The 114,091-nt window shown below is 68.9% G+C and carries 109 protein-coding genes, 1 pseudogene and 1 riboswitch (2 of these 111 only partly in view); of the genes and pseudogenes, 56 read left to right on the top strand and 54 right to left on the bottom strand.

Features of this window, described 5'->3' with window-relative positions:
• Positions 1-276, top strand: partial view of a GntR family transcriptional regulator gene (locus QJS31_RS24610; RefSeq protein WP_282782180.1) — the final stretch only. 510 nt of this gene lie to the left of the window's left edge; the window shows 276 of its 786 coding nt (coding positions 511-786); its start codon lies beyond the left edge, outside the window; it ends in the stop codon at positions 274-276.
• A 73-nt stretch (positions 277-349) separates the two neighbouring features.
• Here the strand turns inward: QJS31_RS24610 and QJS31_RS24605 are convergent, their stop codons facing one another.
• The 3 genes from QJS31_RS24605 to QJS31_RS24595 all read right to left on the bottom strand — a co-directional run bounded on the left by QJS31_RS24605 (position 350) and on the right by QJS31_RS24595 (position 1,961).
• On the bottom strand, positions 350-643 hold the full coding sequence (locus QJS31_RS24605) for a hypothetical protein (protein ID WP_282782181.1): 294 nt from the start codon (positions 641-643) through the stop codon (positions 350-352).
• Positions 644-741: 98 nt separating this feature from the next.
• On the bottom strand, positions 742-954 hold the full coding sequence (locus tag QJS31_RS24600) for a hypothetical protein (RefSeq protein ID WP_282782182.1): 213 nt from the start codon (positions 952-954) through the stop codon (positions 742-744).
• A gap of 185 nt (positions 955-1,139) precedes the next feature.
• Positions 1,140-1,961, bottom strand: coding sequence for an SAM-dependent methyltransferase (locus QJS31_RS24595; protein ID WP_282782184.1), 822 nt, complete (start codon positions 1,959-1,961; stop codon positions 1,140-1,142).
• Between the two features lie 315 nt (positions 1,962-2,276).
• On the opposite strand from QJS31_RS24595, the gene QJS31_RS24590 reads away from it, so the two are divergent.
• The gene (locus QJS31_RS24590; protein ID WP_029932310.1) at positions 2,277-2,507 is read left to right on the top strand and encodes a DUF397 domain-containing protein; all 231 of its coding nucleotides are present in this window, start codon (positions 2,277-2,279) and stop codon (positions 2,505-2,507) included.
• A gap of 87 nt (positions 2,508-2,594) precedes the next feature.
• Positions 2,595-3,479: a helix-turn-helix transcriptional regulator gene (locus QJS31_RS24585; protein ID WP_029932311.1), complete on the top strand. Its 885-nt coding sequence runs from the start codon at positions 2,595-2,597 to the stop codon at positions 3,477-3,479.
• Positions 3,480-3,746: 267 nt separating this feature from the next.
• On the opposite strand, the gene QJS31_RS24580 is transcribed toward QJS31_RS24585, so the two are convergent.
• The 7 genes and pseudogenes from QJS31_RS24580 to QJS31_RS24545 all read right to left on the bottom strand — a co-directional run bounded on the left by QJS31_RS24580 (position 3,747) and on the right by QJS31_RS24545 (position 8,978).
• Positions 3,747-4,052 (bottom strand): hypothetical protein, encoded by a 306-nt coding sequence (locus QJS31_RS24580; protein ID WP_085996423.1) that lies wholly within the window; start codon positions 4,050-4,052, stop codon positions 3,747-3,749.
• Between the two features lie 154 nt (positions 4,053-4,206).
• Positions 4,207-4,527: a hypothetical protein gene (locus QJS31_RS24575; RefSeq protein ID WP_306357807.1), complete on the bottom strand. Its 321-nt coding sequence runs from the start codon at positions 4,525-4,527 to the stop codon at positions 4,207-4,209.
• A 35-nt stretch (positions 4,528-4,562) separates the two neighbouring features.
• Positions 4,563-4,964 carry a hypothetical protein gene (locus QJS31_RS24570; RefSeq protein ID WP_306357806.1) on the bottom strand — a complete coding sequence of 134 codons (402 nt, stop codon included), beginning with the start codon at positions 4,962-4,964 and terminating at the stop codon, positions 4,563-4,565.
• A gap of 78 nt (positions 4,965-5,042) precedes the next feature.
• The gene (locus QJS31_RS24565) at positions 5,043-5,408 is read right to left on the bottom strand and encodes a hypothetical protein (protein WP_306357805.1); all 366 of its coding nucleotides are present in this window, start codon (positions 5,406-5,408) and stop codon (positions 5,043-5,045) included.
• 83 nt (positions 5,409-5,491) lie between these two features.
• Positions 5,492-6,418, bottom strand: a complete 927-nt coding sequence (locus tag QJS31_RS24560; protein WP_306357804.1) for a glycosyltransferase — start codon at positions 6,416-6,418, stop codon at positions 5,492-5,494.
• Positions 6,419-6,460: 42 nt separating this feature from the next.
• Positions 6,461-7,180 (bottom strand): annotated as a pseudogene (locus tag QJS31_RS37425) (metallophosphoesterase).
• 286 nt (positions 7,181-7,466) lie between these two features.
• Positions 7,467-8,978 (bottom strand): FAD-dependent oxidoreductase, encoded by a 1,512-nt coding sequence (locus tag QJS31_RS24545; RefSeq protein WP_306357801.1) that lies wholly within the window; start codon positions 8,976-8,978, stop codon positions 7,467-7,469.
• Between the two features lie 100 nt (positions 8,979-9,078).
• Between QJS31_RS24545 and QJS31_RS24540 the strand changes: the two genes are divergently transcribed.
• From QJS31_RS24540 to QJS31_RS24510, 7 genes are all read left to right on the top strand, one after another.
• Positions 9,079-9,534 carry a ChaB family protein gene (locus tag QJS31_RS24540; protein ID WP_306357831.1) on the top strand — a complete coding sequence of 152 codons (456 nt, stop codon included), beginning with the start codon at positions 9,079-9,081 and terminating at the stop codon, positions 9,532-9,534.
• An 11-nt stretch (positions 9,535-9,545) separates the two neighbouring features.
• On the top strand, positions 9,546-10,049 hold the full coding sequence (locus tag QJS31_RS24535) for a DUF6328 family protein (protein ID WP_282785354.1): 504 nt from the start codon (positions 9,546-9,548) through the stop codon (positions 10,047-10,049).
• A gap of 87 nt (positions 10,050-10,136) precedes the next feature.
• A complete protein-coding gene (locus tag QJS31_RS24530) occupies positions 10,137-10,394 on the top strand; it encodes a CsbD family protein (RefSeq protein WP_282785353.1) in 258 nt (85 codons plus the stop codon).
• 548 nt (positions 10,395-10,942) lie between these two features.
• A complete protein-coding gene (locus QJS31_RS24525; protein ID WP_306357800.1) occupies positions 10,943-11,356 on the top strand; it encodes an STAS domain-containing protein in 414 nt (137 codons plus the stop codon).
• Between the two features lie 87 nt (positions 11,357-11,443).
• On the top strand, positions 11,444-12,124 hold the full coding sequence (locus tag QJS31_RS24520; RefSeq protein ID WP_306357799.1) for a PAS and ANTAR domain-containing protein: 681 nt from the start codon (positions 11,444-11,446) through the stop codon (positions 12,122-12,124).
• A 262-nt stretch (positions 12,125-12,386) separates the two neighbouring features.
• The gene (locus QJS31_RS24515; RefSeq protein ID WP_306357798.1) at positions 12,387-12,818 is read left to right on the top strand and encodes an anti-sigma factor; all 432 of its coding nucleotides are present in this window, start codon (positions 12,387-12,389) and stop codon (positions 12,816-12,818) included.
• On the top strand, positions 12,808-13,620 hold the full coding sequence (locus QJS31_RS24510; RefSeq protein WP_306357797.1) for an RNA polymerase sigma factor SigF: 813 nt from the start codon (positions 12,808-12,810) through the stop codon (positions 13,618-13,620). Before QJS31_RS24515 ends, QJS31_RS24510 begins: the two co-directional genes overlap by 11 nt.
• A 119-nt stretch (positions 13,621-13,739) precedes the next feature.
• Here the strand turns inward: QJS31_RS24510 and QJS31_RS24505 are convergent, their stop codons facing one another.
• From QJS31_RS24505 to QJS31_RS24495, 3 genes are read right to left on the bottom strand one after another with little or no spacing between them, the layout of a single operon-like run.
• Positions 13,740-14,069 (bottom strand): hypothetical protein, encoded by a 330-nt coding sequence (locus tag QJS31_RS24505; protein ID WP_282785349.1) that lies wholly within the window; start codon positions 14,067-14,069, stop codon positions 13,740-13,742.
• Positions 14,066-14,257 (bottom strand): hypothetical protein, encoded by a 192-nt coding sequence (locus QJS31_RS24500; RefSeq protein ID WP_029932329.1) that lies wholly within the window; start codon positions 14,255-14,257, stop codon positions 14,066-14,068. Before QJS31_RS24500 ends, QJS31_RS24505 begins: the two co-directional genes overlap by 4 nt.
• Positions 14,258-14,286: 29 nt before the next feature.
• Positions 14,287-15,411 (bottom strand): hypothetical protein, encoded by a 1,125-nt coding sequence (locus QJS31_RS24495; protein ID WP_306357796.1) that lies wholly within the window; start codon positions 15,409-15,411, stop codon positions 14,287-14,289.
• 220 nt (positions 15,412-15,631) lie between these two features.
• Here QJS31_RS24495 and QJS31_RS24490 point away from each other — a divergent pair, with 220 nt between their 5' ends.
• Entirely contained in the window at positions 15,632-17,032 is a 1,401-nt protein-coding gene (locus QJS31_RS24490; protein WP_306357795.1) for a lipase family protein, read from the top strand.
• Positions 17,033-17,099: 67 nt separating this feature from the next.
• On the opposite strand, the gene QJS31_RS24485 is transcribed toward QJS31_RS24490, so the two are convergent.
• Positions 17,100-18,650: an acyl-CoA carboxylase subunit beta gene (locus QJS31_RS24485; protein ID WP_306357794.1), complete on the bottom strand. Its 1,551-nt coding sequence runs from the start codon at positions 18,648-18,650 to the stop codon at positions 17,100-17,102.
• A 239-nt stretch (positions 18,651-18,889) separates the two neighbouring features.
• Between QJS31_RS24485 and QJS31_RS24480 the strand changes: the two genes are divergently transcribed.
• A complete protein-coding gene (locus tag QJS31_RS24480) occupies positions 18,890-20,290 on the top strand; it encodes an AarF/ABC1/UbiB kinase family protein (RefSeq protein ID WP_306357793.1) in 1,401 nt (466 codons plus the stop codon).
• A 136-nt stretch (positions 20,291-20,426) separates the two neighbouring features.
• On the top strand, positions 20,427-21,647 hold the full coding sequence (locus tag QJS31_RS24475; protein ID WP_372341630.1) for a nitric oxide synthase oxygenase: 1,221 nt from the start codon (positions 20,427-20,429) through the stop codon (positions 21,645-21,647).
• Between the two features lie 331 nt (positions 21,648-21,978).
• Here QJS31_RS24475 and QJS31_RS24470 read toward each other — a convergent pair whose 3' ends face one another.
• Both QJS31_RS24470 and QJS31_RS24465 read right to left on the bottom strand, forming a co-directional pair.
• Positions 21,979-24,372, bottom strand: coding sequence for an MFS transporter (locus QJS31_RS24470; RefSeq protein ID WP_306357792.1), 2,394 nt, complete (start codon positions 24,370-24,372; stop codon positions 21,979-21,981).
• Positions 24,373-24,576: 204 nt separating this feature from the next.
• Complete coding sequence (locus tag QJS31_RS24465) at positions 24,577-25,173, bottom strand: TetR family transcriptional regulator (protein ID WP_029932336.1); 597 nt, start codon at positions 25,171-25,173, stop codon at positions 24,577-24,579.
• 106 nt (positions 25,174-25,279) lie between these two features.
• On the opposite strand from QJS31_RS24465, the gene QJS31_RS24460 reads away from it, so the two are divergent.
• Genes QJS31_RS24460 through QJS31_RS24445 form a run of 4 tightly spaced genes read left to right on the top strand, consistent with a single transcriptional unit; the run spans position 25,280 to position 28,038 of the window.
• A complete protein-coding gene (locus QJS31_RS24460) occupies positions 25,280-26,500 on the top strand; it encodes an alkane 1-monooxygenase (RefSeq protein WP_306357791.1) in 1,221 nt (406 codons plus the stop codon).
• Positions 26,500-26,688, top strand: coding sequence for a rubredoxin (locus tag QJS31_RS24455; protein ID WP_282779076.1), 189 nt, complete (start codon positions 26,500-26,502; stop codon positions 26,686-26,688). Before QJS31_RS24460 ends, QJS31_RS24455 begins: the two co-directional genes overlap by 1 nt.
• Positions 26,681-26,866 (top strand): rubredoxin, encoded by a 186-nt coding sequence (locus QJS31_RS24450; protein WP_029932338.1) that lies wholly within the window; start codon positions 26,681-26,683, stop codon positions 26,864-26,866. The genes QJS31_RS24455 and QJS31_RS24450 overlap by 8 nt, the downstream gene beginning before the upstream one ends.
• Positions 26,863-28,038, top strand: a complete 1,176-nt coding sequence (locus tag QJS31_RS24445; protein WP_306357790.1) for an NAD(P)/FAD-dependent oxidoreductase — start codon at positions 26,863-26,865, stop codon at positions 28,036-28,038. Before QJS31_RS24450 ends, QJS31_RS24445 begins: the two co-directional genes overlap by 4 nt.
• A 191-nt stretch (positions 28,039-28,229) precedes the next feature.
• Here QJS31_RS24445 and QJS31_RS24440 read toward each other — a convergent pair whose 3' ends face one another.
• Entirely contained in the window at positions 28,230-29,162 is a 933-nt protein-coding gene (locus QJS31_RS24440) for an alpha/beta hydrolase fold domain-containing protein (protein WP_282779073.1), read from the bottom strand.
• Positions 29,163-29,369: 207 nt separating this feature from the next.
• On the opposite strand from QJS31_RS24440, the gene QJS31_RS24435 reads away from it, so the two are divergent.
• Genes QJS31_RS24435 through QJS31_RS24385 form a run of 11 tightly spaced genes read left to right on the top strand, consistent with a single transcriptional unit; the run spans position 29,370 to position 39,134 of the window.
• A complete protein-coding gene (locus QJS31_RS24435) occupies positions 29,370-30,200 on the top strand; it encodes an ABC transporter permease (protein ID WP_029932341.1) in 831 nt (276 codons plus the stop codon).
• A 1-nt stretch (position 30,201) separates the two neighbouring features.
• Positions 30,202-31,071, top strand: coding sequence for an ABC transporter permease (locus tag QJS31_RS24430; protein ID WP_282779072.1), 870 nt, complete (start codon positions 30,202-30,204; stop codon positions 31,069-31,071).
• 2 nt (positions 31,072-31,073) lie between these two features.
• Positions 31,074-32,102: an MlaD family protein gene (locus QJS31_RS24425; RefSeq protein ID WP_306357789.1), complete on the top strand. Its 1,029-nt coding sequence runs from the start codon at positions 31,074-31,076 to the stop codon at positions 32,100-32,102.
• On the top strand, positions 32,099-33,106 hold the full coding sequence (locus QJS31_RS24420; RefSeq protein WP_282779067.1) for an MCE family protein: 1,008 nt from the start codon (positions 32,099-32,101) through the stop codon (positions 33,104-33,106). Before QJS31_RS24425 ends, QJS31_RS24420 begins: the two co-directional genes overlap by 4 nt.
• The gene (locus QJS31_RS24415) at positions 33,103-34,116 is read left to right on the top strand and encodes an MlaD family protein (RefSeq protein ID WP_306357788.1); all 1,014 of its coding nucleotides are present in this window, start codon (positions 33,103-33,105) and stop codon (positions 34,114-34,116) included. Before QJS31_RS24420 ends, QJS31_RS24415 begins: the two co-directional genes overlap by 4 nt.
• Positions 34,117-35,037 carry an MCE family protein gene (locus QJS31_RS24410; protein WP_282779064.1) on the top strand — a complete coding sequence of 307 codons (921 nt, stop codon included), beginning with the start codon at positions 34,117-34,119 and terminating at the stop codon, positions 35,035-35,037.
• Positions 35,034-36,050 (top strand): MlaD family protein, encoded by a 1,017-nt coding sequence (locus QJS31_RS24405; protein ID WP_282779063.1) that lies wholly within the window; start codon positions 35,034-35,036, stop codon positions 36,048-36,050. The genes QJS31_RS24410 and QJS31_RS24405 overlap by 4 nt, the downstream gene beginning before the upstream one ends.
• The gene (locus QJS31_RS24400) at positions 36,047-36,994 is read left to right on the top strand and encodes an MlaD family protein (RefSeq protein ID WP_282779062.1); all 948 of its coding nucleotides are present in this window, start codon (positions 36,047-36,049) and stop codon (positions 36,992-36,994) included. The genes QJS31_RS24405 and QJS31_RS24400 overlap by 4 nt, the downstream gene beginning before the upstream one ends.
• A gap of 30 nt (positions 36,995-37,024) precedes the next feature.
• Positions 37,025-37,660, top strand: a complete 636-nt coding sequence (locus QJS31_RS24395; RefSeq protein WP_282779060.1) for a hypothetical protein — start codon at positions 37,025-37,027, stop codon at positions 37,658-37,660.
• A complete protein-coding gene (locus tag QJS31_RS24390; RefSeq protein WP_306357829.1) occupies positions 37,600-38,301 on the top strand; it encodes a TetR/AcrR family transcriptional regulator in 702 nt (233 codons plus the stop codon). Before QJS31_RS24395 ends, QJS31_RS24390 begins: the two co-directional genes overlap by 61 nt.
• Positions 38,298-39,134: a TetR/AcrR family transcriptional regulator gene (locus QJS31_RS24385; protein WP_306357787.1), complete on the top strand. Its 837-nt coding sequence runs from the start codon at positions 38,298-38,300 to the stop codon at positions 39,132-39,134. The genes QJS31_RS24390 and QJS31_RS24385 overlap by 4 nt, the downstream gene beginning before the upstream one ends.
• A 24-nt stretch (positions 39,135-39,158) precedes the next feature.
• Here QJS31_RS24385 and QJS31_RS24380 read toward each other — a convergent pair whose 3' ends face one another.
• Positions 39,159-40,151 carry a TIGR03557 family F420-dependent LLM class oxidoreductase gene (locus tag QJS31_RS24380; RefSeq protein ID WP_306357786.1) on the bottom strand — a complete coding sequence of 331 codons (993 nt, stop codon included), beginning with the start codon at positions 40,149-40,151 and terminating at the stop codon, positions 39,159-39,161.
• A gap of 214 nt (positions 40,152-40,365) precedes the next feature.
• Here QJS31_RS24380 and QJS31_RS24375 point away from each other — a divergent pair, with 214 nt between their 5' ends.
• From QJS31_RS24375 to QJS31_RS24365, 3 genes are all read left to right on the top strand, one after another.
• Complete coding sequence (locus QJS31_RS24375; protein WP_306357828.1) at positions 40,366-41,364, top strand: zinc-binding alcohol dehydrogenase family protein; 999 nt, start codon at positions 40,366-40,368, stop codon at positions 41,362-41,364.
• A 157-nt stretch (positions 41,365-41,521) separates the two neighbouring features.
• Positions 41,522-42,481: an expansin EXLX1 family cellulose-binding protein gene (locus QJS31_RS24370; protein ID WP_306357785.1), complete on the top strand. Its 960-nt coding sequence runs from the start codon at positions 41,522-41,524 to the stop codon at positions 42,479-42,481.
• Positions 42,482-42,513: 32 nt separating this feature from the next.
• A complete protein-coding gene (locus QJS31_RS24365; protein ID WP_282785455.1) occupies positions 42,514-43,452 on the top strand; it encodes an alpha/beta fold hydrolase in 939 nt (312 codons plus the stop codon).
• 13 nt (positions 43,453-43,465) lie between these two features.
• Here the strand turns inward: QJS31_RS24365 and QJS31_RS24360 are convergent, their stop codons facing one another.
• Positions 43,466-44,869 carry a wax ester/triacylglycerol synthase family O-acyltransferase gene (locus QJS31_RS24360; protein ID WP_282785454.1) on the bottom strand — a complete coding sequence of 468 codons (1,404 nt, stop codon included), beginning with the start codon at positions 44,867-44,869 and terminating at the stop codon, positions 43,466-43,468.
• A 269-nt stretch (positions 44,870-45,138) separates the two neighbouring features.
• On the opposite strand from QJS31_RS24360, the gene QJS31_RS24355 reads away from it, so the two are divergent.
• A complete protein-coding gene (locus tag QJS31_RS24355) occupies positions 45,139-45,792 on the top strand; it encodes a cutinase family protein (protein ID WP_306357784.1) in 654 nt (217 codons plus the stop codon).
• 103 nt (positions 45,793-45,895) lie between these two features.
• Here the strand turns inward: QJS31_RS24355 and QJS31_RS24350 are convergent, their stop codons facing one another.
• Entirely contained in the window at positions 45,896-47,908 is a 2,013-nt protein-coding gene (locus QJS31_RS24350; protein ID WP_306357783.1) for an SDR family oxidoreductase, read from the bottom strand.
• A gap of 371 nt (positions 47,909-48,279) precedes the next feature.
• On the opposite strand from QJS31_RS24350, the gene QJS31_RS24345 reads away from it, so the two are divergent.
• Positions 48,280-48,840, top strand: a complete 561-nt coding sequence (locus QJS31_RS24345) for a Uma2 family endonuclease (RefSeq protein WP_282778809.1) — start codon at positions 48,280-48,282, stop codon at positions 48,838-48,840.
• Here the strand turns inward: QJS31_RS24345 and QJS31_RS24340 are convergent.
• The 13 genes from QJS31_RS24340 to QJS31_RS24280 form a co-directional block, all read right to left on the bottom strand.
• The gene (locus tag QJS31_RS24340) at positions 48,825-49,688 is read right to left on the bottom strand and encodes an amidohydrolase (RefSeq protein WP_306357782.1); all 864 of its coding nucleotides are present in this window, start codon (positions 49,686-49,688) and stop codon (positions 48,825-48,827) included. The two genes, QJS31_RS24345 and QJS31_RS24340, sit on opposite strands and share 16 nt — an antisense overlap.
• A gap of 14 nt (positions 49,689-49,702) precedes the next feature.
• The gene (locus QJS31_RS24335) at positions 49,703-50,443 is read right to left on the bottom strand and encodes an SDR family NAD(P)-dependent oxidoreductase (RefSeq protein WP_306357781.1); all 741 of its coding nucleotides are present in this window, start codon (positions 50,441-50,443) and stop codon (positions 49,703-49,705) included.
• A gap of 367 nt (positions 50,444-50,810) precedes the next feature.
• Positions 50,811-52,427, bottom strand: coding sequence for an HNH endonuclease signature motif containing protein (locus QJS31_RS24330; protein WP_306357780.1), 1,617 nt, complete (start codon positions 52,425-52,427; stop codon positions 50,811-50,813).
• 46 nt (positions 52,428-52,473) lie between these two features.
• Complete coding sequence (locus QJS31_RS24325) at positions 52,474-53,619, bottom strand: glycosyltransferase (RefSeq protein WP_306357779.1); 1,146 nt, start codon at positions 53,617-53,619, stop codon at positions 52,474-52,476.
• Positions 53,616-54,947 carry a glutamate-1-semialdehyde 2,1-aminomutase gene (locus QJS31_RS24320; RefSeq protein ID WP_306357827.1) on the bottom strand — a complete coding sequence of 444 codons (1,332 nt, stop codon included), beginning with the start codon at positions 54,945-54,947 and terminating at the stop codon, positions 53,616-53,618. The genes QJS31_RS24325 and QJS31_RS24320 overlap by 4 nt, the downstream gene beginning before the upstream one ends.
• Positions 54,947-56,275, bottom strand: a complete 1,329-nt coding sequence (locus QJS31_RS24315; protein ID WP_306357778.1) for a GNAT family N-acetyltransferase — start codon at positions 56,273-56,275, stop codon at positions 54,947-54,949. The genes QJS31_RS24320 and QJS31_RS24315 overlap by 1 nt, the downstream gene beginning before the upstream one ends.
• Positions 56,272-57,630, bottom strand: a complete 1,359-nt coding sequence (locus QJS31_RS24310; protein WP_282778801.1) for a glycosyl hydrolase family 28-related protein — start codon at positions 57,628-57,630, stop codon at positions 56,272-56,274. The genes QJS31_RS24315 and QJS31_RS24310 overlap by 4 nt, the downstream gene beginning before the upstream one ends.
• A complete protein-coding gene (locus QJS31_RS24305) occupies positions 57,627-58,937 on the bottom strand; it encodes a Wzz/FepE/Etk N-terminal domain-containing protein (RefSeq protein WP_306357777.1) in 1,311 nt (436 codons plus the stop codon). Before QJS31_RS24305 ends, QJS31_RS24310 begins: the two co-directional genes overlap by 4 nt.
• Positions 58,928-60,307 carry a hypothetical protein gene (locus tag QJS31_RS24300; protein ID WP_282778798.1) on the bottom strand — a complete coding sequence of 460 codons (1,380 nt, stop codon included), beginning with the start codon at positions 60,305-60,307 and terminating at the stop codon, positions 58,928-58,930. The genes QJS31_RS24305 and QJS31_RS24300 overlap by 10 nt, the downstream gene beginning before the upstream one ends.
• 81 nt (positions 60,308-60,388) lie before the next feature.
• Positions 60,389-61,396 carry a glycosyltransferase gene (locus QJS31_RS24295; protein ID WP_306357776.1) on the bottom strand — a complete coding sequence of 336 codons (1,008 nt, stop codon included), beginning with the start codon at positions 61,394-61,396 and terminating at the stop codon, positions 60,389-60,391.
• The gene (locus QJS31_RS24290; protein WP_306357826.1) at positions 61,393-62,667 is read right to left on the bottom strand and encodes a lipopolysaccharide biosynthesis protein; all 1,275 of its coding nucleotides are present in this window, start codon (positions 62,665-62,667) and stop codon (positions 61,393-61,395) included. Before QJS31_RS24290 ends, QJS31_RS24295 begins: the two co-directional genes overlap by 4 nt.
• Positions 62,668-63,307: 640 nt before the next feature.
• Positions 63,308-64,465, bottom strand: coding sequence for a glycosyltransferase family 4 protein (locus QJS31_RS24285; RefSeq protein ID WP_282778795.1), 1,158 nt, complete (start codon positions 64,463-64,465; stop codon positions 63,308-63,310).
• A complete protein-coding gene (locus QJS31_RS24280) occupies positions 64,462-65,520 on the bottom strand; it encodes a glycosyltransferase family 4 protein (protein WP_306357825.1) in 1,059 nt (352 codons plus the stop codon). Before QJS31_RS24280 ends, QJS31_RS24285 begins: the two co-directional genes overlap by 4 nt.
• A 332-nt stretch (positions 65,521-65,852) precedes the next feature.
• Here QJS31_RS24280 and QJS31_RS24275 point away from each other — a divergent pair, with 332 nt between their 5' ends.
• The 5 genes from QJS31_RS24275 to QJS31_RS24255 all read left to right on the top strand — a co-directional run bounded on the left by QJS31_RS24275 (position 65,853) and on the right by QJS31_RS24255 (position 71,946).
• Positions 65,853-66,647 (top strand): SGNH/GDSL hydrolase family protein, encoded by a 795-nt coding sequence (locus tag QJS31_RS24275; RefSeq protein WP_282778794.1) that lies wholly within the window; start codon positions 65,853-65,855, stop codon positions 66,645-66,647.
• 155 nt (positions 66,648-66,802) lie between these two features.
• Positions 66,803-68,293 (top strand): serine/threonine-protein kinase, encoded by a 1,491-nt coding sequence (locus QJS31_RS24270; protein WP_306357775.1) that lies wholly within the window; start codon positions 66,803-66,805, stop codon positions 68,291-68,293.
• Between the two features lie 84 nt (positions 68,294-68,377).
• Positions 68,378-69,511 carry a serine hydrolase gene (locus QJS31_RS24265; RefSeq protein WP_306357774.1) on the top strand — a complete coding sequence of 378 codons (1,134 nt, stop codon included), beginning with the start codon at positions 68,378-68,380 and terminating at the stop codon, positions 69,509-69,511.
• 211 nt (positions 69,512-69,722) lie between these two features.
• Positions 69,723-71,054 carry a polysaccharide pyruvyl transferase family protein gene (locus tag QJS31_RS24260; protein ID WP_306357773.1) on the top strand — a complete coding sequence of 444 codons (1,332 nt, stop codon included), beginning with the start codon at positions 69,723-69,725 and terminating at the stop codon, positions 71,052-71,054.
• A gap of 52 nt (positions 71,055-71,106) precedes the next feature.
• Positions 71,107-71,946, top strand: coding sequence for a glycosyltransferase family 2 protein (locus tag QJS31_RS24255; RefSeq protein WP_306357772.1), 840 nt, complete (start codon positions 71,107-71,109; stop codon positions 71,944-71,946).
• 96 nt (positions 71,947-72,042) lie between these two features.
• On the opposite strand, the gene QJS31_RS24250 is transcribed toward QJS31_RS24255, so the two are convergent.
• Together QJS31_RS24250 and QJS31_RS24245 are read right to left on the bottom strand one after the other, a co-directional pair.
• Complete coding sequence (locus tag QJS31_RS24250; RefSeq protein WP_282786614.1) at positions 72,043-72,666, bottom strand: MspA family porin; 624 nt, start codon at positions 72,664-72,666, stop codon at positions 72,043-72,045.
• Positions 72,667-72,744: 78 nt separating this feature from the next.
• A complete protein-coding gene (locus tag QJS31_RS24245; RefSeq protein WP_372341628.1) occupies positions 72,745-73,764 on the bottom strand; it encodes a methyltransferase domain-containing protein in 1,020 nt (339 codons plus the stop codon).
• A gap of 89 nt (positions 73,765-73,853) precedes the next feature.
• Here QJS31_RS24245 and QJS31_RS24240 point away from each other — a divergent pair, with 89 nt between their 5' ends.
• Entirely contained in the window at positions 73,854-74,417 is a 564-nt protein-coding gene (locus QJS31_RS24240; RefSeq protein WP_306357770.1) for a dTDP-4-dehydrorhamnose 3,5-epimerase family protein, read from the top strand.
• On the opposite strand, the gene QJS31_RS24235 is transcribed toward QJS31_RS24240, so the two are convergent.
• The 4 genes from QJS31_RS24235 to QJS31_RS24220 are packed head-to-tail and all read right to left on the bottom strand — an operon-like array spanning position 74,392 to position 78,102.
• Positions 74,392-75,429 (bottom strand): NAD(P)-dependent oxidoreductase, encoded by a 1,038-nt coding sequence (locus QJS31_RS24235; protein ID WP_306357769.1) that lies wholly within the window; start codon positions 75,427-75,429, stop codon positions 74,392-74,394. The two genes, QJS31_RS24240 and QJS31_RS24235, sit on opposite strands and share 26 nt — an antisense overlap.
• Positions 75,429-76,073 carry a PIG-L deacetylase family protein gene (locus QJS31_RS24230; protein ID WP_282782434.1) on the bottom strand — a complete coding sequence of 215 codons (645 nt, stop codon included), beginning with the start codon at positions 76,071-76,073 and terminating at the stop codon, positions 75,429-75,431. Before QJS31_RS24230 ends, QJS31_RS24235 begins: the two co-directional genes overlap by 1 nt.
• Positions 76,070-76,852, bottom strand: coding sequence for a sugar phosphate nucleotidyltransferase (locus QJS31_RS24225; RefSeq protein ID WP_306357768.1), 783 nt, complete (start codon positions 76,850-76,852; stop codon positions 76,070-76,072). The genes QJS31_RS24230 and QJS31_RS24225 overlap by 4 nt, the downstream gene beginning before the upstream one ends.
• Positions 76,853-76,857: 5 nt before the next feature.
• A complete protein-coding gene (locus tag QJS31_RS24220) occupies positions 76,858-78,102 on the bottom strand; it encodes a class I SAM-dependent methyltransferase (protein WP_282782421.1) in 1,245 nt (414 codons plus the stop codon).
• Positions 78,103-78,626: 524 nt separating this feature from the next.
• Here QJS31_RS24220 and QJS31_RS24215 point away from each other — a divergent pair.
• The 3 genes from QJS31_RS24215 (at position 78,627) to QJS31_RS24205 (ending at position 82,226) form a co-directional block, all read left to right on the top strand.
• Positions 78,627-80,135: a sugar transferase gene (locus QJS31_RS24215; protein ID WP_306357767.1), complete on the top strand. Its 1,509-nt coding sequence runs from the start codon at positions 78,627-78,629 to the stop codon at positions 80,133-80,135.
• A gap of 89 nt (positions 80,136-80,224) precedes the next feature.
• Complete coding sequence (locus QJS31_RS24210) at positions 80,225-81,451, top strand: cytochrome P450 (protein WP_306357766.1); 1,227 nt, start codon at positions 80,225-80,227, stop codon at positions 81,449-81,451.
• Positions 81,452-81,497: 46 nt separating this feature from the next.
• The gene (locus tag QJS31_RS24205) at positions 81,498-82,226 is read left to right on the top strand and encodes a TetR/AcrR family transcriptional regulator (RefSeq protein ID WP_282782427.1); all 729 of its coding nucleotides are present in this window, start codon (positions 81,498-81,500) and stop codon (positions 82,224-82,226) included.
• Between the two features lie 51 nt (positions 82,227-82,277).
• Here the strand turns inward: QJS31_RS24205 and QJS31_RS24200 are convergent, their stop codons facing one another.
• Positions 82,278-82,484, bottom strand: a complete 207-nt coding sequence (locus tag QJS31_RS24200) for a DUF397 domain-containing protein (protein WP_143980700.1) — start codon at positions 82,482-82,484, stop codon at positions 82,278-82,280.
• On the bottom strand, positions 82,474-83,361 hold the full coding sequence (locus tag QJS31_RS24195) for a helix-turn-helix transcriptional regulator (protein WP_029930647.1): 888 nt from the start codon (positions 83,359-83,361) through the stop codon (positions 82,474-82,476). The genes QJS31_RS24200 and QJS31_RS24195 overlap by 11 nt, the downstream gene beginning before the upstream one ends.
• Before the next feature lie 180 nt (positions 83,362-83,541).
• On the opposite strand from QJS31_RS24195, the gene QJS31_RS24190 reads away from it, so the two are divergent.
• The gene (locus tag QJS31_RS24190; RefSeq protein WP_282782430.1) at positions 83,542-83,727 is read left to right on the top strand and encodes a hypothetical protein; all 186 of its coding nucleotides are present in this window, start codon (positions 83,542-83,544) and stop codon (positions 83,725-83,727) included.
• A gap of 118 nt (positions 83,728-83,845) precedes the next feature.
• Here QJS31_RS24190 and QJS31_RS24185 read toward each other — a convergent pair whose 3' ends face one another.
• The gene (locus QJS31_RS24185; protein WP_282782432.1) at positions 83,846-85,312 is read right to left on the bottom strand and encodes a threonine/serine exporter ThrE family protein; all 1,467 of its coding nucleotides are present in this window, start codon (positions 85,310-85,312) and stop codon (positions 83,846-83,848) included.
• A 68-nt stretch (positions 85,313-85,380) separates the two neighbouring features.
• Between QJS31_RS24185 and QJS31_RS24180 the strand changes: the two genes are divergently transcribed.
• Complete coding sequence (locus QJS31_RS24180) at positions 85,381-87,309, top strand: acyl-CoA dehydrogenase (RefSeq protein WP_306357765.1); 1,929 nt, start codon at positions 85,381-85,383, stop codon at positions 87,307-87,309.
• Between the two features lie 534 nt (positions 87,310-87,843).
• Entirely contained in the window at positions 87,844-88,557 is a 714-nt protein-coding gene (locus QJS31_RS24175; RefSeq protein WP_306357764.1) for a phosphatase PAP2 family protein, read from the top strand.
• Here QJS31_RS24175 and QJS31_RS24170 read toward each other — a convergent pair.
• The 3 genes from QJS31_RS24170 to QJS31_RS24160 all read right to left on the bottom strand — a co-directional run bounded on the left by QJS31_RS24170 (position 88,548) and on the right by QJS31_RS24160 (position 92,833).
• A complete protein-coding gene (locus tag QJS31_RS24170; RefSeq protein WP_282782405.1) occupies positions 88,548-89,435 on the bottom strand; it encodes an NERD domain-containing protein in 888 nt (295 codons plus the stop codon). The genes QJS31_RS24175 and QJS31_RS24170 overlap by 10 nt on opposite strands.
• A 135-nt stretch (positions 89,436-89,570) precedes the next feature.
• A complete protein-coding gene (locus QJS31_RS24165; protein WP_282782412.1) occupies positions 89,571-90,944 on the bottom strand; it encodes a DUF2252 domain-containing protein in 1,374 nt (457 codons plus the stop codon).
• Positions 90,945-91,138: 194 nt separating this feature from the next.
• Positions 91,139-92,833: a GMC oxidoreductase gene (locus QJS31_RS24160; RefSeq protein ID WP_282782410.1), complete on the bottom strand. Its 1,695-nt coding sequence runs from the start codon at positions 92,831-92,833 to the stop codon at positions 91,139-91,141.
• Positions 92,834-92,989: 156 nt separating this feature from the next.
• Here QJS31_RS24160 and QJS31_RS24155 point away from each other — a divergent pair, with 156 nt between their 5' ends.
• The 7 genes from QJS31_RS24155 to gcvP all read left to right on the top strand — a co-directional run bounded on the left by QJS31_RS24155 (position 92,990) and on the right by gcvP (position 100,231).
• Positions 92,990-93,601 (top strand): CDP-alcohol phosphatidyltransferase family protein, encoded by a 612-nt coding sequence (locus QJS31_RS24155; protein WP_282782403.1) that lies wholly within the window; start codon positions 92,990-92,992, stop codon positions 93,599-93,601.
• Positions 93,602-93,660: 59 nt separating this feature from the next.
• On the top strand, positions 93,661-94,059 hold the full coding sequence (gene gcvH, locus QJS31_RS24150) for a glycine cleavage system protein GcvH (protein WP_143980704.1): 399 nt from the start codon (positions 93,661-93,663) through the stop codon (positions 94,057-94,059).
• Positions 94,060-94,250: 191 nt separating this feature from the next.
• On the top strand, positions 94,251-94,715 hold the full coding sequence (locus QJS31_RS24145) for an FHA domain-containing protein (RefSeq protein WP_306357763.1): 465 nt from the start codon (positions 94,251-94,253) through the stop codon (positions 94,713-94,715).
• Between the two features lie 44 nt (positions 94,716-94,759).
• Positions 94,760-95,521 (top strand): MerR family transcriptional regulator, encoded by a 762-nt coding sequence (locus QJS31_RS24140; protein ID WP_282782400.1) that lies wholly within the window; start codon positions 94,760-94,762, stop codon positions 95,519-95,521.
• Positions 95,522-95,826: 305 nt separating this feature from the next.
• The gene (locus tag QJS31_RS24135) at positions 95,827-96,300 is read left to right on the top strand and encodes a bifunctional nuclease family protein (RefSeq protein ID WP_029930635.1); all 474 of its coding nucleotides are present in this window, start codon (positions 95,827-95,829) and stop codon (positions 96,298-96,300) included.
• A 183-nt stretch (positions 96,301-96,483) separates the two neighbouring features.
• Positions 96,484-97,047: a MerR family transcriptional regulator gene (locus QJS31_RS24130; protein ID WP_282782396.1), complete on the top strand. Its 564-nt coding sequence runs from the start codon at positions 96,484-96,486 to the stop codon at positions 97,045-97,047.
• A gap of 98 nt (positions 97,048-97,145) precedes the next feature.
• Positions 97,146-97,238: riboswitch (glycine riboswitch) on the top strand.
• Between the two features lie 155 nt (positions 97,239-97,393).
• The gene (gene gcvP / locus QJS31_RS24125; protein ID WP_306357762.1) at positions 97,394-100,231 is read left to right on the top strand and encodes an aminomethyl-transferring glycine dehydrogenase; all 2,838 of its coding nucleotides are present in this window, start codon (positions 97,394-97,396) and stop codon (positions 100,229-100,231) included.
• A gap of 78 nt (positions 100,232-100,309) precedes the next feature.
• On the opposite strand, the gene QJS31_RS24120 is transcribed toward gcvP, so the two are convergent.
• The 6 genes from QJS31_RS24120 to QJS31_RS24095 all read right to left on the bottom strand — a co-directional run bounded on the left by QJS31_RS24120 (position 100,310) and on the right by QJS31_RS24095 (position 106,075).
• A complete protein-coding gene (locus QJS31_RS24120; RefSeq protein WP_306357761.1) occupies positions 100,310-102,544 on the bottom strand; it encodes a WD40 repeat domain-containing serine/threonine protein kinase in 2,235 nt (744 codons plus the stop codon).
• A 151-nt stretch (positions 102,545-102,695) separates the two neighbouring features.
• Positions 102,696-103,109, bottom strand: a complete 414-nt coding sequence (locus QJS31_RS24115) for a hypothetical protein (RefSeq protein WP_029930632.1) — start codon at positions 103,107-103,109, stop codon at positions 102,696-102,698.
• A 57-nt stretch (positions 103,110-103,166) separates the two neighbouring features.
• Positions 103,167-104,843: a substrate-binding domain-containing protein gene (locus QJS31_RS24110; RefSeq protein WP_306357760.1), complete on the bottom strand. Its 1,677-nt coding sequence runs from the start codon at positions 104,841-104,843 to the stop codon at positions 103,167-103,169.
• 182 nt (positions 104,844-105,025) lie between these two features.
• Complete coding sequence (locus QJS31_RS24105) at positions 105,026-105,292, bottom strand: WhiB family transcriptional regulator (RefSeq protein WP_039813340.1); 267 nt, start codon at positions 105,290-105,292, stop codon at positions 105,026-105,028.
• A gap of 34 nt (positions 105,293-105,326) precedes the next feature.
• Positions 105,327-105,872 carry an HNH endonuclease gene (locus QJS31_RS24100; RefSeq protein ID WP_280356609.1) on the bottom strand — a complete coding sequence of 182 codons (546 nt, stop codon included), beginning with the start codon at positions 105,870-105,872 and terminating at the stop codon, positions 105,327-105,329.
• Positions 105,873-105,925: 53 nt separating this feature from the next.
• Complete coding sequence (locus QJS31_RS24095; RefSeq protein WP_282781221.1) at positions 105,926-106,075, bottom strand: hypothetical protein; 150 nt, start codon at positions 106,073-106,075, stop codon at positions 105,926-105,928.
• A gap of 271 nt (positions 106,076-106,346) precedes the next feature.
• Here QJS31_RS24095 and QJS31_RS24090 point away from each other — a divergent pair, with 271 nt between their 5' ends.
• Entirely contained in the window at positions 106,347-107,357 is a 1,011-nt protein-coding gene (locus QJS31_RS24090; RefSeq protein ID WP_282781223.1) for a fused (3R)-hydroxyacyl-ACP dehydratase subunits HadA/HadB, read from the top strand.
• Positions 107,358-107,566: 209 nt separating this feature from the next.
• Here the strand turns inward: QJS31_RS24090 and QJS31_RS24085 are convergent, their stop codons facing one another.
• From QJS31_RS24085 to QJS31_RS24075, 3 genes are all read right to left on the bottom strand, one after another.
• Positions 107,567-108,286 (bottom strand): anti-sigma factor, encoded by a 720-nt coding sequence (locus tag QJS31_RS24085; protein ID WP_306357759.1) that lies wholly within the window; start codon positions 108,284-108,286, stop codon positions 107,567-107,569.
• Complete coding sequence (gene sigK / locus QJS31_RS24080; RefSeq protein WP_282781227.1) at positions 108,279-108,935, bottom strand: ECF RNA polymerase sigma factor SigK; 657 nt, start codon at positions 108,933-108,935, stop codon at positions 108,279-108,281. The genes QJS31_RS24085 and sigK overlap by 8 nt, the downstream gene beginning before the upstream one ends.
• A gap of 386 nt (positions 108,936-109,321) precedes the next feature.
• Positions 109,322-111,511 carry a malate synthase G gene (locus QJS31_RS24075; RefSeq protein ID WP_282781229.1) on the bottom strand — a complete coding sequence of 730 codons (2,190 nt, stop codon included), beginning with the start codon at positions 111,509-111,511 and terminating at the stop codon, positions 109,322-109,324.
• Positions 111,512-111,693: 182 nt separating this feature from the next.
• Between QJS31_RS24075 and QJS31_RS24070 the strand changes: the two genes are divergently transcribed.
• The 3 genes in view from QJS31_RS24070 to QJS31_RS24060 are tightly spaced (at most 10 nt apart) and all read left to right on the top strand, a layout consistent with a single transcriptional unit that may run on beyond the window.
• Complete coding sequence (locus QJS31_RS24070; RefSeq protein ID WP_306357758.1) at positions 111,694-112,440, top strand: SDR family NAD(P)-dependent oxidoreductase; 747 nt, start codon at positions 111,694-111,696, stop codon at positions 112,438-112,440.
• Entirely contained in the window at positions 112,437-113,069 is a 633-nt protein-coding gene (locus QJS31_RS24065) for a TetR/AcrR family transcriptional regulator (RefSeq protein ID WP_306357757.1), read from the top strand. The genes QJS31_RS24070 and QJS31_RS24065 overlap by 4 nt, the downstream gene beginning before the upstream one ends.
• Before the next feature lie 10 nt (positions 113,070-113,079).
• Positions 113,080-114,091, top strand: partial view of an acyl-CoA dehydrogenase family protein gene (locus QJS31_RS24060; RefSeq protein ID WP_039813352.1) — the 5' portion only. 278 nt of this gene lie beyond the right edge of the window; 1,012 of the gene's 1,290 nt are visible here — the first part of the coding sequence; the start codon lies at positions 113,080-113,082; the stop codon falls past the right edge of the window.

Raw genomic sequence — 114,091 nt, 5'->3', positions numbered from 1 at the left:
CGCGCCGTGCTGAACTCCATCGGCGATATGGTGCTGGAGGTGCCGGAGGCGGTGCAGGCGTACTTCGCGGCCTCACCGGACCTGCACGTGCTGGTCTGGCGGGCGCTGGTGGCGGTGTGGGATTCCGACGGCGGCCCCAGCGAGGCGCAGTTGGCGTTGTTCGAGGACCTGTTCGGGATGTACCACCAGAAGGTGGTGGCGAAGTTCGTCGAACTCGTCGGTGTGGACACCGCCGCGGCGACCGGGGGGCCGGTGCGGCACGCCGCCACCGCATAACGCTCGGTCTCATTGTCTGGGACGAGAATTCCCGACTGCCGGAAATGTCGGAAATCCGGTGAGTCGTTCGCGATTACTGCCCGATGGCGGCGTTCATGATGGTGCCCGCGCTGGTGGCGACAATGCCGCCCACGAGCGCGGCCGCCACCCGCTTGGGTGATTCGAGCGGCCCGCCCTGCCATTTCTCCCAGGCGAACTTACCGCCCGCGTAGATAATCGCGAGGGTGCCGGCCAGGAGTACGAACCAGGTGAAGTAGCGGACCAGCTTGAGCAGCTTGTCCGCGACCGGTGGCGTCTCCGGCGTGGGATTGAAGACCTGTGCGTACAGGTCGGCGGTGATCAGGTCCTGTGCGACAGTCAGTATCATCTCGGCGCTCGTTCCAGTGGCGTTCGGTCCCACTTCCGGGGTACCCGTCGCATGCGCTGGTACGCAAGGGAATCCCACCGACCATGTGGCGCCCGCGGTCAGTCGTCGTCGCAGTCCGCGGAGAGAAAGGCCACCGCGGCCAGATACTGTCGGCAGGCGAAGTGCTGGTCGTGGGCGCGCAGCACGGCCCGTGCCTGGCGGTAGGTGAGAGCGCGCGGCTCCACCGAGCAGTCACCGCTGATATCGGTGAAGTGAGCTTTTCCGGACCCGATGGAGCGAGGTGTACCGGAATGCTGAAGCATCTGAGTCATGGGGACGCCTCTGGCCGCTGAGATATCGGATGGCGACGCTGGCTCGGCGCTTCCTGTACCGCCCGGTGCATTCCGGCCTGTTCGTCATCACGAGTTTAAAGTGGCGGATCGTGCAGATGCAAGTACATCTGCACGATCGAGCCCGGTGTTGCGCGGCTTTCGTCCGGTTCGGTGTTGTTGTGGCGTCAGGGTTTACGCGCCACGCCCCCGTACGCGGACACGTCCTGGATCGAACCCACCTGTGCCGGGTCGACCCGCCAGCGGGTGATGGGAACGAAGCCGGGTTCGACCAACTCCAGGCCCTCGAAGACCGCCGCCAGCTGCTCCTGGGTGCGGGGGTCGTAGGGAACGCCGCCCGACTTGGTGTACTCCTCGCAGAGCTTCACGTAATTCGGGTTGTCGACGGTGCCGTCCCAGAACACCAGATAACTGCCGGACGGCACGGCCTCGAGCACGGTGCGCACGATGTGGCGCATATCCTCGTAACTGCGGGCGTGGCCGAGTACCCCCATAAACATGACACCGACCGGTTGGCTGAAATTCAGCACCTGGCGGGCAGAGATCAGAATGTTCTCCGGTTCGTGGAAATCGGCGTCGATATAGGTGGTGACCCCCTCCTCGGTGGTGGTGGTCAGCAGGGCCCGCGCGTGCGCGAGCACCAGCGGGTCGTTGTCGACGTAGACCACCTTGGCCTCGGGGGCGATGCCCTGCGCGACCTCATGGGTGTTCTGCATGGTGGGCAGGCCGGTGCCGATATCGAGGAATTGCCGCAGGCCCACCTCCCCGGCGAGGAAGCGCACGGCGCGGATGAGGAACTGCCGCGACTGCACGGCCATGGCGGAGATATCAGGGTCGATCTCGAGGCTGGCGTCGCCCACGACCCGGTCGATGTCGTAATTGTCCTTGCCGCCCATCCAGTAGTTCCAGATCCGTGCGGAGTGGGGGATGTCGGTTCGGATCGCGGGATCGGTGTCGGACATGAGGTTCTCCTCGACGAGAGTGCGCATGCGAACGGATGCTGATCTGCCCAGTGACAGTACAAGATTCGGCAAATCCGGACTTGCTGGACGGGGGATTCGCCCCGGGGATTAAACGTACCGACCAGTCGTTAACGTCTGTTTCAGTTTGCAACTTCGCAGTGTGTGAGCTTCATCAAGATCAAAGCTGTTGTGTTGCAAAGGATCAGGAACCCGAAGGGGATCGTTTGCGAGCAATCTGCGTGCTATCGTTCTGGTTGCGGTTGCAACTGTAAGAACATCTGATCGAACGTTTGCAAGTACTGGGCACACCGTCTGCGGGCGGTACTTGACAAGGAGTCGGAAATGACACGCACATCGGCAACCCGGATCGATCCCTCGGAACTCGCTTGGCGCAAGAGCACTTTCAGCAATCCGAGCGGAAACTGCGTGGAGGTGGCGGAACTGTCCAACGGTCTGGTGGCCATGCGGAACTCGCGTGACCCGCTGGGCTCGGTGCTGGTGTACACCCGCCCCGAGATCGATGCGTTCCTGCGCGGCGCGAAGAGCGGAGAGTTCGACGATTTGGCGCGCTGAAAGGTAGCATTGGCAATCGGCGCGGTGGTTCGCGACGATGGGTTGTGGTCCACTGCCGGCATAACCCGAGCATCGGAGTGAGACCCAATGATCGCAGAATCGGCTGTACACGGTCGGGTGGATTCCACTGTCGCCGAGCGTGGCCCGACTGCCCTGCGCATCGCCGTCGGGGGTCAGCTGCGCAAGTTGCGCGAGGCGAACAACATCACGCGCGAAGCCGCTGGTGAACACATCCGCGGCTCGCACGCGAAGATCAGCCGCCTGGAACTCGGGCGGACCGGATTCAAGGAACGCGACGTCCGGGATCTGTTGACGCTCTACGGTGTCGACGATCCCGGCGAACGCGAGGCATTCCTGGATCTGGTGCGCAAGGCGAACCAGCCCGGCTGGTGGCATCGCTTCGGAGATCTGCTGCCGCCCTGGTTCGAGACCTATCTCGGACTCGAGCACGCGGCCAAGAGCATTCGTACCTACGAGGGCCAGTTGGTGCCGGGGTTGTTGCAGACCCCGGACTACGCCCGCTCGGTGGTGGCGCTCGGACACGACGCCGATGCCGAGCGTCGGGTCTCGCTGCGTCGCCGTCGGCAGGAGCTGCTGACCGCACCGGGCGCACCGAGCTTCTGGGCGGTGCTGGACGAGGCGGTGCTGCATCGTCCCGTGGGTGGCGAGAAGGTGCTGGCCGAGCAGATCGAGCATCTGGTGGAGATGTCGAAGCTGCCCAATATCACCATTCAGGTGCTGCCCTACACCGCCGGCGGCCACGCCGCGGCGGGCAGCTCGTTCACCATGCTGCGCTTCGCCGAGCCCGAACTCCCGGACATCGTCTATCTGGAGCAGTTGACCAGCGCTCTCTATCTGGATCGTCGTCAGGATCTGGAGCTGTACCGGCAGGTCATGGACCAGCTGAGCGTGCAGGCCGAGGCGCCGGAACGGTCGCGGGCGAAGCTGCTGGAGATCGCTGAGCGGCTGTGAGCGCGGAAAGCCTGTGAGACAGCGGAACTCCGGGGCCGAGCGGCGGTCCCGGAGTTCGCGCGTGGGCTGGTCCCGAGATCACGTGCGGGATGGTCCCGACATCGCTGGTCCCGACATCACGGACAGGGCTCGCAAGAAGGCCCACGCGGACACAGCTCACGGCAAACAAGGCTCACGCCGGAGGGGTCGCCACCCAGGTGGCGGCCCCTCCGGCGTGTTCGGGCCTGACCCGGAGCGGGTCGAACCCTGCGGCATATGAGCCGGAATCTACTGCCGGATGAAGCTCGAGGCGATGCGCCAGAATGCTTCCGGCTGCATCAGGTGTAGATCCCAATCGTTCACCATCGCGTGTGCGGTGGTGACGATTCGCTCGATATCGAAATCGTACCGAGTGGCCGCTCCGGTGGATTCGACCTTATCGATCACGAATGCCGTTGCCGTCTCGCGGGAATAGTGCTGTTCGTGCCGACTGTCGTCGGCGAACCCGAGTCGGCTGAGGTTGATTGGCTGATTCATGCGAACGCCCCTGACGCCAGGCCGCCGGCTAATCGTCGGCGAAGAATCGCCGACCATTCACCGCACGGCTGTCTGGTAGTCCCCTGTTTGCCTTACAGGCATGAGTCTATGACCCTGCTCCGCACAGATGCAAGTACATCTGCAACCTCGAATATGCAGGGGGAGCAGGGATTTCAGTATGCCAAAGGTTTGCGAGAGATCATCATCGGAGTTACTTCGGGACGAAAATTCCGGTGAGATCAGCCTCCTTGATGGGGGTTTCGGGATTGGCCTGGGCCTGACACATCAGCTTGATGCTGACTATGGCCGCGTCGACGGTGTCGGCGCTCGGTTCGGTGGTGGAACTCTGTTCTTGTTCCAGGAATTTGCGGACGGTCACCCGCTGCTTTTCACCGTCCTGCGCGACGAATTCGCTGCACGGCGTGTCACCGCCCTTGTTCACGACCTCCTCGGCTGTCCCGCAGCCCGCGGTGATCAGTGCGGCGGCGACGGCGGCAGCGGCGCCCGCGCCCGCGATACGGTGTGTGTACATCAGAATCCCGCCAATCCTTCGGCCAGGCTCTCGATCTAGAGGACCCGCAGCGCGTCCGCTCGGACGTCCGGACAGCGCGCGGTGGTGATCTGGTCGACGACGCCGCGATTGTCGACGACGGCGGCGTTCACGCCGCTGTTTCGCAGTGCCCAGTTGTGCACCGTCCCGTTGAACGCCACCTTGCCCAGATCCGGGCACTGGTCACGCCAGCCGGGAATATCGCCGCGCATCATGTCGCACAGCTGGTCGGCGGCCGCGTCGGAGACCGCGAGCACGCCCGGTGAGCTGATCACCAGGCTGCGCGCGGGCGCGGAGTTGCCGGGCACGGTGGTCTCGGTGGAATCGGAGCAGGCCGTCAGCAGCAGCGCCGCCCCGGCGAGCACCGCCGCGGCGCGACCGCCGTGCCGCCGGGCTCCGGCGGCGGCAGGCATCTCCATGGCGTCTCCTGTCGGTGCTCTCTGCTGCCCGGTGCTTTCTGGTGTCCGGTGCTTTCTGGTGTCCGGTGCTCGCTGCTGTCAATGCCCCTGCTGATCGGACAGGCGTAGCCCTTCGCGCGACTTGACCCGACGGTGTTCGGCGGTCACCGCGCCGATGCCGAAGCCCAGGCACAGCACCGCGATCACACCGGCGGCGATGGCCCAGCCGGGGAAGCTGTACGCGGCGGCGGTCAGCGTCCCCGCGAGGGCGACGAGGCCGATCGCGATGAGGATCAGACCCGGCCAGTTGCGCGAGTTCTGGACCGATTCACCGGCGTGGTGTCGGGTGGTACGGGTGATATCGGGGTCGTAGTCGCCCCGGCCCCGCTGCTCCGGAATGCCGGAGCCCGCGACGGGGCCGGACGGCTGACCGTGGATGTCGGGCGACTCGTTTCCGGCAGGCATGATGTCTGGCCTCCTGTGCTGTCGGACGGGGTGATACCGCGCGGATACCCGGGGCGGCCCCGGCCAATCACCGGGTGTGACGACTACGACGTCTGTTCCCGCAGCAGCCGGTCCCAGCGCCGGAGGAAGTCCGGCAGTGCGAAGTTGGCCTGCGCCCAGTGCCGGGCGGCCTTGCCGGTCAGTTCGGCGAACAGCGGCTCGTGCACGAACTGCCGCACCGCCTCGGCGAGGATGTCGGGGTCGGTGGACACCACCCCGGCCTCGGCGGGTACCCCGGCCGACGCCTCGGTGGTGCCGACGGCGACGATCGGCATGCCCAGGTACATGGCCTCGATGACCGACATTCCGAGCGAGGTCCAGCGCGGGGTGTGCGCGAACACCCGCCGCAGCGCCAGCTCGTCGTGCAGCCGGGACTGTTCCAGGTCACCGCGGCCGGTGACCGTGTCCTCGGCGCGGCCGAGCAGGTGATGCAGCCGCTCGGTGCCGGTGCCGAACACGTCGATGGGCGCGGCGTCGCCGAGTCCGGCCAGCAGATCCGCTCCCGCGATCCGCCAGCGCCGCACCGGGTCGTTGACGATGGCGGCGGCCCGGGGGAGCGTCCCGACGTAGCGGTAGCCGGGATCGATCACGCCGTACGGCACCACATGGGTCGGGCAGCGGCCGTTGTCCCACATCAGCCGATTGAAATCGGTGACGTGCACGAGCGGCACATCGGTGCGATCGGCCAGGGGATGGCGGGACAGCGCCGCGTGCTCGCGCGGGGTCTCGTGCTCCACGTACAGGGCGGGCAGATCGCGTCCCGGCCGGCGGCCCAGCAACTCCTCGGTGAGTTCTATTTCCCGGGGGCGTTGCAGCACCACGATATCCGGGTCGGCATCGTCGAGATCGTCGGCCGGAGAGTCGATCACGCGGTAGCGGTGCCCGCCCTGGACGAAGGCTCTCGTCCAGGGCCCGTGCACATTCCACAGCAGCACGGTCAGGGCCTGGGGTTCGGTCGAGGCGTCCCTCATACCGGTCGGATGCCCTGCTCGGCCGGTGCGAAACGAATTCGATCAGTCGCACGCCGGTCGCAGGTCGTACACCGCGAAGGCCGCCCGGATCACCGGCGCGGCCACATTGCGCACCCGGATGCCGCCCGGCGTGGTACCGCGCTCGTAGCCGGCGTGCGCATGCCCGTGCACGGCCAGGTCCGCACCGCAGTCGTCGATGGCCTCACCGAGCAGATAGGAGCCCAGGAAGGGGTAGATCTCGCGCGGTTCGCCGTGCAGGGTGTCGCTGACGGGGGAGTAGTGGGTGAGCGCGACGGTGACATCGGTGCGCAGCCCGGCCAGTGCGGTGCGCAGGGACTGTGCGAGCTCCACGGTGTGCGAGGCTCATTCGCGCATCTGCCGCTCACCGAAGACGCTCGCGCACTTGCCCGCGAATCCACCGCCGAAGCCCTTGGTTCCGGCGACCCCGATGGTGTGCCCCCCGACGGTGACGGTGGCGGCGCTGCCCTCCAGCACGGTGATGCCGTGATCGTCGAGCAGCGTGGCTATCTCGTCCTGGGCATCGCTGTGGTGGTCGTGGTTGCCGAGCACGGCGACCACCGGAACGCCCACGTCGCCGAATTCCGCCGCCACCACGCGGGCCTCGTCGACGGTGCCGTGCCGGGTGAGGTCACCGGCCAGCAGCAGGACGTCGGCGCGGGCGGGCAGTTCGCGCAGCGCGGGGGCGAGCGAGCCCGCGGCGTCGGCGCCCAGGTGCACGTCGCCGACGGCCGCGATGCGCAGGTGCGGGCGCTGTGCGACGGGGACGTCCGGTGTCGCGGTACTCCGATCGACCGGCCGCAGCCCGGCGTTGGTGAGGGTGGTTCGGGCGCGTTCGGCATCGGCGGGCTTGACGAAGATGTCGACATCGTGGTCGGTGGCCGGTCCGCCGCGCGCGTACACCGCGCAGCCGCCCGCGACGGCGAACGGCACCCCGTCCTCCAACAGGGTGTTCACCACACGCGTGAGCGTGTCGAGCAGGCGGTGCAGGGCGACGACCATATTCGGGACCTACCCGGCGGGCGCGCGGTCAATCATGGTCGCGGGGCTCGTCGGCGGCGCGCAGCGAGCGGGTGGCGGGGCCCTCCAGCAGCGCGCCGTCGTGCCGGAATCGCGACCCGTGCAGCGGGCAGTCCCACGACATCTCGGCATCGTTCCAGGTGAGAATGCCGCCCAGATGCGGGCACACCGCGGACACCCGGTGGGTGGCGCCGAAGGCGGTGCACACCCCGACGGGCGCGAGCCCGCTGCGCTCCACCCGGCCCTCGCCGTCGGCGGGCGGCCCGTCGCGGCGCAGCGCGTCGCGGATGCCGAAACCCAGCCAGCCGAAGGAAAGCTGGAGTGCGACAGCGCCATTGGCCTTCATGGCGGTCAGCGCGCCCGCGAGCTCGCGCGGCTGCCAACTGGCGAAGGTGTCCGCCCAGTGCGGCGGCTTGCCGGTCAGGCGGCCCACCAGCGCGCGGGCGGCCGCGACGCCGTTGGTCAGGCCCCACTTGGCGAATCCGGTGGCCACCAGCACCCGGTCGTTCCAGGGCAGCAGCGGTCCGACATAGGGCAGTTCGGCGATCGGATGGTAGTCCTGGGCCGACCACCGGAAGACCGGCTCGGCCCCGGGGAAATGGCGCTGGGTCCAGCGCACCACGTCGTCGGCGTGGGCGCGCGCCCGCTCGGTGCGGCCCACCCCGTGCCCGGTGCCGCCGACGAGCAGCAGGTCGCCGCGATCGGTGGGGATGGGGCGCAGGGTGCGCACGGGGGCGTCCGCGCTGATGTACATGCCGGTCGGGAAGTCGCCCGGCACGGTGAAGGCGGCGGCGTAGGAGCGCTGCGGCTCGAGCCGGGCGAAGAAGCCGCCGCGGTCCAGAATCGGCGTGCCGGTGGCCAGTACGACGGTGTGCGCGCTGAGGTCGCCGTGCTCGGTGTCCAGAATCTGGCGGTCGCCCTCGCGGCGCAGCCCGCGCACCCGGGTGTGCTCGAAGACGGGCACGCCCCGGGCTGCGAGATCGCGCGCGAGCGCGGCGATGGCGTCCATCGCGTCGAACTGCGCCTGCCCGTCCAGCCGTACCGCGCCGCAGTGCGGGAACGGCACGTCCAGGTCGGTGACGAATTCCGTGGGCAGGCCCGCTTTGCGGGTGGCCTCCAGTTCCGCGCGCAGGATCGGCACCGCCCGCTCGGTCTGGGCGTAGGTGTAGGCCGGGGCGGTCTGGACCGGGATGTCGTGATCGGCGCAGTAGCGCAGCAACCACTGTTTGGCCTCGCGATTGGCGTCCAGGTAGGCGCGCAGCACGCGATCGTCGTGGACGGTGCGAATGCGACTGGCCCGGGTGGCCTGCAGCAGGCTGATCTTCCCGGTGGTGTGGCCGGTGGTCACGCCACCGAGCCGGTCGGCCTCGAGGACCGCCACCTCGATGCCCTCCTCGGCCAGCAGCAGCGCCGTCACCAGCCCGGTGATGCCGCCGCCGACCACCGCGGTGTCGATCCGGCGGCCGGGATCGAGCGGTGGGAAGGTCGGCGGCCGGGCATCGTGCAACCAAATCGACGTCATACGGTCCGGATTGCCGTGACCCACCTCGTCAAACGGCGTGAGCGCGTGATTGGCCGGGATGGCGTGGGGTATGGCGACGGTACGAGAGGAGGCCGCGACCATGCCCAAGACCGATAAGCGTGGGGAACCCAAGAGTTCGGAGCTGCCCGGTACGCTGCGTCGCTCCGACAAGCATGCCCAGGAGATCTTCGCCGAGGCGCACGATTCGGCGTTGGAGCAGTACGGCAGCGAGCAGCGCGCGCACCGCGTCGCCTATGCCGCGCTGAAGCACTCCTACGAGAAGGTCGGCGATCACTGGGAGGCCAAACAGCGCCGGGGGCCGTCGGATGAGCGGGCCGAACACGGTGGGCCGAACCCGCGCGGGGAGACCGCCGAGGGAGTGGACGCCAATGCGTCCAAACAGCATCTGCGGGAGATCGCCACGCGCCTGGAGATCTCCGGTCGCTCGAAGATGACCAAGGATCAACTCGTGGACGCCATTCGCAAATACAACGAGCGGGCGCGTCGCCGGGCGGGTGGCCGAAAAACACCGGAGGCGTCCGGTAGTCAGCGGTGAACGGCGAGCAGATGTGGAATTGGGAAGCACGGGGGGAAACCGAAGCCCAACGGTTGGACCGGAATTGGAACAGCCTGGTGCAGGAGGCGCGAATCGTCCAGACCGGTGTGCAATTGCTCACCGGCTTTCTGTTGATACTGCCCTTCCAGTCGCGGTTCGAATTGTCCGACCCGATGCGGATCGTGTATCTGGTGACGGTTTCGGCATCCATCACCGCCACCGTTTTCCTGGTGGCGCCGGTGTCCACGCATCGCCTGCTGTTCCGCCGCCACCGGCTCGACGAGGTGGTCCGCGCAGCGCACATCTTCGACCTGATCGGTGTGGCGCTGCTGGGGGTGGCGCTGACCGGCGTCGCGGTGCTGATCTTCGATGTGGCTGTCGGCACGCTGGCCGGAGTGATCGCGGGATGTGCTGCGGGCGCGCTGTTCGCGCTGGTCTGGGGCGTCTACCCGTGGATTCGGCGCGATGATGCCCGCGATGACGGGGATCACGCCGAATATCCTGAGCAGCAATAACTTTCGACGTGTTGGTGTTTCGAACCGGTGGTACCGGGTACCGCCGGACTGTCAGTGATTGATACCGACATTCTGGAGGTGAATGTCTTGTCCGAGCACGATAAGGGCGGATTCCGCGAAGGTGTCGAAGGCACCGTCGAAGATGTCAAAGGCAAGGCCAAGGAAGCCGCGGGTACGGTCTTCGGCAATGAGGACCTGCGCGACGAGGGCCGGGCACAGCAGGACCGTGCCGAATCGCAGCGTGACGCGGCCCGCAAGGAAGCGGAAGCCGAGAAGGAACGCGGCAAGGCCGCAATGGAAGAAAAGCGTCAGCAGGCATATCAGCAGGGACAAGACGACCGCTGACTGCCGTAGCAGTTCACACTGACGAAAGACGACGATTCGCCCGGCGAGATTTCGCCGGGCGTTTCGTTTCGTCGGTGGGCCGGTCCCGTCACCGACCGTCGTTGCCGGGCACTTCCGGATCGGAAGGAGGCTGCCCGGTGAGTTTGCGGCGCAGCAGCACCACGCCCACCAGCACCGCCAGTCCGATGATCACGAGTAGTTCCATACCGCGTCGATACCCGGAATTCGGGCGACCATTCGTCGTGCGCGGCAACTTTCCGTGGCGGGCGGCTGGCCTGCGCGAACGAAATCACCTGCGGTAGCGGGGCGTCGCGAGCAAACGGTGCGCCGTCGTGCCGATCGCCGCTGGGCAGTGACATATTCCATGTCGCGTGAAAGACTGGTTCCAGGTTGAGACTACAGCCGACCCGGTTCGTGTACGGGACCGTTCGCGGAGGACCGAGTGTCGGGCGCGTAGTAACGCCCTACCTCGCATGTCATCCGGCCTCATTGCCGAGGGGCCTCCGCACAGAACTGGAATATCCCCCTGACATGGGAGGTCTAGTCACATGTCTGCCACAGCAGTACACCAGCGCGGTGTCGATGCCGACACCGCGACGAACGGGTCGCGCGGCGACCACTCCGACCACCTGTCGCCCTCGATGGACAGTCATCAGCGCAAGTGCACGATCGTGCGGGTAGAAGGTGAATTGGATGCCGCCGTCTTCCCCGAATTCTCCGAAGCGCTGGAACGGGCGGTGACATCCAGTTCCCGGGCGGTGATCGTCGATTTCCGGCAGACCCGCTTCCTGAGCATCGGCAGTGCCCTGAAGCTGGCCGGGGCCAAGGAGTCCGCCGTCGCCGACGGCGTCGATCTCCGCGTGGTGGCCGCGCGGCGGGAGGTCGAGCGGGTGCTCGACGTGACCGGCGTGCGGCCGCTGTTCCATTTCTACCCATCGGTTCAGGCCGCGCTGGAGGCATGATCGCCCAGTGGATCCGAGTGGGACCGACACGCGCTCGGTCCCACCGATCCGCTCGCGTTTCACATCCTTGCGACGGATACTCGTGGAGTGACGCGAAGCGGCGAGGTGTCCGAGGACGAACAGACACTGGAGCAGGTCGTCGGCAGCGGCCGGGCCCAGAGCGTCGGGTCGTTCCGGTTCTGGTACGAAGATCAGCGTTGGGAGTGGTCGGACGAGGTCGCCGCCATGTACGGCTACGCGCCCGGCACCGTGGTACCGACCACCGATCTCTTGCTGCGACACAAGCATCCGGAGGATCGGGCGCAGGTCGCCAGCGCCATCGCCCGGGCCGTCGAGAACCGGGAACCGTTCTGCAGCCGCCACCGTGTCGTGGACGTGGACGGCACCGTACGCCACGTGATCGTGGTGGGTGATCGTATGGTCGATGACGAGGGCACGGTCGTCGGATCGTCGGGCTACTACGTCGATGTGACCGACACCCTCGCCGAACACCGGCGCGAGGCGCTCGACGACACGCTGCCCGAGCTGTACCGGGCCCGCGCGGTCATCGAGCAGGCCAAGGGGGCGCTCATGCTGGTCTACGGCATCAATGCCGACCAGGCGTTCCGGGTGCTCACCTGGCGTTCACAGGAGACCAACACCAAACTCCGGACCCTGGCCCAGCGCCTCGTCGCGGATGTCACCGAGATGGGCGGCGCGGCGGTCGAATTGCGTACCGGCTTCGACCATCTGCTGCTGACCGCGCACGAGCGGGTGCGGGAGGGCTAGCCCCGGACCGCCGGGTTTCGCGGGATGTGGACCGGGTACGCGCTGTACGGACACGTCCTCGGAAGGAAGGCCGACCCGTGACAGTGCCGACGGCCCCGATATGCCGCGCATCTCCCCGGTACCCCGTCGCGACTGTCGCGCGCCGGTTGCCGTCCGCCGAATCGACGAGTGTTCGGCGATGATGGAGCGGAACGAATGGGGTAATGGCCGGGCGCAGCGGGTTGCCGCGGGATGGCTCGGCGACGGACAGGCGGAGAGGCGCATGACTGAATGGATTTCTCGGGCGGCGACGGACACCACGGCGATCGGCATCCGGGTACCGGCGGATCTCGGACAGCTCACCATGCTGCGGGCGCTGGCGGAGACCGTCGCCCTCATCGCGGATTTCGCGCTCGACGAGGTGACCGATATCCGGGTGGCCTTGGACGAGGTGGCGACCTCGCTGATCATCGCGGCGGTGCCGGGCAGCGCGATCGGCTGTGACTTCGACTACGACCGGGAGCGCATGCGGGTGCGGGTGTGTGCCGTCACCGTCGACGCCGACACCTTCGACGAGGGCGGATTCGGCTGGCACGTACTGGAGACCCTCACCGAAACCATTGAGGCACACCGCGGCACGTTCGACGACAAGACGGGTGGCTATCCGACCACCGTGGAGTTCAGCCGACTGCGGGGGGAAGCGGATGTCGGGTGAGGTTCGACGCCGTCGGCCGGGCGCGAGGTCGCGCAGCCGCGGCGACAGCTACGACAATATCGAGCCGATGTTCAAGGAGTTGGCCGCCGTCGATCCGGCCGACCCGCAGCGAGAAGTGGTGCGCGAGAAGCTGATCGGTCGCTGCATGCCGCTGGCCGACCATATCGCGCGCAGATTCTCCGGGCGCGGTGAGAGTTTCGACGACCTGTTGCAGGTGGCGCGGGTCGGACTGGTGCAGGCGGTGGATCGCTTCGATGTGACGCGCGGTTCCTCGTTCCTGTCCTTCGCGGTGCCGACCATCATGGGCGAGGTGCGCCGCCACTTCCGCGACAACACCTGGGCGGTGCGGGTGCCGCGGCGCACCAAGGAGATTCAGCTGAGCATCGGCGGCACCATCGACGAACTCGCACAGCGGCTGGGGCGGATGCCCAAGGCCCGCGAGATCGCCGACAAGCTCGGTGTCGATCTGGTGGAGGTCACCCAGGCCCTCATCGCGGGCAACGCGTACCAGCTCTCCTCTCTGGACGCCGTCACCGGGGACGACAGCGAGAACACGCCGCTGTCGCTCATGGAGGTGCTCGGCGATGTGGAACCGCGCTACGACCGGGTGGACGAGTACCTGGCGGTGCGGCCGCTCATCGCCGAACTGCCCGATCGCGAACAACGCGTGCTCATCATGCGTTTCTTCGAGGCCCAGACGCAGGCCCAGATCGCCGAACGGCTGGGCATCTCCCAGATGCACGTCTCGCGCATACTCGCCAAGACGCTGACCTGGCTGCGCGAGCAGGCGTTGCGGGACTGACACGGGCCACGAGATCACGGGCCACCGCCTCGCGGGACCGAGGTCGGCCGCGCCCGGACGTACGCGACCGACCTCGCACGATGTCAGCCGATTTCGCGATGTCAGCCGATGCCGTGGTGTCAGCCGAGGTCGGGTGGCCCCACCGGCCGGGTGGGATCCGAAGGGTTCGGATCGGGCGTCCCCGGATAGGGCGGTTTCGGCTCCGGTTTCCCGGGATACGGCGGTTTCGGCTCCGGTTTGCCCGGATAGGGCGGCTTGGGCTCCGGTTTGCCCGGATACGGCGGTGTGGGCGGCTCGGGCTCCGGCAGCGGGGGTGTCGGCTCCGGTCGCGGGGGGTAGGGCAGCGGTTCCGGTTCGGGCAACGGCCGGGGTTCGGGCGTCGGCGGTACCGGGTCCGGAGTCGGTTGGGGCGGAACGGGTTCCGGCCGCGGGGGAATCGGTTCGGTCATGACGGCGTCTCCCTCTGCTCGCCTTGCTGCTCGCCGCGTTCCGGGCGGCCGCGCAGCCGTGGATCGTCCTCGGCGGGCAGTTCCGGATCGCGGGTGTCCTCGGCACGGTTGCCGCGCAGCGTGTCCTCCAGCTCGTGGGCGAGCTGGTCGTCGCGAGCGGCCCCGTGCTTGGTGTTGCCTCTCTGCATCCGAACCTCCTCGGGTGTCGAGTGTCGTGCTATCGCTGTCGCAGGAGTGCGCCGACGCCGTCCGGGAGCGACAGCTCTCCGGACACCGGCACGATGTCGCTGTCGCCCGCGATGGCCGCCACCGGCACGGCCTCGTCGGCGCGGCGCGGTCGCGCGACGTCGCGCAGGTCGGCGGCGTCGGTGGCCACCTCGGTCGGTGCGGCGCCGGTGAGCACCTCCCGGCCGTCGAGGGCCGCGCTGTCCACGAACAGCTGCGCTACGGCGGTGTCGCGCAGCGCGGCGGTGGTCTCGGGCAGGCCGCCGGTCGCCGCACCGTCGGCCCGGTCGGCGGCTGTCGCGTAGCGGGCCAGGACCTCGCGCCGCCAGCGGTCGGCGGAATCGGCGAGTACCTCGTCGACGGCGGTGCCGCACTCCGTATCCGTGCCTGCGGGTGTGCGGCCGGCGGCGTCGAGTTCGACGATTCGGCGCGAGTGGGTGCCCGCCGCCGCGACAGGTGTGCGGGCCGTGAGACGGGAGCGCGCCTCGATGGCGGCGCGCAGGGCCGTGCGCGCGGCGCACTCGCCGGTGAGCACGATGGTCACCGCGCCGGAGTGGTCGGCCATCTCGACCACCTGGCGAGCCACCTCGGCGGCGTCCCGGCCCGCGGCGTCCGCGGCTCGCCGTGGTCCGACCCGATGACCGGGGCTTCTGTGCCGCGTGCGCAGCGGACGGCCGGTGCCGTAACTGGTGTGGGTGACGTCGCCGTGCCCGTTCACCCCGCGGATGTACGCGCCCACCCGATCCATCGTGACCAGTACGTGCGGTACCTGGGGCGCGCGCTGTTCGAGCAGTGGCAGCAGGTAGGGCAGCGGGGACACCCGCACGATCTGCGCCGCCGGCGGTGCCGGTAGCTGTTCGTCCACGAGCACGGTGGCGGCGTCGGCGACGAGGGCGCGACCGCAGCGTCCGACGCTGCGCGGTCCGGCCGCGAAGGCGATGTCCAGGGCTGCCAGGGTGGTGGCGGAAGCGCCTGCGCGGTCGAGCCTTTCGCGCATCGACCGACAACGCGCCGTCAACTCCCGGGCCGCCGCCTCGCTGTCATGGCTGCTGTCGAAGTACACCGAGGCGAACGGACCGGTGCGGTCGACCAGTTCCCGGAGACTTGTCCTGACCATATCGGGGTGTTACCCGCGCATCCCCCGGGCAATCGTGCGACCGGATCATCCCCCGGCGGGACGCCCGGTGAGCCGCATTGCGGGCCGGCTGCGGCCTGGTCTCGATGTGGCTTCGAGGGGTCCGCTCCGCCGTGTCGCGCCCGGTCCCGCCGCTAGCCTGCAAGTGCCCGGCCGTCGGGGCCGAGAGGGTCGAGCGAGCGAGTACGCGTAGGGGTCAGGTGTGAGCCGTAGTGCGCGAATGATCGTGGCGGCCTTGGTGGTCGGGTGCGCCGTCCTCGCCGGTCAGATCCACGGCGGGTATCCGGCCGCGGCCGAGCCGGTGTTCGGCCCCTCGACACCCGCGCTGCCCGGTGTCCAGCTGCCCGGGCCGCACGAGTGGATCGACCGGGTCATCCCCGCCCCGGTGCTGCCGCCCGCCCCGTCGACTCCGCTGGTGGACGGCGGCGGACTGCCGCCGGAGCTGGCGGCGCTGCGCGCGGCGGTGCTACCGGACCCCATCGGCGATCATTTCATCGACCACTGGCCCGAGCGGCTCGACCACCTCGCCCCCGGCGCACTCGTCGCCTGGCGCGATGTCAGTGCCACGGCCGCGCCGCTGCTGTTCCTCCCGGTGCGGCAGGTGCTTCAGCTCAAGTACCGCACCACCGATTCGCGCGGGCTGCCTTCCTATGCCGTGGCGTCCCTGGTGATTCCGGCGGCGGCGTGGACGGGGCACGGCGACCGTCCGATCGTGGTGAACAATGTGCCGATCAACGGTCTCGGCCGCGATTGCAGTCCGAGTTACACACTGACGCACGGGATCAGCTTCAAGACGAACCTGTCGGAGTTCATTCCGCCCACCACTCAGTTGGCCATGGCCCGCGGGTACGCGGTGCTGATTCCCGACCACGAGGGCCCGCGCATGGCGTACGCGGAGCCGTATGTGGCCGGGCACGCGGTACTCGACGCCATGCGCGCGGTGCGGGGATGGCTGTCGGATGAGTTCGGCGACAGCAGGTTCGGGATGATCGGATACTCCGGCGGCGCCATCGCCACCAATGCCGCGGCCAAACTCATGGGCGAGTACGCGCCGGAGCTGGCGGAGGTGGTGGTCGGGGCGGCGCTCGGGGGCGTACCGGTGGACTACGAGATCCTCGCCGGGAGCATGAACGCCAATCTCGCATCCGGGGTGTTCCTCGGGGCGACCTTCGCCGTCGGGCGGGAGCGGCCCGAGATCCTCGCGCGCATGAACAATCTCGCCCGCTGGGTGGGGACCTCGTTCATGAAGAATCAGTGCGTGGACGTCTTCGCGCTCCCCGGCGTCTTCCTGCTGCCCATGGATATCGCCGCGAACATCCCCGACCCGCTGCACAGCGACCTGGCCCGCGACATCTACCGCATCACGCGTCTGGAGGACCGCGGATCACCGGTGCCGCTGTTCGTCTACCACGGTGAGCAGGAGTTCTGGGTGCCGGTGCGGGGCGCGCGCGATCTGGTTCGCGAGCAGTGCGCGCTGGGCGCGAACGTGGTGTACCGCAGCGTTTTCGGCGAGCACATCGTCGCCGCCCTGACCGGCTATCCCGAGGCCGTGCTGTGGCTGGACGAGCGGCTGCGCGGCATGCCCGCGGTCAGCGAGTGTTGACGCCGTGGGCGCGAACCCGGCCGGCCCATGACCGGTCCCGGCCGCGTACGGCCGGGACGATCTCGACTCACATCGGGTACAGATTGTGCTTGCGCGGGTTGGGCTTGCGCACCGCGCCCTTGTCGCGCAGCAGCCGCAGCGCCTTGCGGATCTCCAGGCGCGTGGTCGACGGTTCGATGACCGCGTCGATGTAGCCCCGCTCCGCCGCCGTCCACGGCGTCGCCACGGTGGCGTTGTAGAAGTCGATCATCTGCTGCTTGATCGTCTCGCGCTGGTCCTCCGGGGCGGCGGCCAGCTGGCGGCGGCCGACGATGGACACCATGGACTCCGCGCCCATGACCGCCAGCCGCGCGGTCGGCCAGGCCAGGCTGATATCCGCGCCCAGCTGCTTGCAGCCCATCACCGCGTAGCCGCCGCCGTACGCCTTGCGGGTCACCACGGTCACGATCGGCACGGTGGCCTCGATGAGGGCGCGGAACATGCGGCCGCCGCGCTTGATGACGTGATTGCGCTCCTCGTCCACGCCGGGCAGCACGCCCGGGGTGTCGACCACGTACACCAGCGGCAGTCCGAAGGCGTCGCACAGGCGGATGAAATGCGCCGCCTTGTCCGAGCAGGCCGCGTCCAGCGCGCCGCCCAGTACCAGCGGCTGGTTGGCGATCACACCGACCGGCCGGCCGTCCACGCGGGCGAAACCGGTGATGAGATTGGCCGAGGTCTTGGCGCTGATCTCGTGGAATTCGCCGTCGTCGAAGATGCGCAGCAGGATGTCGTGCATGTCGTAGCCGACCTTGTCGGAATCCGGGATGATCCGGTCCAGTTCGCGGTCGGTGTCGGTGAGCTCGGGCTCCAGGCCCGGATTCACGATCGGCGGCTGCTCCAGGCAGCTGGTCGGCAGGTAGCCCAGGTAGTCGCGCACCCAGGCGAAGGCGTCGGCCTCGGTCTTGGCGACGTGGTGCACGGTGCCGTTCTGCTCCAGGGCCCGCGCGCCGCCCAGCTCCTCGGCAGTGACCGACGAGCCGGTCACGGCCTTGATGACCTCCGGGCCCGTGACGAACATGTACGAATCCTCGGTGGCCACCAGGACGTCCATATTGATCGGCCCGTACACCGATCCGGCGGCGCATTTGCCGAGCATGACGGCCACCATGGGCACGTACCCGGACAGATCCTCCTGCAACCGGCACATGATGGCGTACCAGGCCAGCGAGGCCACGCCGTCCTGGATGCGGGCGCCGCCGGAGTCGTTGATGCAGACCACCGGGCAGGCGTTGTTGTAGGCGAAGTCCATGGCGGCGCGCACCTTGCGGCCGAACATCTCGCTCACCGAGCCGCCGTACACGGTCTGATCGTGGGAGATCACCACCACCGGGCGGCCGTCGATATAGCCGCGGCCGGTCACCACGCCGTCACCGTAGGTGGCGTTCGCGACGCCGGGCTGCCGAACCAGCGCGCCCAGTTCCACGAAGGTCCCGGGGTCCAGGAGCATGCCCACCCGTTCTCGGGCGCTGGGAATGCCTTTCTTCCTACGCTTTTCGATCGCGGCCTCACCGGCCGGTTCCTCGGCGATCTCCAGGAGCTTGCGCAGTTCCGCGAGCTTCTCCTGTGTGCCCGTCATACCTCGGTCTTGCCCTTCCACCATCAGGTCAGCGACCTGAACCGGTCGCTGTCGGCGTGCCGGATCGCGGCTACCGACCGCCCACGGTACAGTGCCGCACCCGTGCCGAACCAGTGATCGCGTGCTGTTGCGGCCTGCCGACCGGTCGGCAGGGGCCATCCGGTCGTACACTTCGGTGCGGAACACGAGTAGCGGCGGCGAGCGCCGGATCGGAACGAGAGCAAGGGGCGGCTACGACGGTGAGTGCGGTAGTGGTAGGTGATCACGTGGTCGGCGAGGCGGCGGCGCACCCGTACGAGGTGATCCGCCCGAACCTGGATACCTTCCGGTTCTCCGAGGTCAAGCGCACCGTCACCATCGGCACCGTGCTCAGCGGCTCGATTCTCAAGCGAGTGGTCCGGCACGGGCTGCGGCCCGCCGCGCGCAAGCGCGCCGTGGCCGACGGCATGGTGGACGGTTTCGAACACCTCGGCCCGCTGTTCGTTAAGCTCGGCCAGCTCATCGCCTCCTCGCCCGGTACCTTCCCGCGCGAATTCGCCGACGCCTGCCTGCGCTGCCTCGACGATATGAAGCCCTTCCCGGCCGCCCAGGCCAAGGCCATCATCGCCGCCGAGCTGGGCAAGCCGATATCGGAACTGTTCCTGGAGTTCGACGACGAGCCGCTGTCGGCGGCCTCCATGGCCCAGGTGCACGGCTGTGTGCTGGCCGACGGCCGCCCGGCCGTGGTGAAGGTGCAGCGCCCCGATATCGCCCGCCGCATGATCGTGGACCTGCGCGCCGCGCTGCGCTTGGCTCAGGCCATGGAGAAGCGGTCGGAGAACGCCCGGGTGGCCAATGCCTCGGGCATGGTGCGCGATCTCTACGAGGCCACCGTGGCGGAGCTGAACTTCCTCATCGAGGCCGACAACCAGACCCGCGCCCGCGCCAACCTGGCGGCCTTCGGCGACAACGCCAATGTCGCCGTTCCCGAGGTGTACTGGGACTACTGCGCCCCCCGGGTGCTGTGCATGGAACGGATGCGCGGGCTGCCGCTGGACCGCTTCGACGATATCCGCGCCGCCCACCCCGAACCGGAACTGCTCATCCGCCGCCTGGTGAAGGCGTGGATGGAGAGCGTGGCCGTGCACGGCCTGTTCCACGGCGACGTGCACGCGGGCAATCTGTGGCTGCTCGACGACGGCCGGGTGGCCATGCTGGACTTCGGCATCGTCGGGCGGATGGAGAACGAGTGGCGCGACTTCGTGCGCGCGCTGTTCTACGCCTCCGCCATCGACAACGACTTCCGTCCGGTGGCCCGCGCGCTGCGCGCCCTCGACCTGGTCTCCGACGACAGCGGTGACGACGCCACCATCGGCCGTCAGCTGGCGGTCGCGCTCGGCCCGGTGCTGTCGGGCAGCCTGGACAAGCTCGACCTGGGCGTGGTGTCGGCGCGGCTGCTCGAATTCGGCAAGCGCCGTGGGGCTTCCGGTCCGCAGCAGCTCATTCTCATGGGCAAACAGCTCGGCTACTTCGAACGCTATGCGGTAGCCCTGGCGCCGGGCTGGAAGCTCGGCAAGGATCTCTACCTGTTCCGGAACATCTTCCCGGATGAGGTTGCCGCCAAGGCCGCCGAGGCCGGTACCGGGATGCCGACCGACTGATTCGCCGCCGAATCGGACCTCCTCGCTGATTCCGAGCAAATCCGGCCCGTGATCGTGCGATATTGGTCAGCGGGCAAGGGGATGCACGCGGGGCTCTCGGGCGATCAGCGACGGTATCCACGGAGGCGACAACTTCATGACGATTCTCTCTGCGGTCGCGGGCGTACAGCGCGGCGACGCGGCGGTGACCCCATCGGGCCGCCGCCCCTCGACCGAGGAGCGTATGCGGGATTGCGAGCGATTCTTCGGCCAACCCGAACTGGCGCATCTGCCCGGTTCACGGTGCGCGGACGCTGTGGCCGGACTACGGCGCACCGGGGTGTACCGGCACACCCCGGAGGAATTGAGCATCGGCGCGAAACTGGCCTGGCGCAATCACGATCGGTGCGTGGGCCGCAAGCACTGGCGGGCGCTGGAGGTGCTGGACGCGCGCACCGCGAGCACGCCCGCCGAGATCGCCGAGGCATGTTTCGCACATCTGCGGCGGGCCACCAACGGCGGGGCGGTGCGCTCGGTGATCACCATCGGGCCGCCCGCGCGGCCGAGCGGGCGCGGTTTCCGCATTCTCAATCCGCAACTGGTGCGCTACGCCGGATACCGGGTCGGCGGCGAGATCGTGGGCGACCCCGCCACCGTGGAGTTGACGGCGTTCGCCGAGGAACTCGGTTGGCGCGGGGCCGGTGGGCGATTCGACCTGCTGCCCTTGCTGATCCACACCCCCGACGACGCGGTGCACCGCTTCGACCTGCCGCGCGACCTGGTGCTCGAGGTGCCGTTGCACCATCCCGAGTACGCCTGGTTCGCCGAACTCGGGCTGCGCTGGTACGCGGTTCCGGCCGTCTCGAACATGGATCTGGAGATCGGCGGCGTCGACTATGTGTGCGCGCCGTTCAACGGCTGGTACGTGTCCTCGGAGATCGGCCGCGATCTCGGCGACAGCGACCGCTACGACACCCTGCCCGAGATCGCCGACCGCATGGACCTGGATCGCAGCAGCGACCGCACGCTCTGGCGGGACCGAGCCCTGGTGGAGTTGAGCCGCGCGATCCTGCACAGCTACAAGCGATCCCGCGTGCACCTGGTGGACCACCACACCGTGGCCCGGCAGTTCGTCGACCACGTCGACCGCGAGAACGCCGCCGGCCGCGCCTGCCCCGCCGACTGGAGCTGGATCAACCCACCCCTGTCCGCCAGCCTGACCCCGACCTTCCACCGCTACTACGACCCGCCCGATCCGCGGCTGCGACCCGCGTTCGTACACCGCGACGCGATGAGACCGGCTGCACCACAAGATATTCCGATGGATGTGAGCGCGCCGCCGAAACGGCGGTCGCTGTGGCGCCTACTGCGGGGTTGATCGGATCGCCGTGTCCCGGTCGGACTTGGCCTGATCCGGCCCAGCCCGGCACGGCCCGGACCGCCAGGCCCGGACGCCGGCACCGACCGGCCCGCCGGGGCGACAGGCGCAGCGGCGGGAGTCGGCCCGTCGCACTCGACGCGGCCGGAGAATCGGATAGGCGCTCGCCCAGGCGAATTCGCACTCTGCCCGCGTGGTCCGGACAACCCGTGCTGTCGCGGCAACCCGCTGTCAGCCTGCAACGCGCGACCGGGAGCGCGGCGAGCAGGTCGGTGGCGGGGCGGCCGCACAGGAGGCCCGGCCACGACCGGTGCGCGTGTAGCGCCGTCGGTCAGGCCGGGCTGGGTACGTCGTCGCTGAAGTATCCGAGTCGGACGTCGTGGGTGACCTCGCCGCTGTCCACCGCGACGCGACCGGTCATGGGCGGGTAGCCGCGCGCTACCACCGTGTACTCACCGGACGGGAGGTCGGGCACGGTGTAGTGGCCGGTCGTGTCGGTGCGGGTGGTGGCGGTGACGTCGCCCGCCGCGTCCAGGACGGTGATCTGGGCGTCGGGTACCGGGCGGCCCTCGTCGGCCCAGGCGAATCCGGTGAGCACCGCCATGGGGGCCAGTTCCACGTCGTGGCGCAGGAGTCCGCTGTCGGGCACGGTGAGCGTGGTCGCGCGCGGGCGCATGTGGTCGGCGACCGCGACCAGGGTGTAGGTGCCCGACACCACGCCGTGGCACACATAGCCCCCGTCGGGGGCGGTGACGGCCGTGCCGACCACATCGCCGCGCGGATCGGTGAGGGTGATGGTGGCCCCGGCCAGGGGATCGCCGCGCAGCGCCGAGCGCACCACGCCGGTGAGTTCGCCCGCGCCCGGCAGCGTCAGGTCCAGGCGCTGCGGGCGATGGCCGACGGTGACGCTCACGGCACTGGGCTGATGGCCGCCCGCGGCCACGATGAGCACGTACGCGCCGGGCTCGGGTGCGCCGATGGTGTACTCGCCGTGCGCGTTCCCGGTGCTGCGCGACACCTGATGCCCGTGCTGGTCGATGAGGGTGAGCACGGTCTCGGGTACCGGCTTGTCGTCGCGGTCGCGAACGCGGCCGGTGAGCGGCAGCTCGTCGGCGTCGAGGACGGTCCCGGCGGCGGGCGTCGCGACCGCTGGCGCGGGCCGATCCTCCAGCAGCGGAATCTCTTTCATGAACATCAGCACCAGGCAGGCCAGCAGCGACACCCCCGTCGCCACCCAGAACACGCCCTGCACCGATTCGGTGAAGCCGATGAGAATGGGCTCGCGCAGCTGCGCGGGCAGCGCCGCCATGGCGGTGGTGTCGCTCTGAATGCGTTCCAGGCCCGCGCCGTCGAGTCCGGGCGGCAGCTGCCCGCCGAAGGCGCGCACGATCCGCTCGGGCAGCAGATTGAACAGGATGGTGAGGAATACCGCGACGCCGAGGGTGCCGCCCATCTGGCGGAAGAAGGTCGCCGCCGCCGTGGAGACGCCCATATCCGCCGGGGGACAGGCGTTCTGCGCCGCGATGATCAGGGTCTGCATGCAGCCGCCGAGTCCGAAGCCGATCACGGTGGTGTAGACCATGATCTGCCACATCGGGCTGTCGAATTCCACGCGGGCGAACAGTCCCGCGCCGACGGCCATGACGAAGGTGCCCAGCACGGGCAGCATCTTGTAGCGCCCGGTGTACTTGGTGACGAGTCCGGCCCCCTGCGCGCCGACCATGATGCCCAGCACCAGCGGCAGCATGAGCAGGCCCGCCGTGGTGGGCGAATAGCCGCGCACCACTTGCAGATACAGCGGCACCATGGTGATGCCGCCGAACATGGCGATGCCCACGATGAATCCGGCCAGGATGGCGATGCCGAAGGTGCCGCTGCGGAACAGCCGCAGCGGGATCAGCGCCGCTTCGCGCATGAGCGCCTCGACGAGCAGGAAGGCCAGCGCGCCCACCGCCGCGATGCCGTAGCAGAGCAGCGCCCGCCGCGAATCCCAGCCCCAGTCCCGGCCCTGCTCGGCCACGATGAGCAGCGGCACCACGGCGGCGGTGAGCGCGAGCCCGCCCGGCCAGTCGATGCGCTGGCGCTGCCGGACGAAGGGCACGTTCAGCCATTTGGCCACCACCAGCAGTGCCAGCGCCCCGATGGGCACGTTCACCAGGAAGACCCACCGCCAACCGTCCAGGCCGATGAGTCGTTCGTAGTCGGAGAAGAATCCGCCCAGCACCGGCCCGACCACGGTGGCGATGCCGAACACCATCATGAAGTAGCCCTGGTAGCGCACCCGTTCCCGGGCGGGCACGATATCGCCGATTATGGTGAGCGCCAAGGACATCAGACCGCCCGCGCCGATGCCCTGCACGGCCCGGAATCCCGCGAGCTGGTACATGGAGGTGGCGAAGGCGCAGGCCGCCGAACCGATGACGAACACCCCGATGGCGATGAGATAGCAGGGTTTACGGCCGTAGATATCGGCGAGCTTGCCGTAGAGCGGCGTCGCGATGGTCGCGGTGATGAGGTACGCCGTGGTCGCCCACGCCTGTTCCTCGAAACCGTGCAGACTATTGGCGATCTTCACGATCGCGACACTGACAATGTTCTGGTCGAGGGCGGCCAGGAAGACCGCGAGCAGCAGTCCGGACAGGATCGTGAGGATCCGGCGGTGCGACAGCGGTGCCGCCGCCGCGCCGTCGGGATCCGCCGCCGTCGCGAGAGTCGAATTCGTCATCGTAGGGCCCTGTTTCAAATCGTCGGCAATCCGTGGTGGAACTTCGCGATACGAGAGTCGAGCCGGTGAAACGGGTTCGGGCAGCGCACGTGCCTGCCCGAACCGTGCTGGGACCCACGTGATTCCGGCACGAAGCCACGGAAATCCAGGGTCGGCGTGATCGAATACTAACCCCTGGCGTATCCGGAGTTACAACCGCCGCTTCTAGGCGAAGAGATGCGCGATGACCGGACGGATCTGTTCGACCGCGCGCTCGGTGGGGCCGGTGGGCTGGAACAGGTGGCTGAGGGCGAGGCGCACCAGGGTTTCGGTGCGGTCGGCCAGTTCGGTGTCGGACAGATCGGGGAGGCCGTACCGGGTGCGCAGGGTCAGCGCCACCGCCGCGACCGCGCGGCCGAGGACGGGTTCGGTTTCGGTCATCAGCGTCGGCAGCAGGGTGGTGTCCGCGCCCGATCGTCCGGACAGCACGGCCTTGAGCAGGGTGTTGTCGGCTCCGGTGCGCAGCGTGTAGTCCACGGCGGCGGTGGCTCCCGCGACCGGATCGTCCGGATGGGCCGCCAGGCAGTCCGCGATGCCGACGAGGAAGGTGTCGACCTCCTGGCGGATGACCACATCGGCCAGATCCTGTTTGGTGCCGATCTCCTTGTAGAGGACCGGGCGGCTGACGCCGACCTCCTTGGCCACCCGCGACATGTTCACCGCGCCCCAGCCCTCGGTGACGACCAGGCGGCGCGCGGTGTCGAGCACGCGCTCGCGCAGGAGTTGGCGCATTTCGGTCTGGAAGTTCGCCGCTTCAGCCACGGGCCTGATCGTACATGAGCAGGTCGAGCGTTCGATCATTGACAGATGTATGTGATGTGTATGTAATGAATACACTTCGTCATGAAGTGTAAATAGGAGATCGACAATGACGACATCTCGACACCCCGAGTCCCTGGACGCGACCCCGCAGTGGCGCGATCGCAAGCGCTACCTCTGGCTGTTCGGCCTGGTCGCGCCGACCGCCATCTTCCTGGCCACCGGCTTCGTGTGGGCGTTCAATCAACTGGGCTGGCAGGCCGTATCCCCGCTGTGGTGGTGGATCGGCCCGGTGCTGGTCTACGTGCTGCTGCCGCTGCTGGACCGGTTCTTCGGCCCCGACGGGCAGAACCCGCCCGAGGAGGTGATGGCGCGGCTGGAGGCCGACCGGTACTACCGCTACTGCGTCTACGCCTACATTCCGTTCCAGCTGCTGAGCCTGGTGTTCGCGGCCTACCTGTGGACGGCCGACAACCTGTCGTGGCTGGGGATCGACGGCGGGCTGGGTCTGATCTCCAAGATCGGGCTGGCGCTGAGCATCGGCGTGATGGGTGGTGTCGGCATCAACACCGCGCACGAACTCGGCCACAAGAAGGACGAACTCGAGCGCTGGCTGTCCAAGATCACGCTGGCGCAGACGTGCTACGGCCACTTCTACATCGAGCACAACCGCGGCCACCACGTGCGGGTGGCGACTCCCGAGGATCCGGCCAGCGCCCGCTTCGCCGAATCGTTCTGGGCGTTCCTGCCGCGCAGCGTGTGGGGCAGCCTGAAGTCGTCGTGGGAGCTGGAGAAGGCGCGGCTGCACCGGTTGGGCAAGTCGCCGTGGACGATTCGCAACGACGTGCTCAACGCCTGGCTGATGTCGGTGGTGCTGTGGGGCGCGCTGGCCGCCGTCTTCGGCCCGATGGTGCTGCCGTTCCTGGTGATCCAGGCCGTCTACGGTTTCTCACTGTTGGAGACGGTGAACTACCTCGAGCACTACGGGCTGCTGCGGCAGCGGACCACCTCCGGCCGCTACGAGCGCTGCACGCCGGAGCACAGCTGGAACTCCGACCACATCGTCACCAATATCTTCCTGTACCACCTGCAGCGGCACAGCGACCATCATGCCAATCCGACTCGGCGCTACCAGATTCTGCGCAGTATGGACGGCGCGCCCAATCTGCCCAGCGGTTACGCGAGCATGATCGGCCTGGCCTACTTCCCGCCGCTGTGGCGCAGGGTCATGGACCATCGGGTGCTCGCGCACTACGGCGGTGACATCACCCGCGCGAACATCCAGCCCGGCAAGCGCGAGCGCGTGCTGGCGCGGTACGGAGCGAGCTGATGCCCGCCTACCGCTGTCCCGTGTGCGAGTACGTCTACGACGAGGCCGCCGGCGCGCCCCGCGAGGGTTTTCCGGCCGGTACCCCGTGGTCGGCGGTGCCCGACGACTGGTGCTGCCCGGACTGCGGGGTGCGCGAAAAGATCGACTTCGAATCCCTCTCCACCCCAACAGGACCCGCCCATGAATAACGACTACAAGCTCTTCCGCTGCATCCAGTGCGGTTTCGAATACGACGAGGCGCTGGGCTGGCCCGAGGACGGCATCGAACCCGGCACCCGCTGGGACGACATTCCCGAGGACTGGTCCTGCCCGGACTGCGGGGCGGCCAAGGCCGATTTCGAGATGGTCGAGGTCAGCCGCGCATGAGCGGACGCATCGTGATCGCCGGTGCGGGCGTGGCCGGGGCGACGGCGGCCAAAACCCTGCGCCGCGAGGGTTATTCGGGCGAGGTCGTGCTCGTCGGGGCCGAGTCCGGATTGCCGTACCGGCGGCCGATGGTCTCCAAGGAGATACTCGCCGCGACCGCCGCCGAACCCCGCACGCTGCTGGAGTCGGCGGACACCTGGGCCGCCCTCGACATCGACCTGCGCACCGACACCAGCGTCGAGGCCATCGAACCGGACGCCGCCAAGGTGCGCCTGTCCGACGGCACCATGCTCGGCTATGACCGGCTGCTGCTGGCCACCGGCGCGCGGCCCCGCCGCCTGCCCGGTGCCGCGCGCACTGTGCACACGCTGCGCGGTGTGGCCGATGTGAACCCCTTGCGCGCGGCCGCTTTCGACGGCGGTTCGCTGCTGATCGTCGGTGCCGGACTGATCGGCTGCGAGGTGGCCGCCACGCTCGCCGGGCTGGGTGTGCGCGTCACGGTGCTGCACGCCGGGCCCACGCCCCTGGATCGGGTGGTCCCCGCCGCCGTCGGCGAGTACTACCGGCGGCTGCACGCCGATCACGGCGTCCGGATCCACACCGACGTCCTGCTCGACCGCCTCGACGACACCGACACCGGGGTGCTCGCCACCGCCGCCGACGGCCGCACCTGGTCGGCCCCCACCGCCCTGATCGCCATCGGCGCGACCCCGGACACCGGCCTGGCCGAAGCCGCCGGGCTGGCCGTCGCCGACGGCATCCTGGTGGACGACCGCCACCGCACCTCCGTGCCCGGCATCTTCGCCGCCGGTGACGCCGCCGCCCGCTTCGACCCGGCGCTCGGCACGCACCGCCGCGAGGAGCACTGGAACAGCGCCCAGTCGCAGGGGGCCGCGGCCGCGAAGGCCATGCTGGGCGTCGATCCGCCGCCCCGCGAGGCGGCCTGGGGCTGGTCGACGCAGTACGGCGTGAACCTGCAATTCGCGGGCCGGTTCGACCGGGCCGAGGAGATCGTCGTCGACGGCAGCTTCGACCCCCCGAGCGTCCTGATCCAGGCCACGTGCGCCGACCGGCCGGTGGGCGTGGCCGCCATCGGCCGCGCCGCCGAATTCCGCTCGGCCCGAGCCCGACTCGCGGCCGAGCTGGAATCTGGAACGGGTACGTCGCCCTGAGGGCGCTGGCGAGTTCCGCGCATCGCGTGCGGAACTCGCCTGCGTGCGGAACTCGCCAGCGCGGGTGTGTCACCAGCGCGGGTGCGTCGTGGTGACGGTGCTCGGATTCTCCGCGGCAGGTACCGGATCAACAGGCGCTGATTCACGACATCTCGGGGGATACTCGCCGCGTGGGTGCGGAAGGGGCACGCTCAGGATTCGGCTTGCCGGATCGGCTTCGGCGTCAGCGCCGCTCGCAGTCGATCGACGATCACCCCGCGCGCCGCCCGGCCCTCCGGGGTCGGGGTGAGTGGGTAGACGTGCACCAGGCCGGGCTGTTCGTGGTAGTCGACCTCGACACCGGCCGCACGGGCCTTCGCCACCAGCAGTCGGGTATCGGGCACCAGGATGTCGTGGGTGCCGCAGAAGACGGTGAGCGGGCCGAGGCCGGACATCTCGCCCGCCAGCGGGCTGACGCGGGGGTCGGTGAAGGGCAGATCGCCGCGCCAGAGCTCGGTGAGCACGCGCGAGCCGTGGCGGCCCAGCCACGGATCGCGCGGCAGCACCGCGTCGATCTCCGGATTGCTCAGTGACAGCTCCAGGGCGGGGGAGATCAATACCGTGCGCGGCAGCACCACGTCGTGCTCGTCGCGCAGCAGCAGGGCGGTGGACAGGGCGATCTGGCCGCCCGCGGAATCCCCGGCCAGGCATACCTCGCCGTACTCGGAGCCCTTGTCCCGCACCAGTTTCGCGATGGCGGGGACGACCTGCCCGGCGGTGCCGTAGGGGATGAGCGGATAGATGGGCAGCACGACGGCGGTTCCGGCGCGCGCCGCGATATCGGCGGCCAGCGCCCAGTGCTGGGACGCGATCTCGTTCACCCAGCCGCCGCCGTGGGCATACACCACGCAACCGCGCGCGGCACCCGATCGCGGCGTCAGCGTGTAGACCGGCCAGCCGGGATCGCGGTCCACGGTCACCACCACGTCCGACCGCAACCGGCGCGGCGGACCGTACGGCCGGGGCCGCAGGGTGCGTTCGCGAATGTGGCGGCGAGCGCCCTCGGCGGTGCGGAAGGGGCGGTTGCGGCGGGTGACGCGCAGGAATCCGGGCAGGACCACGCGGCTGAGGAAACTCGGCTCCATCGATCGACCATACGTCTCGACCGCGTCGAACCTCCCGGTCGGTAGCCGCGCGGTTACTGTGGTGGCCGTCACGAAAACTGGCAGTGATGTATTCCGCCAAACTTCGTGACGACTGACACGTCAGTCACCAAACTGTTATAGGGTCACGCCATCGGCTGTGGGGCCGAGCGATATCGACCAAGCAGTGGGGCTGTGGGGTGGTAAACATTGGTCGACAGGGCTTTTCGTGCACCGGAACCGTTGGTTCGGGAGGTGCTCGAATTCGTACTCTCGGGGCTGCGGACATTCGGTCGGACACTGCAACTGGCGGTGGCGGCCTTCCGGTGGCTGTTCATCGATATCGTCCGGCTGCGGCATCCGTGGCGAGATACCGTACAGCAGGGCTGGTTCATCGTCAGCGTGACGGCGATTCCCGCTGTGCTGGTGGCGATTCCGTTCGGCGTCATCGTCGCGGTGCAGGTCGGCAGCCTCACCCAGCAGGTGGGCGCGACCTCGGTATCGGGCGCGGCGGGCGGCCTGGGGGTGATCCGGCAGGGTGCGCCCATGGTGACCGCGCTGTTGCTCGGCGGCGCGGCCGGATCGGCCATCGCCTCGGATCTGGGGGCGCGCACCATTCGCGATGAGGTGGATGCCCTGCGCACCATGGGAATCGACCCGGTGCGCCGACTGGTCGCGCCGCGGCTGGCGGCCATGATCACGCTCACGCCGCTGCTGTGCATGCTCATCATCTTCATGGGCGTCTTCACCGGCTATGTCATCGCGGTCGGCTTCCAGGGCGTCACTCCCGGCAGCTACCTGTCCGCCTTCGCGGCCTTCGCCAAGATGAGCGATCTGGCGGTGGCCATCGTGAAGGCGGTCATCTTCGGCATCATCGTGCTCATCGTGTCCTGTCAGCGCGGACTCGAGGCCACCCACGGACCCAAGGGCGTCGCCAATGCCGTGAACGCCGCCGTGGTGATCGGCGTGATCGCCGCCTTCGGCGTGAATCTGGTGATCACCCAACTGGTGTCGATGTTCCTACCGCAGCAGGTGGGGTGAGATGACCCAGGCACCAGCTCGCTACCAACCGCTCGGCGCGGTCGGCCGCGCGGCCCGCAAATCCGTCGACGGACCGAATTCGCTGTTCGAATCCCTCGGACACCAGGCGACTTTCGTCTATCAGGTGTTGACCGCCATCCCGCACACGCTGCGGGTGTACCGGCGGCAGACCTTGCTCATCCTCTCCGATATCACCTGGGGCTCCGGGGCGATCATCGTCGGCGGCGGCACCGTGGCGGTGCTGGTCTTCCTCGGCATCGCGGTCGGCGGTTCCATCGGGGTGGAGGGCTTCACCGCGCTGAACATGGTCGGCATGGGTCCGCTCACCGGATTCGTCTCCGCCTACGCCAATACCCGGGAGATGGTGCCCATGGTGGTGGCGATCGGGTTCGCCGCCCAGGCGGGCTGCCGGATGACGGCCGAGATCGGGGCCATGCGCATCTCCGAGGAGATCGACGCGCTGGAGGCCATCGGCATCCGGCCCATGTCCTTCGTGGTGACCACCCGTGTGATCGCCGGGGTCGTCACCATCGTGCCGCTGCACCTGCTCACCCTCATCCTGTCGTATCTGTCCTGCGCGACGGTGGTGAATGTGCTGCACGGGCAGAGCTCGGGCACCTACTACCACTACTTCGACGCCTTCCTGCAACCCGGTGACGTGCTCGCATCACTGGTCAAGGCAACGGTTTTCGTAGTGGTCATCATTCTCATCCACGGCTATCAGGGCTTCTACGCCAGCGGCGGCCCGGAGGGGGTGGGCCGGGCCTCCGGCCGCGCCATCCGCGCCAGCCTGGTCGGCGTGGTGATCCTGGACATGATCATGACGATCGCGTTCTGGGGCCTGGATGTCGGCATCAGGATTTCGGGGTAGTCATGCCGGTATTCGTAGACCATTCCGGCCGCAGCGCCGGACGCTGGGCGCTGCGCCTGCGCGGACTCGTGGTGGCGGTCGTCATCGCGGTGGCGGCCACGGTCGTCACCACCTACGCCAAGGGCGGTTTCGCCGACCGATTCGAACTCACCATCGACGCGGCCACCCTCGGCGAGGGGCTGGCCCCCGGGGCGGAGGTGAAGTTCCGCGGGCTGGCCATCGGCACCGTGCGCACGGTGGAGACGGTCGGCTACGGGAAGCAGCGCATCGAGGTGGAACTCGATCGCGCTCAGGCGCGGGCGCTCACCGACGATGTGACCGCCCGCTTCACCTCGTCGAACGTGTTCGGGTCCAGCGCCATCGAATTGGTGACCACCGGCGACGGCGACCCGTTGCGTGAGGGCGCGACCCTGTCCATCGGGGAGAATGCCGCCAACGCCACGGTCGCGGGGGTCTTCCGCCGCGCCGCCCGGCTCACCGCGGTACTCGACTCCGACAGCGTGCGCAGGCTTTTCGATCTGCTGCTGGACAATGCCGACGCCATCGGCCCCACGCTGAGCTCGTTCTTCGAGACCGCGCGCATGATGGCCGACGGTCAGCGCGCGCCGCTGGCCCACTACCTCGCCATCGGCGCGGACATGACCGAGGCGTTCGCCGACCTCACCCCGCCGGTGGGTCGGGCCGTCCTCCAGATCCTGGAGCAGAGCGCCTATTTCGGCGACGAGACCAACCGCGAACGCACCAACCAGGCCACCGACGGTGCGTACACCCAGGTGCTCGTCGGCATCGCGGAACTGCTCGACCGCAACAACCCCGATCTGGAACGGATTCTCGGGGCGGTACTGGACCTGGCCGTGCCGATCAGCGTGTCGCTGGGCACCGTCGCCCCCGCCTATCACCGGATTCCCGCCCTGCTCGCCGCGGTGGACGGTGCGTTCCCGGTGGTGGACGGAAAGGTGCAGATGCAGTTGGAGCTGATCGTGGAGACCATGCCGTACCTGGCCGATTCGCTGGCAGGGGGTGCGCGATGAACGGAATCGGTTCGGCTGCCGCGAAACTCGCGGTCTTCGGAGTGATCGTCGCCGCCTGCACGGGATTCATCGTGACCGCGCTGCGCACCCCCGTCCCCGGCGACAAGGTCGTCTACCAGGCGGTGTTCACCGATGTCTCGGGCCTGTACGAGGGTGACTCGGTGCGCATGTCCGGCGTCGCGGTCGGGAAGGTGGAATCGGTGGACCTCGACCGGGATCGGGCCCGGGTACGTTTCACCGTCGACCGCACCCGGCCCGTCTACGACACCACCCAGGCCGCCGTGCGCTATCAGAACCTCATCGGCCAGCGGTACGTGGAACTGCTCACCGAGCGTCCGAGCGCCGTGAAACTGCCCGCGGGCGGTGTGATTCCGGTGGAACGCACCATTCCCAGCTTCGATGTGTCCAAGCTGTTCAACGGTTTCAAACCGCTGTTCGACACCCTGGAGCCCGAGCAGCTCAACCAGTTCGGCACCAATCTGCTGCGGGTGATCCAGGGCGACGGCTCCGGTATCGGCCCGGTACTCGCCGATCTGGACCGGATCACCGCGCACGCCCGCGACAGCGAGGCGGTGATCGTGCTGCTCATCCAGAACCTCGGGGTGGTGTCGCAGGAGATCGGCGGCAAATCCGATGCGGTGGGGGCGCTGGTCGACCAGCTCTCGGAGATCCTGCGGCAGTTCACCGATCGGATGCAGGGCGTCATCGCCGCCATCGAGAAGGGGGACCGCGTGCTGACCCCGCTCATTCCGATCCTGGAGGAGGGCCGGGACGCCTACGACGTGGCCTACGGGCCGATCGACGGACTGCTCCGTCGGCTGGTACCGCAGACCGAGATACTCACCCAACTGCTGGCGCTCACTCCGGGCCTGGTGTCCGGGCTGAACAACGCGGTGCCCGGCGAGGGTTACCGCCCCCGCATCACCTGTTCCAGCGGGGAAGCGGTGGTGCCCGATATCGGCGGTGTGGTGCTCGGCAGTCAGAACCTGGTGGTGTGCGAGTGAAACGCTATGTGGACATGGTCGCGGGTGCGCTCCGCGAACTGGTGACCGGGCGCGGCGATCAGCCGAGTCAATTGCGCTGGGGCGCGGCGGGAGTCGTGGTGTGCGCGGTACTGCTGCTGATCGCGGGCGCGCTGTATGTGATACCGATCGGCGAGCGGACCTACACCGCCGACTTCCGGGTGTCCGGTGGCGCGCGCCCCGGGGACGAGGTGCGCGTCGCCGGGATCAATGTCGGTGAGGTGCGGTCGGTGGAGTTGGTCGGCGACCACGTCGAGGTGCGGTTCGGGGTGGACCGCGCGGTGCACGTGGGCGAGCTGGCCAGCGTCGAGGTGAAGATGCTGACCCCCATCGGCGGGCACTACCTCTCGCTCACGCCGACCGGCGAGAAAGCATTGGGGGACAAGCACATTCCGCCGGAGCGCACCACCGTCCCGTTCGAACTCAGCGATATCCTCGACCACGCGACGCCCGTCATGGGCAAGATCGACGCGCAGACTCTGCGCGCCACCATGGCCGAGCTGAACACCGCGCTGACCAGCCAGCCGGACGCGCTGCGCGGTGTGATCGGCAATGCGGCCGAGCTGACCGACATACTCGCCGACCGGTCCCGCCAGCTCGACACCGCCCTCCAGGTATCGGACGAGTACATCGCCGCCATCGCCGCCGACAAGGCCATGCTGGCGGGTTTCGTGCAGCAGCTGGGCACGGTGGCCGACCAGCTCGGCGATCGAAAAGAGCAGATCGTACGGGTCTTCGGTCTGATCAAGCGACTCTTTCTCATCCTGCACCGGCCGCTCATGGCCTACGGCGACACGCTGGAACCGCCCATCACCGAGATCGAGCAGATCTTCTCCAAGGTGATGGCCGATCCGAGCCGCATCGACACCGTGGTCGCCGGCATCCGGGAGGTCGTCGACAAACTCTCGGCCATGCTGGGCGTCCAGGTCGCTGTCGACCGGCCGGAGAACGGTGTGCGGGTGTGCGTTCCCTACGAAGGCAAGGCGTGCTGAATGAACTGGGGTAGAACAGCACTCGTGGCCGGGGCCGCCGCCGTGGCGGTGGCGACCGGCGTGGCCGGGGTGACATGGGTGAACTCGGTGCGCGCCGATTCGACACGGCGGGTCTGCGCCGACTTCACCGACACCGTGGGCCTGTACGAGGGCAACAGCGTGACCATGCTCGGCGTCGAGGTCGGCACGGTGTCCACCATCGAATCGCGCGGTGACCACATGCGCGTCACCATGACCGTGGACGGGGACGTGCGGTTGCCCGCCGATATCCAGGCGGTCACCATGTCCAGCTCCATCGTGACCGACCGGCACGTGGAACTGACCAAGCCGCACACCGGCGGGCCGGAGTTCGACACCGCATCCTGTATCCCACTGGAGCGCACCAAGACTCCGGTGGGCATCAGCGAGGCCCTCGACGCCATGGGCCGCATCGCCGGGGACCTCACCGGCGGCGGCTCACCGGAGGACACCCTCATCGACCAGACCCTCACCGCCGCCGACAGCGCGTTGGCCGATACCGGCCAGCAGTGGAACCTGCTGCTGCGGGAGCTGTCGCAGGTGGTCGGCGATCCCGGCCAGCGCGATGTGGTGTTCCGGCGACTGGTGGAGAACCTCGACACCCTCACCACCATGTTCGTGAGCAACTGGCCCGATATGGCATTGCTGCTGGACAATCTGCGCCAGGGCATTCAGCTCCTCGGCGAGTTCTCCGCCGAGTTCGCCGGGGCGGTGGACCTCGCGGTGGAGTTCCTGCCGGTGATCGCCCGCAATGTCGGCAAATACGACGAGCAGGTGTACGCCCTGCTGGATCAGTACCTGCCACAGGTGAAACAGCTGATCAACAGCCAGGGCGATATCGGCGACCTGCTGTCGAAACTGCCGCCGCTGGCGGCGCGACTACCGCAGGCGGGTGCGCGATGACCCGTCGAACGCTGCGCCGGAGGCTGCTGCCCGCACTGGCGGCGGGCCTGGTGCTCACCCTGAGCGGCTGTGGCGTGCGCGCCACCGACATCCCCATTCCGGGCACCTATCCGAGCGGTGACACCTACACGGTGCGTATCGAATTCGGTTCGGTGCTCAACCTGCCCGATCGTGCCAAGGTCATCGCCGACGGCGTGGAGATCGGCATGCTCGACCGCATCGACCTGGTCGGCACCACCGCCGTGGCCACCGTGGAGCTGAAAACCGATGCGCGACTGCCCAAGACCACCACCGCGGAACTGCGGCAGAGCACCATCCTCGGCGATATCCACATCGCCCTGGAACCGCCGCGGGACAGTGAAGTCGCCTTCCTCCAGGACGGCGATGTCATCCCGGTGGGGCAGACCGTGCCCGCCACCAATGTGGAGGACATCCTGCGGGCGCTGTCCAATATCGTGACCGGCGGACGCTGGTCGGATATGCAACAGCTGGTCGCCGACGTGAACGCCGCCTTCCCGACCGATCCGGCCGAGATCGACCGCATCACCCGGGCCGGCCGGGCGGCGCTGACCGATCTGTCCTCGCACACCCCGGAACTGGACCGCATTCTGGCCGCGGCGCAGCAGATCACCGGGAAGCTGGAGTCCGGGAGGGCCGCGGTGGACCAGATCCTCACCCTGGGTCCCGATCGGGCCGCGGGTCTGGCGGATGTGCTGTTCAATGTGGTGCGCCTGATCGCGGGTGCGGGCGTGCTGGCCGACGAGGCGGGAGAGCTGCTGCTGCCGCTCGCGGGCGACTTCCGCAGCATCGTGTCGATTCTGGCCCCGACGGCGCTGACCGTCGCCTACGCCGACATCACCGTGCCCGCGAACCTCGAGGCGTTCCACACGCTGTTGCGGGACAAGCTGATTCCGTTTCTGCACGCACCGGATGTCCACCTCCGCGGGGTGGATGCCCAGGCCGACGCCGACGAGCTGGTCACGGTGCTGCGTTCGATGGGGATGGTGCCGTGAAACTCTCACTCTCCGGACCGATGTCGCTGGTGCTGCTGCTGGTGCTCACGCTGGTGTGCGGCAGCTATATGGCCGTCGGCGTGCTGAACCTGGACCCGCGCCGCGACTCGCACGCCATCACCGTGCTGGTGGACACCTCCGGCGGTCTCATGAAGACCTCCGAGGTGACGCTGCGCGGGATGCCCATCGGGCGCGTCCGCTCCATCGAGGCCACCTCCGTGGGGCTGGCGGTGCGGCTGGAATTCGATGCGCGCTACCGGATTCCGGTAGACAGCGAGGTGCGTGTCTCGAACCTGTCGGCGGCGGGAGAGCAGTTCCTCGACTTCCGGCCCACCGGCACCGCGGCCCCCTATCTGCGCGACGGCAGCATCGTGCCCGCCCGGCAGGTGCGCATCGCCACCACCGTCGGCGACGCCCTGGCCAAGTTGGACGCGCTGACCGCGCAGATCGACCCGCTGAAGCTGGAGCGACTGGCCACCACCGTCGCCGCCGGATTCGAGGGCCGCGACGCCGACGTGGCGAATCTGACTCGGGCGCTCACCCTCACCGCGGGCATGCTGCGCGACAAACGCGACGCCATCGCCCGGCTCTACGCCAATGTGCAGACCCTGGGCGACAACTTCGACGGTCGCGCACCCACGCTCAGCGCCACCGCCGGCGATGTGACGGCGGCGCTGCCCGAACTGCTGCACATCATTCGTTCCTTCCAGGACTTCTCCTACGTCGGCGAGCACGTGTTCACCGACCCGATCGGGCCGCTGGTGCAGCGCATCGACGACTACATCGCCCTGCTGGGCCCGGATCTGGGCCATATCGCCACGGTTCTGAAACCGGCGACCAGCACCATCAAACCCGTACGCGTGGACGCCGGTTCGATCATCGACCTGCTGGCGACCGTCTTTCCGGGCGACGGCGCCGCCCATGTGACCGTCGGTCCCCGTTGACCGCTCGACACCGAGAGCAGAGGACACACCGTGAGTGATATCGACAAGACCCCCGAACCGACGGTGCGACTGGAGAAGACCGGCGCCGCGGCGCGACGGGCCGAAACCCGGTCGGAGCCGCCGACCGCACTGCCCGCCAACGGCATCCGCCGCCCGCACTACCTGATCGGGGTGGCCGCCGCCGTACTCGGCGTGCTGGCCGTCGCCTTCGGGGTGAGCTGGCAGCACGCCGCCGGGGACCTGAACGCCCTGCGCGACGATCAGGCCGATCGCGCCCGGGCGGCCGAGGTGGCCCGCGACTACACCCTGCGCTCGCTCACCTACGACTACCGGGAGCTGCCCGCCTTCTTCGACGCGGTGCGCCGCGATGCCTCGGCGGGCCTGACCCAGCGCTACGACGACGTGCACGACACGCTCGCCACCATCATGACCGAGGCGCAGGTGGTCGCCACCGGGAACGTACTCGGCACCTCGGTGGAGGCCACCGGCAACGATCAGTTCGTGGTCACGGTCTTCGCCACCCAGCGCACCCAGAACGTGCAGCAGCCCGAGCCGGTGACCAAACCGAACCTGCTCACCGTGACCGTGGCCGAGTACGACGGCACCTGGCAGGTCGTCGACTACGGACCCAAGGACACCGTGGTCAAGGACGGGACCGCGAAATAGTTCCGCGCCGCGGCCGACCGCCGCAGTCGGGACTCCCACTGCGGCGGCGTCGGCAGATAGTCGAAGCCGCCTACGCGGTGTTCTCCGCCCGGGGATACGAGGCGACCACCGTGTCCGCGATCGCCGCGCAGGCCGGGATCGCCCAGGGCACGGTGTACCGCTACTTCCACAGCAAACGCGAGATCCTGGACCACGTCCTCGATTTCGGCGTCGACAAGCTCATGGAGGCGTGGCAGCCGCAGACCTTCATCGGGGTGGCGGGCAGCGCCGTCGAACTCATCGACGGCGTGCGTGCGGGCGCGGACCGGCTGCACGACCTCATCGAGCGGGAGCCGGAACTGCTGCGGCTGCTGCTGGTCGAAGCCAGTGCCGTCGATCCCGAACTGGCGCGGCGGCTGCTGGGATTGGAGGCGATGGTGGCGGCCTGGGTGGCCGGGGAACTCCAGCGCGGCATGGACGGGGGCTGGCTGCGTCCCGATATCGACGCCGACGTGCTCTCGCACACCATCGTCATGCTCATTCTGCCGGATGTGGTACGCGAACTCCTCGGCACCGGAACGCCGCGCGTGCGCAAGCAGAGCACGGATATGGTGCTGATCATGGTGGAGAAGGCGCTGCGGGTCCGGGCGGTCGACGGATGAGCGCGGACCGGCCCGACCCCGTCGCCCACTCCGCCCGCCGCCGCGCCGAACTGGTGAACGCGGCCTACGCGCTGGTCACCAGCCGGGGTTACCGCGCCATCGGCGTGGACGATGTCGCGAGTCTGGCGGGCGTCAGCCACGGCACCTTCTACAACTACTTCGCCAACAAGCGCGACATCCTGGACGCGGTCATCGACCACTGCTTCGCGGTGATCCGGGAGCGCCTGATGGGTGACGAGCCGACGCCCGCCACCCTCGACGAATTCCGTGCCCGCTACGGCCGCATCGTCGACCGCTGCTACGACCTGGTGGCGAGCGAACCCGGGCTGGTGAACTTCCTACTGCTGGAAGCGAGTTCGATCGACGACCGGGTGCTCGACCGGATCATGCGCAATGCCCAGACCGACGGCGACACCGCAGTGCGGGAGATGGAATACGGCATCGCCCACGGCTATCTGGACGACCGACTGGACACCCGCGTCGGCGGTGAGGTGCTGGTGTCGGTGCTCATGTCGGCGCTGCTGACCGCGGTGCAGGGGGAACGGCACGGCCTGACCCGCGACCGGGTACGCACCCAGCTCACCGACTTCCTCGCCACGGCATTGGGAGCCGAGGCGGCCGGGCTGGCAACCGAGACCGCGGGGCCGGAAGCCCAGACCGCAGGGCCGGAAGCCCAGACCGCGGGGCTGGAGGCCGAGACCACGGGGCGGGACGCCGGGCGGCCGGAGGCCGAGACCGCGGGGCTGGGAGCCGAGACCGCGGGCCTGGGAGCCGAGACCGCGGGGCTGGGAGCCGAGACCGCGGGGCTGGGAGCCGAGACCGCGGGGCCGTGAGCCGTGACCTGCGCGTGCCGCGGCTCACGGCGAATCCGCCGCGCGCAGCGCCTCCAGTAGCGGACCCGCCGTCTTGGCGAGGAACTCCTCCTGGCGTTCGTCACCGATCTGCACCAGGGCGATATCGGTGAATCCGGCCTCCTGATAGGGCCGCACCGCCGCCACGATGGCGTCCAGGTCGGGTCCGCACGGAATCTGCCCGGCCACATCCTCGGGCCGCACGCTCCCGGTGGCGGCGCTGAACGCTTCCGGCGTCGGCAGATTGCTGTTCACCGGCCAGCCGCCCAGCGACCAGCGGAACTGCTCGTGCGCCCGGCGCACGGCGGCATCCCGGTCGGTATCCCAGCTGATCGGTAGCTGACCCGTCACCCGCGCGGGCACCGCCTCGCCGAGCACCCGCTCCCGGGTGCGATGCCAGTGCTCGACCAGATCGGCGTCCGGGCTGGTGGTCACCATCTCGTCGGCCAACGGCGCGAAGCGGTCCACCGAGCGCGATCCCGACACCGCCACGGCGATCGGGACCGGCTGCTCCGGCAGGTCCCAGATCTTGGCCGAATCCACCTGGTACCAGCGGCCCTGCTGTTCGACCGTGCGGCCGGTGTGCAGTTCCCGAATGATCTGCATCGCCTCCCGCAGCCGGTCGTGCCGCTCCGCCAGCGCGGGCCACCCCTGACCCACCACGTGCTCGTTCAGATTCTCACCGCTGCCCAACCCGAGCGTGAAGCGGCCCTCCGCCAGAATCTGCAGCGTCGCCGCCTGCTGCGCCACCAGTACCGGGTGGTATCGGATGGTCGGGCAGGTCACATAGGTCATGAGTGGTATCCGCCGCGTCGCCTGCGCCACCGCGCCCAGCACGGTCCAGGCGTTCGGCGCGTGCCCCTGCTCGGCCAGCCAGGGGAAGTAGTGGTCGCTCATGACGGCGAAATCGAATCCGACCTCCTCCGCCGCCACCGCGTAGCGCACCAGTTCGCGCGGTCCGCTCTGCTCAGTCATGAGGGTGTATCCGAAGCGAGTCACAGGGTTCTCCTCATCATTGGTAGGGATAGGACTCCGCGACCGTGGCGGTCGCGGGTTCGTGGTCGTCGGCTACCGGGGGACATGGGGGAGCTACCCGCTGCGGGCGCGGTGAACCGGTGCGGGCGTCGCCGCCGGTACGCGCACTAAGCTCGGCATACGGGCGGAGTCGGCGTACGGCGGCGGAAGGCGGTGCGGTATGGGCGGCACGGGGTACATGGCGGCGTGGCGGGTCGAGCGGCCCGGTCCGATCGACGGTCGACCGCTGCGGTGGGAGCGGGACGCCGTACCCGCACCGGGGCCGGGGGAGCTGCTGGTGCGGGTGCTGGCCTGCGGCGTGTGCCGGACCGATCTGCACGTGACCGAGGGTGATCTGCCGGTGCACCGCCCCCGGGTCGTCCCCGGCCATGAAGTGGTGGGGGAGGTGGTCGGAACCGGCGGCGGGGCAGGGGAATTCGCGGTCGGGGAGCGGATCGGCATCGCCTGGCTGCGCCATACCTGCGGTCGCTGCCGGCACTGCCTGCGCGGCGCGGAGAACCTCTGCCCGAACTCACGCTACACCGGCTGGGACGCCGACGGCGGCTATGCCGAATACACTACGGTGCCCGCGGATTTCGCCCATCCGCTGCCGAAGGGTTACAGCGACGGGGGGCTCGCGCCGCTGCTGTGCGCGGGCATCATCGGTTACCGTGCCCTCGAACGCGCCGCGCTGCCCCCGGGCGGTCGGCTGGGGATCTACGGTTTCGGCGGCAGCGCCCATCTCGCCGCCCAGGTCGCCTTGGCGCGAGGCGCGGAAATCCATGTGATGACCCGGGATTCGGCGGCGCGGGAACTGGCCCTGGAACTCGGTGCCGCCTCGGCGCAGGGCGCGGCCGACCCGCCGCCGGAAAAGTTGGACGCGGCAATTCTTTTCGCTCCGGTGGGTGATCTCGTACTCCCGGCCATGGCGGCGTTGGACCGGGGCGGCGTGCTCTCCATCGCCGGGATCCACCTGTCCGACATCCCGCCGCTGAACTATCAGCGGCACCTGTTCCAGGAGCGGGAGATCCGTTCGGTCACCGCCAATACCCGCGCCGACGCCCGCGAATTCCTGGCATTCGCCGCCGATCACCGGCTCGAGGTCTCCGTGCACCCCTATCCGCTCGATGTGGCCGACCGTGCGCTGGCCGATCTGGCGCACGGGCGCTTCGCCGGCGCGGCGGTCCTGGTCCCCTGACCGGTCGGGCGGGGGAGATACCACCGGACACGCCGTCGACACGCCGAGTCTGCCATTCCGAGTTTCCGATTCAAGTCATGCGTCAGCTGCACTGATGCTTTCCTGAAAGTGTTCAGCATCATTGCAGCAAACCTGATTCGGAGGTTGGGGAGCGGCCATGCACCGCACAGGACACGAAGAGGTCCGGAGCAGCAGACCCTGGCTGTGGACGGCGCTGGCGGGATTGACGGTGGTCGCCGGGGCGATGTGGATCGCGCGCCCCCAGCCCGCCGCCTGCCAGACCACCACCACGTCGATCACCACCGTCAAAGTCGTACCGCCCATCGTGCAACCGAGTCCGATTGCACCCGAACAGCTTCCGACGCTGGAGGAACGCCTGCCGGAGGAGTCGCGGGAGGCGCGCTTCTACCATTTCGGCCAGGGGGTGGCCTGCTCCTTCCCGGATCTGCCGCTCGACGGCTTCTACATCGGGGTGCCCACGGGGGAGTACGACAGCTCCGCCGCGTGTGGCACCTACGTCGACATCGACGGCCCGCTCGGCAGTGTGCGCGCCCAGATCGTGGACCGCTGTCCGGGGTGCGCACCGCATCAGTACGACCTGAGCGCCGCCGCCTTCGCGCAGGTCGCCGACCCGGCCGCCGGGGTCGCGCGGATTCGGATCAGCAAGGTGCGCAATCCGACTCCGCCGCCGTCGCTGTCGTACCGGGTGCAGCAGGGTGTCTCGGCGGACTGGCTGGGGTTGCTGTTCGCCAATACCGGCAATCCGCTGCGGCAGGTGGCGCTGCGGCCGGAATCCGGTGGCGACTGGCGGCCGCTGCGGCGCGGTTACGACAACTACTGGTCCGCCTCCGGCCTCGGCCCCGGCCCGTTCACCGCCATGGTGTCCGATATCTACGGCCATGATGTGCTGGTGCCCGGCATCGTCCTGGAACCGGCGCGGGTGCGCTACACCGATATCGCGCTCTACGAATTGCCCGCGCTGCCGTTGCCCGCCCCGCCGTCGCCCATCCCGGTGACCACGCTGGTCACCACCGTGGTCCCGGCGACGCGGTCCTGCGACTGGGGATTCGTTCACCGGAGTATGGCATCATCCATAGTGAAACGTGTTCCAATTTGACCGCCGGGGAGCGGTACGCCGGGAGGTTTTCGATGACGAACCCCAGAATGGAACTGTCCGAGCGCGATCCGTCCCGGGGTGCGGCGCAGCGCCCGCGCTCCCGGCGGCTGTCCTCGCGGATATCCAGGTTGACCGAGGTTCCCGCGGGATCGATGGTGGAGCTGCCCGGCCGCGGGCGCACCTACGTGGTGGACCTGCCCGGCCCGACCCCGGACGCGGAGACGGTCTTCCTGCTGCACGGCGCGGCCACCACCGCCATGCTGAACTGGTTCCCATCGCTGCAGGAGCTCAACGAGCGGTACCGGGTGGTGCTGTTCGACCAGCGCTGGCACGGGCACGGCATCCGGTCCGAGACGTTCGATCTCGACGAGGTCGCCGATGACGTCGTCGCCCTGGCCGACGTCCTGGCCGTGGACCGGCCGATCATGGCGGGCTACTCCATGGGCGGCATCACCGCCCAACTCGTCGCGCACCGGCATCCGGACCGGGTGGGCGGGCTGGTGCTGGCCGCCACCACCTACCGGTTCCAGGAGAAGTGGCGCGAGCGCGCCTTTCATCGGGCCATGGCGGCCTTCGCCACCAGCGTCTCGGAATTGTCGTGGCGGCGAGCGCATCTCAAGGCCACCCGGCTGCCGGAGCTGCCCGAGGCGACCTGGCCGGTGGGGCGGATGGACCGGTGGGCCATGGGGCAGATGCGCAGTCTCAGCGGTTGGGCGCTGACTCAGGTGATCGCCACGCTGGGGCGCTTCGACTCCTCGCCGTGGCTGCCGTCGCTGCGGGTGCCGACCGCAGTGGTGATCACCACGCGGGATCGGGCGCTGCCGGTCTACCGGCAGCTGGAGATGGCGACAATGATTCCGGGAGCGGAGATCTTCCTCGCTCCCGCCGGGCACGCGGCCTGCGTGCTCGAGGCGGACGTCTTCGTCCCGGTGTTCCTCGAGGCGCTGGAGTCGGTCGTCGAGCGGCGCTGAGTGACGTTGCGGCTCAGTGTCGTTCGCGGGCGGCCTTGAGCAGTTCGCGGATCACCTCGGGCACCAGGTCGGCCAGACGCGCTACGTCGGGGACCAGTTCCCGGCAGGCGATGAAGCCGAAGTCCATCGTGCCGTCGCAGGTGAGCACGGTGCTGGTGAGGCCGGCGCCGTGGAAGACCGGCCCGAACGGGTACAGGGCGTCCATGCGCAGGCCCAGGAAGTACATGGGGAAGCTGGGTCCGGGCACATTCGACACCACCAGGTTGTGCACGACCGGATGGTGCTCGGCGAGCTCGAGTGCGGAGTAGGCCCGGGCCGCCAGCTGAAAGATGTTGGGCGGGGCGTATTTCGCCCAGTCCTGCAGGAAGTCCGCGCCGATGAGATTGTGCTCCTCCTTCGCGCTGCGATTGTCCTGCGCGATGAGCAGCAGCCGCTCCACCGGATCGGGGATATCGGTGCGCAGGCGGGCGAACAGGGTGGAGACCTTGTTGGTGCCCTCCGTATGCCGCGAGGTCTCGTGCACCGACACCGGCACCGAGGCGATGAGGGTGGAATCCGGTAGCGCGCCGTGTGTTTCGAGGTATCCGCGCAATGCGCCGCCGACCACGGCGAGCACCACATCGTTGACCTTCACCCCGAACGCGTCCTTGATCTCGCGGATATCGGCGAAGTCGGTGGCCACGAACGACACCGCGCGGTGCGCGGTGATGGCCCTGTTGAACGGGGTGCGGGGCGCGGTGAACGGCAGCGGCATGCCCGAGGACTGCTCGCGCCGCCGTCGCACCAGATCGCCCAGGATGCCCACGGTCCTGGGCACCAGACCGACCATGCCGAGTTTCCCCGGGAACCGCAGCGCGGCCTCGGCGGCCAGCAGCAGATCGTGGGGTTCGCGCTCGGGCCCGGGGATCTCGGCCGGATCCGGCTCCGGATAGCGCACCCCGGGTTCCAGATCGCACAGGTGCATCATCATGGTGGTGCCGGTGATGCCGTCGACGATGGCGTGGTGGTATTTGGCGATCATCGCGATCTTGCCGTCCGGCAGGCCCTCCACCACCCACATCTCCCAGAGCGGACGGCCGCGGTCCATGGGCCGCCCCGCGATCTCGGCGGTGAGGTCGGCCAGCGCCCGGTCGTCGCCCGGTGCGGGCAGCTCGACGCGGTGCAGGTGGTGATCGAGGTCGAAGGCCGAATCCCGCACCCACACCGGGTGATCCAGATTCAGCGGTACGGTGTGCAGGCGGCGGCGCATGGCCGGGACCAGATGCAGGCGACGGCCCAGTTCGGCCTTCAGCTCGTCGAAGTCGTATCCCGCGCCGTCGGCGTTCGGATCGAGGATGAGCAGCGCGCAGACGTGCAGCAGCTGACTGTCGGTTTCGAGGTAGAGGAAGCTGGCGTCGAGTCCGGTGAGTCTTTCCATATCGACACACTATGGAAACGCGTTCTACTTCGGGCCGGGTTCGGCGGGCTCGTCGCCGACCGGTCGATGCCGATCCGTTGCCTGAAAATAGCTGCCGGATAACGCGATTCGGATGGCTACGGTTGGGTCCCGGCTGGGTATCCATACAGTGGACTACGTTGTCGTCCGTGCTCCCCCTCCCTACCTTGGAGCTCATAGCCCGGTGAGTGTCACTTGTCACTGACAAGAGTCACCGGGCTTCTCACAACGGCGTGAGAAGGGTGAGAACTATGCGCGGCCGGAAGGTGATGCTGGGAGGAAATTGGCGAATTGCTTGGCTGTTCACCGCACTGCTGGTGCTGGTGAGCGTGCTCTACCCGCCACAGGTCCCACGGGCGCACGCCAACTGGTGCGCCGATATCGATGTGGTGGTGGTGCGGGGCACGGGCGAACCGGGCTGGTTGGGCGATGTGGTGGGCAATCCACTCTACGGCCAACTGCGGCAACGGTTGCCCGTCTCGCTGAGCGCCTATCCGGTGGCCTATCCGGCCGACCACTCCTTCAATCTCGGCGCGGGCACCGCGGATCTGGTGGGACACCTGGCCCATCAGGCCGGGGTGTGCCCGGCGCAGCGATTCATCCTGGTCGGCTACTCCCAGGGCGCGGCGGTCATCCACGCGGCGATCGGGACCGGCAATGTGAGCTGGTATCCGGGGCGGGTGCAGCTGGCCGGCGACCTCGCCCGGCGGATCTCGTCGGTGCTGCTGTTCGGCGACCCGCTGCGCGCGGTCGGCGCGGGCGTACCGGGCGAATACGCCTGGCGGACCGGAAACTGGTGCACCGGAGGCGATCCCATCTGCGGCGGCGGGATGAACGCGGCCTCGCACGTGTCCTACGGGCACAGCTTCGTGGCGGCGGCCAACTTCGCGGCCGGTCGGCTGTGAGCCGGGGCCGCACGGGACCGGGGAGGGGCTCCCCTCGGGATCGGCCCCCGGTGGAGACATCCACCGGGGGCCGAATCGCGTTGCGGGACCTACTCGTCGAGCATCACCAGTGCAGTCCGGGAATCACATTGGTGATGCGGGCCGCCGAACCGGGCAGGCCCATGAGCGGCTGCACGACGGGCGCCAGGGCGAGCAGCGGGCTGCGGGTGGGCGCGGTCTTGGCCACCTCCGCGGCCCCGGCCTCGGCGGCCCCGGCCTCGGCGGCCTTGGACTCCCCGAACATCCGGAAGCCCTGGTGCAGAATGGCCTTCTTCACCGACGGCATGACGGTGTCGACGAACTGCGCGAAGGTGCCGATCGGGGTGTCGATGCGGGCGGGCCGGTGCTCGAGCGCGCGCACCACGATGGCGGCCGCCTGCTCCGGGCTGTGCACCGGAATCGACTTGTACAGATCGGTGGGCGCGATCATGGCGGTCCGCACCAGCGGCATGCGCACCGAGGTGAAGGTGATTCCGGCGTCGGCGTTCTCGACCGCGGCGATCTCGCTGAAGTTGTCCAGTGCCGACTTCGACGCCACATAGGCGGCGAAGCGCGGCACCTTGGTCTGCACCGCGATGGAGGAGATGTTCACGAAGTGCCCGAAGCGGCGCTCCCGCATGGAGGGCAGCAACGCCAGGATGAGCCGCACCGCGCCGAAGTAGTTCACCGCCATGGTCCGCTCGAAATCGTGCATGCGGTCGGTGGAGTTCATCACCGCGCGGCGGATGGAGCGGCCCGCGTTGTTCACCACGTAGTCGACGTGGTCGTGGTCGGCGAGCACCTGCTTCACCAGCAGCTCCACCGACTTCTCGTCGGTGATGTCGCACGTGTACGCCTGTGCCGCACCGCTTTCCGCGCGCACCTGGGCGGCGGCGGCCTCCAGCTCCTCGGTGGTGCGAGCCACCATGAGCACGGTCGCGCCGCGGCGGGCGACCGCGTGCGCGGTAGCCAGGCCGATACCCGAGGAGGCCCCGGTGATCAGGACGATGCGGCCGTCGAGCGCGGTGCCCTCGGTGCGGCGGGCGCGATCGGGATCGAGATTGGCGCGCCAGTAGTCCCACAGGGTCCGGGCGTAGGACTCGAAGGACGGCACCTCCAGACCGCGCAGCTGGGCGCGGGTGGAATCGGAGACGAACTCCGATTCGAAGGAGGTGTGCGGGGCGACCTCGGCCGGAATCCCGAGACGCTCCAGCAGGAAGTCCCGCACCGCGGTGACGCCGGGAATGTGGCCGAGCGCGTCGAGGGCGCTGTGGCTGCCCGGCAGCGTGCCGATTCCGGTGGGCGCGCCGGCGGCCTCGGCCAGTGCGGCGTAGATGTCGGAGAACGGCTGCGGCTCCGGATTGACCAGATGGAAGGTGCGCCCGGCCAGACCCGGCTTGCGAATGAGCTGGACCATGGCCTGCGCGACGTAGTCGACCGGGACGATATTGGTCGCGCCCAGATCGGGCAGCGGCAGCGGCAGGTCGGCGGGCAGCCCGGCCAGACTCGCGATGGCCGGGAAGAAGTAGTAGGGGCCGTCGATCTTGTCCATCTCGCCGGTGCGGGAATCGCCCACGATGATGGCCGGACGGTACACCCGCCAGCGCGCCCCGGATTCGCGCACCAACTTCTCGGCCGCGAACTTGGTGCGATGGTAGGGCGAGGTGAGATTCTGACCGAGGTCGAAATCGTCCTCGAAGAACTTGCCGCGGTGGTCGCCCGCGACGGCGACCGAGGAGACGTGGTGCAGTACCGCGTCCAGCTCGACGGCCAGGTCGACGACGGCCTGAGTGCCGTTCACATTGGCGGCGTGGGCCGTGGCCTCGTCGGCGGTCATATCGTAGACCGCGCCCAGGTGGATGATGTGGTCGGCGCGGGGAGCCTCGTCCTGGAGGCCCAGTCCCGGCGCGGTGAGATCGCCGATGAGCGGGAAGACGCGATCCGGCGCGCCCCAGTTCTCGGCCAGCTCGCGCAGCTTGGCGACCGACGCCTCTCGCACCAATGCGTGGATCACGGCCTCCGAGTCGCGGCTCAGCAGCTCGGCGAGCACCCGTCGCCCGAGAAAACCCGTTCCGCCCGTGACGATGTAGGAAACCATCGCCCCCTCCTTATCGATTCGAACCTGTTGGAAACCAACGGTGTTCGTCCGACATGCGGCGGTGGATGCGGACGTGAGTACGTTGAATCGGCCCCCTAGCAAAAGTCGGGCCGAGGTAGGAACACCTTCGTGCCTAACTGGTGAGTAACTTTACGGCGACCCCGGTTGACGCGGCAAGTCGCGACGCTGTGGGAATGGTCACCTCGGGGCATATCGAGTTGGTATGTGTAACAAGGATTTTCGTGTAACCGTCGGATGCACTTGGTTACTTGTTGGCAAACAGAATCGCTGAGCCGACCGGGGTGAACGTCCTGGTCGGTTGACTGAGGTTAAGGTGTTCCAGTCCTGTTGGCACGTCTCCCGGAGGGGCCGTGATCGCACAGCTCGACCTGCCGTCCACGGGGATTCGCACCCGCGCCGAATTCGAAGCCCTGCCCGTCGTACCCCGAGGCTGGGCGTGGGAACTGCGATCCGGACGATTGGAGCTGACGCATATGCCGGTCACGTTCTGGTATTACCGCATCGTCTTCCAGGTGCTGGAACTGTGGAAGCGGCTCGGCTACGAAATCGCCGGAAACCAGTACGTCGCCGACAGCGGATTCGCGCGCGGTAGCCTCGGCCGGAACAATTTCCTCGCCGATGGCATCGTCTTCCGGCCCGGCTATCTGCCGCTCAAATACAGCACCAGCCACGACGCCGCGCATATTCACGCCGTGGTCGATGCCGTCTGCCAGGACTCCCAGGTGCACGACGCCATCGAGAAACTCCGCATCTACGCGAGCCTCGGCGTCCCGCACTACTGGATCATTCGCGGCGACACCGACTCCGCGGACCTCGACGGCTACATCAGCATGTACGAACTGGCGGCGGGTGAATACCGCCTCACCGGCAGTCGGCTGGTCTCCGAATTGGCGGTTCAGCCGAGCGCGTAGGTCGCCGCGGCGGTGCCGCCGTAGAACAGTTCGGCCTCCTGCTCGGTGGCATCGGCGGCCACCGCCCGGTCCACGGCCGCCAGCAGTTCCCCGAACGATCCGGCCATTGTGTCTATCGGCATATTCGATCCGAAGATGAGCCGCTGCCAGCCCCAGAGCTGAATACTCGTCTCCAACCAGTATTCGAGGGTCGGCCAGCGGAAATCCGGGCAGATCATGCCGAGTCCGGACAGCTTGCACTGCCATCCGGTCTCCTTGGCGGCGAGGGACAGCGCATTCTGCCAGGCGGTGCGGGCGGCCTGATCGGTGCCGGTGGGCAGGCCGAGATGTTCCAGCACCACCCGCAACCGCGGATACCCGGCGAGGAAGTCGATCCAGTCGAGCATATCGCCGGGATGGGCGACCAGATCGAAGACGGCGTCGCGCTCCTGCAACCAGGAGGCGATGGTGTCGGCGGCCGGGGTGTTGGGGGAGAGGCCCTGGAAGACACGGATTCCGCGCAGGCGGGGGCTGCGGGCCTGCTGCTCGAGATGGCGCAGCAGGTCCGGGCCGTCGAGGGTGGGGTCGACCGCGCCCACGATGGCGATCGGCCGCGCGGTCGTCGCGGCCATATCGTCGATCCAGCGCGTCTCGTCGAGGTAGGCGTGGCGGGCGGTGGTGGCGGAGACGTGCACCAGTCCGGTCACGGTCGTCGCGGCCGCGGCCCGGTCGTACTCCGGCAGCAGGAAGTCGTCGGTTAGCGCGGGTGTTCCGGTGTGCGCGGCGAAGTCGGCCAGCTGCGGATACCAGTCGTGGCGGCTGGGCTGCCACAGGTGCAGGTGCGCATCGACGACGGATTGGGCGGGCATGGAACGCGACTCCTTCATGACATGGTGATGCCGCCGCTGACGCTGATCAGCTGGCCGGTGATGTAACTGGCCTCGGGGCTCGCCAACCAGGCGATGAGGTTGGCGACCTCCTCCGGTTGCCCCAGGCGCTTCATGGGGATTGCCTTCTCGATGGCGGCGAGATTGCCCCGGTGCCGGCGCATGGTCTGCGACACCATCTGGCCTTCGATCGGGCCGGGGCAGACGACATTCACGGTGACCTGATGCCGTGCCACCTCGCGGGCCAGTGATTTCGCGAAGCCGAAGAGACCGGATTTGGATGCGGCGTAGGCGGCTTCGCCACCGGCTCCCGCGCGTGCGCCGTCGGAGGAGACGAATACCACGCGCGCGGAATCGGTTTCGAGCAGGCCGGGGAGGAGGTGTTTGGTCAGCAGCATGGGGCCGCGCAGGTTGACCTGGAGCATGGCGTCCCAGTGGTCGACGGAGCTGACCAGGAAGGGTTCCACGATGGCCAGTCCCGCGCAGTGGATGACGGCGGAGACGGTGCCCTGCACTGCCCACGCGGTGCGGGCGATGCTGTCGGGGCTGGCCAGGTCGAGGTGGACGGCGGTGGCTTTGGGGCCGAGGTCTTCGGCCAGTTGTTTGGCGGAGGTGAGGTCGAGGTCGGCTATGACCACGTCCCAGTCGGCGGCTATCAGGCGGTGGGCTACCGCGCGGCCGATATCTCCGGCGCCGCCGGTGATCAGGGCTCGGCTTTCGTCGAAGGGGTCGGCCATGGTGGGGGGCTCGCTATCGCGGGTGCTCTGGGTTGGGCTGTCTATCGGGGGGTGGGGTGGCCCCTCGGTGGGGCGGTCGATCGGTGATGGGTTGTCGATCGGTGATGGGGTTGTTGATCGGGGTGGGTTGTTGATCGGGGTGGGGTTGTCGATCAGGGGTTGGGACTATCAATACAGCATTCGGGGCAATTCGACATGGGTTGCGGGGGTTGGGATCTGGTTGCGTGGGGTTGAAGAGAATTATGTGTGGTGGCGTTGGGTGCCTTACCTGGCTTTCGCTGACGCCGGGTCGGGTGCCGCGCGCGTCTATCCCAGCCCACGGACTGGCTGGGGTTGCGTTCTCGAGACGGGCCTTTGCGGGGTGTGGTTATTGGCGTAAGTGATCGCCTCGGGTCGGGTCCGGGCGGTGGGTGCGGTGGTCTGTCGACGACCGGTCGTGATGGCCGGTGGCTCGTCGATCGGCTGTTCGGTGGTCGCGGTGACGGTGACCGGACCGGTCGAGATGGTCGGCACCGTGCCGGGTCGGGGCATCGGTGAGCCACTGCTCCGGGTGATGATGCAGATTCACCCGGGGTGCCCGTGCCGGATCGATGCGGGTCGGGGGTGCCCACGCGACACGACCCGGATACCGGCCGCTACCGACACCGCCGTTGCTGCGGTTGCCGCCACCGCTGCCGCCGCCGATGCTGTTGCCGCGTCCGAGGGTGGCCCACCCGGTCGGATCCTCAGCATCCTCGGGGATCTGGGCGTGGCAGCGGTCGCACACCAACGTCAGGTTCTCGATATCGGTACGACCACCCCGCAACCACGGGATCATGTGATGCACCGCGCACATCGTCGCGGGAGCCTCACACCCGGGGCGGGTACAGCCTCGGTCGGCGGCGATACACGCCAACCGCTGCCACGACGACGCCAGGCGATACTTCCCCCGCCCCAAATGCAACGGGAGTCCTTTGCCGTCGAACAGCATCAACAACGGGTAGCTGCCCTCGGCCATCCGCAACGCATCCCGAACCGACATCACCGACCCCGATGCGGTGTGGGCGTACCCGGTTCCGGCCTGCAAGTCGGTGAGACTCATCGTCAACACCACCGACACCGGCACACCCCGATGTGATCCCAGGTTCTCCGGACCGCCCCCGGCGGCGAGGAACGCTTTCACCGCGTCGTGGTTACGCTGCCCGGCACTACGCCGATCCCGCCGCGCCGCCGCCTCCATGAGATCCTTGTCGACCGCGCCCGGCCCCATCCGGGGACTGTCGGGGTCCTCGGGATTGCACATCCCCGGACGCGCCCACTTCGCCAACACCACATCCAACAACGCCCGCAACTGCGGATCCACGACACCCTTGATCTCGCTCATACCGTCCACGCGTTGTTTGCCCACCCAGAGCTCGCGGCGGCGGGCGCGGTCGTCGTCGCTGGTGAGGACCCCGTCCGGGTCCAGGCACGACAGCAGCACGTGCCCGACCTTGGTCACGTACTCCGGCGGCATCTGGCTCGCCGCGCGGGCGAGCTGCTGTTCGGCCTCGGCCTGCGTCTCGACGGGCACCGCGTTGGGGATGCGGTCCATCACCCGCATGATCACCCGCGCGTGCTCAGGCGAGATCGTGCCCTCGGCCTGCAACGCCGCCGTGGTCGGCAACAACGCCGGACCCGGTTCTCCACAGAACGCGCGCGGCCGCAACGGGATCGAGGCCCGTACCCGTGCCCCGGCCTCGGCGGCCGACAGGCGCAGCACGTCGATCAGATAGCCGCGCATCCCCTTGGCCCCGGCACGCTCCCACAGATGCCGGGATTCGACTTCGGCGATCATGCGGTGCGACAGTGCCGCCATCCGACACCGCACCGATTCCACCTCCCGCATGACGTCCACGAGAGCGGTGTCGGACAGTCCGGTGAGATCGGTCGCGAGCAGGGCGTCCATCGCAGCGCGCAAATCGGCGGCGGTATCACCGTCCTGACTTTCCCCCTCCGGAATCATGGACCAATTCTACCGCGAATTCTATTGTGGCAAAAGGGGAAATATATTATGTCAAGCTCTGCAAGCAGTTGTCGACAACGGCCGACATTCGCTCTCTGAAAACGGTGGGCGAAAAGTCCAATGCGTGCTTTCTGATTCGTTCCCCGTCGAAATTCTGGCTGGGAAAATCCTTCATGACGCGAGCGAACGACTGAATCACTTCGTCGTCTGGGCCGAATTCGATATGTACACCTGTGATATCCGGCAGTACGGTGTCCACCGCGCCGCCGGTTCCGACCGCGATGACGGGGGCCCCGCATGCCATGGCTTCCACGGGGACGATGCCGAAATCCTCTACGCCGGGCATGAGGAGAGCGCGGCAGCGGCGGTACATGTCCAGCAGGACGGCGTCGTCGGCGGCGCCGAGAAACAGGGTTTCGGGTCCGGCGATGCTTTCCAGGTGTCGTCGCGCCCGACCGTCACCGAGGATCACCAGACGCACCCCGGCCTGCTGTGCCGCGCGAATCGCCACATCGGCTCGTTTGTAGGGAACCAGGCGTCCGGCGAAAAGGAAGAAATCCTCGCGCTCCACCGTGGGGTCCGGTGCGAAGCTGTCCACGCGTACCGGCGGATTCACCACTGTCGCGGGCAGATCCCACCATTCCCGCACCCGCTGTGCGACCGCCGACGAATTCGCGACGACATGTGCGATATGCGGTGCGGCACGCAATTCCGCGCGTCGCGCCAGACCGCCCAGGGCGGTCAATGCGAGTTGTCCGGCCCAGCCGCCGGCCTCCCGGGCCCGGAATGCGCTGTCCCAGGCCCAACGGGCCGGACTGTGCACGTACGCGATCACGGGAGCAGAGGTCGCGAGTGCGGCCGAGCTGGCGAAGGCGTGGTGGCTCACCACGACCGCGTCGTAGTCCGCGCGCAGTGGCAGGCCGCGCAGGGCGCGCGGGACCAGGGGGAGCAGGGGGGCGTGCGAACGTCGTCCCGTCGCGGCGTAGAGCCGCGAAAGCCAGGCGCTGGCACGGATATTCGCGGCGGCCGGTGAGGTGCCCGCCGCGTCGGCGACCGAGCGGACGCAGTCGGTCTCCAGGATGGGCGCGAATACCGGTGCTCCGGGCCAGGTTCGCATGAATTCCGCGACCACCGCCTCGGAGCCGCCGTATTCGGTGAAGCGTTCGTGCACGATCGCGATGCGCGCGTTCATGGTTCCGTCCTGGTCGCGATGCGGCGGGGCTCGGCGTAGCGGCGGATCGCCGGTGCCACCGGGCGTCCGTTCAGCAGGCCGTCGACGCTGCCGTTCTCGAGTGCCTTGTGATAGATCGTGGCGGCCTCGCGGCACGCCTCGATGGTGTGGTCGATATCGGCGTCGGTGTGGGCGGCCGAGGTGACGAACGATTGGCCCAGGACGCCGCGGTCGAGCAGTTCTTGGAGGAACAGGGTGCGGTAGGGCTGGGACGGGTTGCCGTCGGGGTCCTTGGTGAGGAACACCAGGCAGGACGGCCGACCGGTCACCTGGAGGTGGTCGGCGATACCGAGTTCGGCGGCGATGGCGTTGACGCCGTCGGCGAGACGGCGGCCCGCCGCCTCCATGCGGGCGATGGGGTCGGTGGTGGCGTAGGCGCGGACCACCGCGCGGAAGGCGGCGAGGGAGCCGGTTTCCGGGCCGTGCGTGGTGGACAGCAGGAAGACGCGTTCGGCGTCGGTGCGCAGGCCGCCGAGTTCCATGTATTCGCGTTTCCCGGCCAGGGCGGAGATGGGGAAGCCATTGCCCATGGCCTTGCCCCAGCACGACAGGTCGGGGGTGACGCCGTAGACGCCTTGCGCGCCGCTGGCGGACCAGCGGAAGCCGGTGATCATCTCGTCGAAGACCAGCAGCGCGCCGTGTCGATCGCACAGGGCGCGAACGCCTTCCAGGAATCCGGGTGCGGGGGAGTGCAGGGCGGTGGCCGCTTCCAGGAATACGCAGGCGACCGGATGGGCCTCCAGCGCCGCCGCGAGCGACGGTAGGTCGTTGTAGCGGAAGCGCACCGTATCCGTTTCCGGGATACCGGCGTTCATGGGTGTGGTGCCGATGAACCAGTCGTCCACGGAGAAGAAGGGACTGTCGCTGATGGCGATCGTCTCCCGCCCGGTGGCCGCGCGCGCCAGGCGGACCGCGGCGGTGGTGGCGTCGGAACCGTTCTTGGCGAACTTCACCATGTCCGCGCCCGGCACCAGGTCCAGGAAGTCTTGGGCGGCAAGGAGTTCCAGCTCGGTCGGGCGGGAGAAGTTGACGCCCTCGGCGATGGTGCGGGTGACGGCGTCGACCACCGGGCGGTAGCCGTGTCCGAGGGTGACCGAACGCAGACCCATGCCGTACTCGACGAATTCGTTGCCGTCGCAGTCCCAGACGCGGCAGCCGCTGCCGCGCACCAGGACCGGGGTCATGAACTCGGGGTACTGATCCGCGCCGCGCGCGTAGGTGTGCGCCCCGCCCGGGACGAGATCGTGCAGGCGGTGCTGGATCGCATTGCTGAGCTGGAAGTTTCGCATCATCCCCGGCTCCTCTGGGTGCTGGCCCACAGAGTGTGGTCGGCACGGACCCCGGTGGGTCCGGTGAAAGCGCGCATGGTGCCCTCCTCGAGCAGTCCCGCGTTCGCGGCGACCGCGGCGGATTCGGTGTCCGCGACAGGGATCTCGGTGGACACCCGGTACAGGCCGAGGCGGGTGAAGGCGAACTCCACCAGCGCTCGGATGGCCGCCGCGCGGACACCGTCGTCGGCGTGGGCGGGATCTGCCCGGAGCCGCAGCCGAGCGTTGCGTCCGAACAGGTCGACATCGAAGAGCCGACACTCACCGGCGTACTCGCCGCCGACGTCGAGTATCAGCAGCAGGCCGGACGATGCGTGGAAACCGGTTCTGCTGCTGATGAATTCGCGATACCAGCCGCTTTCGTTACCGGGTTGGGCGGCTCGCCACGCGTGGGCGTCGGCGGCCCGGGGGGTGCGCAGGACGACCGTCTCGTAGCCGGGGACCGTCACGGTGATCGGTGCGGCGGGCAGCATTCGGCGCACGGTCCGGCGCAGCTGCCCGGCGCGGTAGCGGGCCGAGACCGCGAGCACGGTGGCCACGCTCGGACCGGTGGGTTCGGCCACCGCGCCGGGACCGGTCGTCACGGCCGCCGCTCCGGGACCGGGTGGCTCGGCCCGCGACGGTGCCCCCTCCCGGTGACGTGCCCGCGTCGACGCGTCGCCTTGGCGGGCACCGACGTGTTCGATCCAGGTGCGGGTGAAACCACCGGCGGGCATCCGGTCGGCCGTGACCGCCCACAGATCGTGGTCGGTGCGACCACCGCCGACGTCGAACAGCCCCGCCAACCGCGCCTCGCAGACATAGCCCACCTGCCGGGCGCCGTGTGCGGCGGCCTTGTTGCCCACCGAGATCGGCGCGACGACGCGCTCCAGACCGAGCACGCCGAAGCCGTAGTCGAGCAGCACCGACGCCGCCAGTCCACCGAAACCGTGGCGCGCCTGCCTGGCGTCGATCCAGATGCCCATCTCGCCGTGGCGCGCCCGCCGGTCGATACCGCCGATCTCCACCTGTCCGGCGAACCGGCCGTCGAGTTCGATGACGGTGGACACCGCGAGCCCGGCACGGGCGTGGGTGGCGGCCTCCAGACACTCCCGCACCCAGTGGGCCGCGCTGTGCCGCTGCTCCCAGGACTGCGGGGAGCTGTGCCAGAACGGTTCGATCAGATCCCGGTCGCGCAACCGGATGCGCCGCCACGCCGCGAAATCCGCGAAACGCGGCGGCCGCAGCACCAGGGTGCTGCCGAGCAGGTACACGGGGCCGAGACGCACCCCCGTGGTCGCGGCGTTCACGTGCTGGGTCGCTGTCGACCCAGCGACGAGGTCTTGACCGCACCGGTCGCGTCCACCGACAGCCGCCAGTAACCGCCCTGTTCGTCGCGCAGCACCACCCCGCCCGCCGCGCGGTCGGACAGCAGCGCGCCACTGGGCAGCACGGCGGCGACGATGCCGCCGTCGCGGTCCTGGGCCTGGAAGATGTCGGTGTCGGGCTTCCCGGCCTGCGCGACCATGGTGCCGGAGAAGCGTGCCCCGTGAATCCGTCCGCGTCCGATCACATGCCAGCCGTCGGGGAAGGCGCGCGGATCCACATCCTCGTAGCTGCCCGAGATCAGGTTGACGGCGGTGCCCTCCGGGCAGCCGTCGCCGTCGATGCGCAGCTCCACCGGCGGGGTGCGCAGATCCGGATCGAATTGCACATTGGCCAGATACGGTTGTCGGCAGTGCACCAGGTCCAGGCAGACCGCACGGGCGGCCACCTTGCAGTTCACCATGCCGAACTGCGCCGGACCCCCGCCCGGCACACCGATGGCCAGGGCGATCTCCGACCCCTCGAACCACACGTTGGTCAGCCACCAGTCGTTGGCCGCGCCGTCGACGAAGATGTGCCGGTCGGTGGTGCGCGGATCGGAGTCGGAGACGAATTCCACGTTGGTGATGGCGAGTCCGGCATTGTGGTTGTCACCGGTGCCCAGGACGCCGACGCGATTGTTGGTGAGCTTGGAGGAGGTCACGTAGTTCTGGATGCACGAGGTGACGATGCCGTAGCCGAAATTGTTGATATCGCAGTTGACGAAGGCGGTGCCGCCGGTATTGCGGTCCAGCACCACCCCGCGCTGGCCCACGTAGCGCGGGTAGTTGTCGGAGAGATGGTTGCCGCGCAGCACCACGCCGTCGAACGAGCAGCGGAAGCACTCCGACAGCCGCACCGCCGTGGCCTCGGGACCGGACAGGTAGAAACCCAAGCGCGAGAACCGCACCCGCTGTTTGCGCTCCAGCACGATGAGGGTGCCGTCGCCCTCGTAACCGATGGTGGTGGCGTCGCCGCCGTCGCCGAGCACAGTGGCGTAGTCGGGCAGCGAGGGGAAGGAGGTCACCCGGTAGGTCCCGGCCGGGATGTACAGCACGAACGGTCGGTCGCCGACATCGGCCGCCGCGGCGAATGCGGCGGTGTCATCGGCGTTCCCGTCGCCCACCGCCCCGAAATCCCGGACATTGCGGGCGGCGGGCTGATCGGTGACGTGCGGGGACCGGAATTCGGTCCCCGGATCGTCGTCCCCGGACGCGCAGGCCGTCGTCAGCGGCAGGAAGGCCGCCGCGCCGAGCGAGGCGGCGAGCAGATGACGCCGCCGCACCGGATCATCCGTCATCGGCTCACCGCTTTGCCCGGGGTCGGCGTCCGCCGCAGCAGCCGTTGCAGGCCACCGCCCGGCCGGGAGAACACCACCACGCCCGCCAGCCGCGGATCGTCCGCGCCGAACGTGGCCAGCGCCCCGCGCACCTGGGCCGAGGTGGTGCGGCCGAGTTCGACCACACCGACGGTGGCGTCGCAGCGCCGCGCCAGCGCGATGGCGTCCGCGGCGGCGGTGACCGGGGCCGCCTCCACGATGATGTGGTCGTATTCGGTGCGCAGCTTGGACATGATCTCCGCGAAGCGCTCCGAGGCCAGCAGATCCGGGGTGCGCAGATCGACGACGCCCAGCGGCAGCACGCTGATCCCCACCTCCGGCCACAGCACCACCGCCTCGGCGGTGGACGAACTGTTGCGCAGCAGTTCCGCCAGGCCGGGGGCCGCGCCCACCGGAATGCGACGGGAGGAGCCGCGGCCGCTGGTGTCGGCGTCCACCAGCACCACCCGCGCGCCGGTATCGGCGAGGCTGCGGGCCAGGCCGAGCGCCACCTCCGGTTCCGAGCGCGGGGACAGCGCGGTGAACAGTACGCTGGTGCGTTCGGGGTCGGCGGTGAGCCGGGTGCGCAGGCGGCGGGTCTCCCCGGCCGCACCGGGCCGTCCGTCGTCGATGATGCCCAGAATCGGCACCGGCAGGATGGCTTCCAGATCGTTGGAGGTGCGCAGCCGCTTGTCGAGGCGGTCCCAGGCCAGCGCCCCGCCCAGTCCCAGCAGCAGTCCGGCGATCACGCCCAGCGCCAGCATGCGGGTGGTCTGCGGCCCGTCCGCCTGGGTGGGCGTCTGAGCCTTGTCGATGACCACCGCCCGCGCCGCGGGCGCGGCGTCGGCCTGGATGGACTCCAGCCGGGAGATGAGCGCCCGGAGTTGGGAGACCACCTCGTCGGCCAGGATGCGCGCCCCGTCGGCGGTGTCGTCGGTGACCGACACGATGATGATGGTGGTGGCGGGCGGGGCCGCCGCGGTGATCCGACCGCGCAGGTCGTTGACCGAATCGGGCAGGCCGAGTTGATCTTTCACGTACTGTGCGACGGTGACGCTGGTGGCCAGGTCGATATAGGAGCGCACCCGCTGCTGCGCCGCGAGTCCGCCCTGATACGAATCGTTGACCGAGGTGCCGGTGGCCATGGAGACGTACACCGAACTCGAGGCCGAATAGGTGGTCGGCTGGCTGCGCGCGTACCCGGCCGCCGCGACCACGCACAGCACCACCGCGGCCACGATGACCGGCCAGCGCCGCCGAAACAGATGCAGGTAGTCGGTCAAACCCATTGCGCTGTCCTCTTTTTCCCGGGTGGCGCCGCGGGGTAGCCCGCCAGCTCCGTCACCCGTCTGCGATATTCCCCGACGACCAGATAGACCATCCAGGTCAGCACCACCGCCTGGAGGTATTTGCCGAGTGTCTCGATGCTGCCGAGAATGCCCCGCTCGAACAGCACCGGTACCTCGATGAGCGCCAGCCCCAGCACGGCGAAGGCCAGGTGCCGACTGTAGAGAGCCCGCCGCCACAGCAGCAGGAGAATGAAGGTGAACGAAACGCCCACGGCCACACCGGTGTAGCCGCCGAGGACATAGCCCTCGTTGATATTGCCCTCGGCCAGCGACACCGACACCGTCGACATGTCCACCGACGCGCCCCGCACCTGTTCGGCCCAGGCCGCACCCGCCCGGAACTTCTCCTGCCCCAGCAGTTGCGTCGGAATCAGACTCTCGAACGCGTGCCGCAGCACCTCCGCGGGCGTGAGCCAGGATCCGGGCCCGGCCCAGTAGGCGTCGGTGGCGGCCTCGAGCAGGTCGAAACGCCGGAGCAGGCTCAGGAACGGTCGCACGATCGGCGGATAGTTGGCGTCGATGCGCTCCGCGTCGGCCTTGGCCGCCGCGGTGGTCTTGAGCGACTGCAACCAGCCGAAGGCCGTCACCGCCAGCGCCGAGAGCGCGAGTATGCCGACCACCTTGGCGCGCGTCCAGCCCGTCATGGCGCAGCGGACCGCGATGGCCAGGGCCGCGCCCATGATCGGGGTCTTGGACTGCACGGTGGCCGTCCAGAGCAGTTCGCCGAAACACAGTGCGCCCAGTACCAACAGGACGGTGCGCGAGTTGTCGGAGCGGAAGTAGACCAGCAGCCCGACCGCGCCGAGCGTGGCGAGAATGGTGATCAGGTTGATGATCGGATTCGGGCTCTCCAGTTCACCGGCCTTGCCGGTGGTGCCGGTGGCGACCGCCGCCAGGCGGCCCAGTGTGCCCAGCACGTAGAGCACCACCAGGGTGGGGACGAAGACCGGATTGTCGATCAGTGGCGGTGTGGCCGTCGCGGTTTCGCCGCTGCGGTACCGGGTCCACACGGTATAGGCGACCACCAGCGCGGCGTAGAACCAGAGTCCGAACACGACGGGCTCCAGGACCAGCGCGATGCCGTCGTCGTATCCGAATTCGGCCAGCCGGGGATCGGGCACATTGTCGCCGTAGTGCGGCATGGGCCGGGTCCACAGCAGCACCACCGGTCGCGCGACATAGGACAGCGACCAATGCGCCACCTGCGCGATGAGAAATATCCGTACCACACCGGGTAGGAACAGGGCAGCGCCGACAATCGTCGCCAGCGCACCGGCGACGAGAAATACCTCGGACTGTGCGGCCCCCATCAGCGAACGTCCTTCACCATCACCACTATGTCCGTGCGGACCCGTTCGCCGTTACCCTTTTTCCGCAGCCGTTTTCGGCCATTATCCGGCGAGCGCATCGATGATCTCGCGAGCCCGGTCCACATAGCGGTGTCGTCCGCCGACGATGCGGCGATGGCCCGCCTCGGCGACCTTGGCGGCCTCGTCCGGGCGGCGGGCGCAGCGGGCCAGCACGTCGCGCAGTTCCGCCGGATCGGAGAAGAGGAAGCACTCCGTGCCGTCGTCGAGCAGGTCGGCGTGTTCGTCGGTGCGTTGACCGACGAAAAGCCCTCCGGCAGCGGGGATTTCGAAGGTGCGGCAGGTGTGGGTGTCACGATTGTCGGAATTGAGCAGCACCAGGTTCGCGGTCACCCCGGCCACCGCCGCGGAGAAGTGCTCACCGTAGACCGGGCCGCCCACCACCGCGCCGGTTCGCCACAGCGGTCGCACCCGTCGCCAGCCCGGACCGCGCAGCAGCATGCGGGGGCCGTATTCGCGTGCCAGATCGACGAGCAGGTCACGGCGGTCGGGGCGCACCGCGCCGATGAAGCCGACCAGGAAATCCCGGGCGCCGCGTCGGGCGCACGGATGGTGCCAGGCCGGATCGTAGGCGCTACGAACGAATTTCACATTCTTCGCGCCGCGGTCGCGTAGTTCGGTCACATTGTGTGCTTTCGTGGTGACGATGAGATCCCATTCCGATTCGTGTGCCAGGTATTCCGGCGTGGTGTTGTACGGATTGGATACATCGTCGGCGCTGTAGTGCACCCGTACACCGGCCGAGGTGCTCAGCAGCCGCCGCTGGTCGAGGTGGACACCCTTGAAAGCGAACAGTACGTCAGGTACGAATTCGGCGGCGGCGGCGTCGATCTCGCGGTGCAGCCGGTCCACGGTCCACGGCGCGCGCCGTCGCGCGGCCTTGCTGTACACCCAGGGCGGCGACAGCCGGGCGGGCAGGGTGACCGCGGTCGTGTCGATCACCACCACCTCGTGACCCGCCTGCCGAAAGCCGTCGGCCAGCGAGCGGGCGTTGCTGCCCACCCAGTCGTCGCCGACGAAGAGGATCTTCACGCGGTCTCCCCCTTGCGCATCAAAACGGTGGCCGGTCCGACGGCCCCCCGTCGCATCGTCCGTTCGCGGACGATGAGCCACCGCATGCGGATGATGTACCACACCGCGACCGAGATTTCCGCGAAAACGGTTCCGTAGACCAGGGTCCACACCGACTGGGTGCGGGTCGCCACCGCCATGGCAGCCACCGCGACGCAGGTGCCGACGATCGCTCCCACCAGCACACCGGTGGTGTCCTGGCGCACCGTCAGGACCGCGGTCGTCACATAGGAGGTGACCGTGGTGGCGGGCAGGATGAGCACCTCGAAGCGCAGCAGCGGCACCGCGTCGGCGAACTCCTGGCCGAAGACCAGATGAATGAGCCAGGGTGCGCTCACCCAGACGGTCACCGTCGCCACGGTGGCGATGGCGACGCAGCCGGCGAGCGCCTGGATCGAGGTGCGCCAGAAGTCCTCGCGGTCGGTGCGCCGGGCCATCCGGGGCAGCAGGGCGAAACCGATGGGATCCAGGGTGGATTGGATGGCGCGGACCAATCGGTCGCCCGCCGAGTACAGCCCCAGCGAGGCGGCGGACAGGATCGCACCGTAGATGGCGGCCGAACCCTGTCCGTACCCGGTGACCAGCAGCCGGGAGGTGAACACCGGTGCGGCCAGGCGCAGCACGGCGCGCACCCCGCTCGGCCGCGCCGGACGGCCGAAGTGGCGCATCGAATCCCACCAGGTCAGCGCGACCGTGGGCACGGACGAGACGAGCAGGCAGACGATGGCCGTCGACGCGGTCGGAAACTGGGGGAGCAGCACCAGCAACAGGATCAGGTACCCGATCCGGCCGACGCCCTGGTAGATGGTGGAGGATCCGAAGCGACCCTGGCCGATGAGCAGCCAGTCCTCCGACAGCGACCAGAACCCGCCCGTGAACAGTCCGAGCAGCACCATGTGCAGGGCCGGGGGCACGCCCACCAGCAGGCTCGCCAGCAGTGCCGCGCCGATCACGCTCACCGTGGTGACGCGCAGTGCGGCATAGGTGCCGCGCAGCCGGTTCACCTCGCCCGGACTGGTGTCCGCCTCGTGCACGCGGGCGGCCAGGAACTGGGTGACGCCGAGATCGACCACGAGTGAACCGATGAAGTACGAACTCATGCCGATGGCGAGCATGCCGACACCGTGCGGGCCGAGGATGCGCGCGATGAGCGGCAGGGTGATGACCGTGATGGCGTACTGGCCGTACTTGCCGAAGGTGACCAGGACGATATCGCGGACCACGCTGGCCAGACCGTGTTTGGGCGCGGACCGTCTGCGATGGCGGCCGACGACTGCGCGTGGCGGGGAGGCACTGTCGCGCTGGGCCGCGGCGTGGGCACCGCGCCCGGCGTCCGCGCTGCTGTGGGCAGTGTTCTCGGTACCGTGCGTGGTGTGTTCGGGGGTTCGCCCCGCGGTTTCGGCACCGCGCGTAGTGGTTTCGGCACCCGGACCGGCGTTTTCGGCACGGCGATCGGCGTTTTCGGCACAACGATCGGCGTTTTCGGCACAACGATCGGCGGTTTCGGCACGGCGTGCGGTGTTTTCGGTACCGTGCGGGAGGCCTTCGGCACCGCGTGCGAAGGTCTCGGCGCTCTGCTCGTAGGAGCCGTCCGCGGCGCGGCGCGGTGACCAGGAGATCGGATAGTGATCGGCCCGGCCCGCCCACTGGGGGATGCTGCGCTGTTCCCGCTCCGCGTACGGCGATTCCGGGGGCGGGGGATCGGCGTCGAAGCGGCGGTACCGCGCGCGCAGCGGAACCCCGAAGCGGCGCAGTGAGAGCCGATCGGCGTCGGAGATCCGATCGGGCTCGTGCGCTCGCCCGGCCGCCCGGCCGCGCACCGGCCGCAGCGGCAGTGTGGGTGGGTCCGCGCCGGGTAGCGGATCGTTGGAATCATCCACGCCGCCACCACTTCCGGCGGCGGGCGGTGACCGTGGTGAGGAACCGCTCGACCGTGCGCGCGGATTCGTCGATATCGAAATCGTGGGCGCGCAGCCGGGCGGCGGCGGCGAGCTTCACCCGCAGTTCCCGATCCCCGAGCAGGGTGTCCAGGGCGCGGGTGAGCTGATGGCGGTCGCCGCCCGCTACGAGCAGACCGTCGCGGCCGGTCTCGATGATCTCCTCGGGGCCGCCGGGGCGACTGGCGATGACGGCGCAGCCCGCCCGCATGCCCTCCACCACCACCTGCCCGAAGGGTTCGGGCAGCACCGAGCAGTGCACCAGCACATCCGCGCAGCGCAGATAGGGTTCCGGATCGTCGACGTGCCCGGTGAAGGTGACCGGCAGATCCAACGCGGTGGCGAGATTCTCCAATTCGATGCGGTAGTGCTCCTCGTCGAAGAACGTGCCGCCGATCAGGAAGACCTCGCGCGGCAGGACGCGCACGTCGGCCAGGGCGCGCAGGAAGACGTCCTGGCCCTTCCAGGGGGCGAGGCGGCCGACCACGGCCACCACCGTCTCCGCCGGGTCGCGCTGCTCCTCGCGGTCCGGTTCGGCGTGGTCGTGGCGGAATTCCACACCGGGATAGGCGACGACGGCCGGTCGCCGCCAGGTGTACAGCGAGGCGAGGGTGCCCCGGCTGTTGGCGATGACCCCGCGCGCCACCAGCCAGCCCAGTATCCGCAGTGCCGGTGCCAGCCAGCGGCCGAAGTAGTCGGCCGAAACCCGGTCGTGCACATGCCAGACGAGCGGGACGCGGGCGCGCCGGGCCGCCACCGCGCCCATGAGCAGCGCCTTGGTACTCCCGGCGACCACGACGGTGGCTCCCAGCTCCCGCATGGTGTCGCCGAGCCGCCAGCCGAGTCGGATCAGACCCAGCGCACCGGTGAGCAGTGCTCGCACGCCGGCCTTGTCGATGGTGAGGGCGCGGGAGTCGAAATCGGTGGTGACCGACCGCGTCTCGATGCCGCGCTCGCGCATGTGGTGCAGCATCGGTCCGTCCTCGGTGTACACCACCGCGGCCGTTCCGGCGGGCAAGGCCGAGACCAGCCGCAGTGTCGCGAGCTCCGCCCCGGAGGGGGCGGCGGTGTGCGCGAGGAATACCGCTGTCATGCGGTGACCAGCTCCCGATACAGGTCCAGGTGGCGGCGGGCGGCCGCCGACCAGGAGAACGTTTCGGCGTGTGCCCGGCACTGCGGCGGGTCGGGCCGTGCGCCGGAGAGGGCGCGGATGATGCGGGCGGCGAGGGCGTCGCCGTCGCCGGGCGGCACGATGAGGGTGGGATCGAGGTCCCGCACCGAATCCGGCAGTCCGCCACAGTCTGCCACGATCGGGGCGCGTCCGGCGGCCAGTGATTCCAGCGCGATGAGACCGAAACCCTCCAGCGCCAGGGACGGCACCACGGTGAGATCCGCGCGTGCGTACAGATCGGTCAGTTCGGTGTCGGTGACCGTGCCGGTGAAGTGGATCGAGTCCTGCGGCCGCGCCAGTTCCCGGAGTTCCGCTTCGGCCGTGCCGGTTCCGACGACGACCAGCCGAGCGTCGGGGTGCGCCGCGCTGACCTCGGGCCAGCACCGTACCAGGACGTCGATGCCCATGCGCCGTTCCAGTCGCCGCACGCACAGCACCGTGCCGGTCGACCGGTCGCGGGTGGGCACCGGGAAGCGGGTGAGATCCACCCCGGGCGGGATCACCCGGACCTTGTCCGCGGGCACGCGATAGTCGGCGACCAGCAGTCGGCGGAAGTGCTGGGACAGCACCACGAATCGGTCCGCCCCGAGGTAGCGCAGCCGTTCCACCAGGTATTTGGCGCGAACCGCCCGGTCGCTCTCGCCGGCCATCCGGCTTTCCGCCGCCCAGGGCCCGTGGAAGTGCACCACCAGCGGATTGCGCCCGCGCGTGGACGGGCCGTAGAGGCAGAAGTGCCGGTCCAGCACCGTACCGGGTAGCAGTTCCGCGCGGTCCAGATAGGCCGTACGAGCGCGGCGCAGGGTGGACCCGCCCGTGGGTCCCCACGACCCGGCCCCCGGACCGGCCGGGGCGTCTCCGAAAGCCGTTGCGGTGACCGCGATATCCGGGTGGTCGTTCAGCGCCCGGTACAGATCCGTGAAGTACCGGTTCAAGCCGCCCGGGGCGGCGGCGAACCATTCCGATCCGGTCATATGCACCCGCAGTGACCCCACCAACACCGTCACCCCCGGGTCAGTCCACTCCGTCACGAATCGCGGTCGCGATCCGCGCGCCCTCTCTCGGTCAGTGTAGGTCAATCCGCGCAGGTAGGTCGGCTATTGCGAAGCAACCGAAGGGGGTGGTCGGTCGGTTCGGCAAACGCGGAAGATCGCCGCGCCACACCGTGATCCGGACCGCATGCGGCAGGGCCGGACTATGAGAGAAAGTACGGGCCGCGCCCGGGAATACGCCGAATCACCTGGACGGATCCGATCGGGCCGGACAACCGACGGTCGCGTAACCCGAAGGTAGCGGGGCAGGATCGCAGGCTGTGCCGGAACTGAATCTCGATAGCGACCAGTTGACCTTCGTCGCCCTGGGCGACAGTTTCACCGAAGGGCTCGACGACCCGTACCCCGACAGCGATGCGACACCGAACGGTCGCTACCGCGGCTGGGCGGATCGGCTGGCGGAGCATCTCGCCGAGCACACCGAGGTGCGCTACGCCAATCTCGCGGTGCGCGGCAAGCTCATTCGCCAGATCGTGGACGATCAGCTGCCGCGCGCGCTCGAACTGCGACCCGATCTCATCACCTGCTGCGCCGGGGGCAACGATCTGATCCGCCCGGGTGGCGATGCCGACCAGTTGGCCGATATCTACCGCGACGCACTGATCCGACTGCGCGGCACCGGCGCCACGGTCGTGGTCGTCACCGGTATGGACACCGGCTTCCAGCCGGTCATGCGCCATCTGCGCGGCAAGATCGCCACCTACAACATGCACCTGCGGGCCATCGCCGACGAATTCGACTGCCCCGTCCTCGATCTGTGGGGTATGCGGACACTGCAGGACCACCGGGCCTGGAGCTGGGACCGGCTGCACCTGTCCGCCGCGGGCCACGAGCGGCTGGCGCTGCGGGCCTGCGAGGTGCTCGGCGTTCCGGTAGCCGCCGACTGGCGCGCACCGTGGGGGCCGGAGGAACCCAAGCCCTGGCCGACGGCGCGCCAGGAGGATCTGCACTGGGCTCGCGAATTCCTGCTGCCGTGGATTCAGCGGCGGCTGACCGGCCGATCCTCGGGCGACGGCCTGGCCCCCAAGCGCCCCGACCTCACCCCCGTGCGCTGAGCGCGGATCGCCCTCCGGCGGCGTCGAATCCGGAACTCGCGACCCGGGCGTGCGCCCCGGCGGCGGCGCTCCTGCCGTCGATCTTCGGGGCCTCTGCTCGGGTCCCGGGTGCGTTATGGTGATCGGCAGTAAGGCGGGTGGTCGGAGGCGATACGGTGGTACGGACGCTGGCGCGGGGACAGACGTTCGCGGGCTACCGGATCGAACGGCTGCTCGGCGTGGGGGGAATGGGTGAGGTGTATCTCGCACAGGACCGCGACCTGCCCCGGCCCGTCGCGCTCAAACTGCTCGGCGCGGCCGTCGCCGATGATCCCGAGGTGCGTGAGCGCTTCCTGCGCGAGGCCGATACCGCCGCGCGGCTCTCCCATCCGAATATCGTCGCGGTCTACGCGCGCGGCCGCGACGAGCACCGGCTCTGGATGGCCATGCAGTACGTCGAGGGCACCGATGTGGCGGCGGTGCTGCGCGAGGGGCCGTTGCGGCCCGATCACGCCGTCCGGATCATCGGTGAGACCGCCAAGGCCCTCGACCACACGCACCGCGCCGGTGTGCTGCACCGGGATGTCAAGCCCGCCAACATCCTGCTCGCCTGGGGACCGCATCAACAGGTGTACCTGGCCGACTTCGGCATCGCCAAGGCCCTCGACCACACCAGCGGGCTCACCCGCACCGGCGAGATGTACGCCAGCTTCCAGTACGCGGCTCCCGAACAGTTCGAATTCGGGCCGGTGGATCACCGCGCCGACGTGTACGCGCTGGGCTGCACGCTGTTCCACATGCTCACCGGGGAACTGCCCTATCCGGGGGCGAGCACCGCGCAGGTGATCAACGGGCATCTGAATATGCCGGTGCCCCGGCCCAGTCTCCGGCATCCCGCCGTGCCGACGGTGTTCGACGAGGTCGTCGCCCATGCGCTGGCCAAGGACCCGGACCGGCGCTACGGCAGTTGCGGGGAACTGGCCGACGCGGCGCAGCGCGCGCTCACGGGGGCGCACGGTTCCGCGCCGCGACACCCCGTCCCGAACCCGGCCCCGACTCAGCCGTCCGCTGAGTCCGCCGCGGCCTCGAACGCGTACGCGCCCACCGCATTCGCCCCGCTTCAGACCGGGCCGGTCGCGGTCCGTTCCCGTCGCCCCCGTCCGGCACTGCTGCTGGCGGCGCTGCTGGCACTGCTGGTCGCCTTCGGTATCGGGGTGGGATTCGCCACCGGCGCACTGACGTTCACCTTCGGTGCGGCGAGCGGGCCCGGCGAGGTCGCCACCGACGCCACCCGCGCCGCCGCCGAACAGGCCGCCTGCGACTACGCGAAGCTCATGACGACCTACGACTACGACACCCCGTCCGCCTGGGAGACCCGGGTGTACGACGGCGCGACCGGCACCTGGAAAGTCCAGGCGGCACAGCTGCTCCCGGCCTTGCGCCTGATCATGGCGGCCGATCCGGAGAAGACCCGCGCGGGCGATGCCCAGTGCACGGCCACCTCCGGTAACGGTACCCACTACGAGATCACCGCGAACGTCACCGAGATCCACCGGGTCGAGGGCACACCGGAGACCACCGAGGCTCGCAGCATCGCCATGGCCATGGATTACGTCGACAGTCGCTGGCTGTGCAGTATGTGGTCGACCGACGTGCTGCCCAACTGATTTCGCGCACCGATCCGGTCGAACGGATCGCGCCGCCCGCTCGTATCACCGGGCAGGCCGGATCCCCTCGACGAAAAGCAGCCGATGCGACATATCGCCCTGGCCACGGTCACCGTGGTCGCCCTCGCCGTGCTCACCGGCGGCACCACCGCCGCCCGCTCCGACACCCCCGTCGCCGCCACCGCCGAGGTGCGGACCGAGCTGGACGCTCTGGTACGGGCCGCCGACGTGCCCGGCGCCCAGCTCGTCGAGTCCGCCGGCGATCACGATATCCAGATCACCAGCGGTGTCGGCGATCTCGGGACCGGTGCGCCCTTCCCGGATACCGCGGCCGTGCGCATCGCGAGCAATACCAAGGCGTTCGTCGCCACCGTGGTGCTGTTGCTGGTGGGTGAGGGGCGGATCGACCTGGACGCGCCGGTGGAGCGCTATCTGCCCGGGGTCGTCTCGGGGCCCGGTGGGGAGGGAAACCGGATCACGGTACGGAACCTGCTCCAGCACACCAGCGGGATCCCGGACTATCTCACCCGGATCGACCTGGGCTCGGTGGACGCGCTGCGGCGCTCCCGCTCCTCCGACGCGCTGATCCGCCTCGGACTGGACCAACCGGCCGCGTTCGAACCCGGTGCGCGGGCGGAGTATTCGAATACCAACTATCTGCTGGCGGGCCGCCTGGTCGAGGCGGTGACGGGTGTCGCGATCGGGGTGGAGGTGACGCGGCGGATTCTGGTCCCCCTGGACCTGCGCGGCACCTACTGGCCGCTCTACCCGGTGGAGAACGTCATCCGCGGCCCTCACCCGCGCGGGTATCACCAATTCGGTGACACCCTGGTGGACATCACCGATATCGATCCCGGATGGGGCCTGCCGGATGGGGCCATGGTGTCCACGGGAGCGGATCTGAACCGGTTCTTCCGGGCGCTGCTCGCGGGCCGGATCCTCGGCCCCGCGCAGCTCGAGCAGATGCGGGCCACCGTGCCCAGCGGCGATCCGCGCCGGTCCGACGATTTCGGACTGGGGCTGTTCCGCCGCACCACCTCCTGCGGCACCGAGGTGTGGGGACACGGCGGGGCCATGCACGGCTTCTTCGTCTACGGGGCGGCCACCCCGGAGCGGGCGGTGACCGTGAGCATGAACCAGCTACCCCACATTCTGAACCTTCACGGTGCGGGCATCGATCCGAACGCCGTCGTCGACGCCGCGCTGTGCACCCCGTGACCTGCCGCGAAGCTGGAGGGATGATCTTGTGGAAGAGCCGATTTCACGATTGCGATCCCATGTAGCGCCAACCGTACGCGGTGCGCTACATTCGCTGCGGATTTATGCTCGGCAGAGGGGACCCGCCAGGGACGGCCGGGCGCATGCGGCAGAGCTGCCCCTCCCTACGTCAACGCCGGCGCGGCGCCGGACTCGCGGAAGGACAACCACAGTGGGGAACTCTGGCGCGGGGGCCGGTGCCGGTGACTTCCGGGTCCTCATCGACAACGGTGAGTACTGGCTGCGCAATCGGGGCGATATCGCCATGATGGTAATGACCGTGGAACGGCTGCGCCAGCGCTGGCCGCACGCCCGGATCGGGGTGCTGACCGACCAACCGGCCATCCTGCGCGGGCTGCTGCCCACCGCGGAGCCGGTCTACGCCCGGGGCGGCGGCCAGTGGGGCAGAGGGGGACTCGCGGGCCGCGTCGAGCGCGCGGTGGGCGCGAACCTGACCGGTCCGGCCGCCGTGGCCTGGCGGGCGTCGACCGATGTGCCGAAATCGCATCTGCGCGGGGTGAAGGCGTGGGCGGTGCGCGGTGCGCGCGGCATGCTGGGGCGGGACACCGACTCGGCGTCGGACGGGCTCCCGGAGCCACCCGTACCCGCCGCCGTCGACACCGCGAGCCTGGTGATCGCCCAGGGGGGCGGCTATATGACCGATATCGACCTGTATCAGGCGCACCGCACGCTGAATCTGCTGGAACGTGCTCGCGCCCAGGGGATCCCGACCGCCATGCTCGGGCAGGGCCTCGGACCCATGGGCGATCCGCGCCTGCTGCAACGCGCCGCCGCGATACTGCCCGATGTGGATGTGATCGCGCTGCGCGAAGGCGTGCGCGGGCCGCGGCTGCTCACCGAACTCGGGGTGGCCGCGGATCGAGTGCTGGTCACCGGTGACGACGCCGTCGAATTCGCCTACCGGGTGCGGCGGCCCGAGATCGGGGCCGACCTCGGCCTGTGCCTGCGGGTCGCGGACTACTCCAAGGTCAGCGACTCCGCCCGGGACACCCTCGGCGCGGTGGTGCGCTCCTGCGCCCGGGAATTCGATGCCGCGCTCGCACCGCTCATCATCTCCGAATACGACTCCGAGGACCGCCGGTCCACGCTGCCGCTGCTCTCCGGCGCGGAGCGCACCCGTCCGGTCATCGGCCGCGCCGGGACGGCCGCCGACGTGGCCCGCCAGGTGTCGCGGTGCCGGGTACTGGTGACCAGCGCCTACCATCTGGCGGTATTCGCGCTCTCCCAAGGAATTCCGGCCATCGGCGTAACGGCGTCACAGTACTATGACGACAAGTTCTACGGACTGGCCGATATGTTCGGGGCCGGGCTTCGGGTCGTGCACCTGGATTCCACCGATCTCGAGCGGGAACTGACCCAGCAGGTGCGGGAGCTGTGGTCGGCCGCACCGGAGTTGCGCGACACCCTGCGGCACAAGGCCGTCGAGCAGATCGACGCCAGCCGGGCGGGACTCGAACGCGTGTTCCGCCTCGTCGAGGAGTAACCGGCGCGGCCACGTCGGTCACCACGGCATCGGTCACTACTGCTCAGGGGGAATGGTGGTTCAGCTTTCGGTGTGTGTTCCGGCGTACAACTCCGCACGCACCCTCGAGACGACCCTGCGGTCGATACTCGACCAGGATGTCGAGATGGAGGTGGTCGTCCTGGACAACGCCAGCACCGACGAAACCTCCACCATCGCGAAGTCGTTCGACGACGCGCGGGTACGCCTGCACCGCAACGAGCAGACGCTGCCCATCGGCGAGAACTGGAACAGGGTGGTATCGCTGTCCACCGGGAAACTGGTGAAGGTGGTGTGCGCCGACGATATCCTGCTGCACGGCGCGCTGGCCGCCCAGCAGGCGGTCATGGCCGACAACAGCATTGCCATCTGCTCGTCGACATTCCAGGTGATCGACGAGGCCGGGAGAGTGGAGGAGACCGATCTGGGCCTGCCCGGCCTGCTCGGCGAGCACAGCGCCCGCACCCTCATGCGCGTGATCGTGCGCAAGGGCCCCGCCGAATTCGGCCCCACGGCCGCGGCCACCTTCCGCCGCGCCGACTTCGACCGGGTGGGCGGCTTCCGCGGTGATCTCGTCTTCCCGATGGACGTGGATCTGTTCGCGCGGGTGAGCGCCTTCGGGGCGTTCTACGGAATGCCGCAGCTCACCGCGGCCTGGCGCAATTCGAGCTTCAATCTGTGCAGCAGCACCTCGACGGTCAGCAAACTGACCGAGATGCTGCGGTTTCACCACCGGCTCGGGGCGGAATACCCCCACCTGGTGCGTCGCGGGGATGTGCTGGCCGGAGATCTGCGCCTGGCGCGGGCGGCCTTCGAGCGGCTGCGCATCCGCACGGTGGCGACGCTGCGCAACCGGCCGGATATGGTGCGCTGACAGATATTCGGTCGCCTTCGACGTGGGTGCGTCCCGGCCGCGGACGGCCGGGACGCGCTCGGATCACGCCGTGATCGAGTTCGGATCCGCCGGGGTTCAGATCGTCCAGAGCGGCCCGTAGGTGATCACCGCATCGCCGCCCGCGCTGACGACCCGGACCCACGGCCGGATGGTGACCTGCCCGATCACGCCGCTCACCGTCGCGTGCATGCCGGACATGCGGATGAAGCCCTCGGCGCCGAACACATCGCCCCCGGCCGCCTCGACCGTCTGGATGCCGGGTCCGAAGCCCACCGCGAGTTCGATCCCCGCCTGCGGGATCAAACCGCCGAGGTTGACGCCCGGTGAATCGTCCAGTTCGACACCGAGACTGGGCGTCCACCACTGGAAGCGGATCTTGCCGTCCAGGGTCGCCGGATAGCCGACCTGGTAGCCGATGGTGATGTGCCCCTCCCAGTCCTCGGCGTGCGGCCCGCTGATGCGGTAGCTGGCCGTGCCGTGGTGGAACCACTCCCGGGTCAGGGGGTTGCCGTCCAGCGGTGGTACGAAGTCGATGCGCGTATCGGACTGGATCGCCTCGACGGTGCGATCCTGCCGGTCCAGAATGGAGCTGCTGCTGTCGATTCCGGCGAGGCCGGTACCGGAGCCCAACGCCAGACCGATGGTGACAGCGGCCGCGACGGCCATGGTGCGCACGGTGGCGCGATGCTTAACCTTCATCTCTCCCCAATTCCCTCATCAGGTGGTGCGGCTGAAACTGACGCTCTCACAACTGAAGCCAAGACGAACTCCGGTGTCTCATTGCGGTTCCGGTATGTCCACCACCCACTTCCCATCCAGTTCGGGCCAGAGCGTCGCCACCTCCGGCAGCAGGTCCGCCACGGTCAGCAGCACCTGATCCGGTTGGGCGGCAACGAGTTCAGCGGGCGCGATGATCGGCACATCGGTTCCGGACATGCGGCGGCCCTGCTTCGCGGGCGAGGCGTCGGCGACCGCGGCCAGCAGGCCGCGGTGCACGCCCGCCAGGTGCAGCAGCGAAATCGCCCGGGAGGCAGCACCGTAGGCGTACACCCGGTGCCCACGCGCGTGCTCGCGTTCCAGCCAGACCCGCAGCGCGTGGGCCTGGCGATCGGCGTCACGCTGTAAGTGTCGCACCGCGTCCGCGTCGCCGAGCGCGGATTCGGTGGCCAGAATGGCCGCCACCGACTCGTCGGGCGTGATCGGCGCGTGCACCGCCGCGACCAGGATGGTGCCCCCGTAGAGATCGAACTCCCAGGCGGTCGCCACGCTCATCCCGGCCGCGTCGAGCAATCGGCGTAGCGCGGTCAGCGAGTAGTACGCGAAGTGCCCGTGCCGCAGGGCATTCCACTGCCCCTGCTCGACAATGGTGCGCAGCGAATGGAATTGCAGCAGCAACACCCCGTTGGGCGCGGTGGCCGCCGCGCGCTGGGCGAAGGCCATGAGCTGATCGGGTTCGTGCATGATGCCGAAGCAGTCGATCACCAGATCGGCCGGGCCGTCGGTCTCGGTGAAGCCCCGTTCGGCGAGCATCGGCAGCCAGCTGCCGCCGTGCGGGCTGCCGAACTCCCGCACCGTGCGCCCGCCCAACCAACCCGCCGCCGCCACCCGGGCGAGGGCGTCGGCCGCCTGCTCGCGCAGGGCCAGCGGCTCCACGCCGCGCGGTTCGGCGGTATGGGTGTCGTCCTCGGCCAACTGGGCGAGCCCGCAGGCCGCGCACAGGTCCATGGCCAGCGGATGGCCGGACTCGTCGGCCTCCGGTGTCGCCGCCAGCATCGGAAAGTCGTCCGCGGCGGGCATTTTCCCGAGATCGAGGACCCGGGCCAACTCCGTGCCCCCACAACCGCGACACCCGCGCGCCGTCGCCGTCCTCATGGCACCATGGCCCGGTGCGCATCGAACCGACCGAACTCGCCGACGTGCTGGTGCTGACCCCCGAGCCGCACCGGGACGACCGCGGGCTGTTCACCCGCACCTTCGACGCCGCGGAATTCGACGAGTACCTGGGCGTACCCGGTGCGGCGGCGTCGTTCGTGCAGGACTCGCAGTCCCGCTCGGTGCTGGGCGTGGTGCGCGGGATGCACGGGCGATCCGGGCGCGGTGAGGCCAAGCTGGTGCGCTGTGCGCACGGGGCCGTGCACGATGTGCTGGTGGATATCCGGCCGGACTCGCCGACCTTCGGGCGACAACAGGCATTCCTCCTGGACGACAATGAGTTTCGGCACCTCTACGTACCGCCCGGCTTCCTGCACGGCTTCCAGGCGCTCACCGCGGTGGCCGACGTCTGCTACCGCATCGACCGGCCGCACGATCCGAGCGAGGATCTCGGCGTGGCCTACCACGATCCGGACCTGGCCATCGCGTGGCCGCGGCCGGTGACCGTGGTCTCCGGCCGGGACGCCGCCGCGGGATCCTGGGGGGACCTGCTCACCCATCTGCCGCCCCGATCCTGATCCGCCGCAGTTCGTCGTCGAGCGCACCGGCCGCGATCAGCGACTTCAGCCGCGCCAGCCGCGTGAAGGCGGCGAAGAACCGCTCCTCGGTGAGGCCGTGGCGCAGATACTCGGTGTAGAGCTCGGCCGCGCCGTCGGGAATGCGCCACTTCGCCTCGAAGCCCAATTCCCGTCGGGCATAAGAGAAGTCGACCCGGTAGGAGCGCGGATCGCCGCCGCTCTCACCGGTGATGACCAAGCGCGATCCGGGCACCACGTCCACCACGGCCCCGGCGATCTCGGCGACCGTGCGGTTGTTGGCCTCGGAACCCACGTTGTAGGCCCGGCAGTGGATGGCCTCCACGGGCGCGGTCAGGCAGGTGGCGAAGGCGCGTGCGATGTCCTGGGCGTGCACCAGCGGCCGCCACGGCGTGCCGTCGGAGAGCACCTTCACCTCACCGGTGAGCACCGCGTAACCGACCAGGTTGTTGAGCACGATATCGGCGCGCAGCCGCGGCGAGAAACCGAACGCCGTCGCATTGCGCAGGAACACCGGCGAGAAGCCGGAGTCGGCCAGCGCCGCCACATCGTCCTCGACCCGGACCTTGGATTCGGCGTACGGGGTGATCGGGCGCAGGGGCGCGGTCTCGGTCACCAGGCCGTCCCCGGCGGCCCCGTACACCGAACACGTGGAGGCGTACAGGAAACGGCGCACCCCGGCCTGTTTCGCCGACTCCGCCAATCGCACCGAGGCGTGATGGTTGATGTCGTAGGTGATGCTCGGGGCCAGCGCGCCGAGCGGATCGTTGGACAGCGCGGCCAGATGGATCACCGCGTCGAATCCGGCCAGCTGTGCCGCGGTCACGTCGCGTAGGTCGACCGCGAGCCCCGGCGGATCCTGCGGGGCATCGCCGAGGACGCAGTCGGCGAAGAAGCCGCTGTCCAGGCCCACCACCTCGTGTCCCTCGGCCCGCAGCACCGGCACCATGACGGTGCCCAGGTAGCCCTGATGTCCGGTGACGAGTACACGCATTACGCACCTCCGAAAGTGATGGCCGCCTTCTCCAGCACGAATGCCTCCGCGTGCGGGGCGCGGCACTGCACGCCCCGCAGCCGGGACAGTCCGAGAAAGGACAGTTCGTCGAACCAGTCCCGATCCCGCTGGGACGGATAATGTTTCATGAGCAGCTCCGCCTTCCGCTCGGCCACCTCGGCCGAGAGCGGGTGGAAGACAGTGGGTTTGGGAGTGTCGGTCTCCCACTTGAGGATCTCGTAGCCCAGCACCAGATGGTCGCGGAACTCGGTGGGGGCCAGTTCGGCCAGCAACCGATGGTCCTGATGGGCGTCCTCGCGCTGCGGGGCGAAGACCACGTCGGGATCGCCACCGCGCCGCAGCCGGGCCACCGCCTCCTTGACCCGCTCCCAGTGCGCGGGGGCGCGGCCGTCCGGGACATCGAGCACCTCCAACTCGAGATCGGTGCCAGGGCAGAATGATTCGAGGGCGTCCTGTTCCTCGCGGGCCCGGTCGGTGCCGGCCCCGCTCAGTACCAGCGCGCGCACCCGCAGTCCGCGCCGGGCCAGGGTCAGCAGGGTGCCGCCCAGGCCGATGGCGAGGTCGTCGCAGTGCGCGGCCAGCAGTGCGATCTCACGGACCGACCCGGTATCGAGCCGGATCATGAGGCGGGCCGCTCCCACACCATCCACGGGCGGTCGCCCTGGTGGTATCCGGCATCGAGTTCGGCGCGCTCCTTGAAGGTGTCGGCCGGTTTCCAGAAGCCGTGATGCTGATACCCGAACAGCCGGCCCTGCGCGGCCAGCGCGCCGCAGGCGTCCTCCACCAGATCGCCGTTGCGCGGCAGATGCTCGAAGACCTCCTGGGTGAGCACGAAGTACCCGCCGTTCTCCCAGATGGGCAGGTGCGAGACCGGGGTGATGTTCTTGACCTCGCCCGCCGAGTTCACATCCACGCAGTGGAAGGAGGACTGCGGGGGCACGATCATCATCGACGCCGCCGCACCGGACTGCTGGAACCTCGTGATCACCTCGTCCAGCGGCGCGTCGGTGAGCACGTCGGCGTAGTTGGCCAGGAAGTAGTGCTCACCCTCGAGATGTTTGCGCACCCGCCGCAGGCGTTCACCGATGGGCGACTCCACGCCGGTGTCGACGAAGGTGATGGACCAGTCGCTGATATCGGACTGGAGCAACTCCACCCGGCCGCCGCGGATGACGAAATCGTTGGACACCGACTCCTGGTAGGTCAGGAAGAAGTTCTTGATATGCGCCGCGCCGTAGCCCAGGCACAGGATGAAATCCTTGTGCCCGAAGTGCGCGTAGTAGCGCATGACGTGCCAGATCAGCGGCCGCGGGCCCACCATCTGCATGGGCTTGGGCAGTACGTCCTCGGAGCCGTTGCGCATGCGCATGCCGTAGCCGCCGCAGAAGAGCACAACCTTCATCTCGCTTACCTCTCGGAGTGATCCAGCGCGGCCACGGTCGTGTGCAGTTCCGGCAGCGGGTAGACGAGCTGTCCGCCCCAGTCGGTGACATGGCGCAGTTGCGCGGTGATCTCGGTTTCCAGATTCCAGGGCAGCACCAGCACCACGTCCGGGCGATCGGCGTCGATGCGCTCGGGGGGATGGATCGGGATGCGGGTGCCGGGCGTGAACCGCCCATGCTTGTAGGGATTGCGATCCACGGTGTAGGCCAGCAGATCGCTGCGGATGCCGCAGTAGTTGAGCAGGGTGTTGCCCTTGCCGGGCGCGCCGTAGCCGACCACCCGCTTGCCCGCGGCGCGGCAGTCGAGCAGAAAGCGCAGCAGATCCTGGCGCACCCGTTCGGTGCGCGGTCGTAGCTCGAGGTAGCCCGCGACGGTGTGCAGGCCCGCGTCGGCCTCTCGCCGCAGCACCTCGGCGACCCGCTCGCCCGGACTCGCCACCGCTTCGGGTCGCGCCCAGAGCCGCAATGAACCACCATGGGTGGTAAGCAGTTCCACGTCCACGACGGTGAGCCCGGCGGTCGCCAGGGCGCGCTGCGCGGACAGCACGGTGTAGTACTGGAAGTGTTCGTGATAGATGGTGTCGAATTGACCATGGGTGACCAGCTCGAGCGCATGGTGGACCTCGATGGACAGCCAGCCGTCGTCGGCGAGCAACTCCCGCAGGGCGCGGGTGAACCCGCGCAGGTCCGGGATGTGCGCGTAGACGTTGTTGGCCACCACGAGATCGGCCGGACCGTGTTCGGCGCGCACCTTGGCCGCCAAATCCTCGTCGAGGAAGCCGGTGCGGGTCGGCACGCCCTTCGCGCGGGCGGCCGCGCCGACATTCACCGAGGGTTCGATGCCGAGGCAGTCGATGCCGGCCGCCACCGCGTGCTGGAGCAGGTAGCCGTCGTTGGAGGCCACCTCGACCACGAAGGAGCCGGGGCCCAGCCCGAGTCGTTCGGTCGCCGCCGCCACGAAGTCGCGGGCGTGACGCACCCAGCTGTCGGAGTACGAGGAGTAGTACGCGTACTCGGTGAAGGTGTCCTCCGGCGTGATGAGCGCCGGGATCTGCAGTAGCAGACAGTCTTCGCACAGCCGCAGATGCAGCGGGAAGGTCGGCTCGGGAAGATCGAGTTCAGCCGCCGTCAAGAACTTCTCACAGGGCGGAGTGGCTCCGAGATCGAGCACACTGACCAATCTTTCGGAGTCACACAAACGACATTGCACGCAGATTCCCCACCTTTCACCGACACCGGCGACCGGCTACGCCCGATCTGCCCAGAGGGTCGGCTCGATCCGTCGTTACGTTACAACAGGATCGAGGGTGTCCGAGTGTTTGTTCAGAGGGCTTGTGGGTTATTAGGGAGTAAATTTCTGCGGCCCGCAGAACCGAGCGTTCGGTCGGCAAACGTGGGAGTCGTGCAAATTAAGTGTTTCGCACTGATTTTCGGGTGATACGTCGCTTCTGACCTGCTTGTTCCACCGTTAGGGGAACAATAGGGGAATTCCAGGAAACCGGTCGCGCCGGTTCCCGCAAATTTTCGGATACATTGGTACCCATGCGGTTTCGGTGACCGCCGTGGGTGGGGTGTGTAACATTCGGCTTCTGGCCGCCGAAACAATCGGTGGCCTCATCGGTTGTCATGCAGTGAAAGCCCTTGGGGAACCGGCGTCAGTCCGTGTGGAGCCGAGTGGAACTGATCAGTGGGGATCGGGACCGAGTTCTCCCGTGGGGGAGGTGCATTCGTTTCATGAGTTTCGAGGTTTCCGCCGGGCGTGCGCCGCGTACGGCCCGGCCGCCGCGGCCCCTGCCACGCTCGGACAGAGAGCGCTGGCAAGACGACTATGTCCGCAGGCTGCGGTTCACCGATTTGCTATGCGTATGCCTGGCCGTCGGTGTGGCACAGGTGATTCGGTTCGGCGGACCCGCCGATCCGCCGCTGGCCGCCACTCTGCCGCTCGAGGTTCGCTACACCGTGGTGTCGGTGGTGCTCGCCCTGGCCTGGCATGCCGCGCTGGGCCTGAGCGGCGCTCGGTCGCCGCGCGTGATCGGTTCCGGCACAGAGGAATACCGGCGGTTGATCTCGGCGACACTGCGGCTGTTCGGCGTCATCGCCATCGTGTCGCTGGTGCTGCGCGTGGATATCGCCCGCGGCTATCTCGCCATCGCCCTTCCGCTCGGCGTGCTGACGCTGATGCTGCAACGGCGGCTGTGGCGGCGCTGGGTGTCGGGTCGCCGCGCCCGCGGCGGGTACCGGATCGGCGTACTCGTGGTCGGCAGCCGGGACGCGGCGCGAGCCATGGTGACCGCCTTCTCGCGCGATCCCAGCTCGGGCTACAACGTGATCGGCGTCTGCACCCCGCACGATGGCGAATTGCCCGATCCGGCATTGGAAGTCGGCGAGTTGGACATACCTGTGGTCGGCGACGACCGGTCGGTGCTGGACGCGGTGCGGCGCACCGGCGCGGACACCGTCGCCGTCACCGCCACCGACAAGCTCGGCCCCGCCGACTTCCGTCGCATGGCCTGGGAGCTGGATCCGCTCGGCGTGGAGCTGATCGTCACGCCCGGCCTGGTGGATATGGCGGGCACCCGGCTCACCCACCGGCTGGTGGCCGATATGCCCATGCTGCACGTGGAGAAGCCGCGCTACGACCGCGCCAAGTCGATTCGCAAGGCGGTCTTCGACCTCTGCTTCGCGCTGACGGCCGTGGTGCTCATCGCCCCGGTGCTGGTGGCGATCGCGGTGGCCGTCAAGGTGGGCAGCCGCGGTCCGGTGTTCTACCTGTCCGAGCGGATCGGGCGGGACGGACGGCCGTTCCGCATGATCAAGTTCCGCAGCATGTACGTCGACGCCGACGCGCACATCCACGCGCTCATCGAATCGAACGGCGGCAACCCGGTGTTCTTCAAGATGCGTGACGACCCGCGGATCACCCCCGTCGGGCGGTTCATTCGCAAGTACTCCCTCGACGAGCTGCCGCAGTTCTTCAATGTGCTCAGCGGTGAGATGAGCATCGTGGGGCCGCGTCCGCAGGTGCGGCGGGAGGTGGATTCCTACGACGGGGTCATGCGGCGGCGGTTGCTGGTCAAGCCGGGTGTCACCGGCCTGTGGCAGGTGAGCGGCCGGTCCGATCTGGCGCCCGAGGACGCCATGCGGCTCGACCTCTCCTATGTCGAGAACTGGTCCATGCTGCTGGATCTGCTGCTGGTCGCCAGGACGATCGGCGCGGTGACCAGGGGCGAGGGCGCGTACTGAGAATTCGGTGAACGGTATTTACTAATGCCCGTTCACAAATCGGGTGTGGTGTGGTTCACTCCTTGGGAACGTGTTCCAGAGGAGGTTCCGTGTCCGCGCCGTCCATCCCCGCAGGCTTCGATTTCACCGACCCCGAGCTGTTCGCCCGGCGACTGCCCATCGAGGAGTTCGCCGAACTCCGCAAGACCGCGCCCATCTGGTGGAACCCGCAGCCCGACGGGGTCAGCGGGTTCGACACCGGTGGCTACTGGGTGGTCACCAAGCTCGACGACATCAAGGAGATCTCGAAGCGCTCCGACATCTTCTCCTCGGAGGAGAACACCGCCGTCATCCGCTTCAACTCCGACATCACCCGCGACGAGATCGAGATCCAGCGGCACCTGCTGCTGAACCAGGATCCGCCGCGCCACACCAAGCTGCGCCGCATCATCTCCAAGGGCTTCACCCCGCGCGCGGTGGAGTCGCTGCGCGCCGCCCTGCGGGAGCGCGCCGAGCGCATCGTGCACGAGGCCAAGAAGACCGGCGGCGGCGACTTCGTCGAGCAGGTCGCCTGCGAACTCCCGCTGCAGGCCATCGCCGAACTCATCGGTGTGCCGCAGGAGGATCGCGGCAAGATCTTCCAGTGGACCAACCAGATGATCTCCTACGACGATCCCGAGTTCGAGGGCGATCACAAGATGGCCACCGCCGAGGTCATGGGTTACGCCTGGAACCTGGCCGAGGAGAAGAAGAAATGCCCGATGGACGACATCGTGACCACGCTGTTGCAGGCCGATGTCGAGGGTGAGGCGCTGGCCTCCGACGAATTCGCCTGGTTCGTCATCCTGCTCGCGGTCGCGGGCAACGAGACCACCCGCAACGCCATCACCCACGGCATGAAGGCGTTCGTCGACCACCCGGACCAGTGGGAGATCTATAAGGAGCAGCGCCCGCGCACCGCGCCCGACGAGATCGTGCGCTGGGCCACCCCGGTGGTGTCCTTCCAGCGCACCGCCCTCTCCGACACCGTGCTGAGCGGTATCGAGATCAAGAAGGGCCAGCGCGTCGGACTGTTCTACTCGGCCGCCAACTTCGACGAGGACCACTTCGACAATCCCTTCGAGTTCGACGTGCTGCGCACGAACAACCCACATGTCGGCTTCGGCGGTACCGGGACGCATTACTGTGTAGGTGCCAACCTGGCCCGGTTGGAGATCGACCTCATGTTCAACGCCATCGCCGATGTGATGCCGAACCTGCGCCAGATCTCCGAACCGGTCCGCCTGCGCTCGGGCTGGCTCAACGGCATCAAGAGCTGGCAGGTCGCCTACGAGTGAGCGGTCGGACCGCGCGCCCGGCCACCCGGTTCGATTGGGAGACAGCATGACCGACACGCGACGCCGCGGCCGGGTGCCCGCGGTCAGCGACGCCGACATCCGCCGCGTCGCGCGGTCACTGCTGGTCGACCAGGGGCCCGACGCGGTGACGCTGCGGGCGATCGCGCGGGAGCTGGGCATCACGGCTCCCGCGCTCTACCGCTACTACGAGAGCCGCGACGATCTGATCGCGGCGGTGCGCCTGGACGTGTGCGCGGATCTGGCCCGCGATATGGCGGGCGCGCTCGAGGGAGAACCCGACGACGCCATGGTGCGGTTCTTCGGCGTCTGCCGCGGTTTCCGGCGTTGGGCCCTCACCCATCCACGGGAGTTCACGCTGGTCTTCGCGTCTCCCGCCGGAGCCGGGGCGCCCAGTGCCATGCGGCAATTCGGTGAACCGGTCGGTCGCCTGTTTCTGGAGGCGGCGGGCCGCCTGCTCGCCGACTACGAGGTGGTCACCCCGCCCGTGGCGGCCATCCCCGCGGAACTGCGCGACGATCTGATCCGCTTCCAGACCGATCTGCTCGCGGTACTCGCCGAATCGGGCCAGAAATTCCCGGCCGAGAAGCTCGACCTGGGCGTCAGCTACGTGATGATCCAGTTCTGGGCCCGCCTGTACGGCCACGTCACCCTGGAAGCCTTCGGCAACTACCCCATCCACGTCACCCACCCGGACGTGCTCTTCGACGCCACCCTCGCCGATATCGGCCGCAGCATCGGCCTGCTGAAGGACTAGGAGAGGTACTCGGGGGCAAGGGATTCCCGAGTACCTCTCGTGGTACCGGGGTTACAGACGGTCGAACTCACCGGAACGGACGCCGGTGACGAAGGCATCCCAGGCGACGGGGGCGAAGATCAGGGCGGGGCCGGTCGGGTCCTTGGAGTCTCGGACGCCGACCGCGCCGTTTGCCAGGTGTGCGGTTTCGACGCACGCTTCCTGGTTCGCTGAGCGGGAACTCTTGAACCACCGTGCCGCGGACAGGTCATTGCTCACGCTGCTTGCTCCTTGCTGTGTGGGTTACCAGATCTCTGGTGTCGCTCTCATCCAACGCGACGCGTCGTATCTCTGCAATAGCCGCTCTGTACTGCTGAATCTCGTTGTCGCGGTCCAGGTATAGAGCGCCGGTGTATCCCTCCACGTAGACAACCGGGGGTTCGGTCCACTTGGTCTCCCGGTGCAGTGGGAACTCCAGGAATACGAAGTGGCCCACCTGTAGCCCGATCCAGCTGTCGACGCTGTAGGGGATTACCCGAATCGATACGTTTCGACGCCTGCCAATCTCCAGCAAGTGCGCGAGCTGGTCGGCCATCACTCCCGGCCCGCCCACCTGATGGTGCAGTGCGGACTCCGACAGCAGCACGTTCAGCTCGAAACCCGAATCATGCAGGCGCTGTTGTCGTTTGGTCATGAGTTCGACACGCCGCTCCACCTCGGCCGTGGGCATCTGCGGGTGGACGGTCCACACCATGGCGCGCCGGTAGTCGGCGGTCTGCACCATGCCGGGCAGCAGCGTGAGCTGAAACATGGTGAGGCGCTTGGCCGCTTCCTCCAGACCCATGTACAGGTCGAAGTGACCGGGCACGGCGTCACCGTAGGAATGCCACCATCCGGTTCGCTTGGTTTCTGCTACGAGTCCCAGCAACGCCGCCGTATCGTCGTCGGAGGCCCCGTAGAGCACGCACAGGGCACGGATGTAGATGTCCTTGAGCTTCACCGACTGCCCGCCCTCGAGTCGCCACATGGTCTGCGCGGACACCTCGATGGTGCGGCAGGCCGCGGCCACCGAAACGCCCGCGTCCTCGCGCAGGCGGCGCAGCTGTCGGCCCAGCATGCGGCGGGGAACTGTGGAGCCGGAACCACCTTCGGTCATTAGCGAACCTCATGAGGGTGTGCGATTTTGGAATGATTTTCGCAGCGGGATTGGAAGACCGCGGAAGTCTTCGCCAATGTCCGACACCGAAATCTTCCAGCACGCGACACCGCGGTGTCTACTGGAAGTGTGCCCACGGACCGGCAACCCGTCAGACACGAAAGGGAAGGGGCGACAAGGATGTACGGCATTCCGCCGACCGACCACAGCGCCGTGCCCGTCATGACCGTGGGCTACGCCCACCTCATCATGCAGACCCATATCGACTGCCCCAGTCTGGCCTGCCCGGTGAAACGCCAGGCCAAGTCCCGTTTGGTGGAGGCCAAACACCTGATACCGGCGGGTGCGCCGTCCGCGCCCGCCTGATCCGCCCGAACCTCCCGCCCCGGCCGCGGTCGACGTGAAAAGGCCGGGTGGGCAAGGAAATACCCCCGGAGCACGATCCTGTCGTCGGATCGGTCGTACGGCTCCGGGGGTTTTCGGGTCAGGCCACCGGACGCCGCGGTCGGATGCGCGGGCGGCGAATGGTGCCGAAACGCTGCAGAATTCGCGGTTGCCGCAGCGAACGGGCGAACCATTCACCGAGGGTGACACCGGCCGCGAGGGCGCCGCCGATGGCGAAGGCGGTGAACAACTGGTTGAGACCGAACACATGCTGATCGTTGAGCAGCGAATGCAGGCCGCGGTAGACCTTGAGGCCCGGCAGCAGCGGTGTGATACCGGCTACCGCGATGACCAGGGGCGGGGTCAGGGCACGACGTGCGACCAGCCCACCGGCCAGGCCCACCACGATGGCCGCGGCACCCGACGAGATGATCGGCCCGAAACCCGAGTTCTGGACGAGGAGGTAGCAGATGGTCGCCGCAGCGCCGCTGAAGGCTGCGGCGGTGAGTGCCCGGCGTTCGGCGTAGCACGCCAGCGAGAAGGCTACGGAGGCGATCGCGCCCGCCGCGAGTTTGAGCGGCCAGTTGGTGATATCGCGGGTCGCGGTCGTATCGATCGCCGGAACCGTCGCGCCCAGGATCTCGGCCAAGCGCAGCGCCAGCACGATGCCGCCGATGATGCCGCAGGTCATCATGATGACCTCGAGCATGCGGGCCGCCGCCGTGATGGGTGCGCCGGTGATCGCGTCCTCGACCGAGCCGACCAGTTGTAGGCCGGCGAGCAGCACCGCGATCCCCGCGGCGATGATCAGGGACGGATCCATCCTGAGGTGCCCGGCGTAGGTGGCTACGGCGATCGCGGGGATCGCCGCGATGAAGCCGCCCACCATGTGCTGGAAGAAGAAGGGCAGGTTCTTGCGGTTCAGAATCCGGTTGGTGCGGTCGATGGCGGTGGTGGCGGCGAAGCTCAGTACGCAGACCAGCCAACCGCCGCCCAGCAGCAGCCCGATCGCCGCCGCCATGAGCGCCCAGCCGAAGGTGGAGACCCACCGCTTGTAGGGGTGCGGCGCGGTGGTGATGGCCTCGAGCGCCGCCAGGGCCTCCTCCGGCGGCACCAGTTCCCGGCGGATGCGCCGGGTCAGCCGGTCCACGGCGGCGAGCCGGGTGAAGTCCAGCGACCGATAGTGCACCACCCGCATGGTGCTGGCGGGCGGCAGCTTCGGGCCGCGATCGACGGAGATGCGGATGGAGTTGTAGGTGACGTCGACGTCGATCTGGGACAGGCCGTAGGTGGCGGCGATGAATTCGATCTGCGTCGTGGTGTCCATGACGCTGGTGCCTGCCGCGAGCACGACCTCGCCCACCCGCTCGGCCAGGTCGAGCACCTCGGTGACGCTGGCGTCGTCGGTGAGATCGATCGGCTGCAGTGGCGAGGGCGCCTCGACCACGGCGTCGACGGTGGCGATCCGGTCGGCGAGCAGGCGATCTATCGCCGCCGCGAACCGGCGCTGCCACCAGGCGGTGCGCACGGGCGCATCCTCCGCTCTGGTTGCCAGATCGTTGCTCATGATGGAGAAAAGTACACGGTGCGGTAGATCACCCAGTCGAGCGTAACCGCCACAGTAGGGTGGCGAATATGGCGACCGACGACGATCGGACAGTGGACGAACTACGCGCGGCCCTGGACGGCCCCTGGCGAGAGATCCGCGAGAAGGCACGTGAACACCTCGACGACGATCGGCTCTACGGCGATCCCGCCCTCGATATGCGGGCCGCCCGTGCCCGCGTGCTGGACCAGATGCGCCTGGTCTCGACCTTCGGCTGGGCCGAGAAGGGCTTCCGGCTCGAACACGGCGGCGGCAACGATCCCGGCGGGGCGGTCACCGCCCTGGAGATGCTGGCCTACACCGACCTGTCCCTGTGGGTGAAATGCGGTGTGCAGTGGGGGCTTTTCGGCGGTGCGGTGGAGAACCTGGGCACCGAGCGGCACAAGACCTACGTCGAACAGCTCATCACCCTGGACCTGCTCGGCTGCTTCGCCATGACCGAAACCGGTCACGGCAGCGATGTGGCCAATCTGCTGACCACCGCCACCTACGATCCGGCGACGCAGGAGTTCGTGGTGCACAGCCCGACTCCCGCCGCCCGCAAGGACTACATCGGCGGGGCGGCCGAACACGCCCGCATGGCAGCGGTTTTCGCGCAGCTGATCACCGGCGGTGAGAGCCGGGGCGTGCACTGCTTCCTGGTGCCCATCCGCGACGACCAGGGCAACGACCTGCCCGGCGTGACCACCTCCGACTGCGGCCTCAAGGGCGGCCTGCCCGGCGTCGACAACGGCCGGATCATGTTCGACCAGGTGCGGATTCCGCGCGAGAACCTGCTCAACCGGTATGCCGACGTGGCGCCGGACGGCACCTACCACTCCGACATCGAGAATCCGAGCCGCCGCTTCTTCACCACCCTGGGCACGCTGGTGCGCGGCCGGGTGAGCGTGGGCGGCGCGGCGGCGGCCGGTGCGCGGGTGGCGCTGAGCATCGCGGTGCGCTACGCCGAGCGGCGTCGCCAGTTCGACGATCCGGATACCGGAGAGGAGACCCTGCTGCTGGACTACCGCAGCCATCAGCGCCGCCTGCTGCCGCTGCTGGCGCGGTCCTACGCGCTGGCCTTCGCACAGAACGACCTGGTGCGGCGCATGCATCTGGTGCAGACCGGACAGGACGTCGATCCGGGCGCGCAGCGCGCGCTGGAGAAGCGCGCGGCCGGACTCAAGGTCGCGCAGACCCGGCACGCCACTCGCGCCATCCAGGAGTGCCGCGAAGCCTGCGGCGGAGCGGGTTACCTGACCGAGAACCGACTGGTCACCCTGAAGGCCGACACCGACGTGTTCACCACCTTCGAGGGTGACAACGTGGTGCTCACCCAACTGGTGGCCAAGGAGTTGCTCACCGCCTACTCCGATGAGGTGCGCGATCTCGACGCGCTGGGCTGGGTGCGCTTCGCCGCTACCATGACCCGCGACGTGGTGCGCGACGTGACCGGGGTGCGCCAGCTCATCCAGCGCCTGCGCGACCGCTCCGACCAGGGCGTCGACGACGGTGACCTGGCCCGCCGCGACGTGCAGCTGCAGCTGTTCGCCGATCGCGAGGATTACCTGACCCGCACGGCCGCGCACCGGCTGCGGGCGCGTGCCGCGGACACCGGACCGTTCGAGGCGTTCAACAATGCCCAGGACCACATTCTGGCGGCGGGCACCGCGCATATCGACCGCATCGTGCTGGAGGCGTTCATCGAGGGCATCGCCGCCATCGAGGACGAGCAGGCCCGCGCGCTCGCCGATTCGGTGTGCGATCTGTTCGTGTATTCGACGCTCGAGGACAATCTGGCGTGGTACATCATGCATCGCTTCATGTCCGCCGAGCGGGCCAAGGCGGTGCGCCGCGGGGTGAACGAACTGGTCGACCGGCTGCGGCCGCACGCGACCACTCTGGTGGGCGGCCTCGGCGTGCCCGAGTACATGCTGCGCGCCGCCATGCTCACCGATCCGGCGGCGGTATCGAACTGAGCCGGACCGCGGATCATCGTGCGCGCTGAGTCGGATTGTGCGCTGAGTCGGATTGTGCGCTGAGTCGGATTGTGCGCGGAGTCGGATTGTGCGCGGAGCCGGGTTGTGCGCGGAGTCTGATCGTGCATGCGGCCAGCGGCGTCACCGTACCCAGGGCGGTCGCGACGGCGGCCGCATGCGCTGCGGGGGCGGATGCCGGCCGCTGGCACGCGTGGACGGCGGGGCTGTTCGCTGCGGCCCGGATCGTGCGTGCTGCGGCGGGATCGCGTGTGGCGCGGCCCAGTCGAACGTGCCGCGGCCGACTCGCGCTCGGGCCGAATCGTGCCCGGATCGGGTCGTGTCCGGATCGGGTCGTGCTTGGATCGGGTCGTGTCCGGATCGGGTCGTGCTTGGATCGGGTAGTGCTTGGATCGGGTAGTGCTCGGACCGGGTCCGTGTCGAGACGGGCCGCGCGGCTCTCAGCGCGCGTCGGGCGCGCCGGGAGCGGCCGGGGGGCCACCATGGCCGCGAGCGCCGGAGCTAGGGTGCCCATTCGTGTCCGCTGAGTCTCCACCCGCCGCCCCGCCCGTCGTTCGCGCGGCGGGCGGGGCGGCGCTGTCGCTGCTGGCGCTGAGCGCGGCGCTGCTCACCGTGGTCGTGCCGCTGACGTTTCCCGCCGGGAAGGGACCGACCGGAGTGGACAGCTGGTTGGCGGAGCGGCTGCCCGACCGGGCCGCCGTGTACGAGATGCTGGCATTTCCCGGCACCGCCTGGACGGTGCTGCCGCTCCTGGCCGCCGCGGCGCTGTGGTTCGCGCGGCGGCGGCTGTGGTGGCGGGCCGGATTCGTGCTGCTCGCACCGGAATTCGCGGTCGTCGTGAACACCTGGGTGCTCAAACCGGTGTGGGACCGGCCGCTGCACGACTATCTCGCCTATCCCAGCGGGCATACCGTGCACCTGGTCGCCGCGGTCACGGCCGTCGCACTCGCCGCCGAGCACCGTGGCTTCCGCGTGGTGGCGGTGGGGGTCGGCGCGGTGGTGCTGGCCGGGGTGGCGGTCGGCATGGTCGGACTCGGGTACCACTACGTCACCGATGTGGTCGGCGGTGCCGCCGCGGCCGTCGCGCTGGTGGCTGTCCTCTATATCCCGGTGCGCCCATATCCCGGTGCACCGTTGTATCCCGGTGCGCCGCATCCCGGTGCGCCGCATCGCGGTGCGCGCCGACCCCGGTACGGCGCGCGAGCCGGCCGACCCGGCCGTCAGCCGTAGGTCAGCAGCGCCGCGAGCACGAACCAGATCACCCACACCGCCGCCACCACCATGCCGATGGTCAGCAGTACCCGCATGACGCCGCCGCCGACATCGAGTTCACCGGACCGGCGCGGATACAGCTTCCAGGGGCTGTACCACGGCGCGGGCACCGACATGATCCGGCGGTGCGGGCGTTCGGCCTCGCGTTCCAGCCGGGCCTGCTCCTCGGCGTAGGCCTCGGCCTGCGCCTGCTGCGGACCGCCGTGCCACAGCGTGACGTCCACCGGGCCGAGGAAGCCCTCGTTCAGCAGATCCTGCGGGGCGGGCAGATACGGCAGGATGCCGAGCCCGCGGAACGCCCACGCCACGTCGTTGGCCGACCACTGTGGACGGCCGCGCGAGGCGATGGAGTCGAAGTACTCGCGCAGGCGGGCGGGGTCGTCGCCGAGCAGCACCTCGAAACTGGGATCGCTCCACAGCTGGCGCACCCGCACCTTGGAACCGGGCGGCGGCACCACCAGCACCGCGCCGTGCACCACACGCTGTCCCAGCCCGCGTTCGGCGAACCAGTTCTGCAGGGCGAAGGTGTGATCTCGGGACTTGTCCAGGGGGGTGCGGCGGTCGCCGCCCTCGAAGTTGATGATCTTGTCGGCGCCGCGCCAGGGACCGCTCAGCGGCACCTCCAGCTCACCCTCGAGCCGTTCCACCAGTGCCTCGGCCTCGATCACCACGCAGCTGGTCGGCGTCCACACCACCGCGTCGAAGGGGTAGAGCCGATCCCCGTGGAAGAGGCTGCAATTCACGGTGGCCACGCCGTGCGGATCGCCGCGGCCCTTCCAGGTGCGCAACCAGTCGATCAGCACCTTCTCGGCATGGGTGCCGGCGGTGTTCTGCACTCGAACGAGCATCGGCTTCGCACCCTTCTCGTCGATCGATAGTCGAAATGGTACGGAGGGACGGACCCTCCCGGACGGATTTTGCCGTGGGCCGTGTGTCGCCCAGCGGCAGGTCAGACGGTGTCGGAAGGGTGGTCAGGAGGTCTCCGCGGCGATCCGACCGGTCCGCACCGCGGTCGCCAATTCGGCGTGATCGGCCTCGGTCCGGTCCGCGTACCGCACCGCGAAGGCGGCCACCGCGTCATCGAACTCCTCCCCGTCCGCGAGATAGCCCGCCAGCAGCCGCGGATCGACCGAGCGCGCATGCGCGCGCGCCAGCAGCGCCCCGGCCAGGCGGCCGTAGTCGTCGAGGTGGTCCGGTTCCAGCGCCGACGGATCGATACCGCCCTTGAGATTGCGGAACTGCCGCACGATGAACGGCAGCTCGTGGCCGTCCAGCGTGAGCGTGGTCCACCCCAGCAGAATATCGGTCTCGGCCTGAACGGCCCTGGCCCCCTGCACGATTCGCTCACCCTCGTGCCGCGCCGGGACGGCGGGCAGATAGGGCGCGAGGGCCGCCGGCGCGGCCTGCTTGAGCTGGAGCACCAGCACCTCGTCGCCATTGCCGTGCAGCAGCGCCAGATAACTGTGGAAGCCCACACTGCCGGTACCCACCACCCGGAAGGCGATATCGGACACCGAGAACCGGGTGATCAGCCGCCGCCGCGATTCACGCAGCGTACCCACGTAGCCGGTCAGGCCGTCGATCACCGCCTCGGCCACCGCCGGATCCACCGTGCTGAGCACCGGCGGGTCGGGAACGAATGTGCGCTTGCCGATGCCGGTCTCGTGATCCTCGATCTCGGTCCACTTGCGCGCCACCTTGGCGCTGGTGTTCTTGCGCGCCTTCTTGGCGGCCTTCTGGAAATCGTCGAGCAGGGCGTCGGCGCGGGTGCGACCGATCGCCGATTCGTCGGCCAGCGCGGTCCAGGAGGTCAGGAACGGCATCTCGGCCAGCGCGCCCACGGCGAGCCGGTAGGAGCGCGCGGCATCGCGCGCGGCGGTGCGGCAGTCGTCCTCGCTCGCATCGCCCTCGCGCCCGGCAAGCACCAGGCTGGCGGCCAGCCGCTCCAGATCCCACTCCCAGGGTCCGCGCACGGTCTCGTCGAAATCATTGATGTCCATGACGATCTCGCCGCGTTGGCCGCCGTAGAGGCCGAAATTGGCGGCGTGCGCGTCACCGCACAGTTGCGCGTCCAGACCGCTCACCGGGGCGGGGGCCAGATCCGCCGCCATCAGACCGGCGCAGCCGCGGAAGAAAGCGAACGGCGAGGCGACCATGCGGCCCATCCGCAGCGGGATCAGATGGTCGAGCCGACCGCGATTGCTGGCCTCGAGGAAGTCGAGCACGCCGGGGCGGCCGGGGGCGACGGCCTCCCGGTCCCGCGCGGACAGCGGAGTGCGCTCGCGCAGCGCCCGGCCCCGGGCCAGCACCTCATCCGCCGCGACGGGGGAGCGGAAGTCGATCATGTTGGCGCACACGAGATGCCAACCTACCCGTGGCTCGGCACCGCGTCATCCCGGCCGCTCGGGAGACGCGCCGCCGGACGAACCCCGGCAGAGCCGTGCGCCGTGGTGCCGTCGCGACCCGGGATCCCGGGGCCGCGGTGTCGACGCCACCCCGGTGATACCGGCCGCCGGGGGTGGCCGCGTGGCACAGAGCCTCAGTGCCGGGAGACCGGCGCGTCGGTCGGGAAGATCGGCAGCCGCAGCGCGCCGGGCGCGGTATCGGGCACCGTGGGACGCCGGGGCGCGACCGGGGCGATGCGCCGGTACGGCTGTCCCAATTCCGGGCGCGGATCGGGTTCGCCGCGATTGGGCCAGAACGCCATGGCCCGCTCCGCCTGCGCGGTGATGGTGAGCGAGGGGTTCACACCCAGATTCGCGGTCACCGCCGAACCGTCGGCGATGTGCAGGCCCGGATGGCCGAAGACCCGCTGATACGGATCGACCACGCCGGTATTCGGATCGGTGCCGATCACGCAGCCGCCGATGTAGTGGGCGGTGGCCGGGATATTGAACACGTCCATGATCAGCGAGTGCACATCGCCGTCGACCTTCTCGCCGAAGCGGCGGCCCACGTCGTGGGCCAGCGGGATCCAGGTCGGATTGGGTTCGCCGGTGCCCTGGCGGGTCTTGAGCTGCCCCCACTTGCGGAAGGAGGTCAGCGAATTGTCCAGCGACTGCATGACCAGCAGGATCACCGACTTCTCCGAGGCGCGGTGGGCGTTGAGACTGCGCGCGAAGACGATCGGGTGCAGCAGGATGGCCAGCAGGAAGCGCAGGAAGCGGAACGCCCCGCCGTCCACGATGGGCACCGACAGCGGGAACAGCCCGTTCTGCCCCTTGCCGTAGTGGCAGACCTCGATATGGGTGTTGGGCTCGGGATGGATGGACGAGGTGATGGCGATGCCCTGGGCGAAATCGTCGCGCGCCTTGCTGACCACATTGAGGATGGCCTCCGAGTTGGAGCGGGTCAGCTCACCCAGCCGCGGCGAGAGCCGCGGCAGCACCCCTTCGTCGCGCATCTGGTGCAGCAGCTTCTGGGTGCCGAGCGCGGCCGCCGCGAACACCACCTGTTCGGCGGTGAAGACCTTGCGCCCCTTGCGGATCCAGCGGTCGGAGCGCTGGGTCTCGATGGCGTACCCGCCGCCCGCGATGGGCCGCACCCGGGTGGCGGTGGTGAGTTCGAAGACGTGCGCCCCCGCCTGTTCGGCCAGGTAGAGGTAGTTCTTCACGGTGGTGTTCTTGGCGTTGTGCGGGCAGCCGGTGAAGCAGCGCGCGCAGTGCACGCAGCCGCTGCGGCGCGGCCCGACGCCGCCGAAGTACGGGTCGTCCACCTCCGCGCCCGGATTCTCCTCGTTGAAGAACACGCCCACCCGGGTGGGGTGGAAGGTGTCGGCGACCCCGAGATCCTCGGCGACGGAACGGATCACGTCGTCGGCGGGCGTCAGGCGCGGATTCGGTTCCACCCCGAGCATGCGCTGGGCCTGGTCGTAGTAGGGCGCGAGCTCGGCCCGCCAGTCGGTGATGTGCGCCCACTGCCGGTCGGCGTAGAAGTCCGGCAGCGGCTCGTAGAGGGTGTTGCCGTAGATCAGCGAGCCGCCGCCGACCCCGGAGGCGGAGAACACCGCGCACTTGCCGAGCACGCTGATCCGCTGGGTGCCGGTCATCCCGAGTCGCGGCGCCCAGATGGATTTGCGCACATTCCAGTTCGTCGTGGGCAGGTTCTCCGGGGTCCAGCGGCGGCCGGACTCCAGCACCGCCACCCGATATCCCTTCTCGGTCAATCGCAGCGCGCTCACGCTGCCGCCGAATCCGGAACCGATCACAACGACGTCGTAGTCGAAGTCGGGCATGCTCTTCCTCTCGCGCAGCACCCAGTGGAAATGAGACGAATCGAAACTCATTCTCTCATTCGAAGACTATGGCAGCGACCATACTGTGATCCAACCACGCCCGGTGTCCGGCGTGCCCGGATGGCGATAACACCGTGATTGAGGTATGCACGGCCTGTGACATCCGAACGGAACGCCGAATCGGTGTTCGGCGACCGCATTCTGACCGTGCCGAACGTGCTCAGCGTCATCCGGCTGGTCGGCGTTCCGGTCTTCCTGTGGCTGCTGCTGGTGCGCGAGGCCGACGGCTGGGCGTTCGCGCTGCTGGTGGTCAGCGGGGTCACCGACTTCCTGGACGGCAAGCTGGCGCGCCTGCTCGACCAGTCCTCGCGGCTGGGGGCACTGCTGGACCCGCTGGTGGACCGGCTCTACCTGCTGGCGACGCTGGGCGGCTTCCTGATTCGCGACATCCTGCCCTGGTGGGTGGTGGCGATACTCATCGGCCGCGATGTGATCTTGACGGTCACGCTGGGGGTGTACAAACGCCGCGACCTGCCCCCGCCCGAGGTGATCTACCTGGGCAAAGCCGCCACCTTCGCGCTCATGTCGGCGCTGCCGTGGCTGCTGGCCGGTCAGATGGACTGGGCGGCCGCGGGTTTCGGGGCGGCCTTCGGCGGGGCACTATTGGTCTGGGGCACGGTGGTCTACGTGTGGACAGGCATCCTCTACGTCGGCAAGGCGGTTGCCGTGGCCCGCGCCGTACCGGCCGTGCCACGGGTCACCCCGTAGCGGCTAGGGTGTTGCCGACACAACGACAACTCGGGAGTACATCTGTTGAAAGGACGCCTGTGACCGACCTACCCCAGGATCTGCGCTACACCGAGGAACATGAATGGGTGGCCAAGGTCGGCCCGACCCGGGTGCGGGTGGGCATCACCGACTACGCGCAGTCACAGCTCGGTGACGTCGTATTCGTGCAGCTGCCGGAGGTGGACAAGGATGTGGCAGCCGGGGACAGCATCGCGGAGGTGGAGTCGACCAAGAGCGTGAGCGACATCTACGCGCCGCTGGCCGCCAAAGTCGTTGCCGTGAACGAAGATCTGGTGTCCTCGCCCGAGACGATCAATTCCGATCCCTACGGCGACGGCTGGATGTTCGAACTCGAGCTCGATGATGCCGACGGCGTGGACGCGGTACTCGGCGAGCTGCTGGATGCCGCGGGTTATCAAGGAGTTATCGGGGGCTGAAGGAGCCTTCACAGTTCTACCTGCACGGGCACGCCCCGGCAGGGTACGGTCAATGCCAACAGATGATCCGGCAGCCGGTGCTCGGAGTTTTCGCACCTCACCCGTCCGAGGGCGAGAGCGGCCCCGGTGGCCGAGTAGCTGAAGGCATCAACTGCTTGCATGGATTATTCGGTTCGAGGAGGAGAGCAAGGGTGAGCGAGCACAAAGGCCCGGTTTACGGGGAGAGCGCGGCCGAGACCACATCGGTGTTCCGCGCTGATTTCCTGAACGAGGTCGAACCTCGCACCGAGCAGACCGGCGAGCAGCCGGTAGGGGTCGAGGGTCTGCCCGCGGGGGCGGCCCTGCTGGTTGTGAAGCGCGGCCCGAACGCCGGTTCGCGATTTCTGCTGGATCAGCCCACCACGTCCGCGGGGCGCCACCCCGACAGCGACATCTTTCTCGACGATGTCACCGTCAGCCGCCGCCACGCCGAGTTCCGGCAGGACGACGACACCTTCCAGGTGGTCGATGTGGGCAGCCTGAACGGCACGTATGTGAATCGGGAGCCGGTGGACTCCTCGGAGCTGCAGAACGGCGACGAGGTGCAGATCGGCAAGTTCCGGCTGGTGTTCCTGACCGGTCCGCGTCCGCAATCGAGTGACGCGGGCGCGCTATAGGACCGAGCGGAATGACAGGCGCAGCGCAGTGGACGCGCGGAGGTATGTCGATCGGCTCCGTGCTGGATCTCCTGCGTCCGGACTTTCCGGACATCACCATCTCGAAGATCCGATTCCTCGAATCGGAGGGACTGATCAGCCCGGAGCGCACCCCGTCGGGTTACCGCAGGTTCGCGGTGCACGACGTGGAGCGGCTCCGGTTCGTGCTGACCGCGCAGCGCGACCAGTACCTGCCCCTGAAGGTGATCAAGGAACAACTCGAGGCGATCGACAAGGGGGCCGCCACGCTCGGGGTGCGGGAAGCTCGCGCCCGAGCGGGCGGCGGGGGAGGCGACGCGGTGAACGGATCCGCGCCCACCGACGGTCCGGGCCGCCTGCGGCGGCTCGGGGTCGTGCCCGGTGAGGTATCGCCCGAGGAACTCCGGTTCGATCACGAGATCCGGGTTACTCGGGCGGACCTGATCGACCAGGCCGGTATCGACGAGAAATTCCTCCAGGAGTTGATCCGCGCCGGACTGATCACCCCCGGCGCGGCCGGCTTCTTCGACACCGACGCGGTGACGCTGGCCCGCACCGCGCAGGCATTGAGTGAATTCGGTTTGGAGGCACGGCATCTGCGCGCCTTCAAGCTGGCGGCGGATCGAGAGGCGGCGCTGGTGGCCCAGATCGCCGCCCCGATCGCCAAGAGTCGGGACGAGGACGCGCGCGCCCGCGCCGAGGAGACGGTGCGGGAGTTGGCGGCATTGTCGCTGACCCTGCACACCTGCCTGGTGAAGACCGCCGTGCGTGCTTCCCTCGGCGGCTGAAATCTCCGCTCTGTGTGTCGGGCATGGTGCCGGTGCCGACGCGTATTGTGGCTCTTACGTCAGCAATGGCGTTCCGGACCGCCCAGCAGGTGGCCGGATTATCAATGCCTGTGGAGAGTCGGGCGCTGGCCAGTTCCCAACGGGGACTGGTGGAACCGGACTCGGCGAAGCGGGAACCCGCACCGATTCGGTGCGGGGACACCCGAGCAGGGTGGTGTCGGAGGAAATTGGCCGACGCGCTTTAGACTCGGTGATACGGCACCGAGTGGCAGGGCGGCAGCCGGGCGAGTTATGGGAGGCGTGCCATGAGCGAAATGCGTGTGATCGGCATCCGTGTCGAGCAGCCACAGAACCAGCCCGTGCTGTTGCTCCGCGAGGTCTCCGGCGACCGGTACCTACCCATCTGGATCGGGCAGGCCGAGGCGACGGCGATCGTGCTCGAACAGGAGGGCGTCACGCCCATCCGTCCGCTGACCCATGATCTGGTCAAGATCCTCATCAAGGAGTTGGGCCACACCTTGAAGGAGGTGCGGATCGTGGATCTGCAGGAGGGCACCTTCTACGCCGATCTGGTCTTCGAGAACGGTCCGCGCATCTCGGCGCGGCCGTCGGACTCGGTCGCCATCGCGCTGCGGGTGGGCTGCCCGATCTACGCCGAGGAGGCGGTGCTCGAGGAGGCCGGGCTGGTCATGCCGGACGAGCGCGAGGACGAGGTCGAGAAGTTCAAGGAATTCCTCGAATCGGTTTCGCCGGACGACTTCAAGGCGACCGACAGCTGAGTGGCCGATCCGATACGGAAACGTGTCTCGACCTCAGGTTTAGGGTGAGAAACACGCGGTCGAGCAGGCTTGGTCGGATGCCGATACTGCCGGGACAATCGGGAGAGTAGCCTCGATAGTTAGGCCATTCGCTCCAGTATTGATGACGAGCCCTGATAGGCCACGGTAGTGAGGGAGTAGTCAGTGGGAGATCAACCGCAAGACGTGGTACAGCCAGGGCTGTTCCCCGATGACACGGTGCCCGATGATCTGGTTGGCTACCGAGTTCCCACTGCGTGCCAGGCGGCGGGAATCACCTATCGCCAACTCGACTATTGGGCACGCACCGGACTGGTCGCTCCGTCCATTCGCACCGCCACCGGATCCGGCAGCCAGCGCCTGTACTCGTTCAAGGACATCCTGGTCCTCAAGATCGTGAAGCGCCTGCTCGACGCGGGCATCTCGCTGCAGAACATCCGCATCGCGGTCGACCATCTGCGCAGCCGCGGTGTCGAGGATCTGGCGGGCATCACGCTCTTCTCCGACGGCACCACCGTCTACGAGTGCACCTCGCCCGAGGAGGTCGTGGATTTACTCCAGGGCGGGCAAGGCGTCTTCGGCATCGCCGTCAGCGGCGCCATGCGCGAATTGACCGGCGCGATAGCCAATTTCCCGGCCGAACGTGCCGAGGAGGGCAACACCACCGACCGCCCCGAGGACGAACTCGCCTTCCGGCGCAAGGCCCGCCTCAACGCCAAGACCGGTTAGCGATTCGATAACGGCGTCGTGCGACGCGCCGCCCCGGGTGTGAAATCGGCCCAGGCAACAATCCTGTAACCAGGGTCGGCATAGACTGGGCGGTGCGTCGCCGCCGTGCGGGAGAGTTCCGGGACCACCGGACGCCGAAGGAGCAGCACCTCCCCGTCAATCTCTCAGGCACCAGGGACCGTACGGAGATTCGACGCCTCTGGAAAGCGGTGGTCCGCGACCACCCGCCCATGGGGAAAGGGCACCGCTCACCCGGCGGACCCGAATCTCTCAGGCTCCACGACAGAGGGGGAGGGCACCCGACTGTCGACCCCGTCGGTCGACCCGCCCGAACCTTGGAGCTGCCGTGCAGAATCGATCCTTCGCCGACCGCCATATCGGACCCGATCGCGGCGAAACCGACCGCATCCTGTCCGCCATCGGCATCGGATCCCTGGACGAGCTGGCCGAACGGGCGGTGCCCGCCAGCATTCTCGACGCCACCGCCACCAACGGCCTGGCCGCGCTGCCGCCCGCGGTGAGCGAGCACGAGGCACTCGCCGAACTGGCCGCGCTGGCCGCGTCCAACACCGTCGCCACCAGCATGATCGGCCTCGGCTACTACGACACCCTCACCCCGCCGGTGCTGGTGCGCAACCTGCTCGAGAACCCGGCCTGGTACACCGCCTACACGCCGTACCAGCCGGAGATCTCGCAGGGCCGCCTGGAGGCGCTGCTCAACTTCCAGACCATGGTGTCGGATCTGACCGGGATGGAGGTGGCCAATGCCTCCATGCTGGACGAGGCCACCGCCGCCGCCGAGGCCATGACGCTGTTGCAGCGCGCCAACCGCAAGTCGAAGTCGTCGCGACTGCTCATCGACACCGATCTGTTCCCGCAGACCCGGACCGTGCTGTACACCCGCGCCGAACCGCTCGGGATCGAGATCGTCGAGGCCGACCTCGCCGCGGGCGAACTGCCCGAGGGCGACTTTTTCGGCGTGCTGGCGCAGCTGCCGGGCGCATCGGGCCGCATCGTGGACTGGCAGCCGCTCATCGACGCCGCCCACGAGCGCGGCGCACTGGTGGGCATCGGCGCGGACCTGCTGGCCTTGACGCTGCTCACCCCGCCCGGCGAACAGGGTGCGGACGCCTGCTTCGGCACCACCCAGCGCTTCGGCGTGCCCCTGGGCTTCGGCGGCCCGCACGCCGGGTATCTGGCGGTGCACTCCACGCACGCCCGACAGCTGCCGGGCCGACTGGTCGGCGTCTCGGTGGACGCCGACGGCAGCCTCGCCTACCGCCTCGCGCTGCAAACCCGCGAACAGCACATCCGCCGCGAGAAGGCCACCTCCAATATCTGCACGGCCCAGGTGCTGCTGGCCATCGTGGCCGCCATGTACGCCTCCTACCACGGCGCCGACGGACTGCGCGCCATCGCCCGCCGGGTGCACGGGCACGCGCAGTGGCTGGCCGCCGGACTCGGCGACGCCGTGGTGCACCAGCGCTTCTTCGACACGGTGCTGGTGAAGGTGCCGGGCGGCGCGGAGGCCATCGTGGCCAAGGCGAAGGGTGCGGGCATCAACCTGCGCCTGGTGGACGCCGACCATGTCGGCATCGCCTGCGACGAGGCCACCACCGACGCGCACGTGGTGGCGGTGCTCGACTGCTTCGGCGCGGAGATTCCGGTCGGCCCCGAGGGCGCGCTGCTGCACGGTGCGCAGCGCCCGCATATCGAGAACCGCACCTCCGAGTTCCTCACCGCCCCCGCGTTCACCAGGTACCACACCGAGACCGCCATGCTGCGCTACCTGCGCGCGCTGTCGGACAAGGACATCGCTCTGGACCGCAGCATGATTCCGCTCGGCTCGTGCACCATGAAGCTCAATGCCACCGCGGAGATGGAGTCCATCACCTGGCCGGGCTTCAATCGCGTGCACCCGTACGCACCCGTCGAGGACGCCCCGGGGCTGCGCCGGCTCATCGCGGATCTGGAGGGCTGGCTGACGGCGGTCACCGGCTACGACCGGGTTTCGTTGCAGCCGAACGCCGGTAGCCAGGGCGAGTACGCGGGTCTGCTCGCCATCCGCCGCTACCATCTGGACCGCGGCGACACCCACCGCGACACCTGCCTGATCCCGTCCAGCGCGCACGGCACCAATGCCGCCTCGGCCGCCATGGTCGGCATGCGCGTGGAGGTGGTGAAGTGCCGCGCCAACGGTGACGTGGACCTGGACGATCTGCGCGCCAAGATCGCCGACCACGCCGAGCGGCTGGCCTGCATCATGATCACCTACCCGTCCACGCACGGCGTGTACGAGCACGAGGTGGCCGAGCTGTGCGCCCTGGTGCACGAGGCGGGCGGCCAGGTGTACGTGGACGGCGCGAACCTCAATGCCCTTGTCGGCCTGGCCCGTCCGGGCAAGTTCGGCGGTGACGTCAGCCACCTGAACCTGCACAAGACCTTCTGCATCCCGCACGGCGGCGGTGGTCCCGGCGTCGGCCCCGTCGCGGTCCGTGAGCACCTGGCGCGGTACCTGCCCGGCAATCCGCTGGAGCGGGATTCGCACGCGGTGTCGGCGGCCGAATTCGGTTCGGCCTCCATCCTGCCCATCACCTGGGCCTACATTCGCATGATGGGCGCCGACGGGCTGCGCCGCGCCACCCTGACCGCCATCGCCTCGGCCAACTACATCGCCCAGCGCCTGAACGACCACTTCCCGGTGCTCTACACCGGCGACAACGACATGGTCGCCCACGAGTGCATCCTGGACCTGCGCGAGATCACCAAGCGCACCGGCGTCACCGTCGACGATGTGGCGAAACGTCTGGCGGACTACGGATTCCACGCACCCACCATGAGCTTCCCGGTGGCGGGCACCCTCATGGTGGAGCCCACCGAGAGCGAGAACCTGGAGGAACTGGACGCCTTCATCGACGCCATGATCGCCATCAAGGCCGAGATAGACCAGGTGGCCGCCGGGGTCTGGCCCGCCGACGACAACCCGCTGCGCGGGGCCCCGCACACCGCGGAATGCCTGGTCGGCGAGTGGGATCACCCGTACAGCCGAGAGACCGCGGTGTATCCGCGCGGGCGCAAGCACGCTCGCGCCAAGGTGTGGCCGTCGGTGCGTCGCATCGACGGGGCCTACGGCGACCGCAACCTGGTGTGCTCCTGCCCGCCGCTGGACGCCTACGCCGATTGAGCGCCCGCACCGATTGAGCGCCCGCCCGCACCGAATGAAATTGTGCCGCACCGGTTCCCGCGTGGAGCCGGTGCGATGTCACACCGCCGGTTCCCACAGGCGCAGCGTGGCGTCGCTGCCGGTGGTGGCGAGCAGGCGGCCGTCGGGGCTGAAGGCGACCGCGTAGACGGCGTCGGTGTGGCCGGTGAGCGGTTCGCCGAGCTGGCGGCGGGTGGTGACATTCCACAGTCGCACGGTGCCGTCGTCGCCGCCGCTGGCCAGGGTGGCGCCGTCGGGTGCGAAGGCCACCGCGCGGACGCCGCCGGTGTGGCCGGGGATGGCATCGCCGAGCTGACGATGGGTGCCGGTGTCCCAGATCCGCGCGGTACCGTCCGCGCCGGTGGTGGCCAGCAGGCTGGCGTCGGGACTGAAGATCACCGTGCGCACCCGGTCGGTGTGCCCGAGGAACGGCGCACCCAGTTGCCGGCGGGTGCGCACATCCCACAGCCGCACGGTCATATCGAAGCCCGCGCTGGCCAGGATGGTGCCGTCCGGGCTGAACGCGACCGCGTTGACCGCGGCGGTATGGCCGTGCAACGGCGCGCCGACCTGCTGCCGGGAGTCCACCCCGCGCAGCCGGATCAGGCTGTCGCTGCCCGCGGTGGCGAGGAGCACGCCGTCGGGGGCGAAGGCGACGGCATTGATCGACCCGGCGGCATCGGACAGCGGTTCACCGAGTGGCCGCCCGGTGCGCACATCCCACAGTCGCGCGGTGGTGTCCGCGCTGGTGGTCGCGAGGGTGGCGCCGTCGGGGGCGAAGGCGACCGAACGCACCCGATCGGTATGCCCGGTCAGCGGTTCGCCGACCGGACCGCCCGCGCCGACATCCCAAAGCCGCGCGCTCTTGTCGAAACTCGCCGTCGCCACCAGCGCCCCGTCCGGGCTGAAGCGCACGTCGTGCACCAGGCCGGTGTGGCCGGTGAGCACCGTGCGCAGCCGCGAACCCGCACGCGACGCATCGCGCTGCCCCGGCGCATCGGTCCGGCCGGACGAATCCTCCTGGGTGAGCAGTACGACGGCGGTCGCGACGGCGGCGACGGGCGCCGCGATCCCGAACGCCGAGAGCAGGCGTCGGCGCGTGATGGTCGGCGACTTCGCTTGGGGGACAGGGGGTTCGGTCGGTTCGCGGCTCGGCGGCGGTGTGGGCGCGGTGGGAGTGTCCCAGCTCCCATCGGTCGGTTCGCGGCCGGGCGGTGGCGTGGCCGCGGCGGCCTGGCCCGTGTCGGTCTGGCCGGAGTCGGTCGACGGTGATGCGGGAACCGCTGGTGGAGCCGGGAGCGGCCGCGAACCGTGGAGCGGTGGTGAGGCGGGGAGCGGTTGCGAACCGTGGAGCGGTGGTGAGGCGGGGAGCGGTTGCGAGGCGGGGAGCGGTGGTGCGGCGGGGAGCGGTTGCGAGGCGGGGAGCGGCGGTGGGGCGGGGTGCGGTCGCGGGGCGGGGAGCGTGGCCGGTTCGCGCAGCGCCGTCACCGCGGCCTCCGCCAAGGCGGTGCAGGTGGGGTAGCGGTCCGCCGGGTCCTTGGCCATGGCGGTGGCGATCACCCGGTCCACCCCGGCGGGCAGATCCGGTCGGCACGAGGTGGCCTGCGGCGGAGTCTGGTGCAGATGGGCGTGCAGGACTGCGGCGAGGGTGTCGCGGGGATAGGGCACCGTATCGGTGAGCAGCCGGTACAGCGTCGCGCCCAGCGCGTACACATCGGCGCGCCGGTCGAGCGGATGCCCGGTGAGCAGTTCGGGGGCCGCGTAGGCGAAGGTCGCGCGCACCGAGGTGGTGACGGTGGTGGTGTCGTCCAGACTGCGGGCGATACCGAAATCGGTCAGGTACACGTGCCGCCGCTGCCGGACCGCGGTGGTGAGCAGATTCGCGGGTTTGACATCGCGGTGCAGCACCCCGCGCCGATGCGCGTGATCGAGACCGTCGGCGGCCTGCGCGATCACCTCCACCGCGAATTCGGCCGCGAGCGGCCCGTCGCGCAGCACCCGCCCGATATCGGGGCCGTCCACGTAGTCCATGGCGATCCACAGGTGGTCGCCCTCGGTGCCGCGGTCGTGCACCCGCACGATATTGGGATGCTGCAACCGCGCCGCGATCTCGGCCTCCCGTTCGAAGTACGCGCGCGCCGCGGGATCGCGGCCCCGATCCGCCGAGAGGACCTTGAGCGCGACATCCATGGGCAGCCGGGGATGGCGGGCCAGATACACCGTGCCCATGCCGCCCACGCCGATCACGCGCTGGATGGCGTATCCGGCGAATATCGCACCCTGGTGGAGAGTCACGGGTCCTCCCTGTGCTACCCGCCCGGCGTGGTCGCCGGTCTCCTGGTATCCAGTGTGAATCCGTCCGCGTTAATGGCGCACCCCCCGAACACCCGACGGCGCCCCACCGATCGCGCGGATCGATGGGGCGCCGTGCACCGTCCGGCTCGGGTCAGACGGTGTCGGGCTTCCAGGTCGCGACGGCCCAGATGATCACCACGTCCAGGGCGATGATGACGATCGACCAGATCGGGTAGTAGGGCAGCCACAGGAAGTTGGCGATGATCGACAGCGCCGCCAGGATCATGGCGGCGGCGCGGCCCCAGGTGGTGCCCGCCATCAGGCCGATGGCGGCGATGACCACGATCGCGCCGAGGATGATGTGGATCCATCCCCACCCGGTGGTGTTGAGCTTGTAGACGTAGTCGTTGACATCCACGATCACCAGATCGTCGGATGCCGCGGCCGAGATGCCCTCGAGGATCGAGAGCACGCCGACCACCAGCAGCAGAACCGCGGCCGCGATGGAGGTGCCCGCGGCGAAACCCTGCTTGAGCGAACTGTCGGTGCTCGTCGTATGCGCCATTCCCGCAATCTCCCACGAGTTCGCCGACAGTGTGCGACGACATGCCGGAGGAGTTGATCAGGGGGTGGTCAGGGCCTGATTCATGGCGCTGCCGAAGGCCAGCTCGTCGGTGGTGGGCACCTGGGTGAAGGTGCCATTGGTTTGCTCGGTGAGGGTGCGCAGGGTGTACGGGCCCTGGCCGCCGATCGCGATGACGTCGATCCGCACCGGGCGGGCCGGATCGGCGAGGGCGGCGATAGTCGCCAGCAGTTGATCGCCGGTGACGGGGGAGTCGTCGTCGGGGCCATCGGTGACGAGCAGGATCGAATTGGTCCGTCCCGGGGCGTAATTCGCGACGGCGTCGCGGTAGGCCGCCTCCAGGGTGGGATAGGCGCGGTCGGGTTGGGTGCTGGTCGCCGAGATGTCGGACAGTTCCCGCACCAGTTCGGCCCGATGCGCGTCGGTGAGCGGAGCGGTCCGCGAGATCACCCGGTAAGGCTGGTTCCCGTCCAGGTTCTTGCCGAAGGTCCAGACGCCCAGCCCGAAATCGGGCGGCATCACGTTCATCACCGATTGCAGGGCGGCGAGGGTGTTGGCCAGGCGGGTGGCCGCCCCTTCGGTGGTGGCCATCGAGGACGACACGTCCACCAGTGCGGTGGTGCTCACCCCCAGCACCGGATTCGCCAGCACCTCCTGGACGCGGAGCAGCACCGCCTGTTCCGGCACCGGCGGCCCGGCGGGCGGCGCGGCGCCGAAACCGTGGTCGGTGAACAGCTTCGCCTGTTCGGGTGCGCGCAGATAGTCGGCGAACAGGCCCGCCACCAGATTCTGGGTCTGGTCCACCCAGTCACCGGTGAGCAGCGCCGCCGGGTAGTCGGCCACCGGGGTCGCGCCCAGCGGGCGGAAGGCGGTCAGGCCGCGATTGGCTTTGATGCGCTGCTCGGTGGCGGTGACCGCGTGCACGGTCGCCGCGGGCAGATCGTCGGCCCCGGCCGTATCCAGCAGCGCGCGGCCGAGATCGGTCGCCTCGGGCGCACCCGCCGCGAGCCGCGAGATCGCCGAGGTCACCTGACCGGAGGACGCGGCCTCCGCGGTGAGCGGATCCGATCCCGACACCCCCGATCCGACCGCGAGCGCGGCGGCCAGACTGTCGTCACCCGGTGGCGTGGCCAGCCGCAGTCCGCCCCAGCCGCCCAGCCCCACGTCGGCGAGCGAACCCTGCTGCAGTCCGGGCAGATCCGCCCAGGTGGTCTGGGCCGCCTCCAGTGCCCGCCGGAGCTGGTCGGGGACGGCCAGCGCGATCGGGCTCACCGCGACCGGGGCGGGCGTGCCCTCTACCAGTCCGGGCACTCGCATGAGCGCCACCGACCGCGACGAATCCGGAATCCAGAGTGCGGGTTGCGGCCCCAGCTCCGGATTCCACGGTGCGTCGGCGGTGAACGCGGCGACCACGGCATCCGATGCCCGCGCGGTCACCTCGACCTGCGCGCAGTGATCACGCACCCGGGGTGTGGTGGCGTTGTAGCGTTGCGCCGCCGCCCGCACCGGTTCCGCGATATCCGGATCGACGGTGACATGCAGCGTGGTGGTGCCCTCGGCGCAGGCGGCGGCCGCCGCCGCATCCCGATCCTTGGCCCGTTCGGCCAGCCAGCTCCAGCCGACCACCGCCACCGCCAGCACCACCACCGCCACCAGAGCGATGACCGGACCTTTGCTGACCCCACGTGACCGGCCTCGGGCGCGATGAGTTCCCACGATCGTCAGTCTATGTTCACGCGGAATTCGCCTCGCAGGTCAGGCGGGGTTTGCGACGGCACCGGGGCGGAGGCGAAGCGATCACGGGTCACCATCTTGCCCGGAACCGGCCCGGGACACGAATCGGCGGGTACGCGAGGAGGCCGCCGTCGTGCGGGGCACGACGGCGGCCTCGGGGCGAGTCAATCGCGGATCAGCGTGCCGCGGTCGTACTCGTGCCCGCCCCAGACGCCGGACTGTCCGGTGCTGGCGGCGAAGTCACCGCATTCGCGCCGGATGGGGCAGGCCGCGCAGATGGTGCGCGCGTAGTCGAAGTCCTGCGAGGGGTAGGGGAACCAGGCGTCGTGGTTCGGGTCGCCCTTGCAGGCCGCGCGGGCCCAGTAGTCCTTCGAGTCGGAGATGGGGAGCAGATCCGCCAGGCTCAGCTCCCGAACTGCTGTTTTCGTCATCGGATCTCGCTCCTTTCATGTCCGATCACGTGGTTTACGATGCGGCCAGTTCCTTCCAGATCCGCCGCTGCTTCTTCGCCATGTCCTGGGGAGCGCGGGGCTCCCACAGCAGGCGCATGCCGGCCTCCTCGGGAGTCCGGTCCGCCTTGTAGGTGTTGCACCGTCCGCAGGCGGCGATGAGGTTGTCCCAGGTGTTGGGGCCGCCTCGGCTGCGGGGCCGGATGTGGTCGACGGTGCGGGCCCATCCGGCGCAGTACCCGCAGCGGTAGGCGTCGCGCCGCAGCACGGCGGGCAGGGTGGCCCGGCTGCCGTCGGTGACCGTCACGCTGTGCTCGAGGTAGACGTAGCGCCGCAGTCGGATGGTCTCCGGCAGTGCCAGCTCCAGGCTCTTCGAGCGAATGGGGAAGTGCGGGTCCCGATCCACCACCGACTCGGCGGCACCGCTGATGAGCAGCACCACGGCGCGCTCGGCGCGGATCTCGGTCAGCGCCTCGTAGGAGGCGTTGAGGAGCAGCACTCCCGTGTGTATCCAGTTGTCGACGGTTATCGCCGGCGGGTCGTCGGCGTGACGGAACAGCATGGGTGTCACCATGATTCGTGAAAAGGAAGGAATGGACGAGAGGAAGTGGCGGGTCAGGCCCGCGCGGCGAGGCGGCCGATATTCCGGCCCAGCCGTTCGAGCTTGTCCATATCACTGCCGTGCTGCGAGTACTCCGGATGCAAAGCCGCCTCCTCCTTCCCTGGGTCGCCGACCGTTCGGTCGGGATGATCGTCGAAACTCATGGTGGCACAACGGACCTGCCGTTGTCGTGAGGATTTTGTCGTGCGGATTTCCACCCCCGCCGTACCTCTACAACGGTGGAGTGGCCGGATTTGTTTCACCGAAACCGATTACGGATTCGCAACGAGGCGAGTGCCACTGCCCGCGCACCCGCGCGCGAACGCCGAGCAGGGCGAATGTGTTGTAGATCACATCAGCGTGCCGAGGGCAATCCGGCGGCCCAGCGGGTACCGACTAGTTGGTAACTCATTCCCGGCCCTGGAGGAGAAGTCCGTGCTAGATGCCACCCTCGCCGATCCGCACACGCTGGTCGGGCGCACCTACCGGTTGCGCGACCACTACGAGGTCGGGCGCGAGCAGGTGCGCGGATTCGCCCGCGCGGTCCAGAACGATCATCCGGCCCACCTGTACGAGGACGTGGCCGCCGGCTACGGCTGCGCGACACTGCCCGCCCCGCCCACCTTCGCGGCCCTGCTCGGCGGCACGGTGCAGGCGGCCCTGGGGCAGTTGCTCGCCGACTGCGACCTCACCTCCACGGTGCAGACCGAGCAGACCTTCGACTTCCATCGGCCCATCCTGGTCGGCGACCGGCTCACCAGCCACATCGGACTGCTGTCGCGCCGCAAGGCATTCGGCGGGGATCTCATGGTGGTGGGCAACGAGGTCACCGACGCGCACGGCGGCGCCGTGCTGACCGCGACCACCGGACTGGTGGCGCGCGCGGACGGCGGGCCGGACGAGCGATTCGCCGCCATCGGCGAGAACGTCCTGCACCACGGCATGCTCGACGCCGAACCGCCCGCCTTCGACGAGGTCGCGGCGATCTCGCCCGTCCACCCCGCGCCCCGGCCGGTGACCGGCGGCCGCGACCTCGCCGCGGTGGCGGTCGGTGACCGGCTGCCGTCCCGCGTCTACCGGCTCACCCTGGGCGATCTGGTGCGCTACGCCGGGGTGGCCGGGGATCCCAACCCGATCCACTGGCATCCCGCCAGCGCCGAGGCGGTCGGCATGGGTCCCGGCGTCCTCGCGCACGGCATGCTCACCATGAGTCTGGGCGCCGGCTACCTCACCGCGTGGACCGGCGATCCGACCGCCCTGCGCCGTTATCGGGTGCGCCTGTCCACCCCGGTGCGGGTGCTGCCCGGTGCGGCCGGGGAAATCGAATTCGGCGGTCGGGTCAGCGAGATCGACACCGCGACCCGGACCGCCACCATCGCCCTCACCGCCACCCACGACGGCCGCCGGGTGTTCGGCGGGGCGACCGCCACCGTGGCGCTCGCCTGACGAAAGTACCTGCGGCACAGGCGGATCGGTCCGCGCAGTGAGCGGACCGGTTCGGTCGGGCGGGAGGTCGACGGTACAGGTCGTTCGCCCGCGCGGGGCGGCTCGCGCGATGGGTCGGCTACGTGTGGGCGACCTGTGCAGCTCGGTCGGCCACGCAGCTAGGTCGGCCGGGTTGGCTGGTCGGGCGGTCGGTCGGCCGCGCGGGGCGGTCAGTCGAGGGGGACCGCGACCACCGGGTCGGTGGTGGGTTGGTCGGAGCCGCCGGTGGGCTCCACCGAGAGCGCGAGCAGGTCGGCGTGGTCCAGCGGCACCACCGCCGGATCGTCCGCCGCGGGGAGGGCGTCGAGCACACCGGCCGAGACGGGTTGGCCGCCCTCGGGGATGAGCCACAGCTGATAGGTGTGGTTCGGCGGTGCGGCGGGCACCGCGTCGAAGGACACCGCGGCGGCGTCCAAGCGCGCCGAGGTGGTGACGACGATATCGCCGCCGCCGGTGACCGAGGCGCGCGTCTGCCGCGCATCCGGCTCGGCGAGCACCCGCTGCGCGGTCACCGCGCCCGAATCCCGCTGCTGCGCACGGTCGACAGCCAGGAACGCGCCGACCCCGATGGCGAGGATCAGCACCGCCGCGGCGGCCAGCCAGCGCACCGGCCAGGTCCGGGCCGCCGGTGCGGCGGCGGACAGTTGGCGGTCCAGGGCGGCCTGGACGGACGCCTCGACATGGTCGGGCGCGGGATGCGCGTCGACCACGGTGAGCGCCGCGAGGGTCTCGCGGATATCGCGCACGGAGTCGCGGAAGGCGGTCGCCGCCGCGGCGTCGGCGGTGCGCACGCGCTCCTCCACCGCCGCGCGCTCCTCGTCGGAGAGCGCGTCGAGTGCGTACGGATAGGCGAGGTCGAGCAGATCGGTGTCGGGTGAGCGGTCAGGCATCGGTCACCGATCCTGTCAAACAGCTGCGCAGGCGGCGCAATCCGTCACGAATGCGAGTCTTCACCGTGGACAACGGGATACCGAGATCATCGGCCACCTCCGGATAGGTCCGGCCGCCGTAGTAGGCGAGCGCCACCGTTTCCCGCTGGATATCGGTGAGGGTGGCCAGGCAGTCGAGCACGGCGCGCTCCTCGGATCGCTGCGTCACCGTCTCGGCGACGATATCGTGATCTCGGCCCAGATGCCGCTGGCCGTAAGCGAAATCGCGGTGTCCGCGCGAGTATTCGGTGCGGGCGCGATCCACCGCGCGCCGATGAGTGAGCATCATGAGCCAGCCGATCGGACTGGCCAGCCGCTGATCGTACTGGTCGGCGGAGTTCCACACGTACAGGTACACCTCCTGGGTGACCTCCTCGGCGGCCGGGGGACGACGCAGAATCCGCAGCGCCAGACCATACACGCGGTCGTGAGTCGAGCGGTAAAAGGCCGTGAAGGCGTCCCGATCGCCTGCGGCGACACCCCGCAACAGCGCCGCCAGGCGGCGCATCTGCTCCGGGTCCGGCGTCGGCCGGACAGCCGGGCAACTCTCGGACCGCTCGACCCGGTTGTGGCCGGTATCAGCGGAGAGGGTGCGGCCTTCATCGGCCATATGCGGTGTCTTCCTGGTCGGATAGCTCGCCGGTACGGGTACCTCGCAGCCTAGCGGCCGGTGCCGCGGCACGCCGGATATTCTCGCGCACCGCGGTTCCCCGGCGAATCCACCGGCTCGGACGACCGCCGAACGCACGCTCGCGGCCGCCCGAGGAATGGAGCGGACCCGCTAGAGCGGCATCGGGCCGGAAGAGCCGCTGGAGGCCCACCACCAGGCCGCGTTCACGCGGGCGATGATCAGATTGACGACATCGAGAACGGTACTGCCCATGGAGCTTTCCTCTGCTGGGGAACGACTGACGCCGCGCAGCCTACCCACTCCGGAGACACGAATCCCCCGGTCGACCGAGATCGACCGGGGGGATGCGCGCGGATGGTCCGCGATTACGCGCCGAACTTGGCGTTGTACTCCTTGGCCTCGCGGCGGCGGCGGTGCAGGATCGGCTCGGTGTAGCCGTTGGGCTGCTTGGTGCCCTCGAGCACGAGTTCCTTGGCGGCCTGGAAGGCGATGCTGGAGGCGAAGTCCGGGGCCATCGGGCGGTAGCTCGGATCACCGGCGTTCTGGCGGTCGACGACCGGGGCCATGCGCTCGAGGGAGGCGATGACCTCGTCCTCGGACACGACACCGTGGCGCAGCCAGTTGGCCATGAGCTGGGAGGAGATGCGCAGGGTGGCGCGGTCCTCCATGAGGCCGACGTCCTTGATGTCGGGCACCTTGGAGCAGCCGACGCCCTGGTCGATCCAGCGGACCACGTAGCCGAGGATGCCCTGGGAGTTGTTGTCGAGTTCCTGCTGCTTGTCCTCGGCCGACCAGGTGGTGTCGGCGGCGAGGGGGATCTCCAGGATCTGATCGACGCTGGCACGCGCGCCGCCCTTGGCGATCTCGGCCTGCCGCTTGAACACGTCCACCAGGTGGTAGTGGGTGGCGTGCAGGGTGGCGGCGGTGGGGGAGGGCACCCAGGCGGTGTTCGCACCGGCCTTGGGATGGCCGACCTTCTGGACGAGCATGTCCGCCATCAGGTCCGGCATGGCCCACATGCCCTTGCCGATCTGCGCCTTACCGGGCAGGCCGGTGGCGATACCGGTGTCGACATTGAAGTCCTCGTAGGACAGGATCCACTGCTGGCCCTTCATCTCGGCCTTGCGGACCATCGGCCCGGCCTCCATGGAGGTGTGGATCTCGTCGCCGGTACGGTCGAGGAAGCCGGTGTTGATGAAGACCACGCGGTCCTTGGCGGCGTGGATGCACGCCTTCAGGTTCACCGTGGTGCGCCGCTCCTCGTCCATGATGCCGACCTTGAGGGTGTTGGCGGGCAGACCCACCACCTGTTCGATCCGGCCGAACAGCTCGTTGGTGAACGCGACCTCGTCGGGGCCGTGCATCTTCGGCTTCACGATGTAGATGGAGCCGGTGCGGGTGTTCTTCAGCTTGGTGTCGCCATCCAGCGCGTGCTTGGCGATCAGCACGGTGAGCAGGCCGTCCATGATGCCCTCGGGCACCTCGTTGCCGTCGGCGTCGAGGATGGCGTCGGAGGTCATGAGGTGGCCGACATTGCGCACGAACAGCAGCGAGCGGCCGTGCAGCACCAGCTCCGAGCCGTCGAGGGCGGTGTAGACGCGGTCGGGGTTCATGGTGCGGGTGAAGGTCTTGCCGCCCTTGCTGACCTCTTCGGCCAGATCACCCTTCATCAGGCCGAGCCAATTGTGGTAGCAGAGCACCTTGTCCTCGGCGTCCACCGCGGCGACGGAGTCCTCGAAGTCCATGATGGTGGTGACCGCGGACTCCAGCACCACGTCCTTGACACCGGCGGTGTCGGTGGAGCCGATCGGCGACGACGGATCGATCTGGATCTCGATGTGCAAGCCGTTGTGCTTCAGCAGGATCGAGGTCGGGTTCGCCGGATCGCCCAGGTAGCCGACCAGCGCCGAGGGGTCGGCCAGGCCGATGTCGGTGCCGTCCTCGAGGCCCACGACGAGTTCGCCGTCCTCGATGGAGTACTTGGTGGAGCCGACGTGGGAGCCGGTGATCAGCGGCACCGCGTCGTCGAGGAAGTTGCGGGCCCATTCGATGACCTTGTCGCCCCGGACCTTGTTGTAGCCGGTGCCCTTCTCCGCGCCGTTCTCCTCGGAGATGGCGTCGGTGCCGTACAGGGCGTCATACAGCGAGCCCCAGCGCGCGTTCGCGGCGTTGATGGCGAAGCGGGCGTTCATCACCGGGACCACGAGCTGCGGGCCCGCGGTGGTGGCGATTTCGGCGTCCACGTTCTCGGTGCCGATCTGGAAATCGGCCGGTTCGGGACGCAGGTAGCCGATCTCGGTGAGGAACTGCTTGTAGGCAGCCTTGTCGTAGCCGGTGCCGGGGTGAGCACGGTGCCACTCGTCGATCTTGGCCTGGATGTCGTCGCGTTCCGCGAGCAGAGCACGGTTACGGGGAGCGAGGTCGTTGATGACGGCCTCGGCACCCGACCAGAACGCGGCGGAATCTACGCCGGTGCCGGGAAGGGCCTCGTTCTCCACGAAATCGTGGAGCACCTTGGCAACCTGGAGCCCGCCGACCTGAATCCGCTCTGTCATCTAATGCCTCATTTCGAGAAGCCGGGTGGAAAAAGTACGCCCGTCATGTTACTCGCGGGTATGTGGCGGGCGGCGGCGGCCCGCACTTCCGGATGCGCCGCCGGTCTTGATTGTATCGGCCGGTACATTTAATGTACTGAGCGGAACATTTCTGTCGTTCCCGGACGTGAAGGTGTCGGTGCATGGGAAAATCCCTGTCGGAGAAGGTCGTTGTGGTCACCGGCGGCAGCCGCGGGCTGGGCCGGGAGATGGTGCACGCCTTCGCCGACGCCGGAGCCCACGTGGTGATCGCCAGCCGCAAACTCGACGCGTGTGCTGCCCTGGCCGCCGAGATCCGCGCGAAATACGGCGTGCGGGCGCTGCCGGTGGCCTGCAATGTCGGCGTCTGGGAGCAATGCGACACCCTGGTCGAGGCTGTGTACGCGGAATACGGCACGGTCGACGTGTTGGTCAACAACGCGGGCATGTCCCTGCTGTACCCGAGTCTGGACCAGGTCACCGAGGCCATGTTCGACAAGGTGATCGCCACCAACCTCAAGGGTGCGTTCCGGCTGTCCGCGCTCATCGGTCCGCGCATGGCGGCCGCGGGTGGCGGCTCGATCGTCAATATCTCCTCCATCGAGGCCGCGAAACCCGAACCCCTCGCGGTGCCCTACGCGGCGGCCAAGGCCGGACTGGAGGCACTCACCGGCGGGCTGGCGCAGACCTACGGCCCGGCGGTGCGGGTCAACACCATTCGCTGCGGGGCCTTCGACACCGATATCGCCAAGGCGTGGCCGCAGGAGATGCGCGATCACCTCGCCCAGCACAACGCGCTCGGGCGGATCGGCGTCCCGGCCGATATCGTCGGGGCCGCACTGTTCTTCGCCTCCGACGCGTCGGCCTTCTGCACCGGGGCGACGTTGGCCCTCGACGGCGGCTGGCGATGACCGCGGCACCGGCGCGGCGGCGCGGACGGCCACCCGCCTCGGCGGCGAACCCGGGGGATACCCGGGAGCGGATCATGCGCGCGGCCATGGAACTGTTCGCGGAGAAGGGGTTTCACGCCACCGGCGTCGGCGAGATCGGCGACCGGGCCGGGATCCAGCGCGGCGCGCTGTACTACCACATCGGGTCCAAGGAGGAGCTGCTCTTCCAGATCCGGCGCAACTACACCCAGCTCATGCTGGACGCCGCCGCGGCCGTCGCCGAGCGTGACGCCGCACCGATCGACAAGCTGCGCACCCTGATTCGCGACCACGTCCGGCTGATCATCGAACACCAGCACGAGGTCACCATCGCCCTGCGCGACGCCGGGGCGCTCACCGCCGAACGCGAGGCCGACCTGCAGCAATTGCGCGAGGCCATTCAGGGCTGCTGGCAGCGGGTCTTCGACGAGGGCCACCGCGCCGGAGTGCTGGGCACCAACGATCACGCCGTCACCAACAGCGTGGTGGCCATGCTGAACATGGTCAGCCGCTGGTATCGCCCCGACGGTGCGCGCACCCCCGACGAGATCGCCGACATTCTCATCACCACCATCCTCGACGGTGTCGCGGCACCGGCCGCGAACAAGTGAAAGGCTGACCATGGCTTGGGATTTCGAGACCGACCCGGAGTACCAGCGGAAACTGGACTGGGTGGCCGATTTCGTGCGGAACGAGGTCGAGCCGCTCGACCTGCTGTACCCGGAACCCTACGACCGCACCAACCCCGAGATCCGGGCGCTGATGAAGCCGTTGCAGGAGAAGGTGAAAGCGCAGGGCCTGTGGGCCTGCCATCTCGGCCCGGAACTCGGCGGCCCCGGCTACGGCCAGCTCAAACTGGCCCTGCTCAACGAGGTCATCGGCACCTCCAAGTGGGCACCGCTGGTGTTCGGCTGTCAGGCACCGGATTCCGGCAATGCCGAAATCCTCGCTCATTTCGGTACCCCCGAACAGAAGGCGAGGTATCTGCAACCGTTGCTCGACGGTGAGATCGGTTCCTGCTATGTGATGACCGAACCCACCGGCGGCTCCGATCCGACGGCCTTCAAGACGCGCGCGGTGCGCGACGGCGACCACTGGGTCATCAACGGCGAGAAGTGGTTCAACTCCGCCGCCGAATTCGCCACCTTCCACATCGTCATGGTGGTCACCGATCCGGACGCCGAACCGCACCGGCGGCTGTCCATGTTCATCGTCCCCGCCGACACCCCCGGCCTGGAGATCGTGAAGAACTTCACGGTGCCCGGATTCAGCGAGAACGAGGGGCATCTGCGTTTCACCGATGTGCGGGTGCCCGCCGACGCGCTGCTCGGGACCGAGGGACTCGGCTTCATCGTGGCCCAGACCCGTCTCGGCGGCGGTCGCGTGCACCATGCCATGCGCACGGTCGCCATGGTGCGCAAGGCCTTCGACATGATGTGCGAGCGCGCCGTCTCCCGGCCCATGCGCAAGGGTGTGCTCGGCGGTCTGCAGATGACGCAGGAGAAGATCGCCGAAGCCTGGATCGAGATGGAGCAGTTCCGGCTGCTGGTGCTGCGCACCGCCTGGCGGATCGACTCCGAGCAGGACTACCGCAAGGTTCGCCACGATATCGCGGCCATCAAGGTGGCCATGC

This window comes from Nocardia sp. CC213A (assembly GCF_030766805.1).
Taxonomy (GTDB): domain Bacteria; phylum Actinomycetota; class Actinomycetes; order Mycobacteriales; family Mycobacteriaceae; genus Nocardia; species Nocardia otitidiscaviarum.
Note: the sequence above shows the minus strand (reverse complement) of the source record. Positions and strands in the feature narration are given on the sequence as shown.

Bases quoted from the DNA above. Each gene is read 5' to 3' on its own strand.
- sigK (WP_282781227.1), bottom strand. From the start codon at position 108,935: ATGGCCGATGAAGGCCGCACCCTCTCCGCTGATACCGGCCACAACCGG.
- QJS31_RS24265 (WP_306357774.1), top strand. From the start codon at position 68,378: ATGCGACATATCGCCCTGGCCACGGTCACCGTGGTCGCCCTCGCCGTG.
- QJS31_RS24285 (WP_282778795.1), bottom strand. From the start codon at position 64,465: ATGACAGCGGTATTCCTCGCGCACACCGCCGCCCCCTCCGGGGCGGAG.
- QJS31_RS24245 (WP_372341628.1), bottom strand. From the start codon at position 73,764: ATGCCCGCCGCGGACGACTTTCCGATGCTGGCGGCGACACCGGAGGCC.
- QJS31_RS24365 (WP_282785455.1), top strand. From the start codon at position 42,514: ATGACGAACCCCAGAATGGAACTGTCCGAGCGCGATCCGTCCCGGGGT.
- QJS31_RS24510 (WP_306357797.1), top strand. From the start codon at position 12,808: ATGTCGGGTGAGGTTCGACGCCGTCGGCCGGGCGCGAGGTCGCGCAGC.
- QJS31_RS24160 (WP_282782410.1), bottom strand. From the start codon at position 92,833: ATGCCCGACTTCGACTACGACGTCGTTGTGATCGGTTCCGGATTCGGC.
- QJS31_RS24515 (WP_306357798.1), top strand. From the start codon at position 12,387: ATGACTGAATGGATTTCTCGGGCGGCGACGGACACCACGGCGATCGGC.
- QJS31_RS24250 (WP_282786614.1), bottom strand. From the start codon at position 72,666: ATGAAGGTTAAGCATCGCGCCACCGTGCGCACCATGGCCGTCGCGGCC.
- QJS31_RS24420 (WP_282779067.1), top strand. From the start codon at position 32,099: ATGAACGGAATCGGTTCGGCTGCCGCGAAACTCGCGGTCTTCGGAGTG.
- QJS31_RS24335 (WP_306357781.1), bottom strand. From the start codon at position 50,443: ATGGCCGACCCCTTCGACGAAAGCCGAGCCCTGATCACCGGCGGCGCC.
- QJS31_RS24450 (WP_029932338.1), top strand. From the start codon at position 26,681: ATGAATAACGACTACAAGCTCTTCCGCTGCATCCAGTGCGGTTTCGAA.
- QJS31_RS24540 (WP_306357831.1), top strand. From the start codon at position 9,079: ATGCCCAAGACCGATAAGCGTGGGGAACCCAAGAGTTCGGAGCTGCCC.
- QJS31_RS24445 (WP_306357790.1), top strand. From the start codon at position 26,863: ATGAGCGGACGCATCGTGATCGCCGGTGCGGGCGTGGCCGGGGCGACG.
- QJS31_RS24140 (WP_282782400.1), top strand. From the start codon at position 94,760: ATGTCGATCGGCTCCGTGCTGGATCTCCTGCGTCCGGACTTTCCGGAC.
- QJS31_RS24325 (WP_306357779.1), bottom strand. From the start codon at position 53,619: ATGAACGCGCGCATCGCGATCGTGCACGAACGCTTCACCGAATACGGC.
- QJS31_RS24425 (WP_306357789.1), top strand. From the start codon at position 31,074: ATGCCGGTATTCGTAGACCATTCCGGCCGCAGCGCCGGACGCTGGGCG.
- QJS31_RS24585 (WP_029932311.1), top strand. From the start codon at position 2,595: ATGATCGCAGAATCGGCTGTACACGGTCGGGTGGATTCCACTGTCGCC.
- QJS31_RS24205 (WP_282782427.1), top strand. From the start codon at position 81,498: ATGACCGACACGCGACGCCGCGGCCGGGTGCCCGCGGTCAGCGACGCC.
- QJS31_RS24360 (WP_282785454.1), bottom strand. From the start codon at position 44,869: ATGGAAAGACTCACCGGACTCGACGCCAGCTTCCTCTACCTCGAAACC.
- QJS31_RS24225 (WP_306357768.1), bottom strand. From the start codon at position 76,852: ATGAAGGTTGTGCTCTTCTGCGGCGGCTACGGCATGCGCATGCGCAAC.
- QJS31_RS24535 (WP_282785354.1), top strand. From the start codon at position 9,546: ATGTGGAATTGGGAAGCACGGGGGGAAACCGAAGCCCAACGGTTGGAC.
- QJS31_RS24195 (WP_029930647.1), bottom strand. From the start codon at position 83,361: ATGACCGAAGGTGGTTCCGGCTCCACAGTTCCCCGCCGCATGCTGGGC.
- QJS31_RS24410 (WP_282779064.1), top strand. From the start codon at position 34,117: ATGAACTGGGGTAGAACAGCACTCGTGGCCGGGGCCGCCGCCGTGGCG.
- QJS31_RS24370 (WP_306357785.1), top strand. From the start codon at position 41,522: ATGCACCGCACAGGACACGAAGAGGTCCGGAGCAGCAGACCCTGGCTG.
- QJS31_RS24430 (WP_282779072.1), top strand. From the start codon at position 30,202: ATGACCCAGGCACCAGCTCGCTACCAACCGCTCGGCGCGGTCGGCCGC.
- QJS31_RS24475 (WP_372341630.1), top strand. From the start codon at position 20,427: ATGACGATTCTCTCTGCGGTCGCGGGCGTACAGCGCGGCGACGCGGCG.
- QJS31_RS24600 (WP_282782182.1), bottom strand. From the start codon at position 954: ATGACTCAGATGCTTCAGCATTCCGGTACACCTCGCTCCATCGGGTCC.
- QJS31_RS24105 (WP_039813340.1), bottom strand. From the start codon at position 105,292: ATGACGAAAACAGCAGTTCGGGAGCTGAGCCTGGCGGATCTGCTCCCC.
- QJS31_RS24230 (WP_282782434.1), bottom strand. From the start codon at position 76,073: ATGATCCGGCTCGATACCGGGTCGGTCCGTGAGATCGCACTGCTGGCC.
- QJS31_RS24440 (WP_282779073.1), bottom strand. From the start codon at position 29,162: ATGGAGCCGAGTTTCCTCAGCCGCGTGGTCCTGCCCGGATTCCTGCGC.
- QJS31_RS24065 (WP_306357757.1), top strand. From the start codon at position 112,437: ATGACCGCGGCACCGGCGCGGCGGCGCGGACGGCCACCCGCCTCGGCG.
- QJS31_RS24340 (WP_306357782.1), bottom strand. From the start codon at position 49,688: ATGCCCGCCCAATCCGTCGTCGATGCGCACCTGCACCTGTGGCAGCCC.
- QJS31_RS24075 (WP_282781229.1), bottom strand. From the start codon at position 111,511: ATGACAGAGCGGATTCAGGTCGGCGGGCTCCAGGTTGCCAAGGTGCTC.
- QJS31_RS24485 (WP_306357794.1), bottom strand. From the start codon at position 18,650: ATGACGGGCACACAGGAGAAGCTCGCGGAACTGCGCAAGCTCCTGGAG.
- QJS31_RS24085 (WP_306357759.1), bottom strand. From the start codon at position 108,286: ATGCCTGACCGCTCACCCGACACCGATCTGCTCGACCTCGCCTATCCG.
- QJS31_RS24115 (WP_029930632.1), bottom strand. From the start codon at position 103,109: ATGGCGCATACGACGAGCACCGACAGTTCGCTCAAGCAGGGTTTCGCC.
- QJS31_RS24305 (WP_306357777.1), bottom strand. From the start codon at position 58,937: ATGGGTTTGACCGACTACCTGCATCTGTTTCGGCGGCGCTGGCCGGTC.
- QJS31_RS24185 (WP_282782432.1), bottom strand. From the start codon at position 85,312: ATGAGCAACGATCTGGCAACCAGAGCGGAGGATGCGCCCGTGCGCACC.
- QJS31_RS24375 (WP_306357828.1), top strand. From the start codon at position 40,366: ATGGCGGCGTGGCGGGTCGAGCGGCCCGGTCCGATCGACGGTCGACCG.
- QJS31_RS24570 (WP_306357806.1), bottom strand. From the start codon at position 4,964: ATGGAGATGCCTGCCGCCGCCGGAGCCCGGCGGCACGGCGGTCGCGCC.
- QJS31_RS24355 (WP_306357784.1), top strand. From the start codon at position 45,139: ATGCGCGGCCGGAAGGTGATGCTGGGAGGAAATTGGCGAATTGCTTGG.
- QJS31_RS24560 (WP_306357804.1), bottom strand. From the start codon at position 6,418: ATGAGGGACGCCTCGACCGAACCCCAGGCCCTGACCGTGCTGCTGTGG.
- QJS31_RS24320 (WP_306357827.1), bottom strand. From the start codon at position 54,947: ATGCGAAACTTCCAGCTCAGCAATGCGATCCAGCACCGCCTGCACGAT.
- QJS31_RS24405 (WP_282779063.1), top strand. From the start codon at position 35,034: ATGACCCGTCGAACGCTGCGCCGGAGGCTGCTGCCCGCACTGGCGGCG.
- QJS31_RS24070 (WP_306357758.1), top strand. From the start codon at position 111,694: ATGGGAAAATCCCTGTCGGAGAAGGTCGTTGTGGTCACCGGCGGCAGC.
- QJS31_RS24310 (WP_282778801.1), bottom strand. From the start codon at position 57,630: ATGACGGATGATCCGGTGCGGCGGCGTCATCTGCTCGCCGCCTCGCTC.
- QJS31_RS24180 (WP_306357765.1), top strand. From the start codon at position 85,381: ATGGCGACCGACGACGATCGGACAGTGGACGAACTACGCGCGGCCCTG.
- QJS31_RS24495 (WP_306357796.1), bottom strand. From the start codon at position 15,411: ATGGTCAGGACAAGTCTCCGGGAACTGGTCGACCGCACCGGTCCGTTC.
- QJS31_RS24505 (WP_282785349.1), bottom strand. From the start codon at position 14,069: ATGACCGAACCGATTCCCCCGCGGCCGGAACCCGTTCCGCCCCAACCG.
- QJS31_RS24095 (WP_282781221.1), bottom strand. From the start codon at position 106,075: ATGAGTTTCGACGATCATCCCGACCGAACGGTCGGCGACCCAGGGAAG.
- QJS31_RS24500 (WP_029932329.1), bottom strand. From the start codon at position 14,257: ATGCAGAGAGGCAACACCAAGCACGGGGCCGCTCGCGACGACCAGCTC.
- QJS31_RS24215 (WP_306357767.1), top strand. From the start codon at position 78,627: ATGAGTTTCGAGGTTTCCGCCGGGCGTGCGCCGCGTACGGCCCGGCCG.
- QJS31_RS24100 (WP_280356609.1), bottom strand. From the start codon at position 105,872: ATGCTGTTCCGTCACGCCGACGACCCGCCGGCGATAACCGTCGACAAC.
- QJS31_RS24590 (WP_029932310.1), top strand. From the start codon at position 2,277: ATGACACGCACATCGGCAACCCGGATCGATCCCTCGGAACTCGCTTGG.
- QJS31_RS24525 (WP_306357800.1), top strand. From the start codon at position 10,943: ATGTCTGCCACAGCAGTACACCAGCGCGGTGTCGATGCCGACACCGCG.
- QJS31_RS24470 (WP_306357792.1), bottom strand. From the start codon at position 24,372: ATGACGAATTCGACTCTCGCGACGGCGGCGGATCCCGACGGCGCGGCG.
- QJS31_RS24605 (WP_282782181.1), bottom strand. From the start codon at position 643: ATGATACTGACTGTCGCACAGGACCTGATCACCGCCGACCTGTACGCA.
- QJS31_RS24385 (WP_306357787.1), top strand. From the start codon at position 38,298: ATGAGCGCGGACCGGCCCGACCCCGTCGCCCACTCCGCCCGCCGCCGC.
- QJS31_RS24350 (WP_306357783.1), bottom strand. From the start codon at position 47,908: ATGGTTTCCTACATCGTCACGGGCGGAACGGGTTTTCTCGGGCGACGG.
- QJS31_RS24330 (WP_306357780.1), bottom strand. From the start codon at position 52,427: ATGATTCCGGAGGGGGAAAGTCAGGACGGTGATACCGCCGCCGATTTG.
- QJS31_RS24575 (WP_306357807.1), bottom strand. From the start codon at position 4,527: ATGTACACACACCGTATCGCGGGCGCGGGCGCCGCTGCCGCCGTCGCC.
- QJS31_RS24255 (WP_306357772.1), top strand. From the start codon at position 71,107: ATGGTGGTTCAGCTTTCGGTGTGTGTTCCGGCGTACAACTCCGCACGC.
- QJS31_RS24135 (WP_029930635.1), top strand. From the start codon at position 95,827: ATGAGCGAAATGCGTGTGATCGGCATCCGTGTCGAGCAGCCACAGAAC.
- QJS31_RS24580 (WP_085996423.1), bottom strand. From the start codon at position 4,052: ATGGTCGGCGATTCTTCGCCGACGATTAGCCGGCGGCCTGGCGTCAGG.
- QJS31_RS24595 (WP_282782184.1), bottom strand. From the start codon at position 1,961: ATGCGCACTCTCGTCGAGGAGAACCTCATGTCCGACACCGATCCCGCG.
- QJS31_RS24565 (WP_306357805.1), bottom strand. From the start codon at position 5,408: ATGCCTGCCGGAAACGAGTCGCCCGACATCCACGGTCAGCCGTCCGGC.
- QJS31_RS24165 (WP_282782412.1), bottom strand. From the start codon at position 90,944: ATGATCGACTTCCGCTCCCCCGTCGCGGCGGATGAGGTGCTGGCCCGG.
- QJS31_RS24300 (WP_282778798.1), bottom strand. From the start codon at position 60,307: ATGGGGGCCGCACAGTCCGAGGTATTTCTCGTCGCCGGTGCGCTGGCG.
- QJS31_RS24235 (WP_306357769.1), bottom strand. From the start codon at position 75,429: ATGCGTGTACTCGTCACCGGACATCAGGGCTACCTGGGCACCGTCATG.
- QJS31_RS24190 (WP_282782430.1), top strand. From the start codon at position 83,542: ATGTACGGCATTCCGCCGACCGACCACAGCGCCGTGCCCGTCATGACC.
- QJS31_RS24545 (WP_306357801.1), bottom strand. From the start codon at position 8,978: ATGACGTCGATTTGGTTGCACGATGCCCGGCCGCCGACCTTCCCACCG.
- QJS31_RS24455 (WP_282779076.1), top strand. From the start codon at position 26,500: ATGCCCGCCTACCGCTGTCCCGTGTGCGAGTACGTCTACGACGAGGCC.
- QJS31_RS24460 (WP_306357791.1), top strand. From the start codon at position 25,280: ATGACGACATCTCGACACCCCGAGTCCCTGGACGCGACCCCGCAGTGG.